Source organism: Fluviicola taffensis DSM 16823, from assembly GCF_943372375.1.
GTDB classification, from domain to species: Bacteria; Bacteroidota; Bacteroidia; order Flavobacteriales_D; family Crocinitomicaceae; genus Fluviicola; species Fluviicola taffensis_A.
The window spans coordinates 57,672-173,014 of the sequence record NZ_CALRYJ010000002.1; the positions used below are offsets into that span (position 1 = coordinate 57,672).

The window sequence follows — 115,343 nt, forward strand, 5'->3', positions numbered from 1 at the left end:
CACCTGACCGAAGACCTGAAATGGGGTTGTCCTTGTTATACTTATGAAGATAAGAACATTATCCTGATTCATGTATTCAAGGAATACTGCGCATTTCTGCTTTTTAAAGGCGCTTTGATGAAGGATCCGAAAGGGATTCTGATTCAGCAAACGGAAAATGTGCAGGCGGCAAGACAGATTCGATTTACTGGTTTGGAAGATATCAAGAAATTGGAATCTGATTTGAAAAAATATATTTTTCAAGCGGTTGAAGTGGAAGAATCGGGAAAGAAAGTGCCATTGAAAGAAACGAAGGAATTCCCCATAACGGAAGAATTGGAGGCTAAGTTTAAAGAACATCCCGCTTTGAAAAAAGCTTTTGAAGCTTTGACTCCAGGCAGACAAAGGGCTTATTTGCTTCATTTTTCGCAACCGAAACAAGTTAAGACACGCGAATCCCGGATTGAAAAATGTATCCCATACATACTTGATGGCAAAGGGTTGAACGATGTAAATGAGTATCTGATCAACAAAAAAAAGAAAAAGGATGAGTAAGGAATTGTCATCACAAGAAAAGGAAGAATTGTTCAAGATGTTGAAAGCGCGTTTTGAAAAAAACAGGGATCGTCACAAAAGCATCGAATGGTCGAAAGTGCAAGCCAAATTGGAAGCCAATCCGAAGAAATGGTGGTCGCTGGATGAAATGGAAAGCTCGGAAGGCGAACCCGATGTGGTTGGCTACGATAAACAGACAGATGAATACCTATTCGTTGATTGTTCGGCGGAAAGTCCGAAGGGTCGCAGAAGTTTGTGTTATGACCGAGAAGCTTTAAATTCAAGAAAAGAGCACAAACCTGCAAATAGCGTGTTGGACATGGCAGATGAAATGGGCATTGAATTACTGACCGAAGAGCAATACCGTGAATTGCAGCAATTGGGAGAATTCGACCGGAAGACATCCAGCTGGGTACAAACTCCTGAGAAAATCCGGAAATTGGGTGGTGCTATTTTTTGCGACAACCGTTTCGGAACGATATTCACTTATTGCAACGGCGCGGAATCGTATTATGCAGCGAGAGGATTTAGGGGGATTTTGAGAGTGTAAATGTTCAAAAGTTCAAAGAGATCAATCGTAATTTAGTTTTGAACCATTTGAACCATTTTTTTACTTTATGGAAAATACAAAACAAAAAGAACTTCAAACCACAGCTACCTTCAATGCGCCGCTTGTATTGATCTGGGAAGCCTGGAGTGATCCGGAGAAGGTTGTGAACTGGTGGGGACCAACCGGTTTTTCAACAACCATTCACGAAATGGATTTCAGGGAAGGTGGAGAATGGAATTTGACGCTTCATGGACCAACCGGAACAAATTATCCGAACAGAAGTATTTATAAGGAAATCATTCCGCTGAAGAAGATCGTGTTCGAACATTTTAATCCGCACTTCATTGCAACCATTCTTTTTGAATCAAAGGAAGGAGGAACTGAAATCCAATGGAACATGTTTTTTGATTCTCCGGAGCAATTTGACATCATTGTTACTGCGCACAAAGCGGATGAAGGGCAGAAGCAAAACATCGAACGGCTTCAGAATTATATTCAACAATTATTAGATGAGGGAAAGTTTCAGGACTGAAAGTAAGGAATGGGAGCCGTTTTTACATTTGTTTAAACAGGAGCAAGTTCCGGCAAAAACTGTTCTTCTAAACGAAGGATCTGTTTCCATGAAAGCATTTTATATTGAGAAAGGTTGTGTCAGAGCTTGGTTCAATAATGATGGAAAGGATGTTAGTTTCCAGTTTTTCATTGAAGGTCAGGGCGTTTCCTCCATTGAGAGTTTCCGGACGAATCAGCCCAGTTTATTTACTCTTGAAACGATTGAACCTTGCATTCTTCGGTCCATTTCTAAAAAGGACTTTCAATTGATACTGGATAACTCGCCGATTATCAGACAACAAATCGAGGAGCATACTTTTCAGCGGTTGATCTTCTATCAGAAACTCTTTCTTTCGAGAATCAAGGACAATCCGGAGAAGAGATACCGGGATCTCCTGGAGAACAACCCGGAAATTCTGGAACGGATTCCACAGCATTATATCGCTTCTTTTCTTGGAATCACTTCTGTTTCGCTAAGTCGTATTCGAAACCGGCGATAACTTTGAAAGTGATTATTTTCATGACCACTAGTTTCTTGAATTTCATTAAGTTTGTCATTCAAAACCTAAATTATGAAAAGAGCGTTTGGAATTCTTTTAATAACATTTACTTCAATTTCCCCATTATTTACTCAATGGAATCAGCTTCCAGGTATACCGATGGATGATATACAATGTGTAAGAGCGTATGATTCCAATAATTTTTATGCTGGTTTATCAAATGCAATAATCACATCATCTGATGCCGGATTAAACTGGCAGGTGAAACCCGTTGTAGATATGGCGGGTAACTTGATGCCATGTATAATTACAGACGTATTCTTTACCAGCCCTTCAGAGGCAATTGCGGTTGGATTCATTTCACTTGGGAATTCGGAAGCAATTTTGAAAACAACGAATGGAGGAAGTAATTGGACCATTGCGAATTTGTATAACGGAGGAAACTATCCCAGATCGCAAACCACGCTCGATTTTCCAACTGCTCTTACCGGCTTTGCTGCAGGCACAAATGGAAGGATTTTAAGAACATATAATGGAGGTACAAGCTGGACCGTTTTACCTGCAATAACTACTCTTGAGATTAAAGATCTTCATTTTATAAGTGTTTTTACGGGGTATGCCGTTGCTGATGGATTTATCTTTAAGACTGTGAATGGAGCAAATTGGACGCAAACTCCTTTTCCTGGAAAAAATTTCAGAGGAATACACTTTCCAAGTCCCTTAATTGGCTATGCGGTAGGAGAGAGCGGGGTCATTTACAAAACGGTAAATGGTGTTGCATGGAACCAACTTACTTTTCCAAGTAATTTAGTTGATCTGACTTCTGTTTATTTCGTGAATGATACCGTTGGATATGTTACAGCAGATAACTTTATTTATAGGACAACTTCAGGAGGATTGTATTGGGAGAAAGTAATTAAACCTTCAGATATGAATAAGGTTACTTTCTATTCTGCTATGGAAGGTTTGGCTTGTGGAGATGACGGTCAGCTTTATCACACATCAAATTCTGGTGAAACTTATAAACCTCAACCTAATTTCAGTTATTCTCCATCATTGAACTGTTATGATTCGATTGTTCATTTCAACAATTTGTCCGACCCATCTTGGTCTTTTGAATGGCTTTTGAATGGAACGGTTTTTTCTACAGCCTATTCCCCTTCGATAATGATTCCAGGTTCCGGGAATTCAACTGTTAGTTTAGTTGCTGTAAATGGCTTGGAACGTGATACGATTTCAAAAAACATATTTATTCAGGAAGCCCTGCAAATTGACTTGAATCTGGGGATTCCGAATCAGATTTGTTCGGGGCAGTCCACTCAGGTCTCTGTGCTCAATTCAGAATTCGGGGTGAATTACAGACTCAGAAACGGGACAACATTTATTGGTTCGCAACAATTGGGAACTGGAGGTGCCTTAACTTTTAATACAGGAGTTATCATATCCTCAGTTACTTTAAATATTCAGGCTACTACAGGTAATTCCTGTGGTTCGATTGAAGAGGTTGAATACGTAAATATCGTTGTTCAAAATCCGGATCTCAACAAAATCATTTATGCAGATCCGGATACAATATGTGTAAACGATTCAACGACGGTTTTTTTACTTCAATCAGAAAATACTGTTTCTTATCAGTTGATGAACGGAACAACGATTATTGGTTCTCCTGCAATCGGTAGCGGAAACACATTAAGTTTTCCAACACCGCCACTTATCGACACAACAGAATACTTCATTAGGGGGATTTCATCTCCTCTAGGTTGTATTACAAATTTTCAGGCATTCAATGTCATAGTCGAAGATCCTACAATTTATACTTCATTTTCGAATTGCAATCCGGAGATTGGTGAGTCAATAGAGGTATTTAATAATACATTTAATCCAAATGGAAGTTATTTATGGAACTTTGGACCGAATGCCTCTCCACAATATAGCAATTTATCTGGCGTTCCTTCTGTTTCATTTAGCAATATAGGATTAGAACCTGTAAATCTTACAGTGACTACAAGTACTGGTTGTTTGAAACACTTTACAGGAACAATTAACGTTATAGACACCTTTGCATTAGAGGCTTGCAGCCCCATCCATTATGCCGCTGATATGATAAATTTCTCGGGAAGAATGCTCTCGTTAACCCGGGATTTGAATAATAATCTGATTACGGTATATCAAAACGCAGATTCGGATAGTCTAATGATTTATTCTGAAAACGGAGATCAACTATTAAATTACGCATATCCTATACCGAGTCATGGATCGACTTATACAATCACAAAACACAACCCAAAAGGGGTTGCTATGTGGTCTACGAATTTGCGTTTGGGGTCGGGAGGTTCTAAATGTGGTGATGTAGTTACCGACAATGCTGGAAATTTCTACATGGCGCATTATTACGGGGATTACATAGGAGATGTGCAGATTTACTCAGCCGATGGAAGGTATATTACAGTAGTTCCGCCACACACGGGTAATCAGAACTCGATTGTAATAGTTAAGTACAATACAAACGGAATGTATTTATGGCATACGACGCTTCTTGATTTTTATACCGTAGAGCGGGTTTCTTTAAAATTAGATGAGGTGGGCAATATCTTGGTTTGTGGAAGGTTTTTCGCGAAAATTGCTCCGAATGGAACAATACTGGAAAGTTTATTGTATGAACATAACCCTGATTGTGAATCGGATGGTCTCGGTGGTGTTTACGTTGCAAATGGGGATGACTTAGGGTTTGTTTATGTGGGATCGGGAACGGGTATTTCATTTCCCGGTTACCAGGTTACTGAACCAAACACAGGTATCTCAACGCAATATATTAAAAAGGATGAAGACAATAATTATTATCTCTTAGGCCACTTTCATGGAGGTTTTAATTATGGTGGAACCACGTTATCTGATCCCTATACTGTAGGGCCGTTGCATGAAGATATCTTTCTGTGCAAAGTAAATAGTAATGGAACTCCCGGATGGATCAAACAATTCAAATCTCCTGCTGAAACTGTGATAAGAGGGTTTGATATAAAAAATGGGACGATCGTTTTAGCTACTAAGACTTATGGAGGCTCCTATCAGTATGTCGGTGAAACTTCTTTTGTTTTGAATGGTAATGGAAGTGATCTCTTTTTTAAGTGCAATAAAAATGGACATGGTGATGTCTTGGTTTTGTTCCATGAAGAACCAATACTTGTGGGCTATTTGGGAAGTAAAGATTTGCTGTTTCTTGATTCGACAGGACAGAAAGTAGATCTTGGGGTAGAGTTTAGAACTAATTTTTCTACACCATCGGGAGTTGTATTTAACACATATGCAGATCCATCCTTTGGAAATGAGGCGATTCATTGCGGAGAATTGGCTTGCTTGCTGAATATTGATGCGGTTTCTCCTGTATCAGGATTTTCCGCAGATACGAGTGGTTGTTCAACAGCAAATATCCAATTTTCGGATGAAAGTACAGGCTTTCCTATAAGCTGGAACTGGAGTTTTCCAGGAGGATCCCCGGCAACATCAACAGATGAAAATCCGGTAGTTTCTTATCCTTCTTCAGGTATCTACACGGTAGAACTTATAGCTACAAATGAATATGGAATAGGAAATACTATTTCACAGAGTATCTATTTGGATCCTTGTTTAGGACTGGAAGAAAATAGTCTGAATGGAGTACTGCTTGCTACAGTTGAAATGGGAGTGAAATACCGCATTTTGAACGTAAACGAATCAAGTGTTGTAAAATTGATTAATAATGAAGGAAGAGAGATTGAACTCTCCCTCGATGAAACAAATGAGATTGATCTTCAGAATTATGCAGCAGGAATCTACTTCCTAAGAATTTTACACGAGAATTCGATGAAAACTTTCAAGGTTTTGAGATATTAAATTTTAGCTAAATAAGATTTTAAAAAGGCGATTAACCTTCTTAACAATTGTTATCGTGGTTCGGTTTTCTAAAACTGATTTTTGTGCTGTAAATTTTAAACCGTACAAAATGAAAGTAGTGATTGTTTTCAATCATCCATACGATGGGAGTTATTGCAATGCCATCTTGGATTCAGTTATGAAAGGACTCCAAAAAGCAACTCATGAAGTGGATCTGATTCACCTTGACAAAGAGGGCTTCAATCCGGTAATGACTTCTCAAGATTTAAAAGCTTTTGTAGACCGAAAACCAATCGATCCGAAAGTGATCGAATACAAAGAGCGGTTAGAACAAGCCGATCATCTGGTTTTCATTTTTCCGATTTGGTGGGAACTCATGCCAGCAATGACAAAAGGTTTTATTGATAAGGTCATTTTTCCCGGTGTAGCCTATGATTATAAAGCGAACGGTTATGGAATGATTCCGATCTTCAAGAATATAAAGAGTGTGACGGTTATCACAACGATGAATACACCGCTTGTTTTGTATCGGTTGATCTTTGGAAATGCTATCCGAAAAGCAATCATTACGGGAACTTTTTGGAAAACGGGATACAAGAACCGTAAATGGATCAGTTTCAATAAGGTCAAAATGGTATCGGATGCAAAACGGAAAAAATGGCTGGAGAAAATAGAAAGGCGTTTTGAAGGAATCTGATCCGTTTTTTTGCGAATTGAAGTGTAAATTAATGTAAATTAGAGAAGGAAACCCTCCGATTAAAAACACATTGGAGTAGATTTGTAGTATGGCATCAGGAACTTTGAGACTAGTTTTGGCATTACTCGTGCACGCTGTTTTGGGAGTGTCCATAACGCATGCCCAGTCGGATAGGGAAGAACAACACATTTTGGTTTCCATGCGTATGATCGGACATCAGATCCTGCTTTATTCGGGAGATAGCAGTTCGCGTATTTTACCTATTGAAAAGGTAAATGATCGTTACCGTATCCAGTTTGAATCCGCCTTTGAATTCGATCCGCAGGAACTATCTTCCATGATTGACCGGTTGGTAAAGGAGACTAAAATTGCAAACAGCTATATCGTTGAAGTGGAAAGGTGTAACACGGAACAAGTTGTTTACAGTTATGAAATAGGAGATTCGATGACTCCTGATCTGATGCCATGTGCTTCGCGATCTCAACCGAAAGCCTGTTATGTGCTTTTTATCACGCTTTTAAGCAAATACAATCCTTTGACGGCGATCTATCATCCGGTCGCTGAAAAATCCGATCTATCAAAGAATAAGGAAGCACTTCCTTTGACGACAACAACGGAATCTGCAAGGGTGGAAAGTAAGGAAGCTGATTCTTCTCCAAAGAAGCCGATGAGTTATTCCATGATTGCATTGCCAATCGGTTCCATTTTTGCGTTTGTAGGCTTGTTCGTTTATTTCAGGAAGAGAAATCCCCATCGTCCAAATGGCAATGACCCGGATACCTTCACTATAGGGAATTCCCGATTCGACCGGAAAAACATGACGCTTTCATTTGGGAAAGAAACAATCGAGTTGTCCAGTAAGGAATCGGATTTGCTTTTCTTGCTTCATTCCAACGAAAATAAGACACTTGAGCGTGAGTATATCCTGAAAATAGTTTGGGGAGACGAAGGTGATTACATCGGAAGGACTTTGGATGTGTTTATCTCCAAATTAAGAAAAAAACTGGAAGCGGATTCCCGTGTGAAGATTATCAATATCCGGGGAATAGGGTATAAGCTTATTGTTAATTAGATGTCAGGATATTAGGATTTCAGGACTGGATTTCCCATAAGTGGAAAGTAATTTAGTCCTAATATCTTAAAGTCTTAATATCCTAAAATCCTCTTTTACCCCTGACATAGGGTTGTCACTACCTACCTTTATTTTTGCTGAAACATTTAAAATTCAAATTTATGATTCAGTTTATTTCAGCCATCAATTGGCTAGGTGTACTTGTTGCATTGATAGCTTATTCCATTCTAGGGATGCTTTGGTTCTTGCTATTTTTTAAAAAACAGTATGCGAAATCCTTGGGGAAGGAAAATGAGAAACTCCAAAATTCGGCACCGATTTTCTTTATTGGTCCTATGATTTGTTCCTTGTTTATTATCATTGCAAGCGCTTTACTCATGCAGGCATTAGGAATTGATTCTTATGCCAAAGGAATCGAATTTGCACTGATTGTTGGTGTCGGGTATTTGTTTTCCAACACCGTGAACATTGCAATCAACCCCAACATGCCGAAACCGATTCCGTACGGAATGATTAGCGGATTTTTTCACTTGGTCGGTATTCTGATTGTTTGTACTATTTTGGTAGCAATGAGTTAGAGAACGCAAAGTTTTGTTAACCTCAAAGAATTGTTAAATGAACGAAATAGAAATTTTTTATCCGGAAGATATCCAAAAGTGGAGAAAATGGCTGGAAGAAAATCACGATTCGAAGCAAGCGGTTTGGGTGGTGTTTTACAGAAAATCATCCGAAAATCCTTCAATTAGTTGGAGTGATGCTGTTGATGAAGCCTTGTGTTTTGGTTGGATAGATAGTAAGAAAATTGGTATTGACAGCGAGAAATCGCACCAGTTTTTCAGTAAACGCAAAGCAAAGAGCACCTGGTCTAGGATTAACAAGGAAAAAATTGTTCGATTGATTGAAGCCGGATTGATGGCTAAGGCAGGGTATGAAAGCATTGAACTGGCGAAGCAAAATGGTTCATGGACCATTCTGGACGAAGTGGAAGAACTCATCATGCCATCTGATCTGGAAACCGAATTGGATCGCTATCCGGGAGCCAAAGAGTTTTTTTTGGGATTGAGCAAAAGCATCAAAAAAATGATGTTGTATTGGCTGGTTTCGGCAAAAAGACCGGAAACGCGTGAGAAACGGATTGCTGAAATTGCCGAATCGGCAGCTCAGAAGTTAAAACCGAAACAGTTTTAGTTCGGATCCTATTCGTTTACGATTATCTTAGAATCATCCTTGGATAGTAAGAGCTATTAGAAATGATAAAACCTTTTGACTCATGTCAAAAGGTTTTATTGAATTTAAGTTAATCGGTGATTAGTCCGTAGAATCATTATATAATCCCAGGTTGATCACACAATCGTTCCAGTCATTATCACTTCCAGCGTCGTTTGTGAAGAGGAATCCTTGATAAGAAATAGCTTCGCCATTAGTTTTGGCTCCCATTTCAGTGCTGTTAATGGTTCTTCCTGATAATGTCGGAGAATTCGTTGTGATGGTAATCTCATACGGCATGGAAGCACCTGTTTTATAAACGGATTCAGGAATCACGTTAGTTAAACATCCGGAATTATTGTCCGGGAAAACCACCGGTTTTGCCAATCCGGGTCCTGCAATGGATGCCGAATAAGAATAACCTGATGTTGTGAAATACGAAATAATTAAGATCGTATTTGGTTGATTTGGCCAATATGGCGTCAAATAAACCGTAAAAGTGAAAGTGTTCATGGTATTCTTTTTATTTCCCTACTCATAAGGCTTTTCGGTTTCGCCTTTGTGATTGACTGCACAAAACAGTTCGTTTTTTTGAGTGGGTTCTGCTCCACAGATTTCATTGCTATAGCTCTTACAAAGGTTAAACAAGGTGAAGAGTTGTGTAAGATGAAATTTCTGTGATTTGACAAAACAGGTATTTTTACCTGTTTTTGACCAATTAATATCTGTTTTTAGAGGTGTGCAGTACTGCGAATGATTCTTTCGTTTAGTTTTGTTCTGAAGCTATTATTTAATTTAATACATTAACACACATGAAAAAAAACGCTATTCTCAAAGTATTCCTGTTTTCAGGAACTCTTCTTCTCGTTTTAGCAGGTTGCAAAAACAATGAGAAAAAAGATAACGCAGCATTGGAAAATCCGCCAACGAATAAAGGGGTTATTTATAAAGATACAGTAAGACTGCTAACGGCGCAAAATCACATTAGAAATTATTTAAACGGCTGTGATAGTCTTTTTCATGACACAATTCCAATCCGTTCATACAGTATCAATAAATCAGATATTTTCGGAGTTTTGGGGGTAACTTCAGTTCCCAATTGTGCATTTGATCATTGCCGCGTTTACATTGGCTTGACGAAAGATAATAAATTCAAGTTATACATGACTCCTACGGTATTGAAACCGGATCCTAATAGTCCAAATAATTCTATTTACATGGATACAATTCTAAAAGATTCTAATGGTAAGCAATTTTTATATGATTTGAATGCACCATGTCCGAGTACCTGCGATAAGACCAGTCCTCTTTTTACTTTGTTAGTTCGTTAGTCTGATTAGAGAATGAGTGCTACCAAGATCATTATTATTTTATCGCATATTCCAGTATTTGCAGTAGCACTCTACGCCTTGTTCATTTATAAAAGCCTGAAACCAGAATTAAAATGGTTTTCGGGCTTTCTTTTTTCTTCGGGAGTTCTTCAATTGGTTTCCTTTATTCTCTGGTTCCTGAAAATAAATAACCTGTTTGTCTTACACTTACTCGTCCCGGTCGGTTTTTTCTTCATAGCACTCTATTACCGAAGTATCTTGAAAGATTTTCTGGATAAGTCAATTTTACTCATAACTGCCTGTTTTTTTGCTGTATTTTCATTACTCAACTCGCTGTTTTATCAATCCATTCGGGTATTTAATTCCAGTGCTCTGACGGTTGAATGTGTCCTGATCTTGATCTTATCCTTGTCGACCTATATTCTGTTTCTCAACAAGGAGTTGGGAAAGAAGAAACTACATTCGGCATCATCACTCAACTGGATTAATTCCGGTTTGTTTATCTATCATGCTTCGACCTTGCTCATTTTCTATTTCGGGGAATACATCACCAGTAATATCAACTTGGAATTGAGCAGATATACCTGGGTGGTGCATTCTTTTTTTTCTGTAATTATGTATTTCTGTTTTTGGAGAGGCTTATGGAACCGAATAATCAAGTAACATTCATCAATACCTTATTGCCTTTTGTCGGGATTCTATTTCTGATTGCAATTGGAGTGGTTTTCCTTACCCAGCAATTCCGCAAGAACCTTTACCGGAAGCAGTTGGAACAGGAGGAACTGAAGAAAAAACATCAGATTGAATTGTTGCGGTCAAGTATTCAGGCACAGGAAGAAGAGAGGAAACGAATTGCTCAGGATATGCATGACGAAATGGGTGCTGCACTGTCCATTACGCGGATGCATCTGCTTCAGGCTGAGAGGAAGCATGGTTCTGAATCTGAAAGTTTGCTTTCGGATTTACAGCTGATCCGTTCGCTGACTGAAAGTTCTTTGGAAAGTATGCGTCGGATCAGCCATGAATTAATGCCGGCACAATTGGAAAAATTTGGATTGATTAAAACACTTGAAACGGTTATCGAACAATTAGTAGGTGCAGGAACAATTGAAATTACACTTCATACACCTTCAGATTTATCATTTCTGGATCATTCCACTCAATTGACCCTGTACCGGGTTTTGATGGAACTCATCAATAATACCATAAAACACGCTGGAGCCGATCGGATTGAGATTACGATGAATCTGGAAAGTCAATCGCTTAAAATCTTGTTTTCGGATAATGGGAAAGGTTTGTCTGATAAACTGAACGAAAAAGGTTTGGGATTGAAGGGAATTGAAGGAAGGATCAGTGTAATTGGAGGAACAGTTGAGATAGGAAATAATAGTAATGGGTCATTTAATGCGCACATTTCAGTACCTTTTTGATATGCTTATAAAGAAATGGAACAAATTATAAAAATCGGACTGGTAGAAGATCAGTTACTTTTCCGGACAGGAATAAAAGCTATCCTGAGTTCTTGGAAGAATTTGGAAGTTGTGTTTGAGTCAGGTGATGGCTATTCGGTGATTGAAAAATTAGCGGTGGAATCAACAATCCCGGATGTGATGCTTGTTGATTTATCACTCCCACCGAACGGTTCGAAAGAATATTCGGGAGAAAACCTGACGATTGATTTGAACAAATTCTTTCCACAGATTAAAATCATCATTCTCTCCGTTCATCGGGATGAAAATTACATGGCTCGACTAATTGAAACAGGAGCACATGGTTACTTGGTGAAAGACAGCGACCCACAAGAGGTATATGAAGCAATTCATGCGGTATATTCAAAAGGATCTTATATCAATGAACTGACTTTAAAAGCCATTCAACGGAATTTGGGAAAGAAATCAAAACCGTTGCAACCGGTTACCGACCTGACCAAAAGAGAAGTGGAAATCCTGCAATTGACCTGTCAGCAATATACAGCAGAGGAAATAGCAAATAAATTGTTCATCAGTGTGAAAACAGTAAATGGACATCGAAATAACCTCTTGCAAAAAACAGGATCCCGAAACGTAACAGGCTTGGTAATATATGCCATTAAGAATCAACTGGTGGAATTGGTTTAATTAAATGGTCTGAAAATAAGCTGATTACTAAGTTTGAATAAATGACGAAATTGCAAATCCTTATTTTATTGATCTTGTTACCAATCTCCGCTTTTGCGCATGGAGTGGAGGTATTGGTGTCATTCTTTTACGACCTGCTGACTTTTGTTGCATTAACTGTTTTTATAGCTCTGATCAAATGGAAATCGGCGGGTAAGACGCTTTTGGGAATTATTCTGATTGTTTCCACTTTAATTGCTATTATATCGACAAGTGGAATTCCTTATGATGCAAACAGAAGGGGAATAGAACTGATCATGTGTGGAGTTCCGTTGGTGAGTGTGCTATCCGTTTATTTTATATTCAGAAGGAAATTCAGGTTGAAAAAGGCGGATTAATCATAAAATAAAATTCAAATATCTTTTGTAAATTGGTTTAAATTAAAGGATCGATGGAACAATGTCCGATTTGCTATCATGAACTGGAAGTGCGGGATTGCGCACCTTGCGATGATTGTGGATGGGATGCAAAAGAGATTAATCATTTGAATCAGGGAATCCATACTTACACTACTTATGAGGTATATAATGGACTTCAGCTAACACTCTGTAATTTTTGTGATGTGGACTTTGGATCTTACAGACCCGAGTTTTTTGGGTTTTCAAATGGAAAACGAATCGGTTTTCAAAATTTTGCTTTTGTAAAGGAATTAGTGGATCCACAGGTAACAAAAGATAAATTCTGTCCGAAATGCTCCATGCGCTTGAAGTTCTTAACCTTTTTGAGTGCTGTTAGAGCAATGAATGAAAAATAATCCGGAAAATTGGGGAGTGAGTACATCAAGAAACAAAAGCTGGATCCGTATCAGATTTCGAATGTGTGGTTGAGGAGAAGGGATAATAAATTCCTAGTTGCGAATGCCGAATTAGTTTTTTAATCTTTTTCGGAAAAGGAGGTACAAAATCAAAATAATCACCATTGCTACAGAAGCAATTTTTATAATTAGAAGTTGGGTTCGTATACTTTTATCCTGATAAATAAATGGGGAATACGATCTTGGCGAAAAACTGCGATATACCCGGATTGAGCTTTCAATCCCATTTGCTAATCCCCCTTTTTCAGATAGAATAACTGTGTTCGGATTTAGAAATGAATGTTCTTCGGCAATGGATCTAACTGAAAGAATTTGGAGAAATACAAGGATGTAGAGGGATTTCATTAAAGTTGATGTGTTTACTATTTCTGCTTCAATTCTTTTTTTTTCGTTTGATAATAAAATAAAACGAAAGTAACAAAGCAAAACCACTAGTTGGCAAAATATACCATAAAATGGAAGTTTCTGTTTCGGGAGCTACTGCTTGTGAGAGGAGTATGAGAGAAGTGAGTTTCATCTGAATCGCTTTAAATCGAACGCAAATACTGCATTGAGATTGTTTCGTTCAATTAATTTACAAAAAAAAATGGAAATAATTTGCGAAACCAATTAGTTGCGTATATATTTGCGAAACCGATTGGTTTCGTATTTGAACTTCAAAAGATTTGGAAAGCCGCTTTAACCAACCGGAAAATGTATTAATAACCCTTAAAAAAAGTAATATATGAATTCAAATCTGCTGTTTGATTTTTCCGTAAACAAGGAAGAAAATTCGATTCACGTCACACGCGATTTTGCAGCAAACCTGTCATTGGTTTGGGACGCGTGGACAAAGCCCGAAATATTGGACCTTTGGTGGGCACCGAAACCTTACAAAACAGAAACGAAATCCATGGATTTCACGGAAGGAGGAGCTTGGCTTTTCGGAATGGTTTCCCCGGAGAATGAAGTGCATTGGTGCAGAGTGGACTACCGAAAAATTGAACCTCAGAAGTTCTATTCCGGATTGGATGGTTTTTGTGATGAAGATGGAGTACTCAACATGGAATTTCCACGCTCTTTATGGAACAATGAGTTCACTGCGAAAGGTGAAAATACTTCCGTGAACATCACCATCAAGTACGAATCGTTGGAAGATCTTGAAAAGATTATCGGATTTGGATTTAAAGAAGGATTCACGATGGCAATGGAGAATTTGGATCAGTACATTGAAGCGAAATTCAACTTGCGAAATGAATTGAAAAAGGATCGGTCACCGCGCGTTTGTACCTACTTGAATTTCCCCGGAAATACAGAAGAAGCCTTTAAATTCTACCAATCGGTTTTCAAAACTGAGTTCTCAGGAAAAGGGATTCAGCGGTTCGGAGATATCCCGGCGGATGGGAATCATCCACCAGTTGCAGAAGGTATTAAAAAGATGATCCTGCACATCGAACTGCCGATCACAGGGAATCACGTTCTGATGGGAACAGATGCCCCGAAAGAGATGGGATTCAACCTGACATCGGGAAACAACATGCACATTGCTCTTGAACCGGAAACAAGAGAAGAAGCAAAACGCATTTTTGATGAACTTTCCAAAGGAGGAACAGTAACGATGCCGCTGGAGGATATGTTTTTCGGAGCTTATTTCGGCGAATTCAAAGATAAGTACGGAATCAACTGGATGATTAATTACACTAACGATTAAATAGTCAATAGCGATTAAATAAGTGAAAAGCTGGTTGAATATTCGGGCTATTTAAATGAAAGTATTAAATTGTAACTGAATTAAACTTTTGAAACTTTTCAACTTTTTGAAACTGTTTAATAAAAACAAAAAGGATGAAACACAATTTAGCAGTTGATTTTTCCGTGGATAAGGAAAACAAAACAATCGAAGTGAAGAGAGAGTTTGCAGCTGAGCGATCGTTAGTTTGGGATGCGTATACGAAACCGGAAATTCTGGATCAATGGTGGGCACCCAAACCGTGGAAAGCAAAAACAAAATCGATGGATTTTAAAGAAGGAGGAATGTGGCTTTATGCCATGGTTAGTCCGGAAGGCGAAGAACATTGGGCAATTGTAGATTACACCAAAATCCAAGTTCCCGAATTATTTGCAGGTTTGGATGCATTTACGGATAAAGATGGAAACATCAAAAAAGAAATGCCCCGGTCCAAATGGGAAGTTTCCTTTGAAGATAAATATGAGCACACGGAAGTGAAAATCCATATCAGTTATGATGATTTGGCTCAATTGGAAGCAACCATTGCAATGGGCTTCAAGGAAGGATTGTCTATGGCTATGGAAAACCTGGATGAATTGTTACCAACTTTTAAAAACAAGTAGTATGAAGAATAAAATTTTGTTTGTGTTCAGTCTGTTGTTCGGATTGATGTTTATCAACTCAGGTCTGAACAAGATCTTCCAGTACATGCCGATGCCGAAAGACATGCCGGAGAATATGATGAAGGTGGTGGAAGCTTTCGGAGCAATCATCTGGTTAATGCCTTTGATCGCGGTGGTTGAAATAATCGGTGGTGTTTTGGTAATCATTCCTAAATACAGGGCGCTCGGTGCAATCCTAATTTTCCCGATCATGATCGGAATCTTGCTCACACACATTTTCAATGCACCATCCGGGTTGCCGATTGCACTCATTTTGCTTGCCGTTTTGGCGTGGATCATGATTGAGAATAGGGCAAAATATGCCTCTTTATTTAAATAACTAAGAAGGTTCAAACCAGCTCAAAAAGTTCAAAATTTCAAAAGTTCAAATCACACGATTGTTGCTTGAACACTTTGAACCTTTTCAACTATTGAACTTTTCTTTATCAAAAAGAAAACACATGGAAAAGACAAAAATTACCGTAAAAAGCAGCGTGAATGCACCGCTGGCAAAAGTGTGGGATTATTGGAATGCCCCGGAGCATATCACGAAATGGAACAGTGCTTCACCGGATTGGCATACGCCGAAATCGGAAAACGATTTGCGGGTTGGAGGAAGATTTACAGCTCGAATGGAAGCAAAGGATGGAAGTTTTGGATTTGATTTCGGGGGAACATACGATGAGGTTGTTCCACATGAGAAAATCAGCTATACGATGGATGACGGAAGAAAAACGGATATCACGTTCGTTAGTGAAGGAAATGAAACAAAAGTGATTGAAACCTTTGAAGCGGAAGATACCAATCCGATTGAAATGCAGCAAGGAGGTTGGCAGGCGATTCTGGACAATTTCAAAAAATATACGGAGACGAATTGATTACGAATTATCAGTTAGCACGAGCTAGAACCTCGCGCTAACTGATTTTATAATTTTGAATTCATATCCCGATGGCTATCGGGATTGAATTGATCTGTTACTTTTTTCAACTCCTTGTGTTATAGGAGCATGAAAACTATTCTTCCACTTTTGTTGATCTTTCTATGGATTGGAAAGATGACCACCGCCCAAGTCTCCATGAGAGAGAATATCCGCTTCAACGATACCGTAAAAGTTGAAAAGTACAAAACGATTGAAAACGGATTTAGCGTCACGAAAATCCGCATGACTCCCGGTGAACACACCATCCTGAATCCAAAGGATGTGGCCTTACTGAAGAACCAGACGATCATCCAGGTAGATTTGGTTTATTCGGATTATCCCGTTGGATCGGATTTTTCAGAATTGAACCGCAAGCGCATTTTGGAATTGTACATTTTACTTCCCGAAGCTTTTAATAGCAGCATTATTGATTGGAATATCGTCAAGCAAACAGGAGTCGAATCAACGAATGAAATGCAGAACTACTTTCATGGATTTGTTGTCTATTATCGTAAGATGCCCACTTTCCAGGAAGAACACAAGGCTATTTTGGATGTCGTAGACCGGAAAGTATCTCCTCAGGATTCAAGCATTTTAAAAGTGTTTGAACGGCAACCAACCTGGAAAAACATGTTGGTGGTAACAGATGTTACCGGAAGTATGGCTCCATATACAGCACAGATTTTACTTTGGATCAAGGCAAATCAAAAACTGAAAACCTTCAAACAGATCGTGTTCTTTAATGACGATGAGGAGAACAGCAATACCCAGACGAATTCATACGATTCTACCGGAATATGGACCATTGAATCCTCCAATGCAGATAAAGTGATCGACCTTGCCTTCAAAGCGATGGAGAAAGGAAACCACATCGAAAACGATTTGGAAGCCGTTTGCTATGCAATCCGAAAATACCCTGAGAATAAGAACAATGTGGTTTTGATTGCCGACAACTGGGAAAATCCCTGTGACATGAAATTGATCGAGTTTTTGAAACAGCAAAAAGTGCCATTAAAAATTGTGGTTTGTGGTGTCAAGGACCGGATGAACACCTTGTACCTGGATTTGGCTTATGCTACTGGAGGAAGTGTACACACGATGGAAGAGGATTTGACCAATATCGCACAAATGGGAAATGGAAAGACTTTCAAATTGAATGGAATGACATTTATGATGAGTGCCGGGAAATTCATCCAGATAGAAAAGAAAAATCAGAATTGACACTTCGACTGCGCTGCGCCTATGCTGTCCTTGCTTTGCCGAAGCGGATAAGCGAAGGCAAGAGCTCTAGCGCAAGCATTCAGAGTTTTTGATTGAAAAAAATAATTCGCTTTGGTGGCTGAACTTAGTCGAAGCCCCAAAGTTGAATTTAACAATCCATTCATTATTCCTAAATCATATCTTAAAATTGAAATCCGGATCATTAATCCAATCATAATTCAACGCTCACATTTACCCCATTTCGTGAAAGTACTTTTGAGGTACTAAAACGAAATAGTATAGGTATGAAAAAACGACTACTGGTCCTTTTTGGAATGCTTGCTTTAAGCACGGGAGCTTTCGCACAAACCAAAGGACTGATTATCTCTGAACTACTAACCAACCCAAATGGCAGCGATTCTCCTTATGAATATGTGGAATTAGTTGCAACAACAGCCATAAATTTTTCATCAACTCCCTATACCGTTGTATTTACCGATAACGGAACAGCAACTTCGAATGGATGGAAAGCAGGAAGTAGCTTAAGTTATGCGTTCCAGATCAATACGGGTTCTGTTGTTGCAGGACAAGTCGTTTATGTTGGAGGTTCATCCATGTTGCCTTTGAGTAATGGTGGAGTAGCTTTGCGCACACGAAATACAAGCAGCAACAGTGGAGATAATTTCGGTTCAAGTAATTCTTCCGGTGTTCTTGGAAATGGAGGAAGTAATTGTGACGGAGTAGCAGTGTTTAACTGTTCCGCATCATCAATCACTTCTTCAACTGTTCCGGTGGATGCCATTTTCTTTGGAAATGCAGTAGGAAGTGCTTACAAATCGAGTTCTTCCGGTTACCAGATGCCTTTGAATGATAAATATTCAGGAGGAAAACTAAGTACAAGTAGTTACCTTGCTCCGGATCCGGGGGCCGATGAATTGGTAAAAGCGACTGCCGGTGTTTTCAATCCGACAACAAACACGTTTACTACAGCACGTACATTTAGTGTTACAACAACAGCAAGTTACAATACCACATCCATTTCACTAGCTGGTGGAAGCCCTGCAAATGTCGCTCCGTCTATCACATTGGCAACTCCGACCGTTTCAGGAACAGCTCCCGCAACAGTAGGTTTATCTGCAACGGCTTCCGATTCAGATGGAACTATCACTAAAGTGGAATTCTTCAATGGTTCAACACTTTTGGCATCTATTACAACCGCTCCTTATACCTATTCATGGACGGGAGTTGGAGCAGGAACCTATTCCGTAACTGCAAAAGCAACGGATAATTCGAATGCAGTAACTACTTCATCTGTAAAAGTGGTAACGGTGACTGGTGTTACAAATGCAGCACCAGCTATCACATTGGCAACACCAACGGTTTCCGGAACAGCTCCTGCAACAGTAGGTTTATCTGCAACAGCTTCCGATTCGGATGGAACAATTACCAAAGTGGAATTCTTCAATGGTTCAACGCTTTTGGCATCTATTACAACTGCCCCTTATAGCTATTCATGGACAGGAGTTGGGGCAGGAACTTATTCCGTAACTGCAAAAGCAACGGATAATTTGAACACAGTAACTACTTCTTCCGTGAAAACGGTCACAGTAAATGGAGCAACCAATGTAGCGCCCACATTGAGCTGGAATTCCACCGCTTCCAAATATGTAGATTTAGCTTCCGGAAAAGTAGGCTGTGTAAAAGGAAATACAACCGACCCGGTGAGTGTAACCGGATTGGATTTCAATGTCGGAGATGAGAATTTGTCGACTGTGACATTCACAATGACCAGTAATAAAACCAGCGTGATTGCAAACAATGCATTTTCAGTAGTTGGAACAGGTACAGCACGTAAATTGATCGTGAATCCAACAGGGGTAGGTTATGCAACAATTACCTTTAAAGTGACTGATGCGCAAGGATTGAATAAAAGCATCACGATGAATATTGCCGTTTCTGCATCATTGGCAACCGGATTAATCAAAGATGTCTATCACGCAGGTGTTGCGGACGGTTCTACAGGAATTCCGGTGGATGCGGACTATATGTTTATTGCGGATGATGAAACAAACGTGATCAAATTATACAACCGCAACAATTCAGGTTTGTCCGTTTACCAGTTTGATGTCAATCCTTACTTGAATCTGAGTGGAACAGAAGTGGATATGGAAGCTTCTTTCAGAAGTCCGACCAACCCGAATCGCATTTACTGGATCGGTTCATTGAGCAACTCCAAATCGGGTGATGCTCGCCCGGACAGAAACCGCATCTTTGCTACGGATATCGTTGGAACGGGGGCAAATGCAACATTGACGTTTGTTGGTTACTACAGCAACCTGAGAAGTAAGCTCATCACCTGGGGAGATAACAATGGATATAACTTCACTGCAAAGGCGGCAACAGGAATCGAACCGAAGCGCATCGATGGATTCAATATTGAAGGATTGGAAATGGGACCTGATGGAACAACCCTGTACATTGGTTTCCGTGCTCCTTATGTCGGTTCCGGAACGAACAAAGCATTGATCTGTCCGCTTTTGAACTTCGAATCGTGGTTCAACAATGGTGCTCCTTCCGGAAATCCGAGTTTTGGAGCTCCAATCGAGTTGAATTTGAACAATCACGGAATTCGCAGTTTGGGTAAAAATGCAGCAAATCAGTATTTGATTGTTGCAGGAAGCTATGCTGCCGATGGAACATTCGGATTGTATTCCTGGAATGGGTTGGCTTCTTCGGCACCGGTTGCTTTGGCAGTTGATTTAACAGATTTAAAACCGGAAGGAATAGGAAGTGTTCCAGCATCCGTTTCGGGAACTTTTCAGGTGGATTTGATTTCAGATTTGGGATCGAATGTGATTTACAATGATGGAGTGGCAAATAAGGATGTTACCACTCCGCAACAACGTAAATTTGTGACTTCTACATTGAATGTAACGGTTCCTTCTGCAATCATGGTGCAGACATTGGGTGTAAATGATAAGTCAGAAAACGCTTTAGTTGGATTGACGGTTTATCCCAATCCGGCATCGGATGAGTTGATTATTGAATTCAATGAATCATTAAATACGAATGCCACATTCCAAGTATACAATCTTGCCGGAACATTGGTAAAAGAATTCAAGCAAATGGAAATTTCAACCAAGGCGATTTTAAGTGTAAGTGATCTGATGTCCGGGTCCTATTTGATCAAATCATCTGCATTTACCGGAAGTTTGCGAATGATTAAACAGTAATTCCATCCAAATACCAATAGGTTCATAGTTGAAAGCCACTCGTCTGCCGCGAGTGGCTTTCTTATTTTTAATTGACTTTGAAACGACTCGTTTGGGGATTCTTGTTTCCTGAACCGGTTTGGGTTATCAGATAAATTCCACTAGTTAAGTTTGGTAATTCAATTTCACATTTTTCATTGAGGATGACTACAGAAACTGGTTGAATGATTTTGCCGTCGATACTCTGAATCACAAAATTGGTAGAGTTGGAAGTAATCATTAGATGTTCGCCATTAGTGACAGGGTTTGGATAAATCAGAAGCGTGTTTTTACCGAATTCCGAAATACCCAACTGATCGATAATAATACAATCACTTGTGTCGATACAACCATTATACTCCGCAATAACAGCATAATTTCCGTTTTCTGATGGTGTAAATGTAAACCCCAAATTCCCGGTTCCGATTGCAGTCGTTCCATCCAAGCAGTTAATCCACATCAAACTGGTGGCAGTTGGAGCATTTACAGTGATGGAAGTAATGTTATCAGTGATTGAATTGATGATTGGATTTGAAATGGTTACAACTGTCACAACAGTGCTGTCATCACCATTGACATCTTGTAATACATCAAAATAAGTTCCTGATTGAGTATAGGTATTTGAACCCACAGTGATGGAGTCTCCGGAACACAAAGTAATGTGCTGTTGTGTCACGTCACTGGTAAAACCGATCGTAATGGGTCCGTTTGCAGGTAAATTGCCGGAGCTGTAAAGTGTTCCTTCGTTTGTTCCGTTGCACAACCCGCTTGTGCCCGATGGAACAAAAACCCATTGAGTTCCGTTCCAAACTGTTAATGAGATATCAGCACAATTACTTAAGCCACTTTGTAACGCATTGTTCCAGCCTATAGTTACGCTAACTAAGTCACTTGAATTAGAGTTTGTAAAATCCCAATATTCGAGTGTACTGACGCTTTGCATAGGAGCCTCAACCGGAGTTAAGTTGGGATAGGAGCTATTCAAATAACCTACTTTGATTTGTGTGCTAACAGAAGTTGGAGCTGTAATGCTTAACGGACGATACCTGTCAGGAATAGTTCCCAGCGGGAAAACAAAGACATCATTTCCTGTTTTTTCCACGTAGCCAGTAATAAAAGTGGAATCAGATTGTCCGGATAAATTGAGATTATCGGCAAGTTTAATTAGCGCAGCTGGTGCTGAAACAACGATCCCATCATTCAATTCCAGAAGGGTAGAAATGTTCAGTGAAGTGTTTAACGAAATTCCGTAACCACCGTCAGCAGGACCATTTGCCTTGTTTTCAACCCGTAATCCACTCAATGATAAGTTGTTTGAATTGACAGTGAACACTTGGTTTTTGGAGCCGTTTAATACCAATGTATTGGCGTTGTGACTGAATGAACCTGCAATGGAAATATCACCGCTGATACTCATTACTAAGGGAGAACTATGAGTCAAACTTTTTCCTGTCGGCACGTTCATGAAATTGAGCTGATAAGTTCCGGTTCCGTTAAAGATCGTGTTTCCGGTCTGGAATAGGGACGTATCCGTTGCATAAATGGTTCCGTCATTCTGCCACAGGGTGGAATTCAAATCTTTCCAGGTTGAGTGGTTGTTCAGAACAATTGAATCTCCAGCCAATAATTGGACACTGGTACCCGAGTTCTCCAATACCGCAGAGCTTCCGGTTAATTCCAGTTGCATTCCCATCGTACTGGTAGGATCGTTTCCGATTGTCCCTGTTACAAAAACAGAACCTCCGGTTGAACGGAAATAGCCTTTTCCTGCTCCAGGAGCGGCACCCAACCAAAGAAGTGCCCCGTTGATATGAATTGTTCCACCGTTTTGCTCAAAAGTCGGATAATAAACTCCCGCTTCATTTTCAAAACCAAATTCCAGATTGGTGGTTATTGTTCCTCCATTTTGTATGAGTTTACTGGATCCTGATGGACTTCCGTCTACCAATGCGATTGTTTCGCCAACGGTCACTGTTCCATTGTTGATTGTTCCTGTAGCACCCAATTCAAAAAGTAACCGCTGCGCACTGGATAGACTTCCACCATTCATTTCAAGGTGTGCATTGTCAACAAAAATTAAACGCGCATTATTTCCCGCGCCAATTAAAGAGAAAGCTCCGTTATTGGTAATGGTCACAATTGTTCCGGTTCCAATTATCTCGACGCGGTCAGTGGTGTTTAGAACAGCTGAAATAGTTAATTGTGCTCCATTCTGCACCAGCATTTCAGCAGGTGTAAAATTGGAGTTTGCATTTACAATGGGTTGCGCCATGGCTCCGCTATAGTTTGCAGGGTCAATTTCGATATTATCCCCATTTGATGGAGTCGTTGACCAATTGGAAGGATTATTCCAATCTGAATTGATCGCGCCTGTCCAATTTTGGGAGGAAGCATCGGATATAAAGAAATATGTGATAAAAATCAGAATGATATTTTTCATGAGATATATAATTAAATCACTTCACTAATTGATGTGATGCAGCAATTAATGAAGACAATGGTTTGTATTGAAAATTTGGATGAAAACGGATTCAAATTGCAATCAGTAACGAGGAGGTTTGAATAACACATTCAATGCGAGATTCTTTGGATAATTATTTTTGAAAATGACTTTCAGATAATTATCCAGAACAGTTTTCTTTTCTTTGGTTAGAACCAATATATCAGGAATGATTCCAATCTGAAAGGAGAAGGGGGGAGACACTTTCTTAAAGGGTAATTGCATGTCTTTGTCCTGATCGTTATCATTCAGGTCATTTCCTACATAATGCATAAAAATGAAATCAAAAACACTGATGTTTTTATCGACAGTTCGATGTTCCGTGAAGTGACTCAAGAATTGCGGTAGCTTAAACAATTCTCCCATTGAACTGTTAAGCATAAAAATCGGTAAGAGTATGTATATAAGCACTTTCTTCACTTTGCAAAGATAGTGAAAAGTAAGATTAGTATAAATAGCACGAATGAATAGTTAAAAAATAAGGGACGAAAAGATGTTTTTTCAGGTTGTGCACAAAAAAAGGACTCCTGTTTTGCTCATACTGTTAGTTGATTCCAATTTATTTTTGGATTCATCAATTGATAGAAAGCGAAAAGTAACCTTGTTTTGAGCGTATAAGAAGCATCTGTATAATTCTTAAATCACTATATTTGTGACCGTTATATTCTATAAAAACACAATCATCTATGAACAAAATTTTGACATTATCTGTCATTTTATTGACTACTATCTCCCTGAGCCATGCTCAATTTAAAGGAGCTTTAAAAAACGTAAAAGACAAAGCAAGTGAAAAAGTGGATCAAGTTCCGGCAAGTTCTACCTCTTCCGGTTCGAAATCCGGTGGAAGTTTAAACGGAGAACCTGCTTATGATCCGGAGAGTCCGACTTATCGTGCATTCAGTATTGTGCGTGATGAGATCAGTTCCACGAAACATATCCTGAAGGATGATGAATGGAATAAAAATGTCGAAGGACGAAACGACGAAGCAACCCGCTATTTAGCAAAAGCCAAAGAAAATTTAGTGAAATTGCAAAACGATCCCATTGAATCTAAAAAACCGTATGTGAAAGATTTGGCGGCAAGTTGGGATGAAGTGGAAGCTACAAGAAAGGAAAAGTTTGATGCATATACCATGAATCAGGACTATAGTAAGAAATTGGATGAGTTTCACCGGTTTGCAATGAACGGTTGGGAAATCAGTGACAAAAGTTTGGAAGCTTCCTACACCGGATACCATAACTTCAAAAAGGAATTTGAAACCAAAAGACCGGAGTATGTAAAAGATGGATATGTTCAAAAGCGATTTATGGATATTGACAATTACTTCAATGTAGAAGTATATAAAGTGATTCCGGCATTGAATGCGCAAGTAGATGGTATTATTAGTCGTGCTCATGCTAAAAATTCAAGTGGAGACGAAGATTACTTGCTGAATGCGAAAGGATATTTGAAAGATTTTGAAGAGCCGATTGCTGAAATTGCCTATAACAAGCAATTCCTTTTGGAGAATAAAACAGAGATCAATGCTGTTCAAGCAAAATTGGAAAAAGAAAAAGCATTTTTGGATGAATATGTTAATAGCGGAAAATGTGATGCACATCGGGCAAAATTCCATCAGGCGATGGTTGATGCTGTTCGTTTAGCTCCAAAGAAAATGTCAAATGTGAAATACGAAGGAATGGCATTGGCAGGTGTTGAAAAAGGAAAAGCAACACGTGCTGTGATTACTTCTGATGTTTGGTTAGTGAAGAAAAACGAATGGGGATTGCCATTGTACAAATACTTGCCGGTAGATATCGCCGTTACGGTTGACGGGAAATGTTGGTTGGCTTACGGACAAATAAGAAAAACCTATGAAGGTGGAGGCCAATATGGAGGAGAATTCTTCAATTATTGGGGGTTGCAGGACGAAATGAACTGTGCCAATACAATGAAATAGTCTTTCCGGTACCATTTTGAATTGTTAAATCAGGTTTTACTTCGGTGGAACCTGATTTTTTTTGAATAGATTTTAAGTATACTATTCAACCCTAAATAATTCGCAATTATCCTTACATTTACAAAACGTTCTTTATTTGTTCAATATCCAAAAAAGGTTTTCGCTAAGGCGGAAATAAGAGGGAATCGTGTTAGAATCACGAGCTGTCGCGCAACTGTAATTCCAACCCATAAAAGTGTCGGAAAAGCCAGATACCTGCCTGTTTTTGATCTGTTCACTTCGGTGGGCAGAATTGACCATGCTTTCGCGGATTGAAGCTCATGTCAAGGTTGTATTATTCTCTTTTATTCAAAAGGATTGTGTGCACTTGTCATCACTTCTGCTAAAAGCACCAAGAGCATCATATTAAAATAGTACAATGAGTGATCATGAACAAGTAGTATGCCCGCGCTGTAATTCGCATTTTGAGTGTAAAGTTGGCTCGATTTCCCTGTGCCAATGTACCGCCATACCATTAACTGTGGATGAAAGCCAATACATCTGCGATCATTACGAAGAGTGTTTGTGCGGTGCTTGTATGCGAGAAATGAAGAAAGAATACAATACCAAATTATTGGAACAAAGGTTCAATCAAATCTCAACCCTTTTCAAGAAATAACAGTAACACTTCGACTACGCTCAGTGTCCTTATTACTAGAGGGTTACCGAGCGTAGTCGAAGTCCCCTTTAATTAAATTATATGAACGTAGAAGAACGTATCCAGCAAGCTGAAACACGCATTTTTAAGGCCGTATTTCCCAATACAACCAATCATTATGACACCTTGTTCGGAGGAACAGCCATGCAATTGATGGATGAGGTAGCTTTCATTGCAGCAACCCGTTTTAGCAGACAGCGGATGGTAACGGTGAGCAGTGATAAAATAGATTTCAAAAAACCCATTCCGGCAGGAACGATCATTGAGCTGATCGGTAAAGTGACTTACCTGGGAAGTACGAGTTTGAAAATACGCGTGGAAATTTTTATTGAACAGATGTACTCGGATGTGCGCGAAAAAGCCGTTACCGGAGAGTTTACCTTTGTGGCAATTGATGAAAATAAACAGCCCGTAAAAATATTGAGAGACTAACTTCTTTTACTGCTGTTTTCATTCCATGCATAACGAAAATTATTACATCCATCGGATAGGTTGGCTTCGGGCAGCTGTATTAGGTGCCAATGACGGAATCCTTTCTACAACTAGTTTGGTGATTGGTATTGCGGCGGCAAGCGACACAAGAATGCCAATTGTTTTATCAGCTTTGGCAGGCTTAGTTGCCGGTGCGCTATCAATGGCCGCAGGAGAATATGTTTCCGTCAGTTCTCAATCAGATATTGAATGCGCTGATTTGAAACGTGAGAAGAAAGCGCTCGAAGACAATCCGGAAGAAGAGTTGATAGAATTGGCAGAGATTTATGAGGGGAGAGGATTGAGCAAAGAACTGGCGCTTCAGGTGGCGAAAGAGTTTTCTGAAAAGAATACTTTGGATGCTCACGCCCGCTATGAGCTTGGAATTAATGAAAAGACGCAGCCAAAACCTTTTCAGGCAGCAAGATCATCAGGCCTTTCATTTGTTGCTGGTGGAATTCTTCCCTTAATCGTTGCTTTTTTTGCTCCGGTGAAGGAAATGGGATTGGTTATTTGTTTGATGTGAATGTCGGATGGTTTTAATCCGCGACCGGATTTTCAATAAAGAATCCCTGAATGGTTTAGCCATTCAGGGATTCTAATTTTATGCAAGATGTTCTATTCTCTTACGACGACAATTTTTTCTGTGAAAACTTGGTTTTCTTTAAATACAAAAACAGAATAGGTTCCGGGAGGAAGATTTTCTTTGCGAATTTCGTGGCTTTCTCCACGAATTGTCCCGCTTTCTATCTCACGACCTTCAAGTGAAGTCAATTGATAATGACAGTCTGTTCCGATTTTTGCTGTATTGATAATGAAATTCCCATTGTTCGGATTGGGATAAACAGATAATTGCGGATCGATTACAGAACCTCTATCACTTCCTGTTTCATTAGCCGATCTGATGGATTTTGGATCTGTTGGAACTTGAGTTGTTCCAGCTTGTGTGTTACAAATAACCACATCACAGATACGGCAGTTTGCATCAATGAATTCAACTCGAAAACAAGCTTTAACCGTTTGTGAACAACACGATAAGGCAAGAATAGGAGGGAATTTCAGATTGAGACTAAGTACTTCATTCGTTATAACTCTGGGTGTTGAAGTTACTAATTCAAGATCGTTCCCGAAAGTTGCAGATGTTGATCCTGCATAAGGTGAAAAAGTTGCAGTGTATCCGGTGAGCGCTGCCGCAGGAGATACAAAATGTCCGAAATCAACATTGTTCATAGAGCAATAGTTACGACATAAATCGCTGCTTGGTGTAATCAGATAATTCAGTAGGGTAATGCGTACTTTTTTAATCAGGTTTCCTCCTGAATTCAAATCGAATGATGCAGTTGCATTTCCATTGGAACTAGTCAGATTTAATGTGTTTAATTTCGCATTCACACCATTGCAATTACATCCTGATGTTGAAGGCACATCACAAGATACCTGACCGGAAATGACTGTTGGTAATCCCAGTGTTCGTGTTCCGGAAATAGGAACTGAGTTAGAACTCCATCCACATCCGGATCCGGAAACATCCGGTGTATTTAAAACAGAAAGAGAGGAAGCCCCTACAAACGGTCCGCTGACATAAATTTTATTATCAGGTCCCAACTGCAATCCATTAAACGGATATTGATTTCCAGAAGACGTGACGGCACTTGCAATAGCGGTAGAAGTTGGAGTTGCTACTGTAATATCGTATTGATACAAATAACAGGTAGAACCGACTCCCGCAAATCCTTGTGCTACATATATCAGATTCCCATTCGGAGAAAATTCGAACCCGTAAGTATTTCCACTTCCTGCAACATTGATGGATTTATCCAGTGTCATTGCTCCTGTTGAGGGATTGAAATTAAAGGTTTCGGCATACTTTGAACCACACAATGCTAATCCGATCTTGGTTCCTGAAAGATTAAATTTCATTTGTCCTTGCGCATTGTAATTGGTTGAATTGTGCGCAGTTCCGATTACTTGGGTAGTAAGATTTGCCATTAATGCGGTTTGAGCGCCTGCACTGGAAGTAATTCCCGTAAAAGCAGCAGTATTGGTAATGTGAAATTTATAGAATTGTGTACCTCCGGAAGCATTTGGACTGAAATCGTGAGCTACAAGCCACCATCCGCCGTTTCCGTCAGAACTTACAGCTAATTTTTCTGAGAAACGAGTTCCTGATCCGACAATCGAAACAGCTGGGTCATATGCCACCGAATGCGAAGGATAAATTCCGGTAACTGTTACCAGAGAAACACCGATTCCATTAGGTGTTCCCGGAGTTGTTTCTACTCCTTCTGAAGTAATCACCAAAAATTTCGTGCAAAAATTCCCAGGTAAGGGAACTACAATTGCCGATTGGGTTGATGAAGGACTTCCGAGCATGGAAGAAGTGATAATGGAATGAGTAGCTCCATGCCAAATGCGTTGCCCGTCTGCATAAAATAAAAGGTTTCCACTGTTGTCTGTTGCAGCAGTAGCACCTTCGTTGGTGACCATTGCTGATCCTGTTTCAGGCGAGGTGCTTCCTGCCCCTGTAAAACGGAGACCTGCATTGTTTCCGAAATACCAAACAGTTGTTTGATTGAATGAATGAAATGCGCAGAAAAGAATACATAGTCCTGCTAGAAGATTTTTTTTCATGTGTGAATAGTTTATAAGTAGTCTTACTCTGTAATTCGGTTTTCAGTTCCCCTCAGCAAGGTGGAATAAGTAGGAACAAATCTCTTCAGGATTTCGGAGGAATGAACAGTAATTATATCCACTGGTTGCACTTGCAAATTAGTTTTTTTTTTTCATAAATGAAAAAAAAAATAGCTCTCAGTAATTAAAAATTAACTGCTTGTTTGATAGGGTTGTACAGCAAAAGACTGTCTGATTTTGGAAGGGTTGTGCACTTGGGAAGCAAATGGGTTTTTCCGATTTGGAGTACTTTCTTGAAAATTTCTCTTCTGTCTTTTGAATTGGCTAAAGCGTACAATTGAAATCATTTTTAAACGGGTTAGCCGGTAATTTCCTATTTTCGAAGCAGAATTGATACTTTATGAATCGCATAGTTCCACTTATCGTTTATGTTAGTTTGTTGTCACTTGCTTTTTCATGTGAAAGCAGTGGGAATAGGAGAATATTCACAGATGGAAATGAGGAGCAGTTGATTTTGGATTCGTCTCATAACCTACCATTTACTTGTATAATTGATACTCCATTTTGCACGGATTCTGCCTGCAGTGGAATTTACCGTGGAGTGGAATTTGTGTCGGAACGTTACATCGATCAATTGGAATTGAACGGCACCGACGTGGCACACCAATATTCGAACAAGATGTGCGAATATGTTGGAAATAAATTGAAACAACTCTATAGGGACAGTTTGTATAGTAAGGTGGATTTCAATAAGATCAGAATCTCTACCAAAGGTATGAATGGAGATTCCAACTATGTGGAATACAAAATTTACATTCCTTTCAAACGTGTTCCCAAGAATCAGGCAATGACTGCTTTTGATCACAGTGGTGGGTGGGGACATAAGCCGGAATTGAAACGACGGAAGCACGATTTGCTTTTCAGTTCGAATAAGATTGTAAAGAATCGCAGGTTATGGATCAGTAAATTGTTCCGGACAAAAGAAGGTTTACAAGAATACTGGATCCAATGGCAGCATACTGATTTTACCAAGTAGTGACAAATTCTCCCGAATGTTTTTAGAAAAAGACAGCCTTCTTTATAATTATTTTAAATAGAGTTGTTAAAAATAGAACATTGTGGAAAAATAAATTAGTTAAGAACTAGCGATTTTTTCCTCCTTTAAGTTGTAATCATACAATAACTGATATTCCCTGATGTATCAATACAGTAGCTGTAAATTGTTTTGTCAATTATTGATGCAATAAGATTAGTTGAAACTAAGATCAGTGTTTTTTCATTACCTGAAAGCAACAAAATGAATCAAATGTGAGTCTTTGCAATAAAGGGTTTTATTTTCTAATATTACTCTATAATCTATTAAATTCACACTAGATATTATGAGAAAAATTTACACTTTGTTGGGCTGCTTGCTTTTGTCGCAATTGTCTAATAAACTCTCCGCTCAAGTTCTCTTTAGCGAGAATTTCAGTTCCGGGACCGGGACTACGCCACCGGCAGGTTGGAGTAACAATGACATGACTTCAGCCTCAACGCCTTATTTATGGGCTTTTGATAATCTTGGAGGCGCGCCAATTACTGCTCCAATGACTCCTCCTGCAGCAGTTTTCAATAATGATTACCTTGGTTGGTCCGGTGATTATCCGGAGTCGGCTTTGGAATCGCCTACTTTTGATGCAAGCGTAATTACGGATTACATCTATTTGTCCTTCGATCACACTTTTTTTAATGACGATTTCAGTGGGGACGGGAGCTATTCGGTTGAAGTTTGGGATGGATCGACTTGGAATTCTGTTCTTGGAGGTTCCGGAGATGTCTCAGGGCATGTTGTATTAGATATCACTGCTGATGCAAACGGAGCTTCGGATGCGCAGGTTCGTTTTGTCTGGTACGGTGACTATAGCTATTATTGGGTTGTAGATAACGTTCAAGTGGAGGTAATTACTTGTGCACCTGTAACAAATGTACTTGTTGATGCGGTTACACCTACAACAGCAGGTATTTCCTGGACTGCACAAGGTACAGAGACTAGCTGGAACATTGAATACGGTACAAGTGGATTCACTCCGGGGGCTGGAACACCAGGTACATCAGCAACTGAATCCTTTACGACTTCAACGCCTTTGACTCCGAATACGAACTACGATTTCTATGTACAGGCAGATTGTGGTGCAGGGGATGAAAGTCCGTGGATAGGACCGATTTCTGTTTATACAGGTTATTGTGAATTCGAAGGATTGGATTCTGATTACTTTATCAATAATTTCTCTACAACCGGTGGAGCAACTTCCAATATTTCAAATTTGAACTCCGGATTTGCTGCAAATGGTTATGAAGATGCCACTGCTATGACGGTTTCTCAATTTGAAGGAGGACCAAACGTGAATTTCAATGTGAATTTCGGTTTACCAACTTATACCTATGGATTCGGAATCTGGGTGGATTGGAATGACAACATGATTTTCGAATCAAGTGAACAAATGTTCCAGTCTAATACCGGATATCAAGAGGACTTTTCAGGATCTTTCGGAGTTCCTGTTGGAGTAGCAGTTGGTAATTACAGAATGCGTATTATGGCGGATTATTGGAATTCTTCTCCTACGGACCCATGTACATTGAATTCAGGAGAAGGTGAGGCGGAAGACTATACATTTGTAGTGGTTCCGATTCCTTCTTGTTTACCAGTGACCGATTTGGATACTGAAAATGAAACTCCTAACTCTATTGACATTACCTGGACACCTGGTGATACTGAAACTGCTTGGAATATTGAATGGGGAACTCCTGGATTTGTGCCCGGAACAGGTACCGGTTTGGATTCCGCTCAACAATCTTCAACTGCATCATTTTCCATTGGTGGACTAGACCCTTCAACGGTTTATGATATCTATGTACAAGCAAGTTGCAGCTCATCAGATTCTTCTTATTGGACTTTGGTAAGTGGTACAACACTTTGTGCGCCAATTACTACATTGCCATGGACAGAAGATTTTGAAGCAATGACGGATTTTGATTATGATTTATTTCCTCTTTGCTGGTCAAATGAAAATGGAGACTGGCTTTCTGATAATAGTAACAACAGCCCTGGAATTGCTAATTCAGGATCGAATTTTGTTGGAATTTTTTGGGGCTCAAATGACCAATTATGGACTCCTGAGTTTCAGTTGATCGCAGGTCATAAATATGAATTCAGCTTCATGTGGGCTGGTGATGGATATACCGGTTGGTCTGGTTCTGTTATTGTAAATAACTCGCAATCAGCAACAGGTGCAACTCCACTTGGAACGCCATTCTTGGCTCCTGCGGACAACGCTAATGATGAATATCAAAAAGAATTCTTCTGTTTCACTCCGGCAACATCAGGGGTTTACACTTTCGGAGTTAAAGTAAGTGCTACATCCAGCCCGTACTTTTTAGCATTTGATGATTTCAGTTTAATTGAACGTGCAGCTACTGCAGGAACAAACGGATCAATCAATGCTTGTCAATTGAACGGCTTGGTTGATTTGAATCAGATCGCTACAATTAATGATCCGTTAGGTTCATGGACATTCGCTCCAAACCCTTCTACGATTGTAAATGATTCCATGTTTAATCCGCAATACGTACCGGCTGGAACAGTAAGTGTGGATTATATCACATACGGTTGTTTAGTGGATACTGCATCAGTGATGGTGTCGGTTTATCCTCCATCCAGCGCAGGTTTGGACGGAATGGTTACAGCTTGTAAAAATGAACCGATCGACTTATTGTCCGGTTTGAATGGAACTGTTGACATGGGTGGTGATTGGTATAGCCCAACAAATACCTTGATGCCGAACTCACAAGTGATGACAGGAACTTTCCCGGGACAGTTTAACTATAAATACATTACTGGAAACGGAGTTTGTCCGGATGATACTTCCAGTGTTGTTGTTACGATAGTAGGAAGCTGTGATTGGTTATCAGTGGATGAGAATGCATTGGAAGAAGTAACGGTTTATCCGAATCCTTCTACAGGTGTTATCTTCATTGAATCAGGATTTACAGGTAATTTCAACCTGTTAATTACAGATGTTAACGGTCGCACAGTGCAAACTGGTCAAAATACGATCTCTGCCGGAACGAACACTGTAAACTTGAAAGAAGTTGAAAGAGGTACTTACTTCCTGAAACTTTCAAGTGACAATGCTGAAAAAGTATTCCGTGTAGTTATTCAATAAGAAGACAAAGCATAGCCCGCGGTGGCGGATTAGCTAAGTATAAAAGTCCCGGTTCACGAAAGTGAATCGGGACTTTTTGATTGAGGTGTTTTTATGAGATTTATCATTTATTACTTTGCAAGATTAAATTAACTTTGCAGCATGAATTTTGAAAAACAATTGAATACCCGAAGTGGTGAAGTATGTGAGGTAAGTGGCTCCACAGACAATTTGCAAGTGTATCAGGTACAACCGTCAGAGGGTAATTCCGTAGATGATTTTATGTTGATCAGCCAAAATTTGAAGGATCAATTAGAAGGTACAAAAGAGGTTGTTCCCAATGATTGGAGATGTTTAAATGATGCGATGTGGAGTGAAGTTTCAGCTGTGAAAGTGATTTCTTACCGCATGTTAAACACTTTGAAACAAGAAGGGTGGCCAAATGATTTACTTGAAATGATTTATTTGGACGATAAGGAGCTTGCTTGGGCTAAATCCGGAATGGAGGATGAAGATGCCATTAAGCATATTGATTCGAATGGAGTCGTTTTGAAAGCAGGGGATACCGTTGTTCTGATCAAAGAACTGGATGTAAAAGGTTCTACCATAACTGCAAAGCGCGGAACAGCCGTGCGTAATATTCGTCTTGTTCACGACGATCCAACCTTGATCGAAGGAAAAATCGATGGGCAATCCATTTATATCCTGACGCAATTCGTGAAAAAGTAATTCAAAATTCAAAATGCAAAACTTTTGAATTTTGCATTTTGAATTCAGAGTACATCCTTGTACTCTGGTGTCTTATCAAATACACTTTTTGCGAACGGACATAAGGGAACGATCTTGATGTTCGCTTTTCGGGCAAATTCAACAGCTGCCTGTACCATTAGGTTTCCGACACTTCGGCCTCTGAATGCCGGATTCACCTCCGTGTGGTCAATAATGATCCGGTCATCATTCACCCAGGCATAAGTCATTCTTCCTGCTTCCTGTTCATCTTCTGTTGCTTTGAAGAATCCTTTGGTTTCTCGATCAAATTGCTTTACTTCTATCATAATCTGATGAATTAAAAATGCAAAATTAAAAATTCAAAACTTTTGAATTAAAATTTGGGTTCCGGTAGGGGAACAAAACCTGTTTCTCCTTCAATTTTGGGAAAAGTCTGATCAATCCACGCTTGTTTTGCTTCTTCAATCCGCTCTTTTCTCGATGATACAAAGTTCCAAAAGATAAAACGTTCTTCCGGGAATGCTTCTCCACCAAAAATATAAACGGTGGTGTTTGCCGCCATATCAAAGGTACATAGTTCTGTATTCTTTGCTATCAGGATTTGTTTCGAACCGAATTCCTCTTCGCCGTCTTTTATACTTCCTTCCAGGATATACAGAGCACTCTCACCAAATAATTCTTCACCAATACTAATGCTTGTTGCCTCGTGACTCTTGATTTCAAGAAAATAGAGCGGACTGTAAACAGGAACGGGCGATTTTTTTCCGAATGCTTCGCCGGCAATTAGTTTGAAATGAACATTGTTATCAGTCCATGATGGAATTTCATCTCCTTCAATGTGTGTAAATGACGGATCCATTTCTTCCAATTCTTTAGGAAGTGCCACCCAAATTTGCAATCCATGGAGGTGCTTTTCTGAATGACGTAAATACTCAGGCGTTCTTTCAGAATGAACAACTCCTTTTCCTGAAGTCATCCAATTCACTGCGCCAGGTTGGATTTCCATGACAGAACCAACACTGTCCCGGTGCATAATTGAACCTTCAAATAGATAAGTGAGCGTCGATAATCCGATATGAGGGTGAGGTCCGACATCCAAATTTTGATGATCACTCAATTTTGCCGGTCCCATGTGATCGATAAATACAAATGGTCCAACTGCTCGTTTTTGACGAAAAGGGAGCAATCTTCCTACTAGAAAATTACCGATATCTGCAGCGCGTTCCTCAATGATGAGTTGAATGTTTGACATGAAAAGCGTTGTTTTATGAAATGGAATCCTAAATTTAAGAACTTATCGATTGATTTTTATCAAATAAGCGGACTTTTGCTGATTTAATTGATCTAATTTCTATTTACTGATACTGACGATTCACACATCGCTTAATAGTATTCAAGCATTTGGAAGAAGAACTGTTAATGGATAATCAGGAACAAAATTAATTTAGCAGAAATTACGATGAAACAACTCTTCAAAAATGATCAATAAGATAGGGAAATTGCTTCTTGGAATAGGACTCTTAACATTCCTCACTTTTTTGATTACGGATATCAGTGGGCATTCTATTCCTATGGGAAAAGGGGCCGCAATAGTATTTCTCTTGTCGATGATTCTTTTTATTTTCTTGGGAATCACCTTTATTTATCTCCATAGTTCCGTAACAAAAAGAAAACGGGTTTCACGAATCATTTTAGGATTTTTAATTTTCTTGGGTTGTTTCGGTGTTTTATCCAAATTCATGTTCTGGTCTGGTGCAGCTATTGAAATTGTACTCTTTTTCTTTTTATTGAGTTTTTCCTATTTTCCTTTTATAATAAAAAGCCGCTATGAACGATTGATCGAATTAATTCCATCCAAAGTAAAGGTTATTTACTTGAGCGTTATGGATTTAATAGGGTTGCTTTGTTTGGTCATGGGCGCTTTGTTTACCATTCAAAAATGGCCATTTGCTCTTCCACTTATTGGACTTGGGATAGTTACATTCTTGATCGCAATGAATGGCTGGAATAGAAGTTTCAGGAGAGAAGTAGAGTTGCGCAAATCCGCTGAAAATGAATTGAAGTCCACATTGGATGAATTGCATCAGACGCATTTGGAAATAACCGAGAAACATAAAGAAATTAAGGATAGTATCAATTATGCAGAACGCATTCAGCGAAGTTTTTTAGCAACAGAAGCCACTCTTTCGGATAATCTGAAAGAATATTTTGTCATTTTTCAGCCACGAGATGTTGTGAGCGGAGATTTTTATTGGGCAAATAGACTCGCAAATGGAAATTTTCTCTTGTTAACAGGTGATAGCACGGGACATGGTGTTCCCGGAGCAATTATGAGTTTACTCAATATCACTAGCTTGGAAAAAGCCATTGAACATCAATCAGAACCTGCTCAAATTTTCAACGAGGCAAGAATGACCATTATTGAACGATTGAAGAATGACGGGAGCTTGGAAGGAGGTAAAGACGGAATGGATGGAAGTCTGATCTCATTCAATCAGGAGAAAACAAGTTTGACTTATACTTCCGCGAATAATTCGATTTGGATTGCACGTTATTCGGAAGAAACAAAGGGGTATGAATTGTTGGAATTCATAGGAGATAAAATGCCTTTAGGAAAACACGTTCACGATACGGTTTCCTTTACTCAAACCACCGTTCCATTGCTAAAGAATGACTTGGTTTATTGCTTTACAGATGGTTTTGCAGATCAGTTTGGAGGACCAAAAGGAAAGAAATTCATGAAGAAACAAATGAAGGAATTGATTCTTCAACAAGCGATACTTCCATTAGAAGAACAGAAGGGAATTATTCTCAAAAGATTCAATGATTGGAAGGGGGACAATGAACAGATCGATGATGTAACAATGATCGCTGTCCGAATTTAGTAATTCCGTTTCTATATCTGTTTTTCCTTCTGAGATAAAATTGGGATTAATTAAGAATTAATTTTCGTTGTCCAAAATCCGGATTCACTTTCTTTTCGTACCTTGAAGAGATTGAACTTTTGTGAGTTTACAAAGGATGTTCAATTTAAATGACTAAATACTGAATTATGAAACGAGCAATTTGGAACGATACAATCATTGCGGAAAGTGAGAAAACGGTGATGATTGAAGGAAATCATTACTTCCCGATAGAAGCAATCAAACAAGAATATTTCAAGGATTCCGATACCCACACAACTTGTCCATGGAAAGGGGTGGCTTCCTATTATTCTTTGGAAGTGGGTGGACAGACAAACAAGGATGCTGCTTGGTATTATCCAAAAGCCTCTGAATTGGCTAAAAGCATAGAAGGGAAAGTGGCTTTTTGGAAAGGTGTTCAAGTTGTTGTTGATTGATCGGATAACATGCATTTAAAAGAAAAGTACCAGGAAGTAAGAAGTCGAACAGAAACTATTTGCAAACCGCTTCAAGTGGAAGATTATGTTCCGCAACCTGTTCCGTTTGCAAGTCCACCGAAATGGCATTTGGCTCATTCCACCTGGTTTTTTGAGGAGATGATTCTCAAGAAAAATCTTCCGGGATATAAAGAGTTTCATGCGGATTTTGGTTTTTTGTTCAATTCCTATTACAATACCATTGGAGAGCGGACTTTCCGGGCAGATCGTGGAAACATTACCCGACCGGGAGTTTCGGAGGTATATGCTTATCGCACTCATGTGAATCAAGGAATGATGGAATTGTTTGGCAGAGAGATATCGCCGGAATTGAGAGAACTCATTGAGCTCGGATTGAATCACGAGCAGCAACATCAAGAGTTATTGATCACGGATTTAAAATATACCCTTGGACATAACCCGATTTTTCCGGTATATGATGAAACTCAAAATTTGCTTGCAGATACGAATACCCATACCGGGTGGGTTCCAATGGAAGAAGGAATTTATGAAATCGGTCACGACGGTGGTGCCTTTTGTTTTGACAATGAATTGAATAAGCATAAAGTCTATTTGAACGCATTTGATATTTCCAAATCTTTGGTGACCAACGGAGAATATTTAGAGTTCATGGAAGCTGGCGGTTATTCGCGTTTTGATTGTTGGCTCGATGAAGGTTGGTCCTGGTTGAACGAGAACAAGATTACCAATCCGCTTTATTGGCATAAAATAAAAGGGAAGTGGCATTATTTTACACTTGCGGGTTTGAAAGAAGTGGATCCAAATGCAATTTTGGGACATGTATCTTATTACGAAGCGCAAGCTTATGCCACCTGGAAAGGACTTCGCTTACCAACTGAATTTGAATGGGAAGCAGCTTCCGATGTTTTGGATTGGGGAAAAAGGTGGGAATGGACGAATAGCGCTTATTTACCTTATCCCGGATTTAAAACAGCTGAAGGAGCCGTTGGTGAATACAATGGGAAATTCATGATCAATCAAATGGTATTGCGCGGAGCTTCCGTTGCAACGTCCCCAAATCACAGCAGAAAAACCTACCGAAACTTTTTCCACCCGCATTTTCAATGGCAGTATTCAGGAATTAGATTAGCAAAGTAAGATGATATTAGAACAATTTAAGCAAGATGTGTTGTTTGGACTTTCTCAAACTCCCAAACAAATTCCTTCGAAGTATTTTTACGATAAGCGGGGTGACGAACTATTCGTAAAAATCATGAATATGCCTGAATATTATCTGACTCGTGCAGAGATGGAAATATTCCAACAACAATCCAGAGATATTATTGCAAGTTTTGACATTCAAAAGAGAGAAGAAATAGAAGTGGTGGAATTAGGTGCCGGAGATGGTACAAAGACCATTCACCTGCTATTTGAACTAATCCGCTCACGGGTAACATTCAAATACATTCCAATTGATATTTCTTCCAATGCGTTGATTGGTTTGGAACATCGGATGAAAGAGGAGATTCCTGAATTGGCGATCAATAGCTTACATGGAGATTATTTTCAAATGCTGAGTGACTTGAAGAAATCTCCCAATAGAAAGATCATTTTGTTTCTAGGTTCCAACATTGGAAATATGACAGATGAACAAGCGAAGTTGTTTGTCGCTTCGTTAAGTGCAAACTTGAATAAAGGAGACAAAATTGTCTTAGGAGTGGATCTGATCAAGGAAAAAGAAGTTGTGCTCCCTGCCTATAACGATGCTGCTGGAATTACACGAGATTTCAACCTGAATCTATTGGAACGGATGAATCGGGAATTGCATGCGAATTTTGACTTGAATTCTTTTGTACATGATCCGGAATACCATGAATCGGAAGGAATAGCGAAAAGTTTTCTAAAAAGTACGAAGAAGCAGGTTGTCACCATTGAGTCGATCAACAAACAATTCTCATTTGAAGAAAATGAGCGAATCCACACAGAAATTTCAAGGAAATACAACGATATGATCCTGGACAAGATCATTGATCAATCACCATTGTCAGTCCAACAGCGTTTTACGGATCACAAATCCTGGTTTGGAGATTACATTATCAATCGCGTTTAAGATTTTAATTTGTTAACCTTTTCCTAAAAAGGAAACGTAGCCCGCATCTTTCTATTATTTTAGATGCATAAAATTGCGTTATGACATCTACTAACTTGGGAAATGGAAGTTTGTTTATGAACAAACAACTTCCACTGATTATAAAAGGAATCATGGCATTTATGTTCCTGCTTTCCGCTGTGGCAAAATTGTATCCTTCTCCGAATATGGCACTTCCCACATTTGAAGTGAAACAGTTGATTCCCATGGGTTTCAGTGAAATGAGTGCGGCTTATTTCTCGCGCATCCTGATTGGTTGTGAGCTGGCTTTGGGTGTTTTGTTACTTCAAAAAAATTACTTCAAGCGATTGGTGATTCCGATGTCGTTCCTGATGTTGTTGATTTTCAGTATTCATTTGAGTTATGAGATTGCATCTTCCGGAAATAGCGGGAATTGTGGTTGTTTTGGATCTTTGTTACCAATGACTCCTGTTCAGGCATTGATCAAAAATATTATTGGAATGGGCTTGTTAGTGCTGCTTTACAGCAAAACTTCCAAAGAAAACGACCGATTGAATTTTTCATTCGTTGCTGCGATAACATTCGCTTCGATTCTTGCCGTGTTTTTGGTTGGACCTATGCAACGTAAGTCCAGTGATCAATTGGTAGAAGAAATGATGAAAGAAATGGAGTGGTCTGACAGTGATTCTAAAAAAATGGAACCAGAATTGGACGCGGCATTAAAGAAAGAGGGGATTCATACCTCCCAAGATCAAAAAAAGGGGATAGCAGACAAAAAAACGGTAACTGCTATTAATCTGAAAGATCTGGAACAAGATCACAACGTGCAGCAAGCAGAGGAAGAACAATTAATTGGTGAGCCGAAACAGAAAAAATCAGGATTTGCATCGCAGTTCGGAGATATCGATAAAGGAAGAAAAATCATCTGTTTTTTCGCTCCTGGCTGCGACCATTGTAAAGAAACGGCAAAAGCGTTGACAGATTTAGCTTCAAAAGATGCCAACTTTCCGGAACTCAAGATTGTCTTTATGGATGAAGAAACGGAATTGATTCCGGATTTCTTTGCTTTTGCAGGAAGAAAATACCAATTCAAAATTCTGGATGTAGGTTCATTCTGGACTGCACTAGGAGGAACAAAAGATACTCCCGGAGTCTTTTACCTATGGAATGGAAACAGTGTGAAAGAATACGATGGAATCAACGAACGTGCATTCAAAAAAGAAGAATTCAAGAAGATTGTCCAAAAGAAGTGGTCTGAAATAAAGTAAGTGAATTCCCGGCAATTAATTCTAATTCATTCAGGTGTTTTACCACAGATATCTAGAGGCGCTTACCAGTTGCTTCTTGTTTATGAATTGTTGATTGTTACTCAGAAATCGAGTGCGGTGCGCCTATGCTAAAGCTTTTGCAACATGCGGTAAGCATTAGCCGGGCAATAATCAACGCATCAGTGGGAAATCAGAAAACATGTTAATCTTGAACACGAACCGAGTGCGGATGATAATACATATCTCTGATTTGGTTATCTTCATGCTACATTTTATGACTATGAAAAACCTGTTTGCTATTCTGTTTTGTTTGATAAGTGTCTTTTCTAATGCACAGAAAACCCGACCTTTTGATGAAGATAAATTCTATTCGGAACTGAGCTCCCTTTCTCAAAAGAAAGATTTTTTTGAAGTGAAGGAGCTATTGATTGCCAATAAATCCAGAATGGATAAGGAGGTTTATTTTTATTACTGGAGTTTGGTTGAAAATGCATTTTCCAACTTCAAGGAATCAAATGAAGCAATAGAAGATTTTTTGGAAGGTGCCGGATCAATGAATAACGATTCGCTTTTCAAAGAAATCTTGATGGTAAAGCAATTGAATCTGGTGAATCTATTCGAGTATAAGAATGCCTATCAGACAAATCAATACATCATTGAGAACTTCAAGCATGTTTGCACGGCGGAAGAGCTGGATGATTTATCCAACACGGGAAGGATTTGGAAAGCGCTTGAAAACTCGAACAAACAACTGATCAATCGTTCGGTTGATGTAAAAGTCCAATTGTCACGTGATAATGCCAAATTGGCAAATGTTCCGGTTACTGTTTCAGGAATAACAAAAAACTTTGTGTTCGATACCGGTGCCAATTTTTCCGTAATTCAAAGATCGGTAGCATTGGAAATGGGGTGTGAAATCATTCCGATTCAATTTGATGTGTCTGCAATTACCGGTGCTAAAGTGAAAAGTGATCTGGCAGTGATAAAGGAATTGCTGATTGGAGATCCCGGAGGGTCCGGACAAGTTGTAAAATGTGAAAACGTGGTTTTTCTTGTTTTTGATGATACCGATTTGACTTTTTCAGAAGTGAATTACTCGATTCAAGGAATTATCGGTTTCCCGGTAATTCGCAACCTGGAAGAGATCCATATTACAAAAGAGGATCAATTGGTGATTCCCAAAACTCCGGAAGTTTATACGAAAAGCAATATGATCTTAGTTGGTTTTGTTCCGGTTGTTCAGGTTATTCAGGATCAAGACACGCTGCAATTTTCATTTGATACGGGAGCTGCAGAAACATCTTTGAATAGCTCTTATTATTATAAGTATAAGAAGCGGGTGGAGAAGAAGGGAAAAAAACAAACCTTGAAATCGGGTGGAGCAGGAGGAATGGTGGAATACCAAGGTTACTTGCTGCCTAAAGTGACACTTTCCGTTGGATTGTCAACCGTAACTTTGCAGGATGTTCAATTGAGAAAAGATCATGTTGGGGAAGTCGATTCAGATTTTGACGGAAACCTGGGGCAGGATTTTATCAAGCAGTTCAATGAAATGATCATCAGTTTTAAATATTCGACAATTCACTTCAAGTAGCACTTCGACTTTGCTCAACGCCCTTTTTTGTTAATTCGGTGATTGATCGTTGTCGAAGTTCCGAAATTTTGAACTTTTCAATTGCCTCCGGCTCCGATTGCAGTTTTATTTCCGGTAGTTGCCTCTTGGTCCTTGGTTTCCATAGGAGGTTCTGCCGTTTTTGGAAGAGGAGTCATTACCACTTCACCTGCTGCTGTGCGAACCTGAGCGAATAACCAGTTGTACATTTCATCTCCACGAAAGATTCGTTCCAAAGCTCCATGATTCGCACCTATTATTTCTGTGTAGATGAGATTTTTCCCATCATTACAACTTTTAATGGCAGTCACCATTGTTCTTGATTGCCCTACCGGAACTGCTTCATCTCTGCTTCCATGTTGGATCCACATGGGAATACTTGCCAGATTACAAGCATCTTTAGGATTTCCACCTCCGCAAAGTGCAACCCCTGCTGTAATTTTATCCGCATGTTTTCCTACGAAATGCATTGTTCCATAGCCACCTAAACTCATTCCACAAACATAAACGCGGTTTGTATCGGTTTTATATAGTTTTTGGATGTATTCCAAAACTTCCAAAACTTTGTCCGGATTCCAAGATCCGGAAGCTACTTGTGGCGCTATGACAATTGCCGGGATCTTTCGTCCTTTTTCAATTTCATGGATTACGCCATATTTTTTCACGCGATTCAAATCGGTGCCACTCAAACTTTTTCCATGTAAGAAAATAAGAATAGGAGGGTTGTTAGCCAAAACACTCGAATCGGGAAGATTCAGCCAAAAATTGTAGGATGTTTTTCCTCTCACTGCACTAAGTTGTGCGAAGGAGTTTAAACCAATAAATAAACAAATGATGATTACTATCTTTTTCATACAAATTTCTTTGGGGAGGCTAAGATAAGGATTATATACTAAATGGGATTTTAAATTTAGGTTACCAATTGGATAGATACTAAAACTCAGAATAGATACCATGGTAATGGTTCGCTATTTGGCAAACACGCAAAATGGCAAATTGGCGAAATGGGAAGAGTATCTGATACCTGAAATTAAAAAAGGCCTTCATCCAAAGATGAAGGCCTTTTTTAATTCAGTTGATACAATTCCTTTATTGCTTCGCAGCATCAAGCATCTGCTTGTATTTCGCTTCTTTTTCTGTGTTTTTAAGTGCTCTGGCAATTTTTGTCAAGCTGTTCAAAACATCTACATCTTTTGGATTGATCGCAACATATTTTTCCAAAGGATCCATTGCTAAACCATAAAACTCCAAGCTTTTCGCAAGTAATTCATCTGATTCTTTTTTCGCATTTGGAGGTAAATTACTCGCTTTTTGACGCAGTTCCAATCCTTTTCCGGAGAAGTAACTACCTAAGTTATAAAAGGCATCGCCATATTTCGGATCAATTTCTACCGCCTTGTTCAAGTTTTCCAAGACTGTTGGGTCATCGTTCATTTCCATTGCAATTGTACCCAAAGCAAAATATAAATGCTTGTCTTTTGGAGATTTTGCAATTGCTTGTTTCAAAAAGGCAATAGCTTTATCATTTTGACCTGCTTTGATGTATGCCATTGCAGTTGAACGGTAGATGATATCCGGTTTGTAACCTGCATCAGCTGCTTTTTTGTAGTACTCTGCTGCCTGAACCCAATTGGTATCATTTTCAGCAGCAATAGCAGCATAATAAATAGCCGTTGTATCCATTTGATTCAATACATTGGTGTAATCATTTACGGTTGCAAATGACATCATAGCCTCCTTGTATTTTTTTGCATCAAATGCTGCCGATCCTGTTGTATAAAGCATTTGCTTGATCGTGTTCACACTGTTTTCGATATCCGAGTCGTACTTGTTGGAAATGTCATACGCATCTTTATATGCTTTGACAGAAATTTCCTTTGCATTTTCCGGAACGTTTTTATTGAATTCAGCATCACCAAGCATCTTCAATAAAAGCATAGAAGTATAGATCTCACCTTTCAGGAACAAAGTTTTCGGACTTTTTTCTGTTTCAACATTAGCAGCAGCCAAATCAATGGATTCTTTTGCTTTTAACAATTGCTTTTTCATTTCCACCATGTCTCCGGTCATCTGAGCCTTCTCAAAGTTCTGGAATGCTAAAGCTGCATCGGTTTCTATCTTTTTTTGAGCAAAAGAAAGTGACGAAATCATGATGATTCCTGCTAGTAATGCTCCTTTAGTAATGTTCAAATAGTTCATAATTATTTATTTGCTGTGATTTTGTTTCCAACTTTTATGCCAATCTCGACTTTAAGATGCAAACAAAATGCGTTTTCCATATTTATTCCTCCGAATTTGTTTCGTTTGATTCATCTGTAGATTCTTCCGTTGAGTCATCTACCGGCTTTTCAATGATTGTTCCGTCTTCATCAAATTCCGCTTCGTCTTCATCCGAACGTGGAACTCTAGCTACAGCTGCAATTGCCGCAGATCCTTTCAGATTGATCAAACGAACTCCCTGAGCAGCTCTTCCCATCACACGGATACCATCGATGTGCATACGGATTGTGACACCAGCTTTCGTGATAATCATCAAATCGTCTTCATCAGCAACCGTTTTGATTGCCAAAAGAGGTCCGGTTTTATCTGTAATGTTAATGGTCTTAACACCTTTTCCTCCGCGGTTAGTGATACGGTATACCGGTTCACCATCTTCAGGATCATTCAGGAATGAACGTTTTCCATAACCTTTCTCAGAAACAACCATGATCGTTTCAGCGTTATCTTTCACGCAAATCATTCCGACTACCTCGTCTGTATCATTTTGAAGTGTTACAGCACGCACACCGGAAGCATTTCTACCCATCGGACGAACTTTTGCCTCGTTGAAACGAATTGCACGACCTGCTTTAGTAGCAAGAACCATTTCATTTGTCCCATCAGTCAATCTTGCTTCCAATAATTCGTCGTTTTCACGGATCGTAATGGCATTGATACCGTTTGCTCTTGGACGGGAATAAGCTTCCAATGAAGTTTTCTTGATGATACCTTGTTTCGTGCACATCACGATGAAGTTATTTTCAACGTATTCCTTATCTGTCAAATCTTTGACTTTCACATACGCCTTGATCTTATCATCCTGTTCGATGTTCAACAAGTTTTGGATTGCTCTTCCTTTTGCAGTTTTGTTTCCTTCCGGAACTTCAAATACGCGCATCCAGAAACAACGACCTTTCTCTGTGAAGATCAATAAATAGTTGTGATTCGTTGCAACAAACAAATGCTCCAGGAAATCTTTGTCACGTGTAGTAGAACCTTTCGATCCCATTCCACCACGACTTTGAACCTTAAATTCATCCAGGTTGGTACGTTTGATATAACCTGCATGAGAAATCGTAATAACCACTTCTTCATCCGGAATCAAATCCTCGATCTTCATTTCTGAAGCGGAGTATTCAATTCTGGAACGACGTGCATCACCGTATTTCGCACGAACATCAATCAATTCGTCCTTAATGATTTGCATTCTGCGTTCTTCACGAGCTAAAATATCTTTCAAATCTGTGATGAAAGCCATCAAATCTGCATATTCTGTACGTAGTTTGTCTTGCTCCAGTCCAGTCAATTGACGCAAACGCATCTCTACGATTGCACGCGATTGAATGTCTGATAAGGCAAAACGCGCTATCAAATTCTCACGCGCTTCTTCCGGACTTTTTGATGAACGGATGATCGCAATTACTTCATCGATATTGTCTGAAGCAATGATTAATCCTTCCAGGATATGTGCACGCTCTTCGGCTTTACGCAATTCATATTTCGTTCTGCGGATGACTACCTCATGTCTGAATTTTACAAACTCAGCAATCATTTCTCTCAGGTTCAATAGACGAGGTCTTCCGTCAACCAAACAAATATTGTTGATTGAGAACGAACCTTGAAGAGCAGTGTACTTATATAATTTATTTAAAACGACATTTGGAATCGCATCACGCTTCAATTCAAAAACGATACGCATACCATTTCTGTCAGATTCGTCACGAATGTCAGAAATACCCTCAATCTTTTTGTCATTTACCAATTCAGCAGTTTTCTTGATCATTTCTGCTTTGTTGACCTGGTAAGGAATCTCGGTAACAATAATCTGTTCACGTCCTCCTGACTCTTCGATTTCAGCTTTACCGCGAATGACTACACGTCCACGACCGGTCAATAATGCTTCACGGGCACCATCCACACCGTAGATAATACCTCCGGTTGGGAAATCAGGAGCTTTTACATAGTTTAACAGCTCATCATCTTCCAGGTCATTGTTATCGACATAAGCAATAATAGCATCAACAACTTCACCTAAATTGTGAGGTGCCATGTTGGTAGCCATACCTACAGCAATACCACTTGCACCATTCACCAATAAGTTAGGGATTTTGGATGGTAATACCGTTGGTTCTTCCAAAGAGTCATCAAAGTTCGGAGCAAAATCAACTGTTTCCTTGTCCAAATCATCCAACATCTCTTCTGCGATCTTGCGCAAACGTGCTTCCGTATAACGCATTGCCGCCGGGCTGTCCCCATCGACAGAACCAAAGTTTCCTTGTCCATCAACTAAAGGGTAGCGCAAGGACCAGGATTGTGCCATACGAACCATCGTGTCGTAAACGGAACTGTCACCATGCGGGTGATATTTACCAAGTACTTCACCAACAATACGAGCTGACTTTTTGTGTGGTCGATTGGAATAAACTCCCAAATCTTGCATACCATATAATACACGGCGGTGTACTGGTTTAAATCCGTCACGCACATCAGGAAGTGCGCGAGATACAATCACTGACATCGAATAATCGATGTACGCCGATTTCATTTCATCTTCGATGTTAATCTGGATTATCTTTTCTCCATCTGCCATCTTGTCATAGTTTTAAATTATGCACGAAATTTGCGTGCTAAATGCAAGTTTCGAAATTAGTTTTTTTATGGCTACGAAAAAGAGGGGTAAATGGATTTTTACTAACAAAAAGCGGTGAAAAAATGCTGTTTCGAGGTACTTATTAACATTTAATGAGTTTGTATATTTGTATGGTGCACATGTTGTACCTGAATCTTAAATTAAGATAGTTATGGAAGCGAAATTTTCACCTCGGGTAAAAGACGTACTTAGCTTCAGTCGAGAAGAAGCTTTGCGTTTGGGGAATGATTTTATTGGGGTTGAACATTTCTTGCTTGGAATCTTGCGTGAAGGGGAAGGGAACGCGGTGCGTATTCTAACCGGATTCAATCTGGATTTACAAAAATTAAAAGCAGAATTAGAAAAACCATTACTGGAGGCATCTAAATCGAATTCGCCTGTAGGGGCGAATATACCTTTGGTAAAACAAGCGGAACGTTTGTTAAAAATAACTTATTTGGAAGCTAAATTGTTCAAGAGTCCTATGATAGGAACGGAACATTTGTTACTTTCGATGTTAAAGGATGAAGATTCCGTAGTGTGTAGAGTCCTAAATCGCTACGGAGTAAATTATAATACAGTTCACGAGGAATTAGAAAACATGGTCGACGAAAATAAACTACCAAGAGCAGAAATGTCATCTTCTTCGGATGATGAAGATCAAACATTTGGAGCAAGCCAACGCAAATCCACTGACCCTAAATCTAAAACACCTGTTTTAGATAATTTCGGTCGTGACTTGACAAAAATGGCAGAAGCCGGAAAGCTGGATCCGATTGTAGGACGTGAAAAGGAAATTGAGCGAGTTTCTCAAATCCTATCACGCAGAAAAAAGAATAATCCAATTTTGATTGGAGAACCGGGAGTAGGAAAAAGTGCAATTGCTGAAGGATTGGCTTTGAGAATTGTTCAACGAAAAGTTTCCCGTGTACTTTTTAATAAACGAATCATTTCATTGGATTTGGCTTCCATGGTGGCTGGTACAAAATACCGTGGTCAGTTTGAAGAGCGTATGAAAGCTGTGATGGCTGAGATCGAGAAAAATCCGGATATCATTTTGTTTATTGATGAGATTCACACCATTATCGGTGCGGGTGGAGCAAGTGGTTCTTTGGATGCTTCCAATATGTTCAAACCTGCTTTGGCACGGGGAGAGATGCAGGCAATCGGTGCTACAACTTTGGATGAGTACAGACAATACATTGAAAAGGATGGCGCATTGGAGCGTCGTTTCCAAAAAGTATTGATTGAACCGACAAGCATTGAAGAAACCATTCAGATCCTGAATAATATCAAGGAGCGTTATGAGGATCATCACATGGTTACTTATACGGACGAAGCACTTGCTGCTTGTGTGAAATTGACTGAACGTTATATCACTGACAGACATTTACCGGATAAGGCAATTGATGCATTGGATGAAGTAGGTTCCCGTGTTCACATCACCAATATCAATGTTCCGCAAGATATCATTGATATCGAACAGGAAATTGAAGAATTGAAAGATCAGAAGAATGAGGTGATCAAATCTCAACAATACGAGAAAGCTGCCGAACTTCGGGACTCTGAGCGCAAACTTCAGGATCGATTGGAAGAAGCTAAAAAACGTTGGGAAGAAGATTCCAAAGCGAAACGTGTAATTGTAACGGAAGAAGATGTTGCGGAAGTTGTTTCCATGATGTGTGGAATTCCTGTTACACGTGTTGCTCAGACCGAAATGGGGAAATTGGCTACAATGGCCGATGAACTTCAAGGGAAAGTGATTGGTCAGCAGGAAGCGGTTGAAAAAGTGGTGAAAGCAATTCAACGGAACAGAGCAGGATTGAAAGATCCGAATAAACCAATCGGTTCATTCTTCTTCCTCGGACCAACAGGTGTCGGAAAAACACAATTGGCTAAAGTATTGGCGAAATATTTATTTGATTCGGAAGATTCTTTGATTCGCATCGACATGTCTGAATACATGGAGAAATTCTCAATCTCTCGTTTGGTTGGAGCGCCTCCGGGATATGTCGGTTATGAAGAAGGTGGTCAGCTGACTGAAAAAGTGAGACGTAAACCATATTCAATCATCTTATTGGATGAGATTGAAAAAGCGCATCCGGATGTATTCAACTTGTTACTTCAGGTATTGGATGATGGACATATGACAGATGGATTAGGTCGTAAGATTGACTTTAAAAACACCATTTTGATTATGACTTCAAATATTGGAGCACGTCAGTTGGCAGATTTTGGAACAGGAGTTGGTTTCGGAACAAAATCACAAACCGAGCAACGTGATGACAATGCGAAGACAGTGATCCAGAATGCGTTGAGAAAAGCATTTTCACCTGAGTTCCTGAATCGTATGGATGACATGATTATCTTCCATTCATTGACAAGAGAAAATATCCATAAGATCATTGATTTGGAATTGATGAAATTGTTTGATCGTATTGCAGTATTGGGATACCATGCTTCTATTACTGAAAAAGCAAAAGATTTCATTGTAGATAAAGGATACGATGAGAAATTTGGAGCTCGACCGTTGAAAAGAGCGATTCAAAAGTACATTGAAGATCCATTGGCAGAGGAAATCATCAAGGCTAATTTGCAAGAAGGAGATACCATTGTTTTGGATATCGATGACGCAAATACTGGCTTGAAGATCAACATTGAAAAAGGAAAAACAAAGGCTACAAAAAAGTAAATAGATAATTGTTTATAACCAAAGGGGCGCCCCGCACAGGCGGGGCGCCCCTTTGGTTGTTATTCAAGGTTGCATTTTTTATGTTTGGATTATGAAGCTGAAATTAATTGGGTTATTGTTTTTGGGCGTTTCAATGCGCGCATTTGGATATGTAGAAATGACACGTGTGGACCCGAAGATTTTCATTGCGAGTCCGGAAACGGATTTTCTTAAGATTCAGGTGAAAAATGAAACGCTGAAAGCCAAGATGGTTGCATTTTTATTCGATAATGATCTGATCGATCACATCGGAACAAAGGCATACGATCCTTCTGCATTATTTGTGAACTATTACCAGCAATTTGGTTCACTCTATCAATTAATAGATCTGAATAATGATCGCATTCCTGAGCTTATTTTTAACGGATATCCCGGAGAAGAAAAGGAAAAAGAGCAGTTGCAGATCTTTACAACGATAAAAGGGGAGTTGGTTTCTGTATACAATGAAATCGGTCATTTATTAGCATATAAAATCCACCCGAATACAAAGGAGGTTTTGCTTTATCATCACCAATACCCTTGTTGCGAGAATGCTTCTCATAACCTGAATCGTTTGCGCTTGGTAAACAATAAGATAACATTTGTAAAACGTTATTTTTTAGGAAGAGATACGGGTATGCTTGGTAAATTCTTTCCTGAAAAATCAACCTTCTCAGGAACATTTTTTGCCACAAAATCCAAGACAGCACTTCATTGGTCACCGGAGGAGATCAATCAGGCAGCATGGCCCAAAAGATCTGAAACAAACATCATAGCAAATTATCCGGATTCCACTGCTTATTCCGTTTTAGCTGAAAAAGGAAAATGGCGTTTTGTTATTATGCACGGTACACCTGTCGCAGAAGCAAACCGGGTGATCAATCCATCCAATTTTTCCGGTATCTGGATTTATGGTTGGATTAAAAAGAATTGATAAAATAGGTGAGATGCAATGCATTGCGTCTCCACCTATTTCCCCATAAAAAAACCGAACCATTTTCAGAATAGATTATCCTGATAACGATTCGGCTTTCTTTGAACAAGTAGGCACGCGATCCCGCACGTGCGGGACGTACCTACTTGTTTTTTAATTCTCGTGCCTACTTGTTTTTAATTCTTGTGCCTACTTATTTTCAATTCTCGTCCCTATTTATTTTCCTTTAATTAATATCAGTTTGTTTCCAGTTGAGCACCAATTGACGGTGTTTATTTTGAAAGATTGTCATCAACTTGTCTGAATCAGATTCCTTTCCATAAGCACGTTTTTCAATAGATTTAAAGGTTTGTTGAATGGTTTCTAAAATATCCGATTCCATCAGGATTTCAGAAGTACTGGTGTCGAAACCGTAGTTCCTATAAACTTCAATAATCTTATCACGATCATTCTTTTCTTGCGGTAGCAGGATGTCTTTTTTAGATAATTCATTGAAAAAGGGCAATAATTTTGCGCTTAATTCAATAAAATGCCTCAAAACAATTGTAGCTTCATTAATTTGCTGAATTGCAGAGGTCTGAATAAAGCGATTCTTAGTGAGTCTGTTTTCCATGACATTTTGTTTTGTCGTTCTACTCTAAGACGCTTATCTGATTTGAATGGTTGGATTAAAAATTGACATTTGATTAAACCTATGTTCTCATTGATTGAAATGGGTTTTCGTGTGATTATTTTATTGATAAATCAATGAATGATTATAAAATTTAACAAATCTTTCTAAGCACAGGCAATTTAAAGTGCTACTAAATCGATGTAAGCCTTATATTTGCACAAAAAATCACGACATGCAGATATTAAGTGGTAAGGATGCTTCCGAAATCATCAAAAAAGAACTGGCTATTCAGGTTGCTGAGCGTAAAGCTGCGGGACAGAAAATTCCTCATTTGGCGGCAATTCTTGTCGGAAAAGATGGTGGTTCAGTTACTTATGTCAATAATAAGTTGAAAGCGTGTGAAGAGATCGGGTTTGAAAGTACCCTGATCCGATATGACGATTCTATTACAGAAGAAACTCTTTTAAAGAAGATCCAATCTTTGAATGAAGATAAAAGTATTGACGGATATATTGTTCAGCTTCCGCTTCCTGCTCATATCGATGAAATGAAAGTCACTTTATCCATAGATCCCAAAAAAGATGTGGATGGTTTTCATCCGATCAATGTCGGAAATATGATGCTGAACCTTCCAGGCTTCGTTCCTGCAACACCTGCCGGAATTGTAGAATTGATGCGTCGTTATAAGATTGAGACTTCCGGAAAGAATTGTGTGGTAGTTGGAAGAAGTAATATTGTAGGAACTCCTTTGAGCTTGCTTTTAGGGAAGAATACAGATCCGGGAAATTGTACAGTGACGCTTGCACACTCAAAATCCGAAAACATTAAGGAAATTTGTCTGAATGCCGATATTTTGGTTGCAGCAGTTGGAATTCCCGGATTTATCAAAGCAGATATGGTAAAAGAAGGCGCTGTAGTTATTGATGTTGGTACCACACGTATTGAAGATCCTACAAGAGAAAGAGGTTGGAGATTGGCCGGTGATGTGGATTTCAAAGAAGTTGCACCCAAAACATCTGCAATAACTCCAGTTCCCGGTGGAGTAGGACCAATGACCATTGCATCTTTGATGATCAATACATTGAAGGCAATGGAGTTGAAGGGAAAGTAAATGAATTCAAAATGCAAAATTCAGAATTCAAAAGGTTTTGAATTTTGCCTTCATAATTTTGAATTACAATCGTTCAAGCGGTGTTTTTACTCCATCCACTAGCGAATAACAAGCAAGTTTGTCTTTAAAAACGGAAGATTTAAATAGCGAACGATTGAGTAACATTCGTACACATTCCTGAATTCCTTCTGCGATGGATGGGTGAGGGTGAACCAATTCAGCAATAACGTGAATCGGTAATCCCAATTTCATGATTAATCCAATCGTTTGGATTGCGGTTGAAGCATGTTCACCTACAGCGCGCATTCCAAGCACTTTCATATCGCTATCATTCGTGACAATAATCTTAAAAAAACCTTCTGTCTTCCGCATGGCAATTGCCCTTGCGATTACCGAATAATCGATTTTTACAACCTTCACGGGAATGTTCTTTTCAAGACATTGCATCTCATTGATTCCGACCGCTGCAACTTCCGGTTGAAGGAACATGATTGTACAAACGTTATCATAACTCAAACGCTCACGAATCGTTCCGAATGCTCTTTCCACTGCATGACGCGCTTCAATTTCCCCCATGTTCACCAAAGCGATTCTGCCCGAGACATCACCAACCGCATAAATATGAGGCACATTCGTTACGGTATCATCATCTCCGATATGTTGTCCGCGCTTAGACATCTGTACGCCCGCATTTTGCAGATTCAATGATTCGATATTCGGTACACGACCTATGGAAAGAAGTGCCTTTTCAACACGAATCACTTCACGGGATCCATCCGGGTAGCTCAATTCATATTCGACTTCATTACCTAAGTTTTCCAGTCGTTCCAGTTGAGCGTTGTGATGAATGGTGACTCCTTTTTCTTCCAGATTTTCACTGACAATATTGGTGATATCCGTATCTTCAAATGGCAGAATCCGATCTGCACGGTCAATCAGGTATACTTTTGTTTTTCCAAAATTCGAGAAGATAGTTGCATACTCACAACCAATAACTCCAGCTCCGACAATTACAAGACTTTTAGGATAATCAGTCAGATTTTCAATACCATCACTTGTTAAAACGGTTTGCTCATCTACATTGACATCTTTCATTTTTCGTGGTCGGCTTCCGCTCGAAATGATAATGTTTTCGCCATAAACTACTGTGCGGTCACCATCATTCTGAACAATCTCAATTTCATGATCGTTAATGAAGCTTGCATTACCACGCTCGTAGTTCAGCAATTTATTCATCGTTTCGGTTTGCAGAAGTTTTAAATGGCAGGAATATTGAAATTTGCGTTCAAAAACGGCTTCATCAACTGTGGCCATTACGTCATCCCAGGAAAGGTAAAATTTCTCCCTTCCTTTTCCGCTGATAGTATCATTTACCGAAGCAATTTTCTGAGAGATTTCCCATAATGTTTTGGATGAAAGTGCACCATTATAGACCCCTGCGCCACCAACCCGGTCTTTCTCAATCAGGCAGACACGCTTACCGAAATCGATCCCGCGCATAGCCGCTGCATAGCCTGCTGGTCCACCACCGATAATAACTAAATCAAATTTTTCCATAAGTCTCTTGGACTAAATTAAACAATACTTTAAAATTCAGCATCTGTTTCTATTAATTTTGTCGGATGAATTTGAAAGAACTGATCGATTACGGAAAAGCGGAAAAGGAATTCTATACCAAATGGATTAAAAAAGCCAAAAAGGCCAATAATCGAAGTTTGGATGAGCAATTCCACCAGTTGCACGACGAAGCATTTCGTAAAATTGATTGCCTGGCCTGCGCGAATTGCTGCAAGACGACCAGTCCTATTTTCCGGGATGTGGATATCAAAAGATTATCCAAGCGATTGAGAATGACGGAAAGTAAACTGATAGATACCTATCTGATCATGGATGAAGAGCAGGATTATGTACTGAAGTCAGCGCCATGCCCGTTTCTGGGCTCCGATAATTATTGTTCGGTTTATGAAGACAGACCCTTGGCATGCAGGGAATATCCGCACACGAACAGAAAGAATATGTACCAGATTTTGGATCTTACAAGAAAGAACATGGAAGTCTGTCCGGCTGTGAGTTACATCATGCAAGAAATATCTAAAAAAATATAACAAAAATTACAACCTTTTGTATAATTTGGCGTCTCTTTATAGAACTAGTTTTATCCAATTTATAGCATGAGGTCTACTCTTCTCTCCATTTTACTACTATTTGTTTGCCATCTTACTTTTAGTCAGCAAGCCAAGAATGGCAATTATACAGTAGTTGCTGCAGCTACAGTTTTGAATGCTTATACCAATGTTACTGCAAATGTTGCTGCAAATGCAACTTCAATTTCTGTTGCTAGCAATACGCTTACAAATTCATATTTTTCAACTGCCTTAGGAGCAGGCGATTTAATATTGATTGTTCAGATGCAAGGAGCGACAATGGATATTGTTACTAATCCGGCAGTTCCTGTTGCTTCGGGAGGATGGGGTGGTAATTTCACCGTCTCCAATAGCGCCTGGGCTGATATGGGGAATGTAAACAATTACAGGTCAGACTGGGGAGGTGTTACAAGTTATAACAACTCAGGTAAGTACGAATACGCTGAAGTTCTTTCCGTTTCTGCTGGAGCAATTAATGTGAGATGTGCTTTAAAAAATTCTTATACTTCTTCGGGACATGTGCAAGTTGTGCGTGTTCCCAGGATTGGAAATTTAACTTTGAATGCAAGTACTACCATTGTTCCCCTTCCCTGGGATGGAACGATAGGAGGTATTGTAGCCTTAGAGGTGAACGGGACTTTAACTTTTGGGACGAATTCCAAAATTATCGCCTCGGGATATGGTTTTAGAGGAGGTGTGACAGATAATACATCAGGTGGTCCTGGAGCTTTTGGAGATATTGGAAAACCAGCATACAGCGCCGCATCGGAAGGTTCTGAAAAAGGAGAAGGAATTGGAGGTTTTACTTCAGAATATACGGCACTATATTCACGATATGGATGTGGTGCTCCTGCAAACGGTGGTGGTGGTGGAAACTACAAAAACTCCGGTGGAGGTGGAGGTTCCAATGTAGGAACAGGAATGTATAATGGTAAGGGAGTTGCCACAGCTGGATACGCAGCATTTTGGAATTTGGAATTGGCTGGAATGGCTACTACTCCAAGTTCGGGTGGAGGACGCGGTGGATATTCCGGAGCTCAGAGTAATCAGGACGAAGCAACCGTAGGACCTAATAATTCAGCTTGGTCAGGGGATTTTAGAAGAAAAGAAGGTGGACTTGGTGGTCACCCATTGACTTATGATGCCACCCGTGTTTTTATGGGAGGTGGCGGTGGTGCCGGTGAAATGGACCAAAGTCAAGGTGGAAGTGGCGGTGCCGGAGGAGGAATTGTCTTTCTTCAATCTTATGGAACTATAACAGGTACTGGAATTATAGAAGCGAATGGAGCCAATGGTCAAAATTCGAATCCAACGAATGCTGCGAATCCAGGATCATTTTCCAGTGCAAAACTAGGTGTTGACGGAGCTGGAGGTGCAGGTGGTGGTGGAGCTGTAATCATATCAAATGGAACCGCAATTCCGAATACAATTACCTTGAATGCAAATGGTGGAACAGGTGGGAATAATGCGCTGTCATTTGGTGCTTTTGCTTCAGGTGTTGAAGCAGATGGTCCTGGCGGCGGTGGCGGTGGCGGTATGGTCGCATTCACTTCGGGAACTCCTGTTCAAACAGTTACTGGTGGAGCAAATGGGACTGTTACGGCAGTCGGAACAACAAATATCGTTGCCAATTTCCCTCCAAACGGAGCGACAGTTGGAGCTGTTGGTACAAGCTCATTGCCACAAACATATTATAATCTAATTCCTAATAATGCCTCAGTTTGTGCAGGAAGCACTGCGAATTTATCTGTTACGGTTCAAGGTACTTTGCCTAGTCCAATTACCAATGCAAATATTACTTGGTATACAACCTATACCGGAAATACTTCCGTTGGAACAGGTTTGACCTTTACAACTCCGGTTGTAACTGCTACAACAACTTATTATGTCGGGTTTTGTCCGAATGGAACATTCCGTGTTCCCGTGACAGTTACAGTTGGTGGACCAACGATTTCCGGAACGGCTGTGGTCACTAATGCGACTTGTTCTGGGGGAGGTTCAATAACCGGATTGACAACTTCAGGTGGTGCGCCAACGACCGTAATTACCTGGAATGGGGTAACTACACCTTCCATGAATTTAGCTGGTGCATCTGCAGGATCATATACCGTTACGGTTACTGATGGAATCGGATGTACGGCTACTTCAGGTCCTTATGTTATTGGAACTTCAGGCGGACCAACAATTAATTCAACAGGTATGGTTGTCACCAATGCTTCTTGTTTAGGCGGTGGCGGTTCCATTACCGGAATTACAGCAACAGGGACAGGTTTGACGTACAATTGGAACACAGGTGCTTATTCAACATTGGATATAACAGGACTAAATACAGGTAATTACAATTTGGTTGTTACGGATAATAATGGATGTACCGCTTCTTTAGGTCCGATTAACGTTGCACAAAATCCCGGTCCTACGATCAACACAACGAATATGGTGGTGACAGGAACGACTTGTGGGGGAAATAATGGAAGCATTACCGGGATTACTGCTACAGGTACAGGACTAACTTATACTTGGAATGGGGTTTCTTCGGCCTCTTTGGATAGAACAGGTTTGGCATCCGGAAATTACACCTTGATAGTTACGAATGGTGTTGGTTGTACTGCAACTTATGGACCGATTGCGATCGGTGCTTCAAGTGCACCGGTAATCAATTCGACTTTAGTAGCGATCACTCATGCACATTGTGGTCAATCAAATGGGGCAATTTCAGGACTTACGGTTTCAGGCGGACAAACAGCATATACTTATTCCTGGAATGCAGGAGCATATTCTACCTTGAATTTAAGTGCAATTCCTGCCGGGAATTATACATTGACGGTTACAGATAATCTTGGATGTACGGTAAACGCCGGTCCATTTACAGTGAATGATATTGCAGCTCCGGTTATTAATACAACAAACATTGTAATCACGAATGAAACCTGTGCCGGAAACGACGGATCCATTACAGGAATTACGGCAAGTGGAACAGGAACCTTGACTTATAACTGGAATTTGGTTGCTAGTCCTTCTTTGGATCATACGAATATTCCGGGAGGAACATACGGATTGGCAGTCTCTGATGCATTTGGTTGTACTTCAGTCGCAGGACCTTTCAATGTAGGTCTATCTCCCGGTCCGGCAATTAATTCAACGAATGTTGTGATCACGGGAACTACTTGTGGTTTAAATAACGGAAGTATTACAGGAATTACAGCTACAGGAACCGGATTAACTTATCAATGGAATGGAGTGACTTCCACTTCATTGGATCAAGCCAATTTGGCTTCAGGAAATTATACCTTGGTTGTAACAGATGCAAGCAGCTGTACTTCAAGTTATGGTCCGGTTGCGATTGGAGCTTCAACAGCACCGGTGATTAATTCGGCTTCAATCGTTATTACGGATGCTCATTGTGGTCAGTCAAACGGAGCTATTTCCGGACTTTCCGTTTCTGGAGGTCAAACTGCTTATACTTATTCCTGGAATTCAGGAGCATACAATACGTTGAATCTCACGAATATTCCTGCTGGAAATTACAGTCTGCAGGTTACAGATAACTTAGGTTGTGTTGCAACTGCCGGTCCATTTACAGTAAATTCAATTGCAGGTCCAACGTTGAACACGGCTTCTGCTCAGGTAACTAATGAAACGTGTGCCTTGAATGACGGAACAATTTCAGGATTGACTGCAACAGGAACCGGATTGACTTATACCTGGAACGGTGTTGTCAGTCCAACATTAAATCAGACCAATTTATCTCCGGGGAACTACAATGTGGTAGTAACTGACAATTTTGGTTGTACGGCAAATGGAGGACCTTTTACGGTAAATGCGGTGGTTCCTTTAAGTCTCAATCAAGGTTCGGTAATTATTACACCGACAGGATGTGTTGGTAATACCGGAATGATTACTGGTTTACAGGTTCTCGGCGGAATAAATCCAGTTATTTCCTGGTCACCGAATGGTCAAACGACATTGAGTATTACAAATTTAGCAGCAGGAAATTATACGATTACGGTGACAGACGACCAAAACTGTTCCGTTCAGGCAACATTTAATGTGCCGAGTACATCCGGTCTGGCTATCAATACCAATAATGCGGTTATTTCGAATGATAATTGTGCTGTCGGATCGGGTTCTATAACAGGAATTACCGCTTCCGGTGGAACGGTACCTTATTCTTATTCCTGGAATAGTACACCTGCACAAAACACCATCGATGCTTCAGGTTTAACGACCGGTAATTATACATTGACTGTTACAGATAACGGAGGGTGTACTGCAACAACGACTTTATTTGTAGGTGTTGTTCCGCCATCAACGATTGATCAGACGAATGCAGTGGTTACCGATGAAAGTTGTATCGGGAATAATGGTGCAATCAGCGGTGTTCAGGTTTCAGGAAACGGACCATTCACTTATACTTGGGCAGGAAGTCCTTTAACTACGTTGAATATCACCAATCTCAATTCAGGTCTTTATACCTTGACAATTACAGATGGTAACGGATGTATCACAACCGGTTCACCGATAACAGTTGGTTCCATGCCTTCTCCAAATGCAAACTTCACTATTTCCAATACAGTTGCATCACCGGGAGAAGTTATCAATTTCACGGATGCAAGTTCCGGTGGTCCATTCCAAAGTTATAGCTGGACGATTGCCGGAGTAGGGATTATGGGGACAGGATCTTCTGTAAGTTACAGTTCGATGATTGAAACGACTTACAGTATGACTTTGGTTATAGAAACATTTGACGGATGTATTGACTCGATCACGAAAGATTTCCAAATCATAGGAGAAATCGTTATTCCAAATATTGTGACTGCGAATGGGGATCATACGAACGACGAGTTTTATATCACGAATTTGAAACCGAATTCGAAACTGATTATTCAGAATCGTTGGGGAAATGTGGTGTTCGAATCGGATAACTACAAGAATGATTGGGGAGGAATTGACATTACCGGTGAAAAGCTGGTTGACGGAGTTTATTTCTACCAATTAATAACTGCAGATGGTAAAATGTGGCAAGGAAATGTTCATTTGCTCATTGATTAAGATTTGTTCTTTTTTGCTTTGCTATATTTACTGATTGTTAACAGTTGATGCAACCTGGAACGCTTCACATAGAACCCAAAATGATATTGGCCTCTTGGATTCAAGACGTTAAGGATAGTCATTTCAACTCGGTTCAGGTAGCTCACTTCGGTCCTTTGAATCAGGATTTGGTGAATAGCTTTACGCTGAGCACGGAAGATTTCATGATTTCAGCCGGTGACAAGAAGACCTTGGTCAAACGTGTTTTTTCCATATTGATTGAAGGATTGCAGAACATTCTCCTTCACGGCAAGAAATGGGACCATGAACAGCAAGCCTTGATTATTGTCGCATTCAACGATAAAGCTTATCGAATTGCCCTGGGGAATCTCACGGATATTTCTGAAAAGGAAAAATTAGCTTCCTATCTGGATAGGCTAAATGCGATGGATGAAGAAGAGGTGAAATCATTCTATCTGGAAACATTGAACAACGGATTGATCTCAGATAAAGGCGGAGCAGGACTTGGTTTCATTACCATGAGAATGAAATCGAAAAGTTTGTTGAACTACCAGTTTGTTCCGATCAATGATGAGTTGATGTTATTTACCATCTCGACCGATGTAGACCGATTGCAATAAAATGTCCTATTTTGTAGCTTATCATCCTTCTTATATTCATTCTGTTCCAAGTACCCATCGTTTTCCAATGGAAAAGTATGGCTTGTTGTATCAGCAATTGCAGTATGAAGGGATTTTGGAGGAAGCGGATTTTCTCAAACCTGCTTTGATCGATTTGAAGATTGTACAACAAGTTCATTCGGAAGAATACCTGAATAAATTATTGAATCTGACTTGTTCTCCGCGGGAGCAGCGTGTTAGCGGTTTTGTACATAATGAAGAACTGATCAGGCGCGAACTTCGGATCATGGAAGGAACCCGATTGTGTGCGGAAATGGTTAAAGATGGTGGAGTGGCATTGAATATTGCCGGTGGAACCCATCATGCATTCACGGATAGAGGAGAAGGATTTTGTTTGTTGAACGATCAGGCAATAGCAGCCAAATGGCTTTTGGACCAAAAACTCTTCAAGCGGATCCTGATCGTGGATCTGGATGTACATCAAGGAAACGGAACTGCTGAAATCTTTAAGCATGTCAAGGAAGTGTTTACGTTTAGTATGCATGGAGGAGCTAATTATCCCATGCATAAGGAAGAGTCGGATAAGGACATTCACCTGGAGACATCTTTGGATGATAAACGTTATTTAAGTATTCTGAAAACGGAATTGACCTCCATTTTGGAAACACTTCATCCTGATTTTATCTTCTATCAATGTGGAGTGGATATTCTGGAATCGGATAAATTGGGAAAATTGAAGGTCACACAAAATGGCATCCGTTTGAGGGATGAATTTGTCCTGAATTGCGCAAAAGAACTGAATGTCCCAATTGTTTGCAGTATGGGGGGAGGATACAGCAAGGATGTACGGGATATTGTCAATGCCCACATGCATGTTTTCCGATTGAGTCATCAATTATTTGGAAAATAATAGAGGTTAAAAAAGTTGAAAAGTTCAATTTTGTACCGCTTGTTAAATAGATTTAAACTCTTGATCCCGATTTCTATTGGGATTTGAACCATTGAACATTTTTGAAGGATCTAAACAAAATAATTATGACATTCCTTGGTAATTTATTTTCAAAGTTTATCTTTGTATAGAATTAGTCTAAATAAAGATGGTTAAAAAAGAAGTTTACTCAGAGCAAACGATTTTACCTCTAATCACTTGTAATAATTGCTCTTGCGACAAAAAGAAAGAATGTTGCAAAAAGTATAAAAGAAAAGGATATCACTGTAAAAAGTGTCCGAAACTTTAGGTTTCCCTAAAGCATTCCTTATTTTTGAAGCATGTTTCGAAAGCTTGCTTTTTTGGTGTTGTTATTTCTTCCCTTATTGGGAAAATCCCAAGATTCTGCAATCTATTCATTTGGAGCCGATTTAAATTACCATCCCCAGGATTTCTTTTTTCGTGTACGCGGACAATTGATGAAAAAAAATCTGTCCCATGAGGTTTTTATTGGTTTCGGGATAACTAAAACAATCTTTCAAAAGCAAGGTAATCCGAATATCGGTTACGATCTGTCTTATCGATTCAAATTGAATGATTGGTTTTCTATCTCTCCCATAATTCGATTGTCCTATTCACTTTTAAATACCAAGGTTCCTGAGAAACATCGCTTGATTCATACCACGGAAAGTTTTGCAGCATTCAGGATGATGGTTGGCAATCGAAACAGATTTGCCGTCACAGGAGGAATCGGACCGGCAATTGAATGGAAATACGATGCGTATCTTGGGAGAAAGAATCGTTTTTTCATGTGGAATTATTTTGCGGAAATAAGCTATTATTATGAGTTCTAGATACCTGATAATGATAATAATTCTAAGTGCGTTTTCCTGTAAAAAACACACGGATTTGTATCCGGACACGATCATTGGCGGACATGCGTGTGCAGGTTTACATATTTCAAGCAGCAATTATCACGACAATAGTTTAGAAGCATATAAATACGCCCGGAGTTTTGAAACCGTTTTAATAGTGGAGGTTGATGCACAGCTCTCAAAGGATGGAACATTGTGGCTTTTCCACGATCCGGAACTAAACGTCGAATCAACCGGTGAAGGAACAATTCCTCAAAAAAATGATGCCTATCTGTCAGGTTTGAAATACAATTCCCTGGAAAAGGAGCGATTGATCCGGTTGCTCGATTTACCAGCTGATTTGAAGGGGATTCGTCTATTGATCGATTTAAAAGAATCGGATGGAAGCGAATCCGGATTAATAGATTCTACGGCACTTATTGATGCAATGAATCTGGCAAAACAGTATTTTTACAACGGAGATTTGGGAATGGTAACCAATACGGGTAGGTTTTTACCGACAATCAAGACACTCGGTTTCAAGATTTATTATAACGCTGTTAATGCGAGTCAGTTTTTGAGCTATTCCAATTCATCCATTTCAGATGGAGCAGTTTTTCGAAATTCAGAGATTTCAATTTCAGATGTCAATTCTGTTAAATCTCTTGGAAAAGAAGTAATAATATACGATGTTCGATCTCCGGATGGAATCAGGTCGGCTTTTGAAAAGACTCCGACTTATTTATTGACAGATGACATTAAAGCAACCTTAATTGAGAAGTACAAATGAGTAAAAAGAATAAAGAAAGAGTGAATATTGTTTATTCCACAAATCCGGATTTCTCCTATGATTTTGAAGCGAATGAAGAACCGGAAACATTGGAGGCATCCAAGCAATTACTTTATGTTTCATTGGATAAAAAGCAGCGTGCAGGAAAGGAAGTGACCTTGGTTGAAGGATTTGTCGGATCGGATGAGGATCTGAAGGAATTGGGTAAATTGTTGAAATCGAAGTGTGGAGTAGGTGGAACTGCAAAAGACGGAGAAATTATCATTCAGGGATCTTTCAGAGATAAAGTCATTGAATTATTGACCAAAGAAGGGTATAAGACAAAGCAGAAAGGTGGATAAAATGGAATCTAGATGCCGGCTTTACGTTTCAAAATTTATAACCAATAACCAACCCTATGAAAAAGTAAATATCTTCCGACATCTAAAATCCCAAATTAAAATTTCCAAAATAGAAAATGTGAATTTTTTCGACCTTGCTTCAAAAGTACATTAAGTTTTCTGAATTCAATAAAAAAATGAGTAAAATATTTACTTTATTGATTGAACGGTAAAAAATTGATTTTTAAACGATTCAATTAAATTAAAAGAGAGTTAAAACGATTTAGTTTGTACGTTTAAATTCAGAAAAAGATTGACAAATCGAATCCTTTTATTAAATTTGCCTTGATGGAAAAGCAAGTCATTTTAGATGAACAGCAGGTTCAATTAACCATGAACCGTCTTGCTTATCAATTAATCGAAAATCACGATGATTTCTCAAACACAGTTTTAATCGGGTTACAACCGAGAGGGATTTTTGTGCTTGAACGATTGAAGCAAATTCTGGAGCAGGTAAGACAAGAGAAGGTCACTTGTGGACAATTGGACATCACTTTCTATCGGGATGATTTCAGAAGAAGAGAAAAACCGCTTATCCCGAACGTTACCAATATTGACTTTACGATTGAAGGGAAGAACGTTGTTTTAATTGACGATGTACTTTATACCGGAAGAACGATCCGTTCCGGACTGGATGCATTGATGGCATTCGGTAGACCGTTGCGTGTGGAATTGATGGTGCTTATTGATAGAAGATTTCAACGCGATTTGCCCATTCAGGCGGATTATGTTGGGAAAGCTGTTGATACGCTGGATTCAGAGCGTGTGACTGTGGAGTGGAAAGATAGTGAAGGAAAAGATAAAATTGTATTGTATACACCCGAATAATGGAGCATTTAAGTGTTGATCATTTAGTTGGAATTCGAGACTTGACTCGTCAGGATATCGAATTGATCTTTAAAACTGCGGATAGTTTTAAGGAAGTTATTAATCGACCAATTAAAAAAGTTCCTTCGCTTCGAGACATTACGATTGCCAATCTCTTTTTTGAGAATTCCACCCGAACAAGACTTTCCTTTGAATTGGCTGAAAAAAGACTTTCAGCAGATGTAGTGAACTTTTCTGCAAGCTCGTCATCCGTAAAGAAAGGCGAAACACTGATTGATACGGTAAACAACATCCTCTCCATGAAAGTGGATATGGTGGTTATGCGCCACCCTAATCCCGGAGCCGCAAAATTCCTTTCGGAAAGAACAGATACGTGTGTAATCAACGCCGGAGATGGAACCCACGAACATCCGACACAAGGATTGCTGGATGCATTCTCAATTCGTGAAAGACTGGGCTCGGTTGAAGGAAAGAAAGTGGTGATTGTGGGAGATATCCTGCATTCACGTGTAGCGCTTTCAAATATTTATACCCTTCAAAAATTGGGTGCTGAAGTAATGGTTTGCGGACCGACAACCTTGATCCCGAAATACATCGACATACTGGGAATTAAAGTGGAGCACAATCTGAGAAGAGCACTGGAATGGTGTGATGTGGCGAATATGCTTCGAATTCAGTTGGAAAGACAGGATATTCAGTACTTTCCAAGCTTGAGAGAATATTCCATGCAATACGGTTTGAACAAAGAGATACTGGATAGTCTGGACAAGGAAATTATTGTCATGCATCCGGGACCGATTAATAGAGGAGTCGAAATCACCTCAGATGTTGCTGATTCCAAGCAATCGATTATCCTTCAGCAAGTTGAGAATGGAGTTGCAATCAGAATGGCAGTGATTTATCTGCTTGCTGCCAAGATCGGACGCTAAAGTCTTTTCATTTTGAGACTCGAAGAAAGAATATTTTGTTACATTTGATAAACACAGTGGCAACATGAACTTTATTATTGCGCAAGATACCAACTTTACGGTCATTCAGTCTTCTGTTGAAAAACTAGATGCTTCGAATGCTCCCGATCTTAAAAGCGAATTACTCACTTTAAGTAAAAATGGAGTGAATTCAATCGTTTTGGATCTTTCTAAAACGAGATATTGTGACTCTTCAGGATTATCTGCAATCTTGACGGCAAATCGCTTATGTAAAGACACCAACGGGCAGTTTATTCTATGCGGTTTGCAAGAAAATGTTGCAAAGATGATTCGGATTGCTCAATTGGATAAGGTTCTAAACATTTCAGAAACACTGGCAGAGGCAAAATCCGTCTTGATATAGGGAATGAGTTTTGAAGTAACCATATTAGGTTCAGGCGCCGCATTGCCAACTTCAAATAGAAATCCGACTTCTCAATATTTGCAATGCAATGATCGTCATATTCTGATCGATTGCGGAGAAGGAACTCAAGTTCAATTGCGCAGGAATCAGGTTCACATTCAGAAAATCAATCACATCCTTATTTCCCATCTTCACGGAGATCATTTCTTCGGATTGGTCGGTTTGTTAAGCACTTTACATTTACTTGGAAGAGATAAGGGATTGACCATATACGGTCCGGAAGAATTGGAACAAATCATTCGTTTTCAGCTCGAAGTTGGCGGAGCCAGATTAGGGTTTGAACTCAATTTTATTCCTTTGAATGGAAAGGAACACCGCTTGCTTTTTGAAGATAAACTCATTGAAATCTGGACTTTCCCATTGAGTCATCGGGTTCCTACAAATGGATTCCTGATAAAGGAAAAGCAGAAAGAGCGTAAACTGAATGCGGACCGATTTGAAGAAGCCGGACTTTCATTGACTCTGATCCCGAAGTTGAAGCAAGGATTGGATGTTGAACTGGAATCCGGTGAGACAATCCATGCGGATGAATATACTTACTCCGCGAAACCAAGCAAATCTTATGGGTATTGTTCCGATACCATTTTTGACGAACGTATTGTGGAATACATCAGAAATGTGGATGTGTTGTATCACGAGGCGACATTCCTGAATGACAAACTGGACCGTGCAAAACAGACCTTTCATTCGACTGCTGAGCAAGCAGCTACCATTGCAAAACAGGCGGAAGTAGGGAAATTGTTGCTGGGACATTTAAGTGCGCGCTACGATACCGGATTGAAACATTTTGAAGAAGCTTCTGTAGTTTTTGAAAATGTACGTGTGGTGGAAGACGGGGAAACGTATCTTATTTAATTCAAAATTCAAAATTCAAAAGTTCAAATTTAACATTCTAAACTATTTGAACCCTTTGAACTTGTTTTTAACTTTTTGAACCTTGTGTAATCCGTCTCAAATAATTGATTTGCCCCAAGTGATATCCCAAATGACCGACCAATTTAGCAATCATGTGATTCGTTGTCATGGAATAACCGAAGGGTTCGTGCGGATAAGTTTTATCGAGTTGTTCAAGACTCAGTGAACCCAATACTTTTTCCAGCATTTTGGAAGTCTTTGCCAGTTCGTCAATCATTTCCGCTTTGGTGAAATAACGCTCTGAAAATTCGGCATCCCGATTTCTGACGTAACCGGTTTCACCCAGTGTTGCACCGATAAAATGATTCAGGTTTCCAATCAGATGTTGTGTCAGATTCCCAATTGAATTCGCAATTCCCGGTGGAACTTGCCACAAAAGTGTGTCTTCATCACAAAGCGCTACTTCTTTCGCTAAGGAATCCAGATCTTTTGTAAAACAACGTGCAAATTCGTGATTCATATTAGTAAGTTAAATGACGTTCTTTTTTGTCTTGATAAACATCTGAAATTGTCACTAAAATTCCGGTTTCCTCCACATTTCCAAAATCCGGATTTACAGCTGTTCCAAAGGTTTTCATGGTTGGAGATAAGTGCATATAGATATTCACCAATGGCGGAACATTTTCTCCATGTTGTCTTACAAACGAATTCAATACTTTAAATCCATCTTTGAAATCCAAGCCTTTCAACTGCCCTTCAACAAAGGTAGTATCGTATTCCGTTTTCAGCGGATGAAAAGGAACCATCAGGTTTTCTGTATCAGGGAAATAATGATGCATGAAATGCAGCAGGAAATCCCGTGCTTCCTTGTTGTAATTCGGATACATGGTTACTTTACCAAAGAAGTATTTGATAGTCGGATAGGTGATAGTCAAAGCTCCCAGTCCGTCCCAAATGTTGTCCAATGCAAACAATCCTTTACGCGGATTTTGTGCCGGCTGATAATCCGGTTGAACCCAGCTTCTTCCTAACTCGCAGGTTGTGGGCATGTAATCTGTTATGAAACGATCGGAAAAGTCGAAGTAATGTGTTGTTGACAGATGAATTTCTCCGTTTTGATCAATTGCATCTTTACATAAAATGAAACGGTATCCGCCAATAATGACTTCATCTTCCGGGTCCCAAACAATCAACTGATTGTAACAGATTTCCTGTGTGTCGAATTCGTCGAGATCCAATGCTTCACCGGTTCCACCACCTGCAAAACGGAAGGTCACTTCACGTAATCGACCAATTTCCCGAACAATGTTGGGAGCAGTATGGATATTTACAAAATAGATCTCATTATCACCTTTGCGTGTGGTTCGAATCAATCCAACCTCGGCAAGTTCTTTTTTGATGATTTCTATGTCTACAGCGGGTATTATGGGTTTCATACTTTTTGTTTCAAGGTATAAACGTAGTTTCTGAACCATTCGGCCCATGCTACATCTGATGTTTTAGTGTCTAATGTACTAGCTTCAATCGGTTCTCCAACTGTGAATTGAATGTGCTTTCCTTTTTGACGGAACATTTCATCCGCCAGATACAACATTTCAATGTTTGCTTTTATTCCAAGTAATGTACGAAAATTCGCCAAACGATAAAAGAAGTTCGACAATTCTCCGTCAATATGTACCGGAACGATCAATTGATCATTCAATCGGGCTTGTTTTACAAATGCTTTCTTCCAATCCAGGTCCTTTACTACACCATTCTTTTTTCTACTGACCAAACCTGCCGGAAATACGCAAACCAATTGATCCGAGGAAAAAAGACTGTTTACCTGAAGTAGGGAACTGCTTTTTGTCTTACCGTGTTTATTGATCCCGACAAAAATGTCTTTGAGAGGTTCGAGGTTCAATAATAAGTCGTTCACAATGAATTTGATATCTGTACGATGATCCCTTAGTCCATCAACCAATGCCATTGCATCCATTCCACCAAGCGGATGGTTCATTACGATCACACATTTTCCGGTCTTAGGAATGTTTTCAACTCCTTTGATGGAATAGGTAACACCAATTTCTTCCAATACCTCCTTACAAAAATCCTGGTTTCTTGAGTCGTGTGTATTCAAGAAATCATTGATTTCCTTCTGATGCAGAATGCGTTCCAGGTAACGAATGATAAAACCAGGGATCCATTTTATCAAACGCGGATTTTTGCTCTGAATCAATCTCCGTACGTTAATGAAATCTTCTTGCTGTTTCATGGAACAAAAGTAATATGTATCTGACAGTTCATGTATAAAATTGGCAAAATGAAATAACAAAGGGTCGTTTATAACTCGTTTTCTTTATGATTACACTTCTATTTACGCTTAGTGCCCATCTTTAGCCATGCCCTCTTAAAAGGTGACTGAGCGCAGTCGAAGGCGACTTTTATGGTTGACAATACAACGTATCAAACGAAGGGGAATATCCTGCCCAAAGCCCGATTGCTCCTCCTTGAATATTGGAAGGGATCGTTGTCGGTGAAGCGAATGGATTTCCTGCTGTTCCTAATTGCATGTATTTCTTTTCCAAGAACTCATAGACTGCTGCATCGATTTTAGAGAACTTGATGACCACCGAATCCCCTTGTTTATAAAATCCTTTGTCTGCATCTGCAACCGTTTCATCTTCCCAGGTGAATGGGTTTTCGTAATAGAAGTTGAAAGTTTGTCCATTAAAGAATTCATCATCAATTACCGGGCTGAAGGTTGCTTTGAAAGCCGGATCTTTGGTTGCTCCATTTACCATATTGATTCGTTTCACTTCCCACATGTATGCATCGAACCCGGCAGGATCAGATAATGTTGCCCAGGAATAACCATAGCCTGGATTTGCACCGGGATCCTGAACCCAAAAAACCGAATCAAGTGGAGTGGGAGCTACAATTTGAGTGGAAGAAGTGAAGGTCTCACCATTCAATTCCACTTTCAAACTATAGGTTTTTCCGACTTGACCCCAAATTGCCGGATTGAAAGTGGAATAGGCGCACAAGTGATAATTTGCCAATTCCGCTTCCGGGATTCCGAATAATGCGGCTGCCATTGCTTCTGTTCCCGGAGGAAGATTATCAGAGCAAATCTCATCCAGAACAACCGTAGTTGTTCCATCTGAAACAGTTACAATCGCACCGGATTGAAAGCTGTTCAGAAAAGCATCCAATGTAGTTGGGGAATAAATATCCTGAGTTTTCGAAATCAATACGATCGGAGGCATTCCGGTTTCAATGCGGCCATCAATGACCACTTTTTCCTCGTAGCCGGGAATATCAATCTTCACCTCCTTGGTACAACCAGCAAGAAACAGCGTGAAGCTAAAGAAAAGGATTAAAATTCGAAGTTCCATGTTATACTAGGTAAAATTGGAAATAAAGACACTTGTTTCACAGAAATCTTGAAATCGTTTGAAGTGATACTTCCGTCGTTATCAATATACAAAAAATAAGGATTAGCGCGGTTGTAAACATTGTAGATCGAGAAAGCAACATTCTGTCGGAACTTTTTAGTTACCTCCGTCTTTTCTCCTGTCTTTTTGTCGATTCTAGTCTTTGTCGGTTTGTCATACCAGGTTGCAGATAGGTCCAAACGATGATAAGGAGCCATTCTCGTGGAATTCCTTGGTCCGTAATTGAACAGCAGATCCTGATTATTGAAATACCAGCTATTTGGCAGTGTCAGGGTATTTCCGGATGCATAGATGAAGGAGAACCCGAACGTCCAGCGTTTGTTCAATTCATAGGTTCCCACCAATGTCAGATCATGTCTTCGGTCGTATTTTGCAGGGTATTTCGTGTCCTGGATATCCGGGAAGTAACGATCCGATTTTGCAAGTGTATATCCGATCCAACCTGTCAGTTTTCCAAAAGTTCTTTTGATAAAGAATTCGGCACCATAACTCCAACCTGTTCCGTATACGAGCAAGTTATCTGTATTGTCATTCACATTGTCAGAAGGCAAGGCTCCCTGTTTGAATTCAATGATATTCTCCATTTTCTTGTAGTACACTTCAACGGAAGTTTCCCATTTGTTGTTATTGAAATTCCGGAAATAACCTAAACTTGCCTGCCACCCTTTCTGTGGACGCGCTTTATCCGTACTCGGATACCAAATGTCTGTAGGAAGGGAAACGGCACTCAGACTTGCCAAATGAATGTATTGATTATTGTAAGTGAAGCCTGCCTTGATGGAGCTTTTATCTTTTAACAGGAATCTGGCTGAGATACGTGGTTCGAACCCGAAATAGGATTTGATGATTTCTCCCTTTTTATATGTCTTGGTGGAATCGGTATGTCCGGTAATTCCTTTGTAATAACGCGTAAACGGACCGGTGAACTGATACATGCTCACGCGAATTCCTGCATTGACACGAAGCCAGGAAGTAATGTCGACTTCATCCTGAAAATAGACTCCGGATTCATGACTGAATAATTTCTGAGCCAGACCCGTGTCAAATACCACATCATCCTGGGAAGCGGAAACACTGGTAGGAGTGAAGGTGTGGAAGAGATAATCAGCCCCCATCTTGATCGAATGGCGTATATTCGGGAAGTAAGATAATTCAACCTTTCCGCCGTAATCCCGAATTCCGGATTTCAATTCAAACTTGAACTGATCTTGCTCGGATCCAAAGCTGAAAAGGTAATCTGTCAATGTTGCGGTGGTATTCATGAACAACTTACTGCTGAATTGATGATTCCATCTTAAGGCGGCAATTCCATTCCCCCAGGGCATTTTCACACTGAAATCTTCTTTTTTATTGCCGAAATTGAACAGGTCTTTTCCGTAATAACCACTGAGGTAAATCTTGTCCTTTGGTCCCAAACGGTAATTCAATTTCGCATTCAGATCATAGAAAAAGTAACTGGAGCCATAGAACGAACTCGATTTCTTGATAAATGCTTTCATGAACAGATCGATATATGTTCTTCGCGCTGAAACAATAAAGGAGCCTTTGTTTTTTACAATCGGACCTTCCAGGGTCAGGCGGGAAGAAATGAGTCCCAATCCGCCGGTAACCTTGAATTTCTTATTATTTCCTTCGTTCATGTTCACTTCCAGAACGGATGAAAGTCTTCCTCCATAACTTGCCGGCATGCTTCCTTTGATCAGATTGACACTTTTCACTGCGTCTGAGTTGAAGACCGAGAAGAATCCGAATAAATGTGAAGCATTGTAAACTTGTGCATTGTCCAATAAGACCAGGTTCTGGTCCGGACCACCGCCACGTACATAAAATCCTTGACCGCCTTCACTGACTGAAGAAACTCCGGGCAGCAATTGGATGGTTTTCAATACGTCTACCTCTCCTAAAAAAGCCGGAAGTTTTTTGATCTGATTGATATCCAGTTCGATTTGTCCGATTTTGGTTGAATTGACGTTGTCCGTTTTCTTGGCGTTGATCTCCACTTCTTCGATCTCGGTGGATTCTCCTAATTCCGCTTTGATAATGGTATCTTTGCTTAGGACAATATTCAAGGTGTCATTTGGAAAGCCGCCTCCGCGATAGATCAGTTGATAATTTCCCTTTGGAAGTGTCAGGGAGTAAAACCCGAATTCATTGGTTGATGCTCCTTTCTGAAGGCTGGGAACAAATACTTGTCCGCCGATGATCGGTTCTCCGGAACTTTCTTCATTCATGTACCCGCTAATAGTGGCATTTTCCTGTCCCCAAGCGACAGAAATAGCGAATAGAAATAAGATTTGTATCGTAAGCGATTTCATTCAAAAATTAGTGTGAACGAATTTAGCGCTTTTATGTCAAATTAAACCTCGATTTCTGTGCTTTTTCTTAAATTTGAGCTTCCAAAAAATACAACAATGAAAATTTCATCCGCTTGGTTACACGAGTTTTTACCGGTTCACAAATCTCCTGAAGAATTAGATCAGCTTTTAACAGACACAGGTTTGGAAGTTGAAGGGTTTGAAACCATTGAGAGTGTGAAAGGTGGCTTGCAAGGAGTTGTAGTTGCTGAAGTGATTGAATGTGAGCAACATCCGAATGCAGATCGACTGAAAGTGACCAAAGTGAACAATGGAAAAGAAATCCTTCAGGTTGTTTGTGGTGCGCCGAATGTGGCTGTTGGTCAGAAAGTGATTTTGGCTCAGGTTGGAGCGGTTCTATACCCCAAACCGGATGAACCTTTGAAAATGAAAGTTTCCAAGATCCGCGATGTGGAATCACATGGAATGCTTTGTGCGGAAGATGAATTGGGTTTGGGAACCAGTCACGATGGAATTCTGGTATTGGATCCGAATGCGAAAGTAGGGATGCCGGCTGCCGAGTATCTGGAGTTGGAAAGCGATGTTCAGATTGAAATCGGATTGACACCGAACAGGGCGGATGCAATGGGGCATGTGGGTGTTGCACGGGATGTGCTGGCATACATGGCTTGTCATGAAGGAAGTACTGCGAAATTGCAATTGAAAGAAACAAAGAAACCGGTTAAAGAGGCAGATCTATCCGTTTCCGTCACTGTTGAAAATGCGGAGCTTTGCCCCCGATATATGGGAATTACGCTAAGTGGAATTGAAGTAAAGGCTTCACCGGCTTGGTTACAGAATAAATTAAGAGCAGTGGGGCTATCTCCAATCAATAACGTGGTGGACGTAACGAATTACGTGATGCGTGAATTGGGGACACCTTTGCATGCTTTTGATGCTAAAATTGTTAACGGAAAAGTGATTGTCCGCACGGCAAAAGCTGGTGAGAAGATGATTACTTTGGATGGAGTGGAGCGCACTTTGAATGAAGAAGATCTGGTTATTGCCAATGAAAAGGAAGCGATGTGTATTGCGGGTGTTTTTGGTGGAAATCATTCCGGAATCTCAGATTCTACTACAGAAATGTTCCTGGAAGCGGCTTATTTCCAACCGGTTTCGGTTCGTAAAACAGCAAAAAGACATGGTTTGTCAACCGATGCAAGTTTCCGTTTTGAACGAGGTGTCGATGTGGATTTGGTCCCATACGCTTTGGAAAGAGCTGTTCAACTGATTCAGGAAGTTGCAGGTGGAAAAGTGGGAATGGATGCGGTTGATTTGTATCCGAATCCCATTCAGAAACTTCCGGTAACACTTCGATTCAATCGAATTAACCAGCTTTTGGGACATGATATTGATCCTGTTAAAATTGTAAATATCTTAAAGTCATTGGATTTTGAAATACTAAATATATCCAATGAACAATTTTCAGATAGTAATCAAATTTCTGGAAATCAAATAAAAGACTTATTAGAATCTAATAATCGTTTAGATGAATTAAAATCCTATTATCAGTCACTAGAATCCTTAGAACTTTCCGTTCCGAATTATCGTGTGGATGTGGATCGTGAAATTGATGTGATTGAAGAAGTCTTGCGTATTTATGGTTTCAACCTGATTCCACTTCCTGAAAAATTGAATACTTCTTTGGTGGTTAGTGAAAAGCCGGATTTAGAACGTTTGGGAGTGAACCTGGCAGAAGTATTGGCAGGGATGGGCTTCAATGAAATGTTGAACAACTCCTTGACGAGTCCGCAATATGCTGAAAAATTGGGTGGAACTCAATTTCAAGTAGCGAAAGCGGTAACGATGTTGAATCCTTTGAGTCAGGATTTGGCGGTAATGCGTCAAAGTTTGCTGTTCCAGGGAATGGAAACGGTTGCACACAATCAGAACCGTCAGAATCCGGATTTGCGCTTGTTTGAGTTTGGTAAAACCTATTCTTTTGAAAACGATATTTATTTAGAGAATAAGCGCTTGTTGATCTTAATGACCGGGAATAAACAGGAAGAATCCTGGGCGCAAAAATTAGAAAAATCGACTTTATTTACTTTGAAAGGGGTTGTTTCAAACCTATTCGAACGTTTGGGCTTGGCATCTTTCATTCAGGAAGAAAGCCTGCCTGATCAGGAAGTATTGGCAGATGGTTATCAAATCCGTATCCTGAAAAACGTAGTTGGAACCTTGGGTTGGGCAAATCCGAAAGTGAAAAAGCACTTTGGAGTAAAACAAGACGTTTTCGTTGCCGATTTGGATTGGGATGCTATTTTGGATTCCTTGAAACTGGTGAAAGTTCAATACAAGGAATTACCTAAGACATTCGAGGTTCGACGCGATTTCTCCTTGCTTCTGGATTCGAAAGTCCGTTTTGCGGAAATTGAGCAGATCGCTAAGAAAGTGGACAAGAAAATTCTTCAAAAAGTCGGTTTGTTCGACGTTTACGAAGGAAAGAACCTGGCGGAAGGAAAGAAATCCTATGCCGTTTCATTCACGTTCCAGGATGCGGAGCAAACATTGAAAGATACGCAGGTAGATGGAATTATGAATTCGATTCGTGCTGAATTGGAAAAACAATTGGGAGCTGAATTGAGATAAAATCCGAATCATTTCTTAACTTGATAGAATCATTCTTTTAACAGGAAGGAGAAGAACCATGAGTGCAATCGTAGTTACAGGAATCGGAACCGAAGTAGGGAAAACAGTCGTGAGTGCTGTTCTTTGTGAAGCTTTGAAAGCCGATTACTGGAAACCTGTTCAGGCCGGAGATTTACATGCTTTGGACAGTGAATTTGTGAAATCACATACTTCTGAAACCAACATTTTACCCGCGAATATCTTGTTGAACCATGCGATGTCACCGCATGAAGCAGCACGTTTGGATGGAATCGAATTGACGGAAGCAGATTTCGATCTTCCGGATTTCTCGAAACAAACAATCATTGAAGGAGCCGGTGGAGTGATGGTGCCACTGAATGATGAAGGCTTGTGCTACATAGATCTGTTTCAATTTTGGGAACTTCCCGTTTATGTCGTTACGAAGCATTACCTGGGAAGCATCAATCATACCTTGTTGACATTGAATGCATTGATGTCGCGCGAAATTGAGATTGCCGGACTGATCGTTAACGGAGAACGGAACGAAGCTTCAGAACGGATCTATCGTGCTCATTTTTCAGATCTGCAAATCACCACGATTCCCGAATTAACCGAATTTTCGAAAGAAAGTATACAACAAGCTGCCCAATTATGGATAGAGCAACAAGCCTAGAAAAAGACAAAAAGCACGTTTGGCATCCATTCACCCAAATGCAGACAGCGAAAGAACCGCTGCATATTGTGAAAGCAGAAGCGACGACATTAATTGATTCCAACGGAAAAACATATATCGATGCGAATTCATCCTGGTGGGTAAATGTCCACGGGCATGGTCATCCACATTTGGGACAAGCCTTGACGGAACAATTTTCACAATTGGACCATGTTATTTTTGCCGGGGCAACACATCCTCAGGCAATCCGGTTGGCAGACCGCATCACTTCTTTACTTCCTGAAAAACTGGAAAAGGTATTTTTCTCGGATGATGGATCGACTGCTGTGGAAGTAGCCTTGAAAATGGCTTTTCAATATTGGTTTAATAAAAATGAATCGAAAAGACGTGTGATTGCATTGGATGGAGCTTATCACGGAGATACGTTCGGAGCGATGTCGATCGGTCAGCGAGGCACTTTCAACAAACCTTTCGAGCATTTGTTCTTTGATGTGGATTTCATTGATTTCCCAAAAGATGAAGCGCGAAGTCATTCCTTGATTCAGGCGGAACAAATCCTGAAATCAGGAGAGGTGGCTGCAATCATTGTGGAACCTTTGGTTCAAGGTTCTGCGGGGATGCGCATGTACGATGCAACCTGGCTGGATGCTTTTGTTTCGTTGGCCCGAAAATACAATGCCTTGGTGATCTTTGATGAAGTGATGACCGGATGGGGAAGAACCGGAAAGTTGTTTGCACATAATTTTTGCCAGCAGGAACCGGATATTATTTGCTTGTCGAAAGGATTGACGGGTGGGATTCTTCCATTGGGACTGACAGTTGCAACAGACGAAATTTACAATGCATTCCTGCATCCTGAAACAGCTAAAGCCTTGCTTCACGGACATTCCTTTACGGGAAGTGCATTGGCGTGTGCTGTTGCGAATGCCAGTTTGGATCTGTTTGAACAACCGGAAACATGGGATTCCATTGAATGGATCGAGGAGCGTCACCGCTATTTTATCGACGCTTTGAAAACGCATCCGAAAGTAAAGGAAATCGGTTTGTGCGGTACAATCTTGCGCTTTGAGGTTGAAACAGGAGAGGGGAATAACTATTTTTCTTCCATTCGGGATACAGCCTATGATTTTTTCCTGGAAAAAGGCTGTTTGATCCGTCCGTTGGGAAATGTCTTGTATTTGAATCCGCCGTATTGTATTTCAGAAGAAGAGCTGGATCGATTGCATGTGGTTTTGCTCCAATTCTTAGATAGTCTTTAGAAATTAAATCAGGTGCAACTCCAATCCACTTCGTTTCAAAGTGATTTGAACAAACTCCGGTTTTGAGGGCAAAAAACTCAATGCATTTTTGATCTGATTGGAGAGGTTTTAAAGCGAGCGTACAATAATCGGACTAACAATATAATTCCTGTCAGTGCAAAAATTCCCGAAACAGAAAGGTAATAGTTTTTTGATTGTACTAGTTCAGTGGAATCATGAATCAATTGAGAAGCAAGAATAAAGCAGCATAATCCACAAAAAGTTCCAATCCCAATTCCAATAAGGTATCCATTTCGATTTCGTGTTGTTTGAAGGAGTCCTTTGTTTTTAAGAATTCCATTCCATGTAATCCAAAAAGGGAATTGACTTGGATTAATAGCACTTAATCCTGCACCAAGAAGAAAACGTGGCCAATTGGAAGCTAGCATATCCGTTTTTTCTTCGGATGGGGTACCTATTTGTTGGATTTGCTGGAAAGCGAGGAAAAAGATAAATCCGACCATTAAATATTGAAGGAGTTCAACGCTACTTGTCTTTTTGAATGGTAATTTGAACCATTTTAAACAACATGCCACGATCATCATTTCTGATAAGACAACTCCAAGAGAAAAAAGTAGGGCGTCTTGAATGGATTCCCTTGCTCCTATTGTAAATGCCAGGATGTTTAATACACCAAATGGCAAAGTTCCGATCAAACTAATGAATCCACCATACAAACCGGCACGCTTGTATCTTTCTAAGAACTTCATACGTTTCCTAATTGAATGGCATCCGAAAAATGGTTTAGTTTTTTCATCACTTTGGTGTGATTTCGAAGTAATTTGATTCCTTCAACAAAAGAAATCTTACTTCTTTGTTCTTTATTTACCGAATGACTAATCACACTCATTGCCTTCCAATGGCGCATGATCTCAGACCATGCAAAGAATAGTGAATGAGTAGCGTCGTAGATATGTGTGGGTTCACTTCCGGATCCATTCACTTCAATGATTGCAAAGTTTTCACCACGTTCCAATTCTTCCCAGGAATTAAAACGGATATCAAATCGACCAAAATAGAACCCTTCTAATTCGTTAGCCAATTCGTTTATTAAGTGGGTTAATTTCAGATTGATTCGTTCTGAGCAGTCCGTGAACGCAGAACCTTGCGCATGATTGCCAATTTCACTAATGATTTCAACTTGTCCTTTTTTTAGAATTGTTTGAAGTTTTCCGGCGTTTTCTTTTTTCAATCGTGCCAGCTGTAAGAAGTAACGTGGATTTTCGCGCAGCAATTCCTCCATAGTTTTAATTCCATCTCCAATTAGCTGAATATATTCCTTAGCAACAATACCGGAAATATAACCTGATTTTTCCTGTGGTTTTTTGATGTAAAACACTCCGATTTCTTTCGGATAATTGATTTTTTCCTGAACTAAATAATCCAATGGGCAATTCTCGTGATACCAACTAAGTTCTTCCAAAGAATGAATTTGAACGACACCGCGTCCTTTTCCTCCAATATCTGGTTTCAAATAGAGCGGAAACTGAAAAGAATGGATTTGGTTCTTTACTTGTTCTAAATCATTCGATCTCGAAATAAGAATGGTCTTAGGAAAATACTTATGACTCATTTGATCCTGAATTTTCCATTTTGACTCCAATGTAAATCCGCCATTTTCAATTCCGGGATTTGCTGAAATAAAAAAGAATAAATCCCTGGTTTTTAACATTAAGAATAGAAGGTAAGGGAAGATAGGAAAGTAAATAATACTTGAATTCCAATATTCCCAATGACCAATTCGAATCCTTTTTTGATTCCAGTAATCTTTCATATCGTAGTTAGTTGAATAGTTTGAATATTCTTTTTCCCATCAAGTAAATCATGGTAAGAGATTTCTACGTTTGACGCTATTTCATCAAAAGCAATTGTTGAAATGGATAAAGATCTCATTTCCTCAAACCGATGCATGATAAACCCATTGCTTGGTTCGCTATGTTGGAAAAGAAAATCTTCAATGTCCTGTGTTTTTGAAACAGGTTTTGAAATGAAATCGTAAAAAAGAAGTTCTCTTTTTCTTCTTACCTCAAGTGGGTACAATGTTGCTGAAGACCAAATATGAGCTTGTTCCTGATCTATTTTTTTCCAAAATTTTGATTGTCCATTCCATCTGCACTCAACCAATTCATTTTGAGATTTAAGAATGAGTGTAAATGGTTCAATATCCTTTAAATTAATTTGAGTCCAAGCTTCATGTAAATTTGTTTCCTGACTCAGTTCTTTGATAATCAACCCTCTACTTTTCCGATACAATCGTGTATTTGGAAGGTGATTGTTAAAAGCTCCATTTAATAAAATCAGCATGTTTCCAAGTTGGTTGATTGTCCACCATGTACCACCAGCTTTTGGATCAATAGGAGCCCAAAACCGATATTTTTCTCCACTCATTTCTTCAGGAAAAAGGGCTCTTTCCCGAAATGGATTTTCATCCCGAACCGAACACAGATATGCTCCTTTTTCAGTTGGAATATAAATTACTGTGCACATGATTTTGATCGGTATTGAATAGTTGAATAGGCAACTCCGAAATAATCATCCGTGATATCCTTTTTAAGAATTTGAAGACCTGTTTTGATTAGAGCCATGTGATGGATGGTATGTTCGAGAATAAAATGAAGTTCCCGGCTATAATAGCTCTTAATTCTAATTTGTTCACCCATCTCATTTTCTGCTACTAAAATCAATTTTTTATCGGAACGATTAATGAGTAAAGTCAATTCAGCACACAAATTACTTGCGTATTTTAAGGAGGTTTCAATTTCTAAATCGCGTTTGCGTTTCTCGTAATTGATTTCATTGGAAATATATCCGTTTACTAAGCTTTGAGCAATTTCAATGGTATGCCGAACATGTTGCCCAATAGTTGCATTTCCCATCTCCTGAATTGGAAGGGTGTAATCGATCGCATCGATTCCTTTCAAAAGAGTAGCAATGGAATGCAATTGAAAGGATAATTTGGAAATAATTGTTGTCATAAACTTAAAATTGATAACTGATTTCAGGACCCAATACGAAACGACGAGTCAGGCCATCCGGACGAACGGTTCTTACTACCAGAGGAACTCCGAAAGTGAGCGAAGTCTTTAGACGCTTGGTGATTTGATAAGCTGCAACTAAGGTGAAATTGATCGTTAGTCCTTCAGAGTCCTGGATGGAACGAAAAGTTTCGTCACCTTTTGTTTCTTGGTATTTATCTTTTATTAAGTGGTAAATACTCAATAATCCCGGAGTGAGTGCGAATTTTTGACTTAATTTCCAATTGTATTCGATTTTGAATAGGACATCGGCAGCTCTCACAAATCCATTGGTAGAAGGATAAGGATTTGCCTGAATTGAATCCCATTCACTCCTCAGAAAACCGTTTGCACTTCTTGTTCCATTTTTTGAATAAAGATTGGTCAGAGGTGCTTGTAAGCCGAAAGCAGCTTTGAATTGATGGAACTTTAGTCCAATTCCAGCTATTGCATCCAATGTTCCCAAACTACTTTGATACGTCATAGGAAGTGATCTTCCCGCAGCTTTTTGATTACTATTACTAAGCGGGACTTTAACTCCGGCAGTAAAACTGACTTTGATTTTTCGGTTTGATTGGATATTGTAAGAACAACTTTGAATGACATCTCCTAAACCAAAAGTGCTTCCTAAATTTCCATTCGCATAATTGACCGTAAATTTGGTTTGAATACTCCATTTTTTATTCAATTGTCTATCGTATTGCAGGGTTGGAGTGAAAATAAATGTCTTGTCTTCCCCAATCCCAATGACAGGTGTCAAACCTATTTTATTTTTGTATTCGGTAGAGTCGGACAATTCACTTTTCAGTTCACCAACGGAACAAAAACCAGCGTCGCTGCATCCCTGAGCAAGGCTTTTGGAAGAAGTAATGGAGATCAATCCCATACCAATTAGAATAGCGGTGTTTGAACGCTTTTTTAGAATTGATTTGGCTATTTTCACTACCGGTTTGAAGCTTAAGTAAAAGCAACAAAGCCATGCTGTGATTGCTAGTAGAAAAAGCATTCCACCATCCTGATTACTTTCAATTCCAATGATCGTGAGGTGAAAGAAAATGGCACCACTCATCAAGCCAAGACCCAGAAATGCACCTACAAATCGGGTTTTTGGAATCAAGATCAATAGAGAAGCAATTAATTCTAAAATGCCAATAAGTATTCGTCCATCAGGTTCCATATTCAATTTTGTGAATAGGATAACAGATTCACTTTGAGCTGTAAACTTAAAATAAAGCGTTTGCATCATAATAGCTGCAGCAATGAGAGCCGCAATGAAGGGAAGATACTTTTTCATTATTTTTCAGAATAAAAATGGAGCCAGTTCATATCAGCCCTGGTCTTTAGTGTTTTCTCTTTCGAATTCCAATCTTTCAAGGTATTCGTGAAATAGAAATCATAAAACAAATACAGCTTGTTGTTTACAATTTTGTAAGTTTTCGGGTTGACTTCAACTTTGGTTCCATCATTTCCCATGGCGTATGCGCACCAACCACCATATTGAGGTTCATATTTTTCAGGATTCTTTTCAAATGCACGTTTGTTTTCTACCGTTGCAAATCGATAGGTAACTTCTTTGAAAGTGTAACTGTAATCCTTTTTCCCAATAGTTGGCTTCCCAGCAAAATAACTTACAGGATCATAACCCTGAATGGCCAATCCATTTTCGAGATTGAACTGGGTTTTACGGGAGGAAGATTGTGCAATTGAGTGATTCCCTAACAGGAAAAGTGCTACCAAAAGAACTGCTTTCATACTGTTAGAATTGAATTTTTTGAGAGTAAAGAATAGCTGCTTGTTGATGGATTTGAAGAAAGTAAATTCCATGATTGAGAGATCCGGAATCAAAAGTCTCTGTTTTTCCGGTAAAAGGTTTTTGAAGGATTTGTTTTCCCTGAATATCTGAGAGTACTATGGTTGCATTGGAATCACTAAAATCAACAGAAGAATGAACGGTTATTTGTGCGTCATTTTGATATACAGTGAAGGTTTTATCTGACTCTTGAATACCCAAAGAGTTTTCACATGTTTGGATATGTGCGTATAATTGAGAAGTTGTTTTTTTACCTATTTCTGTAATGGTGCGATCCGGACAAATTGCATAAATCAAAGGATAATAATTTACGGCATAGTTCGAAATGATTGATGTTCTTGCCGCTCCTTCCGGATTTATTTGCGGATAATTTGTTCCAGCTACCCAATTACCCTGTGTATTTCCGCTAATTCCATAAAATTCATTGTTTCCGTTATTGGGATCGAATTCGATTGCAAAAACAAAGACGTCATCGGTAGGAGTATTGGGGCCGTATTGATCATACAAATTTGATAGTGCATTGGAATTGTGGTAATTCCAGCAAAACGGACAATGACAAGCAAAGAAGTCAATGTAAACCGTTTTCCCTGCATCCAGGTAATCATAAAGTGTATGACTATTTCCGTTGATGTCCGTCAAGGTGAAATTGGGAGCAATACTTCCGTTTTGAAGTTGTCCGAAACTAATGGAAGAATAAAGTAATCCGAAAGCAAGGATTAAAGCGTGATGCATTTTTTTCATGTCAATTCATTTTAAGTCTAAAGAAACAGACGGGAACGTTTCTTATTCCTTACAAGAAGAATTGATTTTTTTCCGGAAAAAAATAGGATGCTTTGATTTTAAAAGGATTTAACCTTTATTTTTTTTGGCTAAAGCTTGTTCAATTTGTTCTTGAAGCTGCCTTTTTTCTGAATTTTCCAAAGAATGATTTGAACTATTTCCGAGGTTTTTTAATTTCTCAGCTAAAAGAAGCGTTTGTTTTTTGAATCGTTTACAAGGTGGACAAACGGTTAAGTGATACCACAAACGAATTCGTAAGGACATAGAAAGTTTGCCTTCCTTACTTAATTCAGTTAGAAAAGTAGCCTCTTTGCAATTGAGGTTCCAGTTTGACTTTGTTGTAATTCTATGTTTTTTTTTTTTCATTTAACCATTTATGTTCGAGACAAGCGCGCATCACTAATTTGGCTCGATGGATCATAATCCAATAATTAGACGAACTAATTTCAAATTCCTTACAAATATTTTCAGAATCATCCTCATGAATAAACTTTGCTACAAAAATGGGCTTTAATTTCGGAGATAATTGGTTCAAACAATGTTCCAATGCCAATTGAAATTCACTATTGGTAATGATGTAATCTGCAAATTGCTCGTTTTTACTAGGCGAAGTATTTTCTTTCCAATGGTATTCAGAAAGGTAAGAAGGTTCGAAAAATGCCTGGTAGAATGGTTCATCTGATGATTCCAGATAATGTTTCAGGTTTTTTGAATGGGTGCTGGATTTTCGGTAATGATCAATTATTTTATTATTTAAAATGCGGGTCAGCCATGTTTTTTCAGAACTTTCTCCTCGAAAATTTTCCAAATTTTGAAGTGCTGATAGAAAAGTTTCACTAACTAAATCCTTGGCTTGTTCTTTATCGTTAACCTGAATACATGCTACTGAATAGAGGTAATCCGCAAAGCGATCTACCCATAATGCAGGTTCTGTATTTCTGTTTTCGTTGGAACTCATCAACGGCTAATTTAGTAATAAAGGATATGAATTAACCTCTGAACGCCTTCAAGGCTTCCAATTCGAACACAATCTTCTCCAGATCAACCTGGATGAACTGGATCTGTTGGGAAGATGAGAAAATGGGATCCTGAACAATCCGTTTGATCGGTTCTAAATCAATATCCTTTTCACGGTGAATGTTCTTGTAGAAAATGGTTTCAGCCTCAGCCATATAGTGATTAAGCAAATTTGCGAGCTCTTCCGAATAGGGAGTGTTTTCCAAACTGAAGGCCAGACTGGTGATCTCTCTTGAAATCCGAATGTTCGAACCTACTTTTGCAAAATGCACATCAATCTCACGCTGATGGGATTGTGGTTCTTCATACATGCGCTGCACGCAGGCAAAAAGGTTGTTATTTGCTGCTTCTGACAAACGTCTGCTCCGGTGCCAGGTTATTCCGGCTGGAAGTTTATTTTGATAGCTTAGTGATACTTGACTCAAATAGAACAAGTTCATGTTTAACGATTTGTTGAGCAGAGCCGGGAAACGCTGTTTTTCCCAAATCGGCCAAAAGGCGAAGCTGATGCTGATTGCAAGGATGGATCCGATCAGGGTTGACAAAACCCGCCACCAAATCAGATCCCACGAACCCTGTTTGGAAAGCTGCATCATCACTACCATCATAATCGTCACAAAGAAAACTCCGACCTTGTAGTTGTTCCGGAGATAATAGGCTACGAAAAACGAAATGAAAATTAGGATGACGACGAAAGCTTCGTGTTTGATCGGAAGAAGCATAATCGCTCCACCGACCAGGATTCCCGCAACCGTTCCGACAATCCGCTCGATTCCTTTCTTTCGGGTTGCTCCGTAATAAGGTTGAATGACAATCAGCAATGTCAGCGCAATCCAATGTCCGTGATCAATTTGGAAAAATTTGAAAATGAAAACGGAAAGTGCTAGTCCCAGCCCGACACGCAGGGAATATCGGAATTGCTGCGAATCGATATTGAATACTTCCCGTACGATCTGAACCATCACGCGGGGCTGTAAACCGGCTATGAAGTGATTGAATGAAAGTTTGTAATTCTCGAAATAGTTACTGCGTTTGAAATCCAGTTTTTCATTCACCAGATCAATGGTTCCCTTCATCAATTCGTGGCATTGTTCGAGGTTCACGAGCAATTGTTTCAAAATGATCCGATCGTCTTCTTCGAACTCCTGACTTTTCAAGGTGTTTTTAAGGATTCCAACGGCGATTTCAAAGCGTTTGATGCGGATCTTAGCCATGGTCAGATCTTCTCCCCGGAAGGTGAAAATAACGATGGAAAGTCGCGCCGAAGCTTGTGAAAGGGCAGAAATGGTTTTGTATAAAATGGATTGGTTTGTCTGTAGAAAGGAATTTCCTCTTAAGGATTCGAGTTCTTCGTGAATGACACGGGCATTGGCACCGAAATAGGCCGCAGATTTGCGGATTTCCATCATTTGATCGTAATGATCGGCTTTCAAACGGGAGTTTTCCTTTCTTCGATTGAATAATTCAATGGATTTGTCAATAGCAGCGCGAATCTCGATTTCCTTGGCTGTAATGTTCCGAATGTCTTCGTTATCAATTTCCGGATCCAAAAAGCTTACGAGCAAAGCATCGAGGTATTCCGTGTTTTTCTTCCAGATTGTCGCCAATGAACGTCTCAGGGGATTGGAAGCTGAAAACGGAAACGAGATGAAAATAATGGCAATTGCCCAAATGGAACCCATTAGAATGTACCAGCCATATACCAGGGATTCACTAAAATCAGTAGGATTGGAAATGCCGAAAAGATAGAAGAACCCAACTCCGACACCGATGGTGGAACCGTAATCACTCCAATTTCGGATCAATGCGGCAAAGACACCGATAACCAGCATTCCTATGACAGAAAGCACCATCGAATTCCCGATATTCATTCCGATGATTGCCGCAATCAGGATCAGGATCGCCTCAACGAACTGGATGAGCATTTTCTTATAATGGGAACCTCTGTAATCGATCAAAGTGAGCATGTAAGCTCCGAAAGCTGCCCAGATGATGTGATAGGAAAAACCGAAGAAAAGCGGGAAGACGATCAAGGGAACATTTAAGGCCAAAACCACTCGAATAGACCAACTGATCGTTGGTTCCAGGTATTCCTGTTGAAGAATGGTGTTAAACTGCTTGATCGGTTGAAACCGCATAGGAAGTGAATTTCTTAACAAAGATAGGAAAAGTTCAAAGGTTTAAAAGGTTCAATAATTCAAAAGTTCACAATAATTCAAATCAATTTGATAACTAACAATTGAAAACCAATCTCTTATTTGAACTCTTTGAACATTTGGAACTATTTTAACGAGCTATAGCTTAGCGATCTTCTTTATTTCAGAAGTGTTTTTTCCTTCTATCAGGCAAATGTATAAGCCGATCGGAAGTTGTCTGATTTCCAGGAAGCCCGCATCAGTTGTCTTTAAGGTTTGAATAAGTTGTCCTCCAACAGAAAATACAGAAACTTTGGCGTTCGGTTCTGAAATCAGGTTGAAATAATCTTTGCTTGGGTTTGGAAACAGGAGTGTTCCCTGAAGGGTTGTAGTTGGCAAGTCCATTTTATAGAAATCAGAGATCCGGGTCATATTATCATTCAAGCCGGTTCCCAAATAGAACTGACCCTTCAATGCAAAGCCTTTGGCACCTTTCAAACCGCTTATCGGCAACGGACTGGCAGCTTTCCAGTTTTTCGTGTAATCGAGCAGATAGCAATCGTTATGGAACACATTGTTTTCATCCATTCCTCCGCAAACCAGTGCATTGAAGTCCGAACTAATTGCTGTTCCATAGGAACGTAATCCGGCAGGAATAGGAGGGACTGTACTCCAGGTTTCGGTAGTTGGATTAAAGGAAAACCAGGATGGGGAATACGAAATGGGATTGATATCGAATCCTTCACCGAAAATTCCTTCATTCAAGATTGGGAAACCCAATACACTTCGATTCGGACCTCCGGGATAATCCGAAAGCTGTGTCCATGAATCGAGGTCCACATTGTATTTCCAAAAATCCGCCAAGGTCGAATCGGCTGTTGTCCCCATTCCGAAATATCCATTGTTTTGAATGTGCAATGCCGTTGCATGCCAACGAGCCAATCCCGGGAAATCATGGAGCTGAGTCCAGGCATTTGTAAAACCATCGTATTCCCACACGTCTTTCAGTGCCTGACCGGATTCGGAGTAACCACCGATGAGATATGCTTTGTTGTTCAGAGTGAAACTACTTGAATATTGCCTGGCAGTTCCGGGAAAAGCCGCTTTTTCATTCCAGGAATTGGTAGTTGGATCGTATTGAAACAACTTGTTACTTTCATTAAAAGTACCGAGATACCCTGTGACTATATAGCCGAAGCCATTCAAGGCAAAACAAACACCATCGTCTCTGCCTGCTGTCGGAACGGAGCTGACGGAGGTCCAGGTTTGGGCATTCAGACTAAGACTGATCAATAAAAACAGGACGAAAATCCCTTTCATGGTAAAACGTTTGTTGATGTAACGCAGAATAGAGGGAAATCGTTTGCGCAGGGTGAAATAATTCCAGATAATTCAAAATTCAAAATTCAAAATGTAAAAAGAATACACTTGTGAGAAGTTTTTGGACATCCGGATTTTAGGATGTCAGGATATTAAGACTTTGAAACAGGTTGGAAAACAGTAACTATTTACCTGAAATGCACTGTAATCAGGTGTTAAATCCTTAACCTTTTCGTACTCTATCTATGCTCTATCCATGCTCTACCCATGAAGTATCCATGCTTGACTTTGGTAACTAGTGAATGCGGCTGTTTTAGGGTGTTATTAAAGGTTACATTTGTGTGTAAATCATAGATTTGCCAATAAAAATATTAAATAAAGTGCGCTTCGACATCTCTGTGTCTATGCTATTGCAAGCATTCACTGTCCTTTATTTAGAACTTTCTGAACTTATTTTGTTTCTTCAACTGCTTTTTGGATCAATTTCCCAACCTCGTGAACCTGTTCTTCGGTGATGTTCAATGGTGGAGAAAGTCTAAAACTGTAAGGGTGGGAAAGGAACCAAAAACTGATCACGCCATATTCCAGCAGACGTTCAACCACTTTTGCTACGCGTTCATCACTTTCCATATCGCAGGCAAACATCATTCCTTCTCGTCTGATCTCATGGATTTCATCGATGTCACTCAGATAATCTTCGAGCAGCGCTCCTAATCGTTCTACTTCATTGAAGTCAATTTCCGATTCGAACACTTCAAGGGTTCCCCAAGCTGCTGCATTGATGACGGGATTTCCTCCGAAAGTGGTGATGTGTCCCAGCATGGGAGAATGACTGAGCTGATTCATATATTCGTACTTCGAAATGAAAGCGCCAATTGGCAATCCACCTCCTAATGCTTTTCCGAGGGTTAAAACATCGGGAATGACTCCGCTGTGCTCGAATGCGAACATCTTTCCGGTTCGTCCCATTCCACATTGGATTTCGTCAAAGATCAACAATGCTCCGACTTCGTTACAACGTTTGCGTAATGCTTTCAAAAATTCGTCGGAAGCTTTTCGCACTCCTGCATCGCCTTGCACTGTTTCAAGGATTACTCCTGCAGTTCGGGTTGTAATTCGTTGCAAATCTTCCAGTACATTGAGTCGAATGAAATCAACATCTGGGAGAAGCGGCCGGAATGGTGTTTTTTTTATTTCGTTTGCAGAAACGCTCAAAGAACCATGTGTATTTCCATGGTAAGAACCTTTGAATGCGACCAATTGTGTGCGTCCGGTAACACGCTTCACGAGTTTTAATGCTGCTTCATTGGCTTCCGTTCCTGAATTCACTGGATAAACACAATCCAACTCCTTTGGAAGAAATTTACGAAGTGAGCGCACCATTTCCAGTGAAGCATCCTGAATGAACTCGCCATAAACCATGACGTGCAGGTACTTGTCCAGTTGTTCCCGGATGCGTTTGATCACTTGTGGGTGACGATTTCCGATATTGGTTACCGAAACACCTGAAATCATATCAGTATATCGTTTACCCGATTTATCGTAAATGAAAATCCCCTCCGCCGATTCAACATCAATTAAATAGGGGAAGGGATTTGTTTGTCCTAAATGTTTTAAAAAATCTTCTTTACGGTTTTCCATGAGGTCTTTTATCATTTGGTCCAGGTCCGGGCCCGGGTCCTCCATCTCTGCGATCTTTCAATCGCTCCAGGAGAACACGTCGGAATTCATGCTCCAAACTTAAGAGTTTTAAGGTTCTTTTTTCACCAATAACCTTAATAAATTTATCACTGTACTCTTTTTTTAGATCCAATTCTTTCTGGTCATTCTCGAAAAGTGTTGCTAATTTTTTCTTTGCATCCTCATTGGAGATTTTCTCTTCCGATTCTCTCAGATCCTGATTTATTTTCCGGTTGCTTTGACGGATTTCTTTCAGTTTTCCTTCCATTTCATTGTAAACGGGCCAGAACTTTTCAGCTTCGGTTGCGGTTAGATTCAATTCTTTCGTAATAAAACCAACCTTTAGTGCTTCAATTTTATCATCCTTCTCCTTGTTGTCATCATCACCTTGAGCAAATGAATGGGGAGCAAATAGGAGTGGAAGTAAAATCCATGCTAGTTTCTGTATGATTTTCATGTTTTTCTTTTTAAATCCTGACATTCATGCCAGGGGTTTTTAACTTTCGATTAGTAAATATTCATCCAATTCTCCCGACTCATCTTTCAGATAATCTAAAATTTCCTGATCTTCCACATGATCCAATAAGGTGGATTTCGAAGAAAAATCTTCGGTAGCCTGCACAGGTTCCTTTTCGGATGTCTGATCCTCATTTTGTGCAACCGCTTCGTCACTTAAATGGACCGCGATGGTTTCCGAATCCAGGTCTTCAATGTTCTCGTTGAGATAATCATAGATTTCTTCATTGCTGACAGAAGACAAATTGATCGATTCGGATTCAGTTGGAGTATGGGTGTTGTTCCAGGATAAGAGAATGGCAAACGCAAGAATTGCTGCAGCGGATCCCCAAACGTACCAGCGCTTGTACATGGAAATAATTCTTGGTTCTTCTTTCTTCTTCAAGCCATCATTTCCGATTTCTTTCAGGATACTTTTTTTCAACTCTTCAAAATAGGAATCCGAAGGCAATTGAATTGGAGTAAGCTCTAAATCGTCAATAATATGTTTGTTTTCCTGATTCATAACTCTAAGACTATTAGTTCTTTCAATGGTTTAATTTTCCTTTTAAAAATTCTTCTATTTTTCCTACCGCATGGAAATAATTTGCCTTCAATCCGCCAACGGACCCACCGGTTAATTTGGAGATCTCCTCGTATTTCAAATTTTCAAAATATCGGTATTCAAAAACCATGCGTTGTTTTTCGGGTAAAGTTTCAATCGCTTCAAAAAGCAATTTTGAAATTTCCTCTGAACTCAATTTACCGTAATGTTCTGATTGGTGCGAGAATGAAACCACAGGTTCATCAATATCTATACTTCGATGCTTGTTTTCTTTTTTGAGAAAATGAACCGTTTCATTGTAAGCGATTCGGTAGATCCAGGAGAATAGGGCACTGTTGCCTTGAAATTGCTTCCGGTTATTCCAAACCTTGATGAAAACCTCTTGGATAATGTCGTTGGTGATTTCATGGTTATTGATCCAACGACGGATAGTAGTGTAAAGTCGTTTACTGTGGATGTCTACAATCCAGGTGAATGCTTTGTAGGCTAGCTCATCATCCCGATGAAAATAAGAAATGATAGTATTTTCATCGGGAATTTGATTCATATTTTTATTTGCGTTTTAAAACTTTTTTTGCGGCCTCAACAATATTCGGAGTGTCCAAGCCATATTTCACCATCAATTCATCAGGTGTTCCTGATTCCCCAAAGGTGTCATTTACTCCAACATATTCTTGTGGGGATGGCAAATGCCGCGCTAGTACTTGCGCAACTGCATCACCTAAACCTCCATTCAACATGTGTTCTTCTGCAGTAACGACACATCTTGTCTTGTTAATTGAGTCTAAGATTGCCTTTTCGTCCAAAGGTTTAATGGTATGCATATTAATTACTTCTGCGCTGATTCCTTGTTCTGCTAATTGCTGAGCAGCTTCAATGGATTTCCATACCAAATGACCACAAGCGATAATCGTCACATCTGTTCCTTCGATCAATAAATCTGCTTTACCAATGGTGAATTTTGCATCCGGTTGCACAAAGATTGGAACAACGGGTCTTCCGAAACGCAAATAAACCGGACCAACATGATCAGCAATTGCCATGGTAGCCTGTTTCGTTTGGTTGAAATCAGCAGGAACAATAACAGTCATGTGCGGCAACATGCGCATCATTCCGATATCTTCCAATATTTGGTGAGTTGCTCCGTCTTCGCCTAATGTTAAACCAGCATGGGAAGCACAAATTTTTACGTTCTTTTGGGAATAGGCAACTGATTGACGAATCTGATCATATACACGACCAGTTGAGAAATTAGCGAAAGTTCCGGTATATGGAATTTTCCCTCCGATTGTCATACCGGCAGCCATTCCAATCATATTCGCTTCTGCAATTCCAGCTTGGAAAAAACGATCCGGAAATTCTTTTAAAAAGGCATCCATTTTAAGAGATCCGGTGAGATCTGCACATAATGCAACGACATCCGGATTTTTGCGACCGATTTCTAATAACCCTTCTCCAAAACCGGATCGGGTATCCTTTTTTCCTAAAATTTCAAATTGCTTCATTGTTATAAATTAATTGAAGTTGTTTTATTGGATTGTATTTTAAAATTCTTTTCGGTTGTGTAAGTAGTGGATTTCAGCTGCTTCTGTCTATATACTACACGGTAATTTCCCGGTTGGAGATAAATCAGTCCTTTCAGATTGATCTGATCCAGGTTACATACCCATTCAACTGTACCGTCCTCCCGAATAACAAAAATTTGGGCTGCCACCATTTTTGTAGCATTGTAACTAAATTGTCCGGGAGCGGGCAGGTCGATTGTTTCGGTGGCACTTTGCGTCACTTCGACAGTATGATAAATACGTGGAAGACTCAATATTTCCACTTCATATTTCCCGACGATGTATTTGTCTGTCGCCCCAACCAATTGGGTATTGATCGTTTTCTGGTCCGTTTTCTGATAAACTCGTGAAAGAACCTGATAGGGACTTGAAGCATTGGTGAATCTCAGTTTGATAAATCCTTGCGGACAATCAACCGGAATGACATTGTGTATGTTCTTTACAATGGAGATGTTATTCTTGTATACTTTAGGAATGGTATTCACTACCAGATCGTACTTCATACTCGGATCCATTGTTAAAGTATCCGGATTTCCCTGACGATTGAGGGTGTGGACAAAGGTGTACATCAATTCTTTTGTTCCGGCTTTATAAAGTAACATGGTTACATCCGTCTCATTCGGAACTTTATTGATATTGTTCAGATTGATTTGAACCGTTGTATTGATCAGTGCTTTAGAGATAACTGTTTTCAATACATTGTTAAAAGCTTCTTTTGTTTCTGCTTCCGAATAACTACCGATGCATTTGAACTGATCCAAATAAGAGAGGTCCAGTCCCAATCCGATTACGAAAGGAGTTACTTTTACTCCTTTGTCGTGTAATTTTTTCGCAATCACACATGGGTCGTTATCACATGCTTCCAGTCCATCAGTGATCAGGATAATAATATTTCGTGCATTGGTATCCGGGAAATCACCTGCTGCTGCTTCCAAAGATCGGGCAATCGGAGTGGTTCCTTTTGCCATGATTGTCCGGATCTTGTTGCGAACCTTCATGAAATTATCGGGACCGAAAGGGACTTCCAGTTTGGTATCGTTACAATCCTGGTAGGTTGCTGTTATGGGAGATTGATGACCATAAACCCTCAAAGCAATTTGAAGGTTTGCAGATCCATTCAAACTATCTACCGTTTTTACGAGTAATTCTTTTGCTGCTTCGATCCTGGTTTGTCCGCCCCAATTCGCATTCATGGAGTTGGATGCATCCAGGATAAACAAAATACGCGTCAGTTCTTGTCCTTGAGCTTTCGAGAAGCTCAAAAAGATAAAACAACAAATGACAGCGATACCTTTCATCAATAATCTCCTAATGTTTCTTCCAGTTGGATCAAAGCCTGCTGCAATTGCTCTGCGTTTGGAGCAACTCCATGCCATTTATGGGAACCTACCATATAGTCAACTCCTTGACCCATTTCAGTTTTCATGATAATGATGATCGGTTTTTTATTTCCAGTCATGCTTTTGGCTTTATTCAATGTTTCAATCAGATCCGGATAGTTGTGTCCATCCATTTCAAGAACCTCCCATCCAAAAGCCTGCCATTTTCCTTTCAGGTCACCTAAGGAAAGTACATCTTCCACATCTCCATCGATCTGACGGCCGTTATAATCAATCGTAGCAATCAGGTTATCCACTTTATTTGCTGCTGCATATAATGCTGCTTCCCAAATCTGACCTTCCTGTAATTCACCATCACCATGTAATGAGTAAACCAATCGGTTATCGTGATTCAATTTCTTTGTAAGTGCTGCTCCAATTGCGTTGGACAATCCTTGACCAAGCGAACCGGAAGCCATTCGAACACCCGGGATTTTCTTATCCGTACTTGGATGCCCCTGAAGTCTTGCGTTCAGTTTGCGGAACGTTACCAATTCTTCGATAGGGAAATAACCGGATCTTGCCAAAACAGAATACCAAACAGGGGAAATATGACCGTTTGAAAGGAAGAATAAATCCTCGTCCTTTCCGTCCATTGAAAAATGATCCGGATTGTGCTTCATCATTTCAAAATAAAGTACAGTCAAGAAATCGGCGCATCCTAATGATCCACCCGGATGACCTGAATTTGCTCCTGAAACCATACGAACGATGTCTCTGCGTACCTGTGTTGCAATTGCTTGTAATTGTTGAATTTCCATTGTTATTCCTATTTGGCATTGCAAATCTAAGGTTTATATTTGCTTCCACTTCTTTTTTTTTTAACTACTTTTAAACGTTCATGCAACTCTTTTTTAATAAATGAGTCTAAATTACAAATCGCAAACTATTAACATGAAAAAAACAATATTCTCCCTGTTTGTTTTTCTTGGAGCAAGTTTATCCTACGGGCAAAATTTGAGTAAGGATTCAAACAAGCCAGCTACAGCGCAAGGACCTGTTGTTTCCAAAGAGATGCAGGCATATGCCGCTAAGAAAGGAACTTACATTATTGCTCGTCCGAATGGAAAGGATTTAACACCAACTGGTGAAATCACTCTTGAAAAAGCAAAATTAGTTGATCCTTCGGCAATGGGGATTAAAATCATCGATCAAACTCAATATTTTTCCATTACCGGAACAACTGATTTGTTGGTGGTTAAATCGACTTGGGTACTTGATAATGAAATGAAAACTGCTAAGAAATGAGAAAGAAATTATTGATAGCGATTGGATCCCTATTCCTGGGGTCTGTTTCTTATTCGCAAATGCAGATGACAGATGCGGATTACGTTGACACAAACGAATTGGATTGTAGTGCATTGGGAGCAGGAGGTGTCAACTTTATCGATATGGGTGGTAATTATACCCCCAATTTTGATGATACGATTACATTTTGTCCTGATTTAACTCAGGGAACAAAAGTTTCTATTGCTTTTGCTACGAATATCGGGTACGAATTCGATATTCATCCAACGGATACCTTATATATTTATGATGGTCCTACAACAGCTGCTCCATTATTGGCAGCTACGAATTCTGCAGTGAATCCAACAGGAGCCAACTGGCAGGCGAGCTTTTTGAACAACCCAAGCGGATGTTTGACTGTAAGGTTTAAAACAGACGGTGCAAGTGATGGAACCGGTTGGATCGCTAAAGTTGCTTGTGGTAACTTGGCTCAGCCGTATTATCCTCATTTAGAAGCATTCGTTAATGGAAGTCCGATCAACCAACTCAATCCTATTGACACAGGATATGTGAATGTGTGTTTGGGTGATAGTATCCTGTTTGTTGCTAAACCGTTGTTTCCTTATTCTTTGGAATCTACAGGATTTGGATATTCTCAGACTTTGACTAATGTCAATTACAGCTGGACGATATCAAATGTTGGACCTCTTGGTATTAACAATGACTCAATTTGGTTTGTTCCAACAGCTCGTCAGGGATATTTTATCGATTTAAAAATGACGGATCAATTTCCTCAATTGATGGGGATTACAGCTAAAGTTCGTGTTTCAATTCTTCCTTCATTTGCTACGGCCGGACCAGTTGAAGATACGATCTGTATTGGTACGCCAGATATCCTGATTGGTGGAGTTACTGCACAAGATACTGCCGGGGTTGATGTTCCGGGAGGAGAATTTTCGATTGGTGGAAGTTTCGCCGGTCTTACCTTCCTTCCTGATGGAAATGGGCAACTTTATGAAACGACCATCAATATTTCAGGTTTAGGATCCGGTACGGTAACACAAGCATCCGATATTTCTTCTATTTGTTTGGATATCGAACATTCATTTATTGGAGATTTAGAGATTGCTTTAACATGTCCAAATGGAACTATGGTTTCTTTGATGAACACCTATAGTGGTGGTGGTGATTTAGTTGCTGGTGGATGTGGCGGCGGAGGAATCTCACTCGGTAGCGACACGGATACTGATGGTGGTGCTCCGGGTTCTCCGGTTGAGACATATTGTTTCAGTTTTGTGAATCCTGATTATGGAACAATTTGTGCCAACCTGGGAAATACTTATCAAAACCCATATGGAAATACATCCATGCTTCCAGGAACTTATACTCCTGATGGAAATTTCTCTGATTTCATCGGTTGTCCTTTAGATGGGGATTGGACTATTTCTGTACAGGATAATCAAGGAATTGATGACGGATATATTTTCCAATGGGGAATCACATTCGATGCGTCTTTGTATCCAAACTTTGAAACATACCAGAATTACTATGTGGATGGTTTTTGGAGTGCATCACCAAACATTATTTCCGGACAGAATGATACTTTAGTTGTTGTACAAACAACTGCACCGGGACACAGTTACTATACTTATAATGTGGTGGATGATTTCGGTTGTTCTTATGACACGACTTTTGATGTGTTCAGTTTGCCTTTACCAATTATCTTCCCTGATACATTGGCTTGTGATATGACTTTCCAAGTTGCAGGTACGCAGGCGTTTGCAGGTGGTGTTTGGAGCGCTACTCCAAATGGATTGAATTTCAGTTCAACAACGAATAATAATCCGTTGATTACCACCAACACCGCCGGAACATATACGGTCTCCTACATAGACAATGCATGTAGCGATACCATAACCTCGACGATCATATTCCCGCCTTATCCTCAGATATTCAATGATACCTTACTCTGTGGAGATGATTTCCAGGTAACCGGTACATTGGTTTATCCGACAGGTGGAACATGGTCTGCGGCGTCACCGGAAGTCATTTTCTTACCGAATAATACAACAACGAACCCAACGATTACGGCAACTACCAGTGGACAGTATACCGTTACATTTACAGATAATGTTTGTAACAACTCTACGTCATCTCAAGTAACATTGTTCTTGTTACCGCAGATTTTCCCTGATACAGCTGCTTGTAATTTTGTCTTCAATGCTACTGGAACAATCGCTGCAAATGGTGGAGTTTGGTCTACTGCAGATACAAATATTCACTTCATTCCTAATGCGAATGTGCTGAACCCGACAATTACTTCAAGTATTCCGGGAACATTCCAGGTAACGTTTACGGATAATCAGTGTAATACTTCCATCACTTCTGAAATCGAATTTATCAATTACGCTTTTGTAACAACAGTTGATACTGTAATCTGTTTGGGAGCAACTATTGTAACTTCTTGTGGCGTCTATCCCCAAAATGATTCCTATGTATGGAGTAACGGTCAGGTTGGAAATAATGTCTCAGTAGAACCAGGTGTCTATACCGTTACAGCATCTAATGAGTGTAATTCACATTCATCGACCATGACAATTGGTGGTAAAGTATGTTACATTACTGCACCGAACATTATCGTTCTTTCATCCACATCCGGAAATAATAAATTCTTCCTTTCATATGATGGAGTAGAAGAGTTCCATATTTCAATTGTAAACAGATGGGGTAACCTGATCACTGAATACGATGATCCGGGAGCAGCTTGGGATGGAAGAAACCTAAATGGAGAAGTTGTCTCTGAGGGAACTTACTTCTATAACTTTACAGCTAAACTGCAAACAGGAGAAGAAATACAACAACAAGGATTTGTTCAAGTCTTCCACTAATAAAAACAAATGATGTTAAAAGCCCCGACGATAAATGTCGGGGCTTTTTTATTTTTGTAATTTCAACCTAAGATTTCAAACAAACAAGAGTATTCAATTTTTACAATAAAAACAGATGGAACAACGTATAAGAGTCGCAGTTAACGGATTTGGAAGAATCGGACGTTATTTTAGCAGATTAGCCTTGACTAACCCCCGAATTGAATTGGTAGCAATCAATGATTTGGCGCCGATTGAAACTTTGGTTCATTTGTTAAAGTACGATTCCATTCATGGAAGAATGCATGATGAATTTGAAATAAAGGGAAATCAATTGATCTTTAATCAGACTCAGAAAATTGAATTTTTACAGCACAAGAACCCGGCAGAACTTCCATGGGAAGCTTTGGGAATTGATATTGTAATCGAATCGACAGGTCTGTTCTTAACGTCGGAAACTGCAGGAGCTCATTTGAAAGCCGGTGCAAAAAGAGTGATTCTGAGCGCACCCTCAGTTGGTGACGATATTTTTAACGTGGTAATCGGTGTAAATGACCACCTGATCACCGACGAACATAAAATCATCAGTAATGCTTCCTGTACGACCAATTCAGCTGCTCCATTGGTAGCGGTTCTGAAAGAGTTTTGTGATATTGAAGAAGCTTACATTACAACCATTCATAGTTATACATCCGATCAACGTTTGCACGACAGTCCGCATAAGGATTTGAGAAGAGCCAGAGCAGCTGCAGTCAGTATTGTACCGACGTCAACCGGTGCGGCAAAGGCAATCACCCGAATTTTCCCGGAATTGGAAGGAAAGATGGGTGGTTGTGGAATGCGCGTTCCTGTTCCGGACGGTTCATTGACAGATTTGACGGTGATCGTAAAGGAAAATCCGCCAACTGTTGAGCAAATCAACACGGCATTTAAAAAAGCTTCTGAGACTGATCTAAAAGGAATCGTTCGCTATACGGAAGACCCGATCGTTTCTGTTGATATTATCGGGGATCCCAATTCATGTATTTTTGATAGCGAACTCACTTCTGTGATTGGAAATATGGTCAAGGTTGTTGGTTGGTACGACAACGAGGCAGGTTTCTCTAATCGCTTGATTGATTTGGTAGTGAAATTGGGATGATTAAATTTATCCTGATTTTCATCTTTTTTGGAACTGCTTTTTTTTCATCCGGACAAGATCTGGATATGACAGAATTGTTCTATCCGGTTGAATTGAAAGGCGACTCAGGTTATTTTCAACGGAGTGAAGCTTACCGTATATTGGGATTTCTTGCCAAGAATATCGAATGCGAAGAATTACAGGAACGAGAAGATTCAACATTCGATTTTCAAGAAACAGATACATTGGGTAAGTTTATTTATCTACCGGAAAAAAACCGTTATTTCTTGTGTCTCAATTTGTATGGTTATAATGATAATTGGGAGACACACTGCATATTGGAGCTGGAAAGGAAAAATGGCCGGATCATTTTGAAAAATCACCATTTTTTTTCTCAGGGAAATTATGCTTGCTGCTGGGAGAACAATTTTGCCGGGTTTATCAAATGGAACAGATTTGTCGTTTACAAGATTTGTGGAACCGGAAGCAGCATGTGTTCATCGAATTGGATTGTGCTTCACGATCTAAGTGAAAAGGATCCATTTGAGTTTGTTCATGATTATTGGATCGGTGGAGAAGTGGATTATAAAAGTTTGGATTCCAAAACAGAATGGATAGGAGATACCCTGACAATTACATACACGTTAGAAAAGGGGGCTATCAAAGACAGAGGAGAAAAACTGGTCTTTAAAAAACGTTCAACGGAGATGATCATTGTAAAAGGTATTCTTAAGGAAGGAGTATTTACATTTGATAAAAAGTTGCCTGATCTGAATACTGAATAGTTTATCTAATTGTTACGCGAAAAGAAATCGATTTAGACGGTTTTAACCTTCTTTTTTCGGTTGGGATCCAGTGGATATTTTAAAAATTAAAGGTAATCTGTAAAAAAAGGACGCGATTAATTGGGAATTAATCACTCCCGATAGCTATCGGGATGACACCCAGGCTTAATTTTCTACCACAAATGCACAAATTTTGGCTCGGCTACCGCACTCGCTTTTGAGTGTTACAGACAACATTTTTATACTGATAACTGGGCAAAGAGGCGACTGGTAAGCGCCTCAAACATTTGCATTTGCGGTAAAATATAACATGGTTGTACTTTAAAAATGGTTTGGGTGCGAATAATTATTCGCCCCGACTAGTTTTAATGACTGTTTTTCACAACTATTTTTAGATTCTCTTACATTTTCATTACCCATGCTCCGGGAATGGAACTTTGCATACTTGCTGCTTCAGCAGTTGCCTCATTCAAAGTTGAAAATCCTTTGACACTTACACGGTACATTCCGCCGTTCATCGTTACTGAAGCTTCTCCAAATCCTTTGGATTGAAGTTTTGAAGCTAATCTGTTTGCATTTGTTTCCGATCCGAAAGAACCTGCAATAATATGAAAGGGTTTTGAGCCGTCAAAAGTTGCTGATGAAGTTGCTTTCGGAGTTTTTGTCACGGGCTTTTTGTTAACCTTCACCGCTGGTTTGGGTTTCGGTGTAGGTTTTGGAGCTGGAGTCTCTTTCTTCGGAGTAGGAGTTTCCTTTTTTGGTTCCTCAACTACTTTTTCCTCCGGAAGTTGATCTTCGATTATTTGAACCTGATCTTCCGGGATGGGTTCTGATTTTGTTTCAGAATCGATATTCACGTCCGGTTCATCCTCCAATTGCTTCACATCTTCACTGCCTTTTGCAACATCATCATTTTCTCCTGCCAGATCAGCCAGGATAGGGAAATCCTTTTTGAGACTATCAAATTTAATGGCAATGAAGGTTCCAGAACCGAGTATCAATACCAGGAATCCCCATAAAATATAAGCAAATACGGAAGTTTTCTTTTTTTCTTTAGGGGTTTTTGGTTCCTTGATCGGCGTCTCTTTTTTGGGAGCGGTAACTTTTGGCGAAACCTGTTTTTCAACCGGAGCTGTCGGTTCGATTTTCTTCTCTACAACTTTAGGTTCTTCTACAACAGGCGGAACGATTTTTTCAATCTTCGGCTCCTCCTTTTTAGGTTCCAGAGTTTCAATAACCGGTTTGGCTGCCTCAACTACCGGAGGAATTACTTTTTCTACCTTAGGCGTTTCCGGAATTTTCGGTTCCTCTTCCTTTTTAGGAGTTTCAACTACTTCGGGCTCTTCCTCTTTTGGCTTTTCAGCCACAGGCTCTTGGACAACAGCAGTTTCCTTCAACTCTTCTTCTTGATGAGATGAAGTCGTTTCAGTCTTCGATCCCTCAGCAGACGAATTCTCTTGCCCTCCTGAATTAGTTGCCCATGCTTCGAAGGCAATTTCACCGTCCACTTTCACGAAACGACCAAATTGGTACATGTCGTAAGAGTTTCCTTTGTCCAATTCAATGGTTACTTCACGAACAAACTTGGAAATCAAGTTGGAAGCATCATTCAACGCCATGTTTTCCTTACTCGCAATATGCTTTGCAAGTGTGCCATCATCGAACTTTAAATAAGGCATAAAAAGGATTTCACCCGTACTTTCATTGGTGACTGTTAAAGCTCCCAATCCAGGTATAATCAGTGTTTTTACCTCTTTTAATAGTTGTAGTAAGTAATTGTTCATGATGCGAAGTTTTGTTCTAATTTACAATTTTATCCAAATATGGATGAAAAAGTCATGCTATCTTTTAAGCGAACGCCTTTTTCAGTCTGTTCCACAATACAGCATTCATTGACACTGTCGTGTTCTAAAAAGAGGACCAATTCCTGATTTGCGGCGCTATCCAGAAACAGTCCTTTTTCGCCCAGCGTAATCAAGGGGCGTGTGTCGTATCCCATCACATAAGGTAAAGGAATGTGTCCTGTGCTTGGCAATAAATCAGCCATAAAGACGAGTGTTTTGCCTTGATAATGAATATGCGGGATCATCATACTTTCCGTATGACCGTCAACAAACAGTACATCGAAGTTGTTGAAAACTGATTGGGTATAATTTCCGGTTCGCTCGACCATTTTCAATTGACCACTTTCTTGCAGTGGAAGGATGTTTTCGCTCAAAAAAGATGCTTTTTCACGCATGTTTGGCTCTGTAGCCCATTTCCAGTGATTCTCAGTGCTCCAGTAAGTAGCGTTTTTAAAAACCGTTTCCAGTTTTGTTCTGTCCGAATTCCATTTGACTGCTCCTCCACAATGATCAAAGTGAAGGTGAGAAAGAAAAACATCGGTGATCTGGTCTAATCCAAAACCCAATTTGTTCAGACTTTGTTCCAATGTCTTAGTGTCTGCCAAATAATAATGCGAAAAGAATTTCTCACTTTGTTTATCACCAATTCCGGTATCGATTAGGATCAAACGGTTTCCATCTTCAATGAGTAAACAACGCATGGACCAGATACACAGGTTGTTTTCATCTGCCGGATTTGTTTTCGACCAAAGGGTTTTCGGAACGACTCCAAACATGGCTCCTCCGTCTAATTTGAATGTACCGGTTTCAATTGGGTAAATTTTCATCTCTTTTCTATTTGAATGCCTTTGGATTTGTTTTCACATCCGTTAAAGCGAACTAAAAATAGAAAATTCGAGGGTTTTGGCAATGGATTCCTTGATTTTAGAAGGAGTAATTTTGAAAATAATTCAATCTGTCTTTTCCGAATGGGTGGGTTTTAATGGAATTCTTTGAGATAACAGGAGCTTTCAGACCCGATTTGAATTCGTTTTCTCCGGTGATGATCAATGCTTCATCCCATAGATCAGATTCAATGAACCGATTCAAAGTACCGGCTCCACCTTCAACTAAAACCGAACTGATCCCATATTGGAACAAGGTTTCAAGGATTGTTTCGATGTTCAGATCCGTTAAGCGGATATACCTTGTTTCATTGACTGTCTTGTCCTCCAATTGATTTAAAACCACTGTTTTCATACCGTCTGTGAATACGGTGGCATTTTTTGGAGCCTGTAATTGCGAATCAATAACAATCCGTACTGGATCCGGACCTTTGAAAGCGCGCGTGGTCAAGGAAGGATTATCATTCCGGATGGTTCGCCAACCAACAAGAATGGCTTGTTCCTTACTTCGTATGCTGTGAGTGATTACTTGAGTTTCAGGTTGGGAGATCCAATGGATTCCGGGTTCCTGCTGCTGGGAACGGTCCGAATCGATAAATCCATCTTTTGTTTGTGCCCATTTCAGAGTGATAAAAGGACGTTTTTTTGTGTGAAAAGTGATAAAGCGTTTATTCAGTTCTTTAGCTTCTTGTTCTAAAACACCGCATTCGACTTGAATTCCTGCAGCTTTCAATTTTTCAATTCCTCTTCCTGCAACTTCAGAAAATGGATCGACCTGAGCAATAACCACCCGTTTGAATTGTGAACGGATCAATAGATCTGCACAAGGAGGGGTTTTTCCGAAGTGAGAACAGGGCTCCAGCGTAACATAGATTGTTGCTTCGCTAAGCAGTGTTTTGTCCTTGACAGAATTCACTGCATTGACTTCCGCGTGAGCCTCCCCGTATTTTTGATGATATCCTTCACCTATAATCTCGTCTTTGAGCACAATTACTGCACCAACAAGCGGGTTTGGAGCAACGGAAACACCACCCAATTTTGCCAATTGCAAAGCACGAAGCATGTATTTCTCATCCGAAGTCATTATTCAAAATTACGAATTTATAACGAGGACTTCGACTACGCTCAGTCACCTCGTTATTCGTGTTGTTTTTTTAAGGTAACTGAGCGCAGTCGAAGTTACATTTTCAATTATTATTATATTCACGCTCAAACAGACTACTTTGGAAAAGATAGCATATTACAAGCCTTTATGGTCTTTACCCGTGATTGTGGCAGCATTGGGTTATTTCGTAGATATTTACGATTTACTTCTTTTTGGGATCGTCCGGGTTCCCAGTTTGCAAGGACTTGGATTCAGCGAGATAGAAGTGACTCACGTGGGAACCATGATTGTCAACTGGCAAATGGGTGGTTTATTACTTGGAGGAATCCTGTGGGGGATTCTTGGAGATAAAAAAGGTCGTTTGTCCGTTCTTTTCGGGTCGATAGTGCTTTATTCCCTGGCGAATATCATGTGTGGATTCTTACCGTATTTCCCCAATGACAAAGAAAATCTGACTTACACCTATATCGCTTTGCGTTTCATCGCCGGAATTGGATTAGCGGGAGAATTAGGCGCAGGAATCACCTTGGTTTCTGAGGTACTACCCAAAGAATTGCGTGCCTTGGGAACTTCATTGGTAGCTGGAATCGGATTGTCAGGAGCGGTAGTTGCCAATATAACGGTGAAATTGACGCCAGATTGGAATATCGCTTATTTCATTGGAGGAGGAATGGGGATCGGTTTGCTTTTACTTCGAATTGGAGTGTTGGAATCCGGAATTTTTAATGAAACGAAGAAAACGGAGGTCAGTCGCGGAAACTTCCTGATGTTTTTTACGAATTGGGATCGTTTTTGGAGGTATTTGCGCTGTATCGGTATCGGGCTTCCGACCTGGTTCTGTATCGGAATTTTGGCCATGTTCGGAAACGTTTTTGGTGAAGCATTGGGAATCAAAGGCGGAATCAGTCCCGGAGATGCAATCATGTGGGGATATATCGGGATTTCAGTAGGGGATATTTTCAGTGGATTCTTAAGTCATTGGTTGAAATCACGCAGAAAATCCATTTTATGGATGATGGCATTCACCTTGATCAGTGTGGTATGGATTCTTTCCGGAACCATTCACACGGCTTCGATGTATTATCTGATGTGTTGCTGGTTTGGTTTCGGGACAGGTTATTGGGCGATGTTTGTTACGATAGGAGCGGAGCAATTTGGAACCAATATCCGTTCTACAGCAGCTACAACCATTCCGAATATGGTTCGGGGAACGGTAATCCTAATGACAATCGGGTTTGAATCCTTGATGGGTTCAGGATTGACGGTTTTGGTTTCTGCAGGAATTGTCGGTTTTATTGCTTTTGCAATCGGGATTTACAGTACCTGGAGTATTGCAGAAACACATGGTCGGGATTTGGACTTCATTGAAGTGGATTCACGTCATGATGAAGGCTTAATTGACCAATAATTAATATATTCAACGAATTATATTCTAAAAAACAAATTCCTGATGGAAATAGATCTGAACGCGAAACCTGTAAAACCGAAACCATGGTATAGAGCCTTGTATTTTCAAGTATTGGTTGCAATCATAATTGGTGTTACGCTTGGTTACTTTTATCCGGAAACCGGAGAAAAGATGAAACCATTGGGAGATGGATTTATCAACCTGATCAAAATGATTATCGCTCCGGTCATTTTTATTACCATTACAGTTGGGATCGCTTCCATGAACGACTTGAAAAAGGTTGGGAGAATTACAGGTAAAGCATTTATTTATTTCCTTACGTTTTCCACTTTGGCACTGATTATTGGAATGATAGTTAGTAATGTAATACAACCCGGAAAAGGCCTGAATATAGATCCAAGTACATTGAACCCGAAAGACGTTTCTGAATATGTTGCAGCTTCTCATGGAAACACATTTTCGAATTTCATATTGAACATTATCCCTAAGACTTTCATGAGTTCGCTTACGGGGGAGAATATTTTGCAAGTATTGTTTGCTGCTATCATGTTTGGAGTCGCTTTGTCATTGACAGCAGATAAAAGCAAACCGGTTTTGGATTTCTTCCAGGCATTGACTCATCCGATCTTCAAAATCGTAGACATCCTGATGAAGTTAGCTCCAATTGGGGCATTTGGTGCGATGGCTTTTACCATTGGAAAGTACGGTGTTGAAACCTTACAAAATTTATTCTTTTTAGTTGGAACATTTTATTTAACCGCCGGATTTTTTGTGGTGGTAGTTTTAGGATTGGTTGCCAGATACAATGGGTTCAATATTTTGAAATTGCTTCGTTACCTGAAAGACGAATTATTACTCGTACTTGGAACAAGTTCTTCCGAGTCTGCTTTACCATCTTTGATGACGAAATTGGAGAAGGCCGGATGTTCGAATCAAGTGGTTGGTTTGGTAGTGCCGACCGGATATTCATTCAACCTGGATGGAACAAATATCTACATGACTTTGGCAGCATTGTTTATTGCTCAAGCATGTAATGTGGATTTAACGTTCAGTCAGCAAGCGACTTTGCTTTTGGTAGCCATGTTGAGCTCTAAAGGTGCAGCCGGAGTTTCCGGTGCCGGTTTTGTGACTTTGGCGGCTACATTGACAGTTGTTCCCGATGTACCAATTGCCGGGATGACTTTAATTCTTGGTGTAGACAAATTCATGTCGGAATGCAGGGCTTTGACAAACCTGATTGGAAATGCGGTTGCGACGATTGTTGTTGCCAGATGGGAAAAGCAATTGGATCCGGAGGCATTGAAAACGGCGTTGAAATAATTACGACGAATTGCGCATTATTCTTAACTATAGCGAATGGTCAACTATTCCTCGTGTGCTTTGTGCTCTTGGTGGTTTTATTTACCATGAATAGCACGAAGTTATTTTGATTTATCACACTAGTTTTCCTTCTGAACCCAGGAATTGAAGAATTTCCACTTGATGCGAATCATTCAATCCGCTTGCATCACGCATTTGCTGAAAAGCTTTGAAGGAGGGAACATTCAACAATTCAGCTTGCATTTCTTCATCCGAATAACGGGAATAGTGCACAAATGAAACTCCGTCTTCCTTAAGTAAGACCGTGTAGTTGAATTTCGAAGCATCCAGCTTTTCAAAGTCAGCTAGAAAAGTTTGAATGTTTGCCTTGTTTTGAGCTACAAAATCCGGCTTTACCTGGTAAGTTACTATTACTGAGATCATATTAAGTTAAAAGTTAAAAGTTAAAAGTGAGAAGTTAAAAGTTAAAAGGTGACTGAGCGGAGTCGAAGGCTACCTTTTGCTTAGAAGAGATAAAATCCTAAGCGTATACCAGCGTTTAGATTCAGCCAGGGATCTTTACCCGGAATCAGTACGAAATAAAGTGTTTGGGAATCGCCACCATCTTTGAGTCTGTCGAAATCGTGTTTCATTTCAAAGGTAGAGTGCACATTCCTGAATCTGATTCCAAGACCCGCGAATAGTGAAACATAGGCTTTCTGATTTTTAAGAAAAGGAAACTTCTGTTCAAAATTCAAGTTGATACAATTTACGGTTTTTCTGGTGTAAACTACAATCGGTTCCTCCGGTTTGTCGATGTAATAGTCGTGGTATTCAAAGGATTGTTTCTTATAGAAATAGCCCAAGGAAATGCTGGAATTTGAATGTGGAAATTGATACTTGATCCGAAAATCGGCATTGAACCCTTTATTGTTTTTTAAGACATTGAAATTTCGAAAATATCCGCCGAAATCCGCACTCAGATAGATGTTTCGGAACAATTTGATTTCTGTTCCCAACTTATAATTGGACCCGTTGTAGAAATCAATCAAGCTGAGCGGGTCAATTTGTATTGAAAGCCTATTCTTTTTGGGAATAGAATCTGCCTGCGCCATTTTTGAAAATGCGAGGAAGAAAACAAAAAAGCATAGGAGTCTTTTAGTCACTATCCTTGAACTAAGAATAATCGATCGAATAAATTTCATGATTTAATCCAAGTAATCTTTCGGATACAATTTCTGCCCATATTTTTCTGCTATTTGATGCGCATGAGCTATTTGTTCCGGAGTTGGTGGAACTGGATCAGGTAATGTTCCAGCGGGAATTTTTCGTCCGGCTTCTTCAAAAAAGGAATCCAATCCGGATGGAGCAACAATGCACAAAAGCCGTGCATTGGAAGAAGTGCTATTTTTGAAGCAATGAACCGGTCCGTCCAATGGAATATGAACCAGATCTCCTTGTTTTGCAAGAATCTTATTTCCTTTGGTCTGCATTTCCACTTCACCTTCCAAGACATAGAAACATTCCTGGAATCCTTTATGCTCGTGTGGAATGGGGCCGCCGTTGGGAGGAACCAACATTTCAATAATGGCTAATTGTCCTTCCGATTGCTGACTGTTCAACAAAATATTGTAAGCGGAAGCACCAATAGCGATGGTTTCAACGGATTGCTTATTGGTGATTTTAACTTTGGATTCGCTCATGACCGTTTTCCTTTGAAATATGCGTAAATAGCCATTGCGTGACCATGACCCAACTCAAATTCCTCTTTCAGCCAGGCTACGATCTGACCGGCTTTTATATCTGCCAATAGTTCCCCATCTTTTATGAAGCCTTTTTCTTGTGCTAATTTTTGGAATTCTTCCGGAAGTTTTCCCGTTTTGGCTTTGATATTGTCCAGATATACTTGAAACGACATACTGATTGATTTGAATTCAGAATAAAGGTAGAGAAAACAGTTTTAAATAAACCAATATGCATCCTGAATTAAGCACTTTGTTTAAACTCCTGATAATTGGTTGTTTTTATCGTACTTCAATCGCATTTTCATTACAAAGTGCAATGAAATCAAAGCAGATACTACCAAAAGGTATTCATCTAAGTGATTTTTCCTGATTCCGTTGGTTTGAGTATAAATAAAGCGGTAGATTAAAAAGCAAAAGGCCCAAAGTAAAATCAAAGTGCCAACAGATAATAGGTTGTTCACCAACTTCAGATAATTCTTCGCCGAACCTAAAATTTTGAGCTCTTGTAGCAAGACTTTTCCGAAAATTGGCCAGATAAACACCAGCGGTAAAGCAAACAAACGTATTTCTCTTGCAAGGGTAGTGCTCAGAACAATTATCGTATTAAATATCAGGGTTAGGAGAAAGGCTTTGATTAGTTTTTTCTCCGTTATTGTAAGTGGATTGTTTGATAAATAACTGAACAAAAAGTAAGCTTGTACACCAATTGCAAGTGCAAATGATAAGAGTGACTCCACAGCATATTCCTGATTTTGGAAGTTGATTAAAAAATGAGAAAACCTTCCTCCCAGATCATTCTTTGATTTTTCTCCAATTCCTGAAAGGCTAATAAACAGGTATAGAAAAATTGCATAGATAACTACAGGAAGTATTACGGCCAGTATTTTCCTGATACTTTCAGAATGGAAAAGGGTCTTCCGTTCAAACTCCATAAAATACAATACAATGGCGGGTAAGATCAAAATGGTACTTTCCCGTGCTATCAGACTTAAACTAAAACCGAGAATAAATAATGCCCATTTCTTCCGGATTAATGCAGCTAAGCTTAAAAAGATCAACAGGTATTGAAGGGGTTCATCGTATGAATAATTCGTCGGGAAAAAGGAAAAAAGTACGGTGAAACTTAAGAAGAAGAAGAGCATGCTGAAATTGGAAAGACGTGTATTTCCCAGTATTAATCTTGCAAGGTAAAACAAGGCGATCCCGCAAAAAAAGAGCAATCCAAAATTGACAGCAACAAAGGCTTCTCCTATATTTAAAGGAGTATTGTAAGCAAGTGCTTCGATAAATAAAGTGGTCAGAGGTCTTTTTGCAAATGCAGGTTCGATTTTGTGAAAAGCAACGTTCTCTGTTAGGTATTCGTTTGAAATAAGCTTATGAGCCTTATTTATTGTTTCCGTTTTCCAGTTGATCATACTATTGGATTTTTTTAAAGTATGAACACGAAAAATAAAAAGACAGCAAAACAAACTGACCAATGAAGCTACTAGGATATTTTTCAACTTGTGATTTTTGAGTAATTATGATTTGAATAAAAATAACAAAAATAACGCTTCCCTGTCTGTTTGATTTCAAAGCATAGTTAACTCATGAAAAAGGGAGATTTAATGGCTGATTTTCTCTAAAATTCCATTTTTAAATGGACTTAGAGTGATTCATTCTAACAAAGCAGTGAATAAAGGTTTTAGTTGTTTATTAAGTTCTGAAAAAAAGAATTTGAGCAATGTAATCTGATTTTTGGGTTACTTTTGTCGAAAATTATTAAAATGAAAATCACCTATTTTATTCTATTGGCATTCCTGTTTTCGGGTGTCAGTAATTTAAGTCAAGCGCAAGAACCAATTTTTTCGGCAGAATTACCTGAAGTTCGCGAAATCTTCGTTGGAGCAAGTAACGATAAAATGATTTACTACAAGGAGGATGTCAATCTGATAACGAATTCTAAAATTGTAGAATACATTGTTGTAAATACGGCTAATCCGGAAGAGAAAAAAATGACCGTCAAATCGAAACCTGAATTCAGCAAGACCACCAGAGTTGTGTTTGATCGCATGTTTGTTCAGGGTGATTTTGTTTACGAGATTCACGAGATATATGATTACAATAGTGTGATTGGAGTAGGAATCGTTAAACGTGAGCTAGCTACTTTAAAGCAAGTGGGTGAGGTTCTTGAACTGAATGATTACGATGCAACTTTTGCTAAAAGTGACGGAGAAGGATTTTACTTCTTTTCCAAAACGAGTTTGTATCGAATCGATTTGGATTTAAATGTGATTTGGACAAAAAAATATGAGATGTTTGAAGACTATAGCGTTCGATTGAGTGCTATTGAAGTTGATGACAATCAAAATGTCTTAATGACAGTTTCAGTTGATGCGAAAGTAAAGACAAAATTTTTCGGTTCAACACCTCCACGTAAATCTTCGCTACTGTTTATCATTACGGATCTACTAGGAGGTGATCCGAAAGTGATTAGTCCTGAAATTCCGGAAAGCATCACTGTTCAGGCGGCCAGATTCAATTACGATGAGAAATCCAAACAACTAAAAGGATTGTTTATAACGGCAACAGAACCAAACTCGAATCCGGAATCTTACTTGAGCAAGGGAATCGGATATACTTTTATTAAGTGGGATGATGAAGGGTCTGTTGTTTCCCATGAAAAGCACAATTTTTCATTTACTGATTTTCTGGATGAGGATATGCAGAAGTGTTTGCAGACCATTGGATTGAAGTCTGAGAAATGCGACCTGGACAGATGGTTGGCTTATCAAGGCTTTAGTAATATTCGTTTTTTAAAGAACGGGAATGTATTCTTTATCGCAACTTCCATGGGGAAATACAATGGGGAGTTGGAAAACAGTAAAATGATGTTTGTGCTTTCACCAGAAGGGAAAATGATTTGGCAAAAGATGTTGCCTTATTCTTCCAATGGAATTTATCGCAATACAGATTTTTATATTGCAGACAATAAAGTCCATCTGTTGATCCAGGATTTTACAAAGTCTTTTGAGACGGGAAAATATGTTTACAATATCATTAACTCTCCCGCAAACGGTAAAACAATCTGTTTGTCTGAGCGTGTATTGGATTTGGAAACAGGAAATGAGCTGTCCGATAAATCGTTTGCAAACCCGACAGATAAATTTATGCCGACAGCTGTAATTTACAATAAAAACAACAAGGTAATTGTCAGATATTCCTTTACAGCTAAGAATCGGGAACAATTTTTATCAATCAATTACTAGTATTTCAACCAGTTCATAAACTAATGGATTCCAATCTCTCTCAGGGGGTTGGAATTTTTTTTGTCAAATAAAAGGCGAGCCTTTGGAATGGATTATTCCAATTTTCAATTACTTTTATCAAAAGCCAACCGATGAAACTTACCTACTCCATAACGGTCCTATTCTTTCTTTTTATTCCTGTCCGGATCGGTTTTTCACAAGAATTGGAATTCACGGAAGCCCTTCCTGAAACACTCGAGAAATGTATCAGTTCAAGTGAAGAAAGGATTATCTATTCCCAAAAAGATCACCAAGCCGGTTCGGATATAAGGACCTTGAAATATGTGATTGTGAATCCTAAAAATCCGGAGAAGAAAGAATTACTGCTATCTCAGCCTGAATTCAAGAAGGGAATAATTACTTCATTCGACCGACTGTTTTTGCAAGGTGATTTTATCTATGAAATACATTTGATAAAAGACAAAAATCTGGTTAGTGGTACCGGAATTATCAAACGGGAATTGCCGAGTTTAAAACAAGTGGGAAACACACTGGAATTGGATGAATGGGAGGTTAATTTTGATGGAAGTGATTCGAAAGGATTCTATTTGCTATCATCTATCAATCTCTATCGGATCAATTTGAATTTGGAAGTTGTCTGGAAGAATGGATTCAAATTATTCGCAGATAAAAATATTCGATTGGACAAAGTGGCAATGGATGATCAATCGAACGTCATCATGTCCTTATCCGTTAAAAAAAAGATGACCTTTCATTTCCCTGATTCAATGACCGTTTCAAAATCGGACTTGTTTTTAATTGTGACGGATAAACTGGGGGTTCAAAAAGTGATTAAACCAAACGTGCCGGATAGTATTTTCATCAAATATGTGAAGTTTAACTACAACAATGAGGAGGGTGAATTGACAGGGATGTGCTTAACTTCCGAATTAATAAAAGCACCGCCGCCCAAAAAAATACATCTTGGAATTGGATATGCTTATTTTAAATGGAATGATGCCGGAGAACTGATCACCTTAAAAAAACACGTCTTTTCTTTTAGTGAGTTTATGGATGAGGATTTGAAAAAGTATGCGGAATTCTATCATTTCAAGCCTGAAAAGGAGGATCTCACCAGAGTCAATTATAACGTTTCAACGAGTCACGTGAAGTTTCTTGAGAATGGAAATGTGTTGCATGTTTCCCATACATTCATGGGGCTTTTACCCGCTTTGGAAGGCAGTAAATTGATCTACTTGGTTTCTCCGGAAGGAGATCTTTTATGGACGAAACTGATCCCGTTGAATGATAACGAACTCTATTGGAGTGGGGATTTTTTCCTGAAAGATAACCAATTGCATTTCCTGATCCGGGAGTTTTCGGCTTCGTATGAAAATGGGAAGTACGTTTTGAAGAACTTGAGATCAATGGTCAATGGGGAGACGGTTTTATTGGCAGAACGTGTTATTGAACTGGAAAATGGCCAAGAGATATCCAATCAACCACTGATCGCAAATCCATCCGGGAAATTTCATCCGGAAGGTGTCATTTATAACAAAGACAAAAAAATGATTGTGAGGTATTCATTTCCCCAAAAGCACCTGGATCGTTTGTTAGTGATCAACTATTAATCATGGTGTAAATCTGAAAAAGTAGAATTGGTATGATTTGATACCGAAGAATTCTATTTAATTTTGAACATCAAAATCAATCTGTGAAAAAGTATCTAAGCTGCCTTTTGTTTTCCATTTTCCTGGTTGGAAATTCCTTCGGACAGACTATCCGTATTACAGAAGATTTTCCTGAATCGGGTAAGTTCATTCTAGGGATCTGGAAAACCAAAATCGTATCTTCAATCGGGCTGTCCGGAATTTTCGTAGTGGATACCGCTGCTCAACCTTCGATTCGAAATCAGGTTCTTTTAAGTCCGGAATTACCGCACAAATCGGAAGGCTGGTTGCTGAAAGCTTTTGTTCAGGGGCAGTTCCTGTATGAGATTCACTATGTTTCCAGCGAAAAGCAGGTGTCACTGGAAGAAGGACGAAGAAGCATTTTGGTGAAAAGGGATATTGAAACACTGAAAATTGTAAGTCAAAAGGAACTTCCAAAGGCTTATTTGAACTTGAAATTTTGTAAATCCGATGATACCGGTTTTTCATTCTGCTTAGGTGATACGGATCCCACGGTGAATCCCGAAAGAATCTATCAACCCAAATTATCCCTGAGAAAAGTCATACCAAGAGTTATTTATCGCTTTGATTTTGATTTGGATATGAAGTGGTCTTTTGATTTTTCCGAATACGATTACCGATCAAATAAATTCATGAATGAATGGAATATGAATGAGGATGGAAACCTGTTTCTGCCTTTGTTTGTGAAAGAAGAAGGAAAGCTCGATAACCGTTACTTGTTTTCAAGAATCGATCTCCTTCAAATTGAAAAAAGAACAGGAAGTGTTTCAACAATTGAATTGGATGTTCCCGAATGGGATTTTGAAATAGGTTCAACGTATTTTACATGGAGTTCCGGGAAAGAGATCACTTGTCATGTCATTGTGACCAAACGATTTGGAGAGGAACTGCCTCAAAAGAAAAAATCCGGATTTTACTTTCTCAAATGGAGTTCAACCGGAAGAGTGCTTGATTCAAAATTGGAATGGTTCGAATATGCTGATTTTGTTTCCCATGATAATAGGGAATTTTTGGAAAAGTTAAAATTGAATGAAGGGGAGGACCACCCATTTGAAGTTTTGTCTCACAACGATTGCTATCAGACCATGCCAAATGGAGATATCTTCTTTATTTCGGATCAGGTGGAAGATGATTCTCCTGAACTCTTGAACAGCAAGTTACTCTTCATGGTTTCAACCGAAGGCAAGATCTTGTGGAAGAAACTGATGGTATACGATGAACATCGCCTGTACAATTTTTTCTCTCATCATATCGATGGTCCCAATTTGTATTTTTACAGCAGGGAATACAACGAGAACTGTAGGGCAGGAATCTATTCCTTTTATCCCTTTTCTTCCATGACGGATGGAACCAATATCAATCTTTATCTCAGAAAGATTGATTTGGAGAATGGCGAGGTGAAATCATTGGTTCAGATTTATCCGGAGAATACGTGGTGGTGTGAACCCGAACCATTTATTTTCTATGATGATATGAGGAAGTTACACATTGCCCGTTTTAAAAATCCGAAGAAAAACCTGGAAAAGATGGCTATTATCTCGTTTTAAACGACTTGTACCAATAGTTCTTTCTATGGAAGAGTGACTTTTGCAGAAATGATTAATGGAGAACTACTGACAGGATTCGTGAAATTAGCATTACAAAATGCAAATTGCAGTTTTCCATTCACTTCATTCACATAGATTGTATAATAGGATTCCATGAAGAAGTCATCAAATCCAGCCTGAATATAAACAGTAGCCTGATTTACTTCTGAAGGATGATACCCTTGATAAGCTAGATACATTCCCGGTTTTGGTTTTCCTTTAAATACAAAATTGATGGTCTGGTTGATGGCACCACTTGCATAAACACTGTAATAAATACCATCTGAGTGTGAAATATTAGAGTATGTTGTTCCGCCAATACCACCAATAGTCGATGTGCTTGAATTATTTGCAGTTGGGCAAGGTGGAAGTGGTGGTTCAGTAACCTCAACATCTACACTTCCCCTTTCGACGATACATCCTTCGTGAACGATTTCCACCAAATATTTTCCTGAGTCATTTATAGATGCAGAATCTATCGTTACTTTATTCGGTTCGTAATTGTCCCAGCTATCGGTTGTTTCCATCGACCAACCATTGGGACCTTTCCATCTGTAGGTATAACCATTGCCGTAATTAGCTGTAGTCAAAACAAGCGGCCATCCCTTGATCACAGGACCATTAGATGATAAGCCGACAGGACTTGGTGCTTCTGAGCAATCATCCTTTTGTGTCTTCTTACAACCAATTGAGCAGAATAAAGCAGAAATGAGTATACAGGTGGTAAAGAATCTCATTGTATTTAAATTTTGGACAAAATTAGTTGTTTTTTCGAGAAGTATTTGGGTTTTCCTTCGGAAACCAATCTTCCAAACCTATTTCAACTCCTCCAAAGCCTTTTTCGTCCCGATTGTTGCAGTGATATAATCGATATCGCGTTTTGGAGAGCGGGCAGGAGAGTGGCTTCTACCGTAGAAAATGATTTGCAGGTGCAGTTTGTTCCATAAATCCCTAGGAAACAGTTTTTTTGCATCCGCTTCGGTTTCTTCTACATTTTTACCGCTGGTTAAGCCCCAACGAGTCATCAAACGATGAATGTGTGTGTCGACCGGGAAAGCAGGAACACCAAATGCTTGCGACATGACAACGGAAGCCGTTTTATGACCCACTCCGGGCATTTTTTCCAGGTCTTCAAAAGAAGCGGGAACTTCACCACCATGTAAATCAATAATCATGTGCGACAAATCGTAGATCGCTTGTGATTTCCTTGGAGAAAGTCCGCAAGGTTTGATGATGTCGCGAATTTCTTCCACTGACAGTTTGATCATATCCTGAGGTCGCGAAGCACGTCTAAATAGGATAGGAGTGATTTTGTTCACGCGCTCATCCGTGCATTGTGCTGAGAGCAATACGGAAATAAGCAAGGTGTATGCATCCCAATGATCCAATGGAACCGGAGTTTCAGGATACAATTTTTCCAATTCGTCTATAACGTACCGGGCTTTTTCTTTTTTTGTCATGGTAAACAAAAATAAGCAATTTTGATTGGGAAATGGGATAACTGTAGGGACGCGACGCATCACATCCCTACAGTTTTATTTCAAATGATCAATGCACTACAAAATGCACCGTTTTTGTTGTTGTATGCCCCTCATGATCCAAGGCAGCCACAACTTCTAGTTTTAATGGTGTGTAATTGGTGAATGAATTGGTCACAGCCTGATTGATCGTGAAATCGGCTACATGGTCATCGATATCATTCTGGTAGATGATGGAATCGTTTGAAGCTTTGGTAAGGGTAACCTGATATCCGTGTAGCTCTCCTGTACCAACAATGGTTCCTGTCACTGCAAAATTCCCTTGAATGGTATCGTTCTCCTGAGGAGAGGTGATGGTAATCACT

General features: G+C 39.6%; 105 protein-coding genes and 1 riboswitch (2 of these 106 cut by a window edge). Of the genes, 60 read left to right on the forward strand and 45 right to left on the reverse strand.

Features of this window, described 5'->3' with window-relative positions; translation table 11 throughout:
- The 9 genes from AAG807_RS03580 to AAG807_RS03620 form a co-directional block, all read left to right on the forward strand.
- On the forward strand, positions 1-534 hold the 3' portion of the coding sequence (locus AAG807_RS03580; protein ID WP_341900873.1) for a DUF1801 domain-containing protein. It extends 87 nt beyond the left edge of the window; the window shows 534 of its 621 coding nt (coding positions 88-621); its start codon lies off the left edge, out of view; it ends in the stop codon at positions 532-534.
- Positions 527-1,084 carry a DUF4256 domain-containing protein gene (locus tag AAG807_RS03585; protein ID WP_341900875.1) on the forward strand — a complete coding sequence of 186 codons (558 nt, stop codon included), beginning with the start codon at positions 527-529 and terminating at the stop codon, positions 1,082-1,084. The genes AAG807_RS03580 and AAG807_RS03585 overlap by 8 nt, the downstream gene beginning before the upstream one ends.
- Positions 1,085-1,151: 67 nt before the next feature.
- On the forward strand, positions 1,152-1,616 hold the full coding sequence (locus AAG807_RS03590) for an SRPBCC domain-containing protein (RefSeq protein ID WP_341900877.1): 465 nt from the start codon (positions 1,152-1,154) through the stop codon (positions 1,614-1,616).
- On the forward strand, positions 1,594-2,136 hold the full coding sequence (locus AAG807_RS03595) for a Crp/Fnr family transcriptional regulator (protein ID WP_341900879.1): 543 nt from the start codon (positions 1,594-1,596) through the stop codon (positions 2,134-2,136). The genes AAG807_RS03590 and AAG807_RS03595 overlap by 23 nt, the downstream gene beginning before the upstream one ends.
- A gap of 72 nt (positions 2,137-2,208) precedes the next feature.
- A complete protein-coding gene (locus tag AAG807_RS03600) occupies positions 2,209-6,006 on the forward strand; it encodes a PKD domain-containing protein (protein WP_341900881.1) in 3,798 nt (1,265 codons plus the stop codon).
- Positions 6,007-6,115: 109 nt separating this feature from the next.
- A complete protein-coding gene (locus tag AAG807_RS03605) occupies positions 6,116-6,703 on the forward strand; it encodes an NAD(P)H-dependent oxidoreductase (protein ID WP_341900883.1) in 588 nt (195 codons plus the stop codon).
- A gap of 88 nt (positions 6,704-6,791) precedes the next feature.
- On the forward strand, positions 6,792-7,775 hold the full coding sequence (locus AAG807_RS03610) for a winged helix-turn-helix domain-containing protein (protein ID WP_341900885.1): 984 nt from the start codon (positions 6,792-6,794) through the stop codon (positions 7,773-7,775).
- A 161-nt stretch (positions 7,776-7,936) separates the two neighbouring features.
- Positions 7,937-8,353 (forward strand): DUF1761 domain-containing protein, encoded by a 417-nt coding sequence (locus AAG807_RS03615; protein WP_341900887.1) that lies wholly within the window; start codon positions 7,937-7,939, stop codon positions 8,351-8,353.
- A gap of 37 nt (positions 8,354-8,390) precedes the next feature.
- Positions 8,391-8,963, forward strand: a complete 573-nt coding sequence (locus AAG807_RS03620) for a YdeI/OmpD-associated family protein (RefSeq protein WP_341900889.1) — start codon at positions 8,391-8,393, stop codon at positions 8,961-8,963.
- 120 nt (positions 8,964-9,083) lie between these two features.
- Here the strand turns inward: AAG807_RS03620 and AAG807_RS03625 are convergent, their stop codons facing one another.
- Entirely contained in the window at positions 9,084-9,494 is a 411-nt protein-coding gene (locus AAG807_RS03625) for a hypothetical protein (RefSeq protein ID WP_341900890.1), read from the reverse strand.
- A gap of 299 nt (positions 9,495-9,793) precedes the next feature.
- On the opposite strand from AAG807_RS03625, the gene AAG807_RS03630 reads away from it, so the two are divergent.
- The 12 genes from AAG807_RS03630 to AAG807_RS03685 all read left to right on the forward strand — a co-directional run bounded on the left by AAG807_RS03630 (position 9,794) and on the right by AAG807_RS03685 (position 21,005).
- Positions 9,794-10,312: a hypothetical protein gene (locus AAG807_RS03630; RefSeq protein ID WP_341900891.1), complete on the forward strand. Its 519-nt coding sequence runs from the start codon at positions 9,794-9,796 to the stop codon at positions 10,310-10,312.
- 12 nt (positions 10,313-10,324) lie between these two features.
- On the forward strand, positions 10,325-10,975 hold the full coding sequence (locus AAG807_RS03635; protein WP_341900893.1) for a hypothetical protein: 651 nt from the start codon (positions 10,325-10,327) through the stop codon (positions 10,973-10,975).
- Positions 10,954-11,742: a sensor histidine kinase gene (locus AAG807_RS03640; protein WP_341900894.1), complete on the forward strand. Its 789-nt coding sequence runs from the start codon at positions 10,954-10,956 to the stop codon at positions 11,740-11,742. The genes AAG807_RS03635 and AAG807_RS03640 overlap by 22 nt, the downstream gene beginning before the upstream one ends.
- 15 nt (positions 11,743-11,757) lie before the next feature.
- Positions 11,758-12,429, forward strand: coding sequence for a response regulator transcription factor (locus AAG807_RS03645; RefSeq protein WP_341900896.1), 672 nt, complete (start codon positions 11,758-11,760; stop codon positions 12,427-12,429).
- Positions 12,430-12,470: 41 nt separating this feature from the next.
- Entirely contained in the window at positions 12,471-12,806 is a 336-nt protein-coding gene (locus tag AAG807_RS03650) for a hypothetical protein (RefSeq protein ID WP_341900897.1), read from the forward strand.
- A 53-nt stretch (positions 12,807-12,859) separates the two neighbouring features.
- Positions 12,860-13,222: a hypothetical protein gene (locus AAG807_RS03655; protein WP_341900898.1), complete on the forward strand. Its 363-nt coding sequence runs from the start codon at positions 12,860-12,862 to the stop codon at positions 13,220-13,222.
- Positions 13,223-14,006: 784 nt separating this feature from the next.
- Positions 14,007-14,972 (forward strand): SRPBCC domain-containing protein, encoded by a 966-nt coding sequence (locus AAG807_RS03660; RefSeq protein ID WP_341900899.1) that lies wholly within the window; start codon positions 14,007-14,009, stop codon positions 14,970-14,972.
- A gap of 134 nt (positions 14,973-15,106) precedes the next feature.
- Positions 15,107-15,613 (forward strand): SRPBCC domain-containing protein, encoded by a 507-nt coding sequence (locus tag AAG807_RS03665; RefSeq protein WP_341900900.1) that lies wholly within the window; start codon positions 15,107-15,109, stop codon positions 15,611-15,613.
- A 1-nt stretch (position 15,614) separates the two neighbouring features.
- On the forward strand, positions 15,615-15,992 hold the full coding sequence (locus tag AAG807_RS03670) for a DoxX family protein (protein WP_341900901.1): 378 nt from the start codon (positions 15,615-15,617) through the stop codon (positions 15,990-15,992).
- Between the two features lie 121 nt (positions 15,993-16,113).
- Positions 16,114-16,530 carry an SRPBCC family protein gene (locus AAG807_RS03675; RefSeq protein ID WP_341900902.1) on the forward strand — a complete coding sequence of 139 codons (417 nt, stop codon included), beginning with the start codon at positions 16,114-16,116 and terminating at the stop codon, positions 16,528-16,530.
- 129 nt (positions 16,531-16,659) lie between these two features.
- Positions 16,660-17,793: a hypothetical protein gene (locus AAG807_RS03680; protein ID WP_341900904.1), complete on the forward strand. Its 1,134-nt coding sequence runs from the start codon at positions 16,660-16,662 to the stop codon at positions 17,791-17,793.
- Between the two features lie 284 nt (positions 17,794-18,077).
- Positions 18,078-21,005, forward strand: coding sequence for an Ig-like domain-containing protein (locus tag AAG807_RS03685; RefSeq protein ID WP_341900905.1), 2,928 nt, complete (start codon positions 18,078-18,080; stop codon positions 21,003-21,005).
- Positions 21,006-21,072: 67 nt separating this feature from the next.
- On the opposite strand, the gene AAG807_RS03690 is transcribed toward AAG807_RS03685, so the two are convergent.
- Both AAG807_RS03690 and AAG807_RS03695 read right to left on the reverse strand, forming a co-directional pair.
- Positions 21,073-23,463: a T9SS type A sorting domain-containing protein gene (locus AAG807_RS03690; protein ID WP_341900908.1), complete on the reverse strand. Its 2,391-nt coding sequence runs from the start codon at positions 23,461-23,463 to the stop codon at positions 21,073-21,075.
- 102 nt (positions 23,464-23,565) lie between these two features.
- A complete protein-coding gene (locus tag AAG807_RS03695; protein WP_341900909.1) occupies positions 23,566-23,904 on the reverse strand; it encodes a hypothetical protein in 339 nt (112 codons plus the stop codon).
- Positions 23,905-24,209: 305 nt separating this feature from the next.
- Between AAG807_RS03695 and AAG807_RS03700 the strand changes: the two genes are divergently transcribed.
- The 4 genes from AAG807_RS03700 to AAG807_RS03715 all read left to right on the forward strand — a co-directional run bounded on the left by AAG807_RS03700 (position 24,210) and on the right by AAG807_RS03715 (position 27,157).
- Positions 24,210-25,463 carry a hypothetical protein gene (locus AAG807_RS03700; protein ID WP_341900911.1) on the forward strand — a complete coding sequence of 418 codons (1,254 nt, stop codon included), beginning with the start codon at positions 24,210-24,212 and terminating at the stop codon, positions 25,461-25,463.
- A 137-nt stretch (positions 25,464-25,600) separates the two neighbouring features.
- A riboswitch (cobalamin riboswitch) is annotated at positions 25,601-25,741 on the forward strand.
- 140 nt (positions 25,742-25,881) lie between these two features.
- A complete protein-coding gene (locus AAG807_RS03705; RefSeq protein ID WP_341900912.1) occupies positions 25,882-26,121 on the forward strand; it encodes a cysteine-rich CWC family protein in 240 nt (79 codons plus the stop codon).
- An 81-nt stretch (positions 26,122-26,202) separates the two neighbouring features.
- The gene (locus AAG807_RS03710) at positions 26,203-26,592 is read left to right on the forward strand and encodes an acyl-CoA thioesterase (RefSeq protein WP_341900914.1); all 390 of its coding nucleotides are present in this window, start codon (positions 26,203-26,205) and stop codon (positions 26,590-26,592) included.
- Positions 26,593-26,617: 25 nt separating this feature from the next.
- Positions 26,618-27,157: a VIT family protein gene (locus AAG807_RS03715; protein WP_341900916.1), complete on the forward strand. Its 540-nt coding sequence runs from the start codon at positions 26,618-26,620 to the stop codon at positions 27,155-27,157.
- A 92-nt stretch (positions 27,158-27,249) separates the two neighbouring features.
- On the opposite strand, the gene AAG807_RS03720 is transcribed toward AAG807_RS03715, so the two are convergent.
- Complete coding sequence (locus AAG807_RS03720) at positions 27,250-29,262, reverse strand: T9SS type A sorting domain-containing protein (RefSeq protein ID WP_341900918.1); 2,013 nt, start codon at positions 29,260-29,262, stop codon at positions 27,250-27,252.
- Positions 29,263-29,662: 400 nt separating this feature from the next.
- On the opposite strand from AAG807_RS03720, the gene AAG807_RS03725 reads away from it, so the two are divergent.
- From AAG807_RS03725 to AAG807_RS03735, 3 genes are all read left to right on the forward strand, one after another.
- A complete protein-coding gene (locus AAG807_RS03725) occupies positions 29,663-30,298 on the forward strand; it encodes a hypothetical protein (protein ID WP_341900920.1) in 636 nt (211 codons plus the stop codon).
- Between the two features lie 343 nt (positions 30,299-30,641).
- Positions 30,642-33,464, forward strand: a complete 2,823-nt coding sequence (locus AAG807_RS03730; protein ID WP_341900921.1) for a GEVED domain-containing protein — start codon at positions 30,642-30,644, stop codon at positions 33,462-33,464.
- Between the two features lie 141 nt (positions 33,465-33,605).
- Positions 33,606-34,172, forward strand: coding sequence for a PhnA domain-containing protein (locus tag AAG807_RS03735; protein ID WP_341900923.1), 567 nt, complete (start codon positions 33,606-33,608; stop codon positions 34,170-34,172).
- Between the two features lie 44 nt (positions 34,173-34,216).
- On the opposite strand, the gene AAG807_RS03740 is transcribed toward AAG807_RS03735, so the two are convergent.
- Positions 34,217-34,498, reverse strand: coding sequence for a GNAT family N-acetyltransferase (locus AAG807_RS03740; protein WP_341900925.1), 282 nt, complete (start codon positions 34,496-34,498; stop codon positions 34,217-34,219).
- 47 nt (positions 34,499-34,545) lie between these two features.
- Positions 34,546-35,424, reverse strand: coding sequence for a pirin family protein (locus AAG807_RS03745; RefSeq protein WP_341900927.1), 879 nt, complete (start codon positions 35,422-35,424; stop codon positions 34,546-34,548).
- Positions 35,425-35,650: 226 nt separating this feature from the next.
- On the opposite strand from AAG807_RS03745, the gene AAG807_RS03750 reads away from it, so the two are divergent.
- The 6 genes from AAG807_RS03750 to AAG807_RS03775 all read left to right on the forward strand — a co-directional run bounded on the left by AAG807_RS03750 (position 35,651) and on the right by AAG807_RS03775 (position 42,484).
- Positions 35,651-37,057, forward strand: coding sequence for a SpoIIE family protein phosphatase (locus AAG807_RS03750; protein ID WP_341900929.1), 1,407 nt, complete (start codon positions 35,651-35,653; stop codon positions 37,055-37,057).
- Between the two features lie 167 nt (positions 37,058-37,224).
- Positions 37,225-37,512, forward strand: a complete 288-nt coding sequence (locus AAG807_RS03755) for a DUF427 domain-containing protein (RefSeq protein ID WP_341900931.1) — start codon at positions 37,225-37,227, stop codon at positions 37,510-37,512.
- Between the two features lie 9 nt (positions 37,513-37,521).
- Positions 37,522-38,670, forward strand: coding sequence for an ergothioneine biosynthesis protein EgtB (egtB, locus tag AAG807_RS03760; protein ID WP_341900932.1), 1,149 nt, complete (start codon positions 37,522-37,524; stop codon positions 38,668-38,670).
- Position 38,671: 1 nt separating this feature from the next.
- Positions 38,672-39,622 (forward strand): L-histidine N(alpha)-methyltransferase, encoded by a 951-nt coding sequence (gene egtD / locus AAG807_RS03765; protein ID WP_341900935.1) that lies wholly within the window; start codon positions 38,672-38,674, stop codon positions 39,620-39,622.
- Positions 39,623-39,702: 80 nt separating this feature from the next.
- Positions 39,703-40,890, forward strand: a complete 1,188-nt coding sequence (locus AAG807_RS03770) for a MauE/DoxX family redox-associated membrane protein (protein ID WP_341900938.1) — start codon at positions 39,703-39,705, stop codon at positions 40,888-40,890.
- Between the two features lie 280 nt (positions 40,891-41,170).
- Positions 41,171-42,484, forward strand: coding sequence for a retropepsin-like aspartic protease (locus tag AAG807_RS03775; protein WP_341900940.1), 1,314 nt, complete (start codon positions 41,171-41,173; stop codon positions 42,482-42,484).
- Between the two features lie 77 nt (positions 42,485-42,561).
- On the opposite strand, the gene AAG807_RS03780 is transcribed toward AAG807_RS03775, so the two are convergent.
- The 3 genes from AAG807_RS03780 to gyrA form a co-directional block, all read right to left on the reverse strand.
- A complete protein-coding gene (locus tag AAG807_RS03780) occupies positions 42,562-43,356 on the reverse strand; it encodes a phospholipase (protein WP_341900942.1) in 795 nt (264 codons plus the stop codon).
- 235 nt (positions 43,357-43,591) lie between these two features.
- Entirely contained in the window at positions 43,592-44,701 is a 1,110-nt protein-coding gene (locus AAG807_RS03785) for a tetratricopeptide repeat protein (RefSeq protein ID WP_341900943.1), read from the reverse strand.
- 82 nt (positions 44,702-44,783) lie between these two features.
- Positions 44,784-47,351 carry a DNA gyrase subunit A gene (gene gyrA / locus AAG807_RS03790; protein ID WP_341900945.1) on the reverse strand — a complete coding sequence of 856 codons (2,568 nt, stop codon included), beginning with the start codon at positions 47,349-47,351 and terminating at the stop codon, positions 44,784-44,786.
- 211 nt (positions 47,352-47,562) lie between these two features.
- Between gyrA and AAG807_RS03795 the strand changes: the two genes are divergently transcribed.
- Positions 47,563-50,082: an ATP-dependent Clp protease ATP-binding subunit gene (locus tag AAG807_RS03795; protein ID WP_341900947.1), complete on the forward strand. Its 2,520-nt coding sequence runs from the start codon at positions 47,563-47,565 to the stop codon at positions 50,080-50,082.
- A gap of 91 nt (positions 50,083-50,173) precedes the next feature.
- On the forward strand, positions 50,174-51,034 hold the full coding sequence (locus tag AAG807_RS03800) for a hypothetical protein (RefSeq protein ID WP_341900949.1): 861 nt from the start codon (positions 50,174-50,176) through the stop codon (positions 51,032-51,034).
- Between the two features lie 226 nt (positions 51,035-51,260).
- Here AAG807_RS03800 and AAG807_RS03805 read toward each other — a convergent pair whose 3' ends face one another.
- Positions 51,261-51,647 (reverse strand): hypothetical protein, encoded by a 387-nt coding sequence (locus tag AAG807_RS03805; RefSeq protein ID WP_341900950.1) that lies wholly within the window; start codon positions 51,645-51,647, stop codon positions 51,261-51,263.
- Between the two features lie 232 nt (positions 51,648-51,879).
- On the opposite strand from AAG807_RS03805, the gene AAG807_RS03810 reads away from it, so the two are divergent.
- Positions 51,880-52,758 carry a tetrahydrofolate dehydrogenase/cyclohydrolase catalytic domain-containing protein gene (locus AAG807_RS03810; protein WP_341900952.1) on the forward strand — a complete coding sequence of 293 codons (879 nt, stop codon included), beginning with the start codon at positions 51,880-51,882 and terminating at the stop codon, positions 52,756-52,758.
- Positions 52,759-52,821: 63 nt separating this feature from the next.
- On the opposite strand, the gene AAG807_RS03815 is transcribed toward AAG807_RS03810, so the two are convergent.
- Positions 52,822-54,315, reverse strand: coding sequence for an NAD(P)/FAD-dependent oxidoreductase (locus AAG807_RS03815; protein WP_341900954.1), 1,494 nt, complete (start codon positions 54,313-54,315; stop codon positions 52,822-52,824).
- A gap of 65 nt (positions 54,316-54,380) precedes the next feature.
- Here AAG807_RS03815 and AAG807_RS03820 point away from each other — a divergent pair, with 65 nt between their 5' ends.
- From AAG807_RS03820 to AAG807_RS03870, 11 genes are all read left to right on the forward strand, one after another.
- Positions 54,381-54,863: a YkgJ family cysteine cluster protein gene (locus tag AAG807_RS03820; RefSeq protein WP_341900956.1), complete on the forward strand. Its 483-nt coding sequence runs from the start codon at positions 54,381-54,383 to the stop codon at positions 54,861-54,863.
- Positions 54,864-54,929: 66 nt separating this feature from the next.
- Positions 54,930-59,951 carry a gliding motility-associated C-terminal domain-containing protein gene (locus AAG807_RS03825; protein WP_341900958.1) on the forward strand — a complete coding sequence of 1,674 codons (5,022 nt, stop codon included), beginning with the start codon at positions 54,930-54,932 and terminating at the stop codon, positions 59,949-59,951.
- Between the two features lie 80 nt (positions 59,952-60,031).
- The gene (locus AAG807_RS03830; RefSeq protein WP_341900960.1) at positions 60,032-60,571 is read left to right on the forward strand and encodes a DUF6272 family protein; all 540 of its coding nucleotides are present in this window, start codon (positions 60,032-60,034) and stop codon (positions 60,569-60,571) included.
- A gap of 1 nt (position 60,572) precedes the next feature.
- The gene (locus AAG807_RS03835) at positions 60,573-61,481 is read left to right on the forward strand and encodes a histone deacetylase (protein ID WP_341900962.1); all 909 of its coding nucleotides are present in this window, start codon (positions 60,573-60,575) and stop codon (positions 61,479-61,481) included.
- A gap of 359 nt (positions 61,482-61,840) precedes the next feature.
- Positions 61,841-62,353: a hypothetical protein gene (locus tag AAG807_RS03840; protein WP_341900963.1), complete on the forward strand. Its 513-nt coding sequence runs from the start codon at positions 61,841-61,843 to the stop codon at positions 62,351-62,353.
- Positions 62,354-62,363: 10 nt separating this feature from the next.
- A complete protein-coding gene (locus AAG807_RS03845) occupies positions 62,364-63,143 on the forward strand; it encodes a glycerophosphodiester phosphodiesterase family protein (RefSeq protein ID WP_341900965.1) in 780 nt (259 codons plus the stop codon).
- The gene (locus AAG807_RS03850) at positions 63,140-63,484 is read left to right on the forward strand and encodes a translation initiation factor (RefSeq protein ID WP_341900967.1); all 345 of its coding nucleotides are present in this window, start codon (positions 63,140-63,142) and stop codon (positions 63,482-63,484) included. The genes AAG807_RS03845 and AAG807_RS03850 overlap by 4 nt, the downstream gene beginning before the upstream one ends.
- 327 nt (positions 63,485-63,811) lie before the next feature.
- A complete protein-coding gene (gene pyrR, locus AAG807_RS03855; RefSeq protein ID WP_341900970.1) occupies positions 63,812-64,351 on the forward strand; it encodes a bifunctional pyr operon transcriptional regulator/uracil phosphoribosyltransferase PyrR in 540 nt (179 codons plus the stop codon).
- Positions 64,351-65,280, forward strand: a complete 930-nt coding sequence (locus tag AAG807_RS03860; protein WP_341900971.1) for an aspartate carbamoyltransferase catalytic subunit — start codon at positions 64,351-64,353, stop codon at positions 65,278-65,280. Before pyrR ends, AAG807_RS03860 begins: the two co-directional genes overlap by 1 nt.
- A 64-nt stretch (positions 65,281-65,344) precedes the next feature.
- Positions 65,345-65,683 (forward strand): STAS domain-containing protein, encoded by a 339-nt coding sequence (locus AAG807_RS03865; RefSeq protein ID WP_341900973.1) that lies wholly within the window; start codon positions 65,345-65,347, stop codon positions 65,681-65,683.
- Between the two features lie 3 nt (positions 65,684-65,686).
- Entirely contained in the window at positions 65,687-66,598 is a 912-nt protein-coding gene (locus AAG807_RS03870) for a ribonuclease Z (RefSeq protein WP_341900975.1), read from the forward strand.
- 67 nt (positions 66,599-66,665) lie between these two features.
- On the opposite strand, the gene AAG807_RS03875 is transcribed toward AAG807_RS03870, so the two are convergent.
- From AAG807_RS03875 to AAG807_RS03895, 5 genes are all read right to left on the reverse strand, one after another.
- The gene (locus tag AAG807_RS03875) at positions 66,666-67,118 is read right to left on the reverse strand and encodes a DinB family protein (RefSeq protein ID WP_341900977.1); all 453 of its coding nucleotides are present in this window, start codon (positions 67,116-67,118) and stop codon (positions 66,666-66,668) included.
- Position 67,119: 1 nt separating this feature from the next.
- Positions 67,120-68,034 carry a GNAT family N-acetyltransferase gene (locus tag AAG807_RS03880; protein ID WP_341900978.1) on the reverse strand — a complete coding sequence of 305 codons (915 nt, stop codon included), beginning with the start codon at positions 68,032-68,034 and terminating at the stop codon, positions 67,120-67,122.
- On the reverse strand, positions 68,031-68,852 hold the full coding sequence (locus AAG807_RS03885; protein ID WP_341900980.1) for a 1-acyl-sn-glycerol-3-phosphate acyltransferase: 822 nt from the start codon (positions 68,850-68,852) through the stop codon (positions 68,031-68,033). Before AAG807_RS03885 ends, AAG807_RS03880 begins: the two co-directional genes overlap by 4 nt.
- A gap of 169 nt (positions 68,853-69,021) precedes the next feature.
- Entirely contained in the window at positions 69,022-69,975 is a 954-nt protein-coding gene (locus tag AAG807_RS03890) for a DUF4249 domain-containing protein (RefSeq protein WP_341900981.1), read from the reverse strand.
- On the reverse strand, positions 69,957-72,350 hold the full coding sequence (locus AAG807_RS03895; RefSeq protein WP_341900983.1) for a TonB-dependent receptor: 2,394 nt from the start codon (positions 72,348-72,350) through the stop codon (positions 69,957-69,959). Before AAG807_RS03895 ends, AAG807_RS03890 begins: the two co-directional genes overlap by 19 nt.
- A 96-nt stretch (positions 72,351-72,446) precedes the next feature.
- Between AAG807_RS03895 and pheT the strand changes: the two genes are divergently transcribed.
- The 3 genes from pheT to bioA are packed head-to-tail and all read left to right on the forward strand — an operon-like array spanning position 72,447 to position 76,913.
- Positions 72,447-74,981 (forward strand): phenylalanine--tRNA ligase subunit beta, encoded by a 2,535-nt coding sequence (gene pheT / locus AAG807_RS03900; protein ID WP_341900985.1) that lies wholly within the window; start codon positions 72,447-72,449, stop codon positions 74,979-74,981.
- A gap of 58 nt (positions 74,982-75,039) precedes the next feature.
- Entirely contained in the window at positions 75,040-75,654 is a 615-nt protein-coding gene (gene bioD / locus AAG807_RS03905) for a dethiobiotin synthase (RefSeq protein ID WP_341900987.1), read from the forward strand.
- Positions 75,633-76,913, forward strand: coding sequence for an adenosylmethionine--8-amino-7-oxononanoate transaminase (gene bioA / locus AAG807_RS03910; RefSeq protein WP_341900989.1), 1,281 nt, complete (start codon positions 75,633-75,635; stop codon positions 76,911-76,913). Before bioD ends, bioA begins: the two co-directional genes overlap by 22 nt.
- A 77-nt stretch (positions 76,914-76,990) precedes the next feature.
- Here bioA and AAG807_RS03915 read toward each other — a convergent pair whose 3' ends face one another.
- The 18 genes from AAG807_RS03915 to AAG807_RS04000 all read right to left on the reverse strand — a co-directional run bounded on the left by AAG807_RS03915 (position 76,991) and on the right by AAG807_RS04000 (position 93,473).
- Positions 76,991-77,662, reverse strand: a complete 672-nt coding sequence (locus tag AAG807_RS03915; RefSeq protein ID WP_341900990.1) for a LysE family transporter — start codon at positions 77,660-77,662, stop codon at positions 76,991-76,993.
- Complete coding sequence (locus AAG807_RS03920; protein ID WP_341900991.1) at positions 77,659-78,726, reverse strand: D-alanine--D-alanine ligase; 1,068 nt, start codon at positions 78,724-78,726, stop codon at positions 77,659-77,661. The genes AAG807_RS03915 and AAG807_RS03920 overlap by 4 nt, the downstream gene beginning before the upstream one ends.
- Positions 78,723-79,439, reverse strand: coding sequence for an NRDE family protein (locus AAG807_RS03925; RefSeq protein ID WP_341900992.1), 717 nt, complete (start codon positions 79,437-79,439; stop codon positions 78,723-78,725). Before AAG807_RS03925 ends, AAG807_RS03920 begins: the two co-directional genes overlap by 4 nt.
- Positions 79,427-79,927 carry a hypothetical protein gene (locus AAG807_RS03930; RefSeq protein WP_341900993.1) on the reverse strand — a complete coding sequence of 167 codons (501 nt, stop codon included), beginning with the start codon at positions 79,925-79,927 and terminating at the stop codon, positions 79,427-79,429. Before AAG807_RS03930 ends, AAG807_RS03925 begins: the two co-directional genes overlap by 13 nt.
- A 4-nt stretch (positions 79,928-79,931) precedes the next feature.
- Positions 79,932-81,260, reverse strand: coding sequence for a DoxX family protein (locus AAG807_RS03935; protein ID WP_341900994.1), 1,329 nt, complete (start codon positions 81,258-81,260; stop codon positions 79,932-79,934).
- On the reverse strand, positions 81,260-81,718 hold the full coding sequence (locus AAG807_RS03940; protein ID WP_341900995.1) for a YHS domain-containing (seleno)protein: 459 nt from the start codon (positions 81,716-81,718) through the stop codon (positions 81,260-81,262). Before AAG807_RS03940 ends, AAG807_RS03935 begins: the two co-directional genes overlap by 1 nt.
- A 4-nt stretch (positions 81,719-81,722) precedes the next feature.
- A complete protein-coding gene (locus AAG807_RS03945) occupies positions 81,723-82,517 on the reverse strand; it encodes a redoxin family protein (protein ID WP_341900997.1) in 795 nt (264 codons plus the stop codon).
- A gap of 108 nt (positions 82,518-82,625) precedes the next feature.
- Complete coding sequence (locus AAG807_RS03950; RefSeq protein WP_341900999.1) at positions 82,626-82,922, reverse strand: hypothetical protein; 297 nt, start codon at positions 82,920-82,922, stop codon at positions 82,626-82,628.
- The gene (locus AAG807_RS03955; protein ID WP_341901001.1) at positions 82,903-83,514 is read right to left on the reverse strand and encodes a sigma-70 family RNA polymerase sigma factor; all 612 of its coding nucleotides are present in this window, start codon (positions 83,512-83,514) and stop codon (positions 82,903-82,905) included. Before AAG807_RS03955 ends, AAG807_RS03950 begins: the two co-directional genes overlap by 20 nt.
- Before the next feature lie 31 nt (positions 83,515-83,545).
- The gene (locus AAG807_RS03960) at positions 83,546-85,711 is read right to left on the reverse strand and encodes an FUSC family protein (protein ID WP_341901003.1); all 2,166 of its coding nucleotides are present in this window, start codon (positions 85,709-85,711) and stop codon (positions 83,546-83,548) included.
- Between the two features lie 156 nt (positions 85,712-85,867).
- Positions 85,868-87,028 (reverse strand): kelch repeat-containing protein, encoded by a 1,161-nt coding sequence (locus AAG807_RS03965; RefSeq protein WP_341901004.1) that lies wholly within the window; start codon positions 87,026-87,028, stop codon positions 85,868-85,870.
- 450 nt (positions 87,029-87,478) lie between these two features.
- On the reverse strand, positions 87,479-88,669 hold the full coding sequence (locus AAG807_RS03970) for an aminotransferase class III-fold pyridoxal phosphate-dependent enzyme (protein WP_341901006.1): 1,191 nt from the start codon (positions 88,667-88,669) through the stop codon (positions 87,479-87,481).
- Entirely contained in the window at positions 88,656-89,165 is a 510-nt protein-coding gene (locus AAG807_RS03975; protein WP_341901008.1) for a hypothetical protein, read from the reverse strand. Before AAG807_RS03975 ends, AAG807_RS03970 begins: the two co-directional genes overlap by 14 nt.
- Before the next feature lie 39 nt (positions 89,166-89,204).
- Complete coding sequence (locus AAG807_RS03980; RefSeq protein WP_341901010.1) at positions 89,205-89,729, reverse strand: hypothetical protein; 525 nt, start codon at positions 89,727-89,729, stop codon at positions 89,205-89,207.
- A gap of 22 nt (positions 89,730-89,751) precedes the next feature.
- Positions 89,752-90,315, reverse strand: coding sequence for an RNA polymerase sigma factor (locus AAG807_RS03985; RefSeq protein ID WP_341901012.1), 564 nt, complete (start codon positions 90,313-90,315; stop codon positions 89,752-89,754).
- A gap of 4 nt (positions 90,316-90,319) precedes the next feature.
- Positions 90,320-91,273, reverse strand: coding sequence for a transketolase family protein (locus tag AAG807_RS03990; protein ID WP_341901015.1), 954 nt, complete (start codon positions 91,271-91,273; stop codon positions 90,320-90,322).
- A gap of 2 nt (positions 91,274-91,275) precedes the next feature.
- Positions 91,276-92,631 (reverse strand): VWA domain-containing protein, encoded by a 1,356-nt coding sequence (locus tag AAG807_RS03995; RefSeq protein WP_341901017.1) that lies wholly within the window; start codon positions 92,629-92,631, stop codon positions 91,276-91,278.
- Positions 92,631-93,473 carry a transketolase gene (locus AAG807_RS04000; RefSeq protein WP_341901019.1) on the reverse strand — a complete coding sequence of 281 codons (843 nt, stop codon included), beginning with the start codon at positions 93,471-93,473 and terminating at the stop codon, positions 92,631-92,633. Before AAG807_RS04000 ends, AAG807_RS03995 begins: the two co-directional genes overlap by 1 nt.
- 133 nt (positions 93,474-93,606) lie before the next feature.
- Here AAG807_RS04000 and AAG807_RS04005 point away from each other — a divergent pair, with 133 nt between their 5' ends.
- The 4 genes from AAG807_RS04005 (at position 93,607) to AAG807_RS04020 (ending at position 98,711) form a co-directional block, all read left to right on the forward strand.
- Positions 93,607-93,960, forward strand: coding sequence for a hypothetical protein (locus AAG807_RS04005; RefSeq protein WP_341901020.1), 354 nt, complete (start codon positions 93,607-93,609; stop codon positions 93,958-93,960).
- Positions 93,957-96,827 (forward strand): proprotein convertase P-domain-containing protein, encoded by a 2,871-nt coding sequence (locus AAG807_RS04010; protein ID WP_341901021.1) that lies wholly within the window; start codon positions 93,957-93,959, stop codon positions 96,825-96,827. The genes AAG807_RS04005 and AAG807_RS04010 overlap by 4 nt, the downstream gene beginning before the upstream one ends.
- A gap of 115 nt (positions 96,828-96,942) precedes the next feature.
- Positions 96,943-97,947 (forward strand): type I glyceraldehyde-3-phosphate dehydrogenase, encoded by a 1,005-nt coding sequence (gene gap / locus AAG807_RS04015; protein ID WP_341901023.1) that lies wholly within the window; start codon positions 96,943-96,945, stop codon positions 97,945-97,947.
- Positions 97,944-98,711 (forward strand): hypothetical protein, encoded by a 768-nt coding sequence (locus tag AAG807_RS04020; protein ID WP_341901024.1) that lies wholly within the window; start codon positions 97,944-97,946, stop codon positions 98,709-98,711. The genes gap and AAG807_RS04020 overlap by 4 nt, the downstream gene beginning before the upstream one ends.
- Before the next feature lie 401 nt (positions 98,712-99,112).
- On the opposite strand, the gene AAG807_RS04025 is transcribed toward AAG807_RS04020, so the two are convergent.
- The 3 genes from AAG807_RS04025 to ribD all read right to left on the reverse strand — a co-directional run bounded on the left by AAG807_RS04025 (position 99,113) and on the right by ribD (position 102,523).
- Entirely contained in the window at positions 99,113-100,495 is a 1,383-nt protein-coding gene (locus AAG807_RS04025) for an SPOR domain-containing protein (RefSeq protein ID WP_341901025.1), read from the reverse strand.
- Between the two features lie 29 nt (positions 100,496-100,524).
- Positions 100,525-101,382 carry an MBL fold metallo-hydrolase gene (locus tag AAG807_RS04030; RefSeq protein WP_341901026.1) on the reverse strand — a complete coding sequence of 286 codons (858 nt, stop codon included), beginning with the start codon at positions 101,380-101,382 and terminating at the stop codon, positions 100,525-100,527.
- Positions 101,383-101,479: 97 nt separating this feature from the next.
- Positions 101,480-102,523 carry a bifunctional diaminohydroxyphosphoribosylaminopyrimidine deaminase/5-amino-6-(5-phosphoribosylamino)uracil reductase RibD gene (gene ribD, locus AAG807_RS04035; RefSeq protein WP_341901027.1) on the reverse strand — a complete coding sequence of 348 codons (1,044 nt, stop codon included), beginning with the start codon at positions 102,521-102,523 and terminating at the stop codon, positions 101,480-101,482.
- Between the two features lie 139 nt (positions 102,524-102,662).
- Between ribD and AAG807_RS04040 the strand changes: the two genes are divergently transcribed.
- Positions 102,663-103,952, forward strand: coding sequence for an MFS transporter (locus AAG807_RS04040; RefSeq protein ID WP_341901029.1), 1,290 nt, complete (start codon positions 102,663-102,665; stop codon positions 103,950-103,952).
- A 42-nt stretch (positions 103,953-103,994) separates the two neighbouring features.
- Entirely contained in the window at positions 103,995-105,272 is a 1,278-nt protein-coding gene (locus tag AAG807_RS04045) for a dicarboxylate/amino acid:cation symporter (RefSeq protein WP_341901031.1), read from the forward strand.
- A 114-nt stretch (positions 105,273-105,386) separates the two neighbouring features.
- Here AAG807_RS04045 and AAG807_RS04050 read toward each other — a convergent pair whose 3' ends face one another.
- From AAG807_RS04050 to AAG807_RS04070, 5 genes are all read right to left on the reverse strand, one after another.
- The gene (locus tag AAG807_RS04050; protein WP_341901032.1) at positions 105,387-105,695 is read right to left on the reverse strand and encodes a hypothetical protein; all 309 of its coding nucleotides are present in this window, start codon (positions 105,693-105,695) and stop codon (positions 105,387-105,389) included.
- 80 nt (positions 105,696-105,775) lie between these two features.
- Entirely contained in the window at positions 105,776-106,366 is a 591-nt protein-coding gene (locus AAG807_RS04055; RefSeq protein ID WP_341901034.1) for a hypothetical protein, read from the reverse strand.
- Between the two features lie 93 nt (positions 106,367-106,459).
- The gene (locus AAG807_RS04060) at positions 106,460-106,954 is read right to left on the reverse strand and encodes a cupin domain-containing protein (protein ID WP_341901036.1); all 495 of its coding nucleotides are present in this window, start codon (positions 106,952-106,954) and stop codon (positions 106,460-106,462) included.
- Entirely contained in the window at positions 106,951-107,169 is a 219-nt protein-coding gene (locus AAG807_RS04065) for a DUF4287 domain-containing protein (protein WP_341901038.1), read from the reverse strand. The genes AAG807_RS04060 and AAG807_RS04065 overlap by 4 nt, the downstream gene beginning before the upstream one ends.
- Positions 107,170-107,250: 81 nt before the next feature.
- Positions 107,251-108,411, reverse strand: coding sequence for a hypothetical protein (locus AAG807_RS04070; RefSeq protein ID WP_341901039.1), 1,161 nt, complete (start codon positions 108,409-108,411; stop codon positions 107,251-107,253).
- A gap of 351 nt (positions 108,412-108,762) precedes the next feature.
- Here AAG807_RS04070 and AAG807_RS04075 point away from each other — a divergent pair, with 351 nt between their 5' ends.
- The 3 genes from AAG807_RS04075 (at position 108,763) to AAG807_RS04085 (ending at position 113,461) form a co-directional block, all read left to right on the forward strand.
- Positions 108,763-110,244 (forward strand): hypothetical protein, encoded by a 1,482-nt coding sequence (locus AAG807_RS04075; protein ID WP_341901041.1) that lies wholly within the window; start codon positions 108,763-108,765, stop codon positions 110,242-110,244.
- 131 nt (positions 110,245-110,375) lie between these two features.
- Positions 110,376-111,854 carry a hypothetical protein gene (locus AAG807_RS04080; protein ID WP_341901042.1) on the forward strand — a complete coding sequence of 493 codons (1,479 nt, stop codon included), beginning with the start codon at positions 110,376-110,378 and terminating at the stop codon, positions 111,852-111,854.
- A gap of 83 nt (positions 111,855-111,937) precedes the next feature.
- Positions 111,938-113,461, forward strand: a complete 1,524-nt coding sequence (locus AAG807_RS04085; protein ID WP_341901044.1) for a hypothetical protein — start codon at positions 111,938-111,940, stop codon at positions 113,459-113,461.
- 23 nt (positions 113,462-113,484) lie between these two features.
- Here AAG807_RS04085 and AAG807_RS04090 read toward each other — a convergent pair whose 3' ends face one another.
- From AAG807_RS04090 to AAG807_RS04100, 3 genes are all read right to left on the reverse strand, one after another.
- Positions 113,485-114,237 carry a hypothetical protein gene (locus tag AAG807_RS04090; protein ID WP_341901046.1) on the reverse strand — a complete coding sequence of 251 codons (753 nt, stop codon included), beginning with the start codon at positions 114,235-114,237 and terminating at the stop codon, positions 113,485-113,487.
- 78 nt (positions 114,238-114,315) lie between these two features.
- Positions 114,316-114,960 carry an endonuclease III gene (gene nth / locus AAG807_RS04095; RefSeq protein WP_341901047.1) on the reverse strand — a complete coding sequence of 215 codons (645 nt, stop codon included), beginning with the start codon at positions 114,958-114,960 and terminating at the stop codon, positions 114,316-114,318.
- Between the two features lie 88 nt (positions 114,961-115,048).
- Positions 115,049-115,343 carry the 3' portion of a hypothetical protein gene (locus AAG807_RS04100; protein ID WP_341901049.1) on the reverse strand. The gene runs 110 nt beyond the window's last position, so the window shows 295 of its 405 coding nt (coding positions 111-405); its start codon lies beyond the right edge, outside the window — the gene reads right to left on this strand; its stop codon occupies positions 115,049-115,051.

Coding starts and splice junctions, on each gene's coding strand:
- pheT (WP_341900985.1), top strand. CDS start 72,447: ATGAAAATTTCATCCGCTTGGTTACACGAGTTTTTACCGGTTCACAAA.
- AAG807_RS03610 (WP_341900885.1), top strand. CDS start 6,792: ATGGCATCAGGAACTTTGAGACTAGTTTTGGCATTACTCGTGCACGCT.
- ribD (WP_341901027.1), bottom strand. CDS start 102,523: ATGACTTCGGATGAGAAATACATGCTTCGTGCTTTGCAATTGGCAAAA.
- AAG807_RS04060 (WP_341901036.1), bottom strand. CDS start 106,954: ATGAGCGAATCCAAAGTTAAAATCACCAATAAGCAATCCGTTGAAACC.
- AAG807_RS03775 (WP_341900940.1), top strand. CDS start 41,171: ATGAAAAACCTGTTTGCTATTCTGTTTTGTTTGATAAGTGTCTTTTCT.
- AAG807_RS03730 (WP_341900921.1), top strand. CDS start 30,642: ATGAGAAAAATTTACACTTTGTTGGGCTGCTTGCTTTTGTCGCAATTG.
- AAG807_RS03825 (WP_341900958.1), top strand. CDS start 54,930: ATGAGGTCTACTCTTCTCTCCATTTTACTACTATTTGTTTGCCATCTT.
- AAG807_RS03795 (WP_341900947.1), top strand. CDS start 47,563: ATGGAAGCGAAATTTTCACCTCGGGTAAAAGACGTACTTAGCTTCAGT.
- AAG807_RS03925 (WP_341900992.1), bottom strand. CDS start 79,439: ATGTGCACAGTAATTTATATTCCAACTGAAAAAGGAGCATATCTGTGT.
- AAG807_RS03660 (WP_341900899.1), top strand. CDS start 14,007: ATGAATTCAAATCTGCTGTTTGATTTTTCCGTAAACAAGGAAGAAAAT.
- AAG807_RS03755 (WP_341900931.1), top strand. CDS start 37,225: ATGAAACGAGCAATTTGGAACGATACAATCATTGCGGAAAGTGAGAAA.
- AAG807_RS03720 (WP_341900918.1), bottom strand. CDS start 29,262: ATGAAAAAAAATCTTCTAGCAGGACTATGTATTCTTTTCTGCGCATTT.
- AAG807_RS03725 (WP_341900920.1), top strand. CDS start 29,663: ATGAATCGCATAGTTCCACTTATCGTTTATGTTAGTTTGTTGTCACTT.
- AAG807_RS03665 (WP_341900900.1), top strand. CDS start 15,107: ATGAAACACAATTTAGCAGTTGATTTTTCCGTGGATAAGGAAAACAAA.
- AAG807_RS03800 (WP_341900949.1), top strand. CDS start 50,174: ATGAAGCTGAAATTAATTGGGTTATTGTTTTTGGGCGTTTCAATGCGC.
- AAG807_RS03895 (WP_341900983.1), bottom strand. CDS start 72,350: ATGAAATCGCTTACGATACAAATCTTATTTCTATTCGCTATTTCTGTC.
- AAG807_RS03830 (WP_341900960.1), top strand. CDS start 60,032: ATGATATTGGCCTCTTGGATTCAAGACGTTAAGGATAGTCATTTCAAC.
- AAG807_RS03600 (WP_341900881.1), top strand. CDS start 2,209: ATGAAAAGAGCGTTTGGAATTCTTTTAATAACATTTACTTCAATTTCC.
- AAG807_RS04025 (WP_341901025.1), bottom strand. CDS start 100,495: ATGAACAATTACTTACTACAACTATTAAAAGAGGTAAAAACACTGATT.
- AAG807_RS03735 (WP_341900923.1), top strand. CDS start 33,606: ATGAATTTTGAAAAACAATTGAATACCCGAAGTGGTGAAGTATGTGAG.
- AAG807_RS03880 (WP_341900978.1), bottom strand. CDS start 68,034: ATGAAACCCATAATACCCGCTGTAGACATAGAAATCATCAAAAAAGAA.
- AAG807_RS03845 (WP_341900965.1), top strand. CDS start 62,364: ATGATAATAATTCTAAGTGCGTTTTCCTGTAAAAAACACACGGATTTG.
- egtD (WP_341900935.1), top strand. CDS start 38,672: ATGATATTAGAACAATTTAAGCAAGATGTGTTGTTTGGACTTTCTCAA.
- AAG807_RS03650 (WP_341900897.1), top strand. CDS start 12,471: ATGACGAAATTGCAAATCCTTATTTTATTGATCTTGTTACCAATCTCC.
- AAG807_RS03715 (WP_341900916.1), top strand. CDS start 26,618: ATGCATAACGAAAATTATTACATCCATCGGATAGGTTGGCTTCGGGCA.
- bioA (WP_341900989.1), top strand. CDS start 75,633: ATGGATAGAGCAACAAGCCTAGAAAAAGACAAAAAGCACGTTTGGCAT.
- AAG807_RS03645 (WP_341900896.1), top strand. CDS start 11,758: ATGGAACAAATTATAAAAATCGGACTGGTAGAAGATCAGTTACTTTTC.
- AAG807_RS03595 (WP_341900879.1), top strand. CDS start 1,594: ATGAGGGAAAGTTTCAGGACTGAAAGTAAGGAATGGGAGCCGTTTTTA.
- AAG807_RS03890 (WP_341900981.1), bottom strand. CDS start 69,975: ATGGAACTTCGAATTTTAATCCTTTTCTTTAGCTTCACGCTGTTTCTT.
- AAG807_RS04065 (WP_341901038.1), bottom strand. CDS start 107,169: ATGTCGTTTCAAGTATATCTGGACAATATCAAAGCCAAAACGGGAAAA.
- AAG807_RS03690 (WP_341900908.1), bottom strand. CDS start 23,463: ATGAAAAATATCATTCTGATTTTTATCACATATTTCTTTATATCCGAT.
- AAG807_RS03860 (WP_341900971.1), top strand. CDS start 64,351: ATGGAGCATTTAAGTGTTGATCATTTAGTTGGAATTCGAGACTTGACT.
- AAG807_RS03625 (WP_341900890.1), bottom strand. CDS start 9,494: ATGAACACTTTCACTTTTACGGTTTATTTGACGCCATATTGGCCAAAT.
- AAG807_RS03585 (WP_341900875.1), top strand. CDS start 527: ATGAGTAAGGAATTGTCATCACAAGAAAAGGAAGAATTGTTCAAGATG.
- AAG807_RS03870 (WP_341900975.1), top strand. CDS start 65,687: ATGAGTTTTGAAGTAACCATATTAGGTTCAGGCGCCGCATTGCCAACT.
- AAG807_RS04090 (WP_341901046.1), bottom strand. CDS start 114,237: ATGAGATTCTTTACCACCTGTATACTCATTTCTGCTTTATTCTGCTCA.
- AAG807_RS03685 (WP_341900905.1), top strand. CDS start 18,078: ATGAAAAAACGACTACTGGTCCTTTTTGGAATGCTTGCTTTAAGCACG.
- pyrR (WP_341900970.1), top strand. CDS start 63,812: ATGGAAAAGCAAGTCATTTTAGATGAACAGCAGGTTCAATTAACCATG.
- AAG807_RS03915 (WP_341900990.1), bottom strand. CDS start 77,662: ATGAAGTTCTTAGAAAGATACAAGCGTGCCGGTTTGTATGGTGGATTC.
- AAG807_RS03955 (WP_341901001.1), bottom strand. CDS start 83,514: ATGAGTTCCAACGAAAACAGAAATACAGAACCTGCATTATGGGTAGAT.
- AAG807_RS03655 (WP_341900898.1), top strand. CDS start 12,860: ATGGAACAATGTCCGATTTGCTATCATGAACTGGAAGTGCGGGATTGC.
- AAG807_RS03640 (WP_341900894.1), top strand. CDS start 10,954: ATGGAACCGAATAATCAAGTAACATTCATCAATACCTTATTGCCTTTT.
- AAG807_RS03935 (WP_341900994.1), bottom strand. CDS start 81,260: ATGAAAAAGTATCTTCCCTTCATTGCGGCTCTCATTGCTGCAGCTATT.
- AAG807_RS03960 (WP_341901003.1), bottom strand. CDS start 85,711: ATGCGGTTTCAACCGATCAAGCAGTTTAACACCATTCTTCAACAGGAA.
- AAG807_RS03745 (WP_341900927.1), bottom strand. CDS start 35,424: ATGTCAAACATTCAACTCATCATTGAGGAACGCGCTGCAGATATCGGT.
- egtB (WP_341900932.1), top strand. CDS start 37,522: ATGCATTTAAAAGAAAAGTACCAGGAAGTAAGAAGTCGAACAGAAACT.
- AAG807_RS03995 (WP_341901017.1), bottom strand. CDS start 92,631: ATGAAAGGTATCGCTGTCATTTGTTGTTTTATCTTTTTGAGCTTCTCG.
- AAG807_RS03810 (WP_341900952.1), top strand. CDS start 51,880: ATGCAGATATTAAGTGGTAAGGATGCTTCCGAAATCATCAAAAAAGAA.
- AAG807_RS03940 (WP_341900995.1), bottom strand. CDS start 81,718: ATGAAAGCAGTTCTTTTGGTAGCACTTTTCCTGTTAGGGAATCACTCA.
- AAG807_RS04030 (WP_341901026.1), bottom strand. CDS start 101,382: ATGAAAATTTACCCAATTGAAACCGGTACATTCAAATTAGACGGAGGA.
- AAG807_RS03985 (WP_341901012.1), bottom strand. CDS start 90,315: ATGAATCAAATTCCCGATGAAAATACTATCATTTCTTATTTTCATCGG.
- AAG807_RS03705 (WP_341900912.1), top strand. CDS start 25,882: ATGAGTGATCATGAACAAGTAGTATGCCCGCGCTGTAATTCGCATTTT.
- AAG807_RS03670 (WP_341900901.1), top strand. CDS start 15,615: ATGAAGAATAAAATTTTGTTTGTGTTCAGTCTGTTGTTCGGATTGATG.
- AAG807_RS04045 (WP_341901031.1), top strand. CDS start 103,995: ATGGAAATAGATCTGAACGCGAAACCTGTAAAACCGAAACCATGGTAT.
- AAG807_RS03920 (WP_341900991.1), bottom strand. CDS start 78,726: ATGAAAGATTACTGGAATCAAAAAAGGATTCGAATTGGTCATTGGGAA.
- AAG807_RS03945 (WP_341900997.1), bottom strand. CDS start 82,517: ATGAAAAAAATGCATCACGCTTTAATCCTTGCTTTCGGATTACTTTAT.
- AAG807_RS03815 (WP_341900954.1), bottom strand. CDS start 54,315: ATGGAAAAATTTGATTTAGTTATTATCGGTGGTGGACCAGCAGGCTAT.
- AAG807_RS03785 (WP_341900943.1), bottom strand. CDS start 44,701: ATGAACTATTTGAACATTACTAAAGGAGCATTACTAGCAGGAATCATC.
- AAG807_RS04050 (WP_341901032.1), bottom strand. CDS start 105,695: ATGATCTCAGTAATAGTAACTTACCAGGTAAAGCCGGATTTTGTAGCT.
- AAG807_RS03710 (WP_341900914.1), top strand. CDS start 26,203: ATGAACGTAGAAGAACGTATCCAGCAAGCTGAAACACGCATTTTTAAG.
- nth (WP_341901047.1), bottom strand. CDS start 114,960: ATGACAAAAAAAGAAAAAGCCCGGTACGTTATAGACGAATTGGAAAAA.
- AAG807_RS03840 (WP_341900963.1), top strand. CDS start 61,841: ATGTTTCGAAAGCTTGCTTTTTTGGTGTTGTTATTTCTTCCCTTATTG.
- AAG807_RS03680 (WP_341900904.1), top strand. CDS start 16,660: ATGAAAACTATTCTTCCACTTTTGTTGATCTTTCTATGGATTGGAAAG.
- AAG807_RS03850 (WP_341900967.1), top strand. CDS start 63,140: ATGAGTAAAAAGAATAAAGAAAGAGTGAATATTGTTTATTCCACAAAT.
- AAG807_RS03865 (WP_341900973.1), top strand. CDS start 65,345: ATGAACTTTATTATTGCGCAAGATACCAACTTTACGGTCATTCAGTCT.
- AAG807_RS03615 (WP_341900887.1), top strand. CDS start 7,937: ATGATTCAGTTTATTTCAGCCATCAATTGGCTAGGTGTACTTGTTGCA.
- AAG807_RS04070 (WP_341901039.1), bottom strand. CDS start 108,411: ATGATCAACTGGAAAACGGAAACAATAAATAAGGCTCATAAGCTTATT.
- AAG807_RS04010 (WP_341901021.1), top strand. CDS start 93,957: ATGAGAAAGAAATTATTGATAGCGATTGGATCCCTATTCCTGGGGTCT.
- AAG807_RS04075 (WP_341901041.1), top strand. CDS start 108,763: ATGAAAATCACCTATTTTATTCTATTGGCATTCCTGTTTTCGGGTGTC.
- AAG807_RS03770 (WP_341900938.1), top strand. CDS start 39,703: ATGACATCTACTAACTTGGGAAATGGAAGTTTGTTTATGAACAAACAA.
- AAG807_RS03930 (WP_341900993.1), bottom strand. CDS start 79,927: ATGACAACAATTATTTCCAAATTATCCTTTCAATTGCATTCCATTGCT.
- AAG807_RS03635 (WP_341900893.1), top strand. CDS start 10,325: ATGAGTGCTACCAAGATCATTATTATTTTATCGCATATTCCAGTATTT.
- AAG807_RS03990 (WP_341901015.1), bottom strand. CDS start 91,273: ATGAAGCAATTTGAAATTTTAGGAAAAAAGGATACCCGATCCGGTTTT.
- AAG807_RS03970 (WP_341901006.1), bottom strand. CDS start 88,669: ATGGAAAACCGTAAAGAAGATTTTTTAAAACATTTAGGACAAACAAAT.
- AAG807_RS03980 (WP_341901010.1), bottom strand. CDS start 89,729: ATGAATCAGGAAAACAAACATATTATTGACGATTTAGAGCTTACTCCA.
- AAG807_RS03630 (WP_341900891.1), top strand. CDS start 9,794: ATGAAAAAAAACGCTATTCTCAAAGTATTCCTGTTTTCAGGAACTCTT.
- AAG807_RS03675 (WP_341900902.1), top strand. CDS start 16,114: ATGGAAAAGACAAAAATTACCGTAAAAAGCAGCGTGAATGCACCGCTG.
- AAG807_RS03875 (WP_341900977.1), bottom strand. CDS start 67,118: ATGAATCACGAATTTGCACGTTGTTTTACAAAAGATCTGGATTCCTTA.
- AAG807_RS03740 (WP_341900925.1), bottom strand. CDS start 34,498: ATGATAGAAGTAAAGCAATTTGATCGAGAAACCAAAGGATTCTTCAAA.
- AAG807_RS03975 (WP_341901008.1), bottom strand. CDS start 89,165: ATGAAAATCATACAGAAACTAGCATGGATTTTACTTCCACTCCTATTT.
- AAG807_RS03805 (WP_341900950.1), bottom strand. CDS start 51,647: ATGGAAAACAGACTCACTAAGAATCGCTTTATTCAGACCTCTGCAATT.
- AAG807_RS04020 (WP_341901024.1), top strand. CDS start 97,944: ATGATTAAATTTATCCTGATTTTCATCTTTTTTGGAACTGCTTTTTTT.
- AAG807_RS03700 (WP_341900911.1), top strand. CDS start 24,210: ATGAACAAAATTTTGACATTATCTGTCATTTTATTGACTACTATCTCC.
- AAG807_RS03965 (WP_341901004.1), bottom strand. CDS start 87,028: ATGAAAGGGATTTTCGTCCTGTTTTTATTGATCAGTCTTAGTCTGAAT.
- AAG807_RS03750 (WP_341900929.1), top strand. CDS start 35,651: ATGATCAATAAGATAGGGAAATTGCTTCTTGGAATAGGACTCTTAACA.
- AAG807_RS03950 (WP_341900999.1), bottom strand. CDS start 82,922: ATGAAAAAAAAAAAACATAGAATTACAACAAAGTCAAACTGGAACCTC.
- AAG807_RS03820 (WP_341900956.1), top strand. CDS start 54,381: ATGAATTTGAAAGAACTGATCGATTACGGAAAAGCGGAAAAGGAATTC.
- bioD (WP_341900987.1), top strand. CDS start 75,040: ATGAGTGCAATCGTAGTTACAGGAATCGGAACCGAAGTAGGGAAAACA.
- AAG807_RS03605 (WP_341900883.1), top strand. CDS start 6,116: ATGAAAGTAGTGATTGTTTTCAATCATCCATACGATGGGAGTTATTGC.
- gyrA (WP_341900945.1), bottom strand. CDS start 47,351: ATGGCAGATGGAGAAAAGATAATCCAGATTAACATCGAAGATGAAATG.
- AAG807_RS03835 (WP_341900962.1), top strand. CDS start 60,573: ATGTCCTATTTTGTAGCTTATCATCCTTCTTATATTCATTCTGTTCCA.
- AAG807_RS04000 (WP_341901019.1), bottom strand. CDS start 93,473: ATGGAAATTCAACAATTACAAGCAATTGCAACACAGGTACGCAGAGAC.
- gap (WP_341901023.1), top strand. CDS start 96,943: ATGGAACAACGTATAAGAGTCGCAGTTAACGGATTTGGAAGAATCGGA.
- AAG807_RS04055 (WP_341901034.1), bottom strand. CDS start 106,366: ATGGCGCAGGCAGATTCTATTCCCAAAAAGAATAGGCTTTCAATACAA.
- AAG807_RS03885 (WP_341900980.1), bottom strand. CDS start 68,852: ATGAAACAGCAAGAAGATTTCATTAACGTACGGAGATTGATTCAGAGC.
- AAG807_RS04080 (WP_341901042.1), top strand. CDS start 110,376: ATGAAACTTACCTACTCCATAACGGTCCTATTCTTTCTTTTTATTCCT.
- AAG807_RS03620 (WP_341900889.1), top strand. CDS start 8,391: ATGAACGAAATAGAAATTTTTTATCCGGAAGATATCCAAAAGTGGAGA.
- AAG807_RS03590 (WP_341900877.1), top strand. CDS start 1,152: ATGGAAAATACAAAACAAAAAGAACTTCAAACCACAGCTACCTTCAAT.
- AAG807_RS04005 (WP_341901020.1), top strand. CDS start 93,607: ATGAAAAAAACAATATTCTCCCTGTTTGTTTTTCTTGGAGCAAGTTTA.
- AAG807_RS03780 (WP_341900942.1), bottom strand. CDS start 43,356: ATGAAAAAGATAGTAATCATCATTTGTTTATTTATTGGTTTAAACTCC.
- AAG807_RS03695 (WP_341900909.1), bottom strand. CDS start 23,904: ATGCTTAACAGTTCAATGGGAGAATTGTTTAAGCTACCGCAATTCTTG.